The organism is Microcystis wesenbergii NRERC-220 (assembly GCF_032027425.1).
GTDB classification, from domain to species: Bacteria; Cyanobacteriota; Cyanobacteriia; order Cyanobacteriales; family Microcystaceae; genus Microcystis; species Microcystis wesenbergii_A.
This window is the reverse complement of sequence record NZ_JAVSJA010000001.1, coordinates 4,052,057-4,167,399: the sequence shown is the minus strand read 5'-3', so window position 1 is coordinate 4,167,399 and position 115,343 is coordinate 4,052,057. Positions and strand designations below refer to the sequence as shown.

At 43.4% G+C, this 115,343-nt stretch carries 98 protein-coding genes and 7 pseudogenes (1 of these 105 cut by a window edge); 46 read left to right on the top strand and 59 right to left on the bottom strand.

The window, feature by feature from the left end; translation table 11 throughout:
* Positions 1–21 precede the first annotated feature (21 nt).
* The gene (gene hemL, locus RAM70_RS20120) at positions 22–1,323 is read right to left on the bottom strand and encodes a glutamate-1-semialdehyde 2,1-aminomutase (RefSeq protein ID WP_287999614.1); all 1,302 of its coding nucleotides are present in this window, start codon (positions 1,321–1,323) and stop codon (positions 22–24) included.
* Between the two features lie 405 nt (positions 1,324–1,728).
* On the opposite strand from hemL, the gene dnaN reads away from it, so the two are divergent.
* Positions 1,729–2,877 (top strand): DNA polymerase III subunit beta, encoded by a 1,149-nt coding sequence (gene dnaN, locus RAM70_RS20115; protein ID WP_312675309.1) that lies wholly within the window; start codon positions 1,729–1,731, stop codon positions 2,875–2,877.
* 368 nt (positions 2,878–3,245) lie between these two features.
* On the opposite strand, the gene RAM70_RS20110 is transcribed toward dnaN, so the two are convergent.
* The 16 genes from RAM70_RS20110 to RAM70_RS20035 all read right to left on the bottom strand — a co-directional run bounded on the left by RAM70_RS20110 (position 3,246) and on the right by RAM70_RS20035 (position 21,260).
* On the bottom strand, positions 3,246–3,530 hold the full coding sequence (locus tag RAM70_RS20110) for a hypothetical protein (protein WP_045358784.1): 285 nt from the start codon (positions 3,528–3,530) through the stop codon (positions 3,246–3,248).
* A gap of 46 nt (positions 3,531–3,576) precedes the next feature.
* Positions 3,577–3,873, bottom strand: a complete 297-nt coding sequence (locus RAM70_RS20105) for a DUF4164 family protein (protein WP_045358785.1) — start codon at positions 3,871–3,873, stop codon at positions 3,577–3,579.
* Between the two features lie 85 nt (positions 3,874–3,958).
* A complete protein-coding gene (locus tag RAM70_RS20100; RefSeq protein WP_045358786.1) occupies positions 3,959–4,258 on the bottom strand; it encodes a replication protein RepU in 300 nt (99 codons plus the stop codon).
* 67 nt (positions 4,259–4,325) lie between these two features.
* A complete protein-coding gene (locus RAM70_RS20095; RefSeq protein WP_080754268.1) occupies positions 4,326–5,390 on the bottom strand; it encodes a glycosyltransferase family 4 protein in 1,065 nt (354 codons plus the stop codon).
* Positions 5,391–5,468: 78 nt separating this feature from the next.
* The gene (gene glyA, locus RAM70_RS20090) at positions 5,469–6,752 is read right to left on the bottom strand and encodes a serine hydroxymethyltransferase (RefSeq protein ID WP_312675303.1); all 1,284 of its coding nucleotides are present in this window, start codon (positions 6,750–6,752) and stop codon (positions 5,469–5,471) included.
* A gap of 689 nt (positions 6,753–7,441) precedes the next feature.
* Positions 7,442–10,498 (bottom strand): phosphoenolpyruvate carboxylase, encoded by a 3,057-nt coding sequence (gene ppc, locus RAM70_RS20085; protein ID WP_045358790.1) that lies wholly within the window; start codon positions 10,496–10,498, stop codon positions 7,442–7,444.
* Between the two features lie 303 nt (positions 10,499–10,801).
* The gene (locus RAM70_RS20080) at positions 10,802–10,990 is read right to left on the bottom strand and encodes a hypothetical protein (protein ID WP_045358791.1); all 189 of its coding nucleotides are present in this window, start codon (positions 10,988–10,990) and stop codon (positions 10,802–10,804) included.
* Entirely contained in the window at positions 10,987–11,274 is a 288-nt protein-coding gene (minE, locus tag RAM70_RS20075; protein WP_045358792.1) for a cell division topological specificity factor MinE, read from the bottom strand. The genes RAM70_RS20080 and minE overlap by 4 nt, the downstream gene beginning before the upstream one ends.
* A 29-nt stretch (positions 11,275–11,303) precedes the next feature.
* Entirely contained in the window at positions 11,304–12,104 is an 801-nt protein-coding gene (gene minD / locus RAM70_RS20070; RefSeq protein WP_045358793.1) for a septum site-determining protein MinD, read from the bottom strand.
* 180 nt (positions 12,105–12,284) lie between these two features.
* On the bottom strand, positions 12,285–13,112 hold the full coding sequence (gene minC, locus RAM70_RS20065) for a septum site-determining protein MinC (RefSeq protein WP_312675301.1): 828 nt from the start codon (positions 13,110–13,112) through the stop codon (positions 12,285–12,287).
* A gap of 177 nt (positions 13,113–13,289) precedes the next feature.
* On the bottom strand, positions 13,290–14,201 hold the full coding sequence (locus RAM70_RS20060) for a LysM peptidoglycan-binding domain-containing M23 family metallopeptidase (RefSeq protein ID WP_312675298.1): 912 nt from the start codon (positions 14,199–14,201) through the stop codon (positions 13,290–13,292).
* Between the two features lie 19 nt (positions 14,202–14,220).
* Complete coding sequence (locus RAM70_RS20055) at positions 14,221–15,519, bottom strand: homoserine dehydrogenase (protein WP_045358857.1); 1,299 nt, start codon at positions 15,517–15,519, stop codon at positions 14,221–14,223.
* A 591-nt stretch (positions 15,520–16,110) separates the two neighbouring features.
* Positions 16,111–17,127, bottom strand: coding sequence for an IS4 family transposase (locus RAM70_RS20050; RefSeq protein WP_288016859.1), 1,017 nt, complete (start codon positions 17,125–17,127; stop codon positions 16,111–16,113).
* Positions 17,128–17,200: 73 nt separating this feature from the next.
* Positions 17,201–18,268, bottom strand: a complete 1,068-nt coding sequence (locus RAM70_RS20045) for a putative hexosyltransferase (RefSeq protein ID WP_312675296.1) — start codon at positions 18,266–18,268, stop codon at positions 17,201–17,203.
* A gap of 340 nt (positions 18,269–18,608) precedes the next feature.
* A complete protein-coding gene (locus RAM70_RS20040; protein WP_045358796.1) occupies positions 18,609–19,964 on the bottom strand; it encodes a (Fe-S)-binding protein in 1,356 nt (451 codons plus the stop codon).
* 9 nt (positions 19,965–19,973) lie between these two features.
* Positions 19,974–21,260 (bottom strand): FAD-binding oxidoreductase, encoded by a 1,287-nt coding sequence (locus tag RAM70_RS20035; protein WP_190380404.1) that lies wholly within the window; start codon positions 21,258–21,260, stop codon positions 19,974–19,976.
* Positions 21,261–21,637: 377 nt separating this feature from the next.
* Between RAM70_RS20035 and RAM70_RS20030 the strand changes: the two genes are divergently transcribed.
* The 6 genes and pseudogenes from RAM70_RS20030 to RAM70_RS20005 all read left to right on the top strand — a co-directional run.
* Positions 21,638–22,825, top strand: coding sequence for an aspartate aminotransferase (locus RAM70_RS20030; RefSeq protein ID WP_312675294.1), 1,188 nt, complete (start codon positions 21,638–21,640; stop codon positions 22,823–22,825).
* A 97-nt stretch (positions 22,826–22,922) separates the two neighbouring features.
* Complete coding sequence (gene radC / locus RAM70_RS20025; protein WP_002732646.1) at positions 22,923–23,654, top strand: RadC family protein; 732 nt, start codon at positions 22,923–22,925, stop codon at positions 23,652–23,654.
* Between the two features lie 104 nt (positions 23,655–23,758).
* Positions 23,759–24,784 (top strand): phosphoribosylformylglycinamidine cyclo-ligase, encoded by a 1,026-nt coding sequence (purM, locus tag RAM70_RS20020; protein WP_312675955.1) that lies wholly within the window; start codon positions 23,759–23,761, stop codon positions 24,782–24,784.
* A gap of 204 nt (positions 24,785–24,988) precedes the next feature.
* Positions 24,989–25,198: an NAD-dependent epimerase/dehydratase family protein gene (locus tag RAM70_RS20015; protein ID WP_012267053.1), complete on the top strand. Its 210-nt coding sequence runs from the start codon at positions 24,989–24,991 to the stop codon at positions 25,196–25,198.
* A 147-nt stretch (positions 25,199–25,345) separates the two neighbouring features.
* The gene (locus tag RAM70_RS20010) at positions 25,346–25,672 is read left to right on the top strand and encodes a hypothetical protein (RefSeq protein WP_061432052.1); all 327 of its coding nucleotides are present in this window, start codon (positions 25,346–25,348) and stop codon (positions 25,670–25,672) included.
* A 53-nt stretch (positions 25,673–25,725) separates the two neighbouring features.
* Positions 25,726–26,151 (top strand): annotated as a pseudogene (locus RAM70_RS20005) (MGH1-like glycoside hydrolase domain-containing protein); the annotation flags it as partial.
* 66 nt (positions 26,152–26,217) lie between these two features.
* Here the strand turns inward: RAM70_RS20005 and RAM70_RS20000 are convergent.
* A complete protein-coding gene (locus RAM70_RS20000) occupies positions 26,218–27,234 on the bottom strand; it encodes an IS4 family transposase (RefSeq protein WP_288016859.1) in 1,017 nt (338 codons plus the stop codon).
* Between the two features lie 140 nt (positions 27,235–27,374).
* Here RAM70_RS20000 and RAM70_RS19995 point away from each other — a divergent pair, with 140 nt between their 5' ends.
* On the top strand, positions 27,375–29,906 hold the full coding sequence (locus tag RAM70_RS19995) for an MGH1-like glycoside hydrolase domain-containing protein (protein WP_312675292.1): 2,532 nt from the start codon (positions 27,375–27,377) through the stop codon (positions 29,904–29,906).
* Between the two features lie 94 nt (positions 29,907–30,000).
* Here RAM70_RS19995 and cofH read toward each other — a convergent pair whose 3' ends face one another.
* Together cofH and psb29 are read right to left on the bottom strand one after the other, a co-directional pair.
* Positions 30,001–31,137 (bottom strand): 7,8-didemethyl-8-hydroxy-5-deazariboflavin synthase subunit CofH, encoded by a 1,137-nt coding sequence (gene cofH, locus RAM70_RS19990; RefSeq protein ID WP_045358802.1) that lies wholly within the window; start codon positions 31,135–31,137, stop codon positions 30,001–30,003.
* Positions 31,138–31,274: 137 nt separating this feature from the next.
* The gene (gene psb29 / locus RAM70_RS19985) at positions 31,275–31,961 is read right to left on the bottom strand and encodes a photosystem II biogenesis protein Psp29 (protein WP_287999806.1); all 687 of its coding nucleotides are present in this window, start codon (positions 31,959–31,961) and stop codon (positions 31,275–31,277) included.
* A 216-nt stretch (positions 31,962–32,177) separates the two neighbouring features.
* Here psb29 and smpB point away from each other — a divergent pair, with 216 nt between their 5' ends.
* Both smpB and RAM70_RS19975 read left to right on the top strand, forming a co-directional pair.
* Entirely contained in the window at positions 32,178–32,642 is a 465-nt protein-coding gene (gene smpB, locus RAM70_RS19980; protein ID WP_045358804.1) for an SsrA-binding protein SmpB, read from the top strand.
* A 118-nt stretch (positions 32,643–32,760) separates the two neighbouring features.
* Positions 32,761–33,309 (top strand): DUF2808 domain-containing protein, encoded by a 549-nt coding sequence (locus RAM70_RS19975; protein ID WP_045358805.1) that lies wholly within the window; start codon positions 32,761–32,763, stop codon positions 33,307–33,309.
* 111 nt (positions 33,310–33,420) lie between these two features.
* Here RAM70_RS19975 and RAM70_RS19970 read toward each other — a convergent pair whose 3' ends face one another.
* A complete protein-coding gene (locus RAM70_RS19970) occupies positions 33,421–33,738 on the bottom strand; it encodes a KGG domain-containing protein (protein ID WP_045358806.1) in 318 nt (105 codons plus the stop codon).
* 884 nt (positions 33,739–34,622) lie between these two features.
* Between RAM70_RS19970 and RAM70_RS19965 the strand changes: the two genes are divergently transcribed.
* The gene (locus RAM70_RS19965; protein ID WP_045358807.1) at positions 34,623–35,804 is read left to right on the top strand and encodes a cysteine desulfurase family protein; all 1,182 of its coding nucleotides are present in this window, start codon (positions 34,623–34,625) and stop codon (positions 35,802–35,804) included.
* A 212-nt stretch (positions 35,805–36,016) separates the two neighbouring features.
* On the opposite strand, the gene pdhA is transcribed toward RAM70_RS19965, so the two are convergent.
* Entirely contained in the window at positions 36,017–37,051 is a 1,035-nt protein-coding gene (gene pdhA / locus RAM70_RS19960; protein ID WP_045358808.1) for a pyruvate dehydrogenase (acetyl-transferring) E1 component subunit alpha, read from the bottom strand.
* 247 nt (positions 37,052–37,298) lie between these two features.
* Between pdhA and RAM70_RS19955 the strand changes: the two genes are divergently transcribed.
* Positions 37,299–39,542: an IMS domain-containing protein gene (locus RAM70_RS19955; protein WP_190380765.1), complete on the top strand. Its 2,244-nt coding sequence runs from the start codon at positions 37,299–37,301 to the stop codon at positions 39,540–39,542.
* Between the two features lie 366 nt (positions 39,543–39,908).
* Here RAM70_RS19955 and RAM70_RS19950 read toward each other — a convergent pair whose 3' ends face one another.
* Positions 39,909–40,655, bottom strand: a complete 747-nt coding sequence (locus RAM70_RS19950; protein WP_045358810.1) for an SIMPL domain-containing protein — start codon at positions 40,653–40,655, stop codon at positions 39,909–39,911.
* 747 nt (positions 40,656–41,402) lie between these two features.
* On the opposite strand from RAM70_RS19950, the gene ffh reads away from it, so the two are divergent.
* A complete protein-coding gene (gene ffh, locus RAM70_RS19945; RefSeq protein WP_045358811.1) occupies positions 41,403–42,839 on the top strand; it encodes a signal recognition particle protein in 1,437 nt (478 codons plus the stop codon).
* 3 nt (positions 42,840–42,842) lie between these two features.
* Here the strand turns inward: ffh and thiL are convergent, their stop codons facing one another.
* Both thiL and RAM70_RS19935 read right to left on the bottom strand, forming a co-directional pair.
* Complete coding sequence (thiL, locus tag RAM70_RS19940; protein ID WP_312675286.1) at positions 42,843–43,811, bottom strand: thiamine-phosphate kinase; 969 nt, start codon at positions 43,809–43,811, stop codon at positions 42,843–42,845.
* 39 nt (positions 43,812–43,850) lie between these two features.
* On the bottom strand, positions 43,851–44,522 hold the full coding sequence (locus tag RAM70_RS19935; RefSeq protein ID WP_312675284.1) for an MBL fold metallo-hydrolase: 672 nt from the start codon (positions 44,520–44,522) through the stop codon (positions 43,851–43,853).
* A 104-nt stretch (positions 44,523–44,626) separates the two neighbouring features.
* Between RAM70_RS19935 and RAM70_RS19930 the strand changes: the two genes are divergently transcribed.
* From RAM70_RS19930 to cax, 3 genes are all read left to right on the top strand, one after another.
* A complete protein-coding gene (locus tag RAM70_RS19930; RefSeq protein ID WP_080754269.1) occupies positions 44,627–46,111 on the top strand; it encodes a site-2 protease family protein in 1,485 nt (494 codons plus the stop codon).
* Positions 46,112–46,268: 157 nt separating this feature from the next.
* A complete protein-coding gene (locus RAM70_RS19925; protein WP_045358814.1) occupies positions 46,269–46,892 on the top strand; it encodes a YdcF family protein in 624 nt (207 codons plus the stop codon).
* Positions 46,893–46,919: 27 nt separating this feature from the next.
* A complete protein-coding gene (gene cax, locus RAM70_RS19920) occupies positions 46,920–48,008 on the top strand; it encodes a calcium/proton exchanger (RefSeq protein WP_045358817.1) in 1,089 nt (362 codons plus the stop codon).
* Here the strand turns inward: cax and rsmG are convergent.
* The gene (gene rsmG / locus RAM70_RS19915; RefSeq protein WP_312675279.1) at positions 48,005–48,688 is read right to left on the bottom strand and encodes a 16S rRNA (guanine(527)-N(7))-methyltransferase RsmG; all 684 of its coding nucleotides are present in this window, start codon (positions 48,686–48,688) and stop codon (positions 48,005–48,007) included. The genes cax and rsmG overlap by 4 nt on opposite strands.
* 93 nt (positions 48,689–48,781) lie before the next feature.
* Positions 48,782–49,429, bottom strand: a complete 648-nt coding sequence (locus RAM70_RS19910; protein ID WP_002759603.1) for an ABC transporter ATP-binding protein — start codon at positions 49,427–49,429, stop codon at positions 48,782–48,784.
* 85 nt (positions 49,430–49,514) lie between these two features.
* Here RAM70_RS19910 and RAM70_RS19905 point away from each other — a divergent pair, with 85 nt between their 5' ends.
* Positions 49,515–50,429: a Sll0314/Alr1548 family TPR repeat-containing protein gene (locus RAM70_RS19905; protein ID WP_312675278.1), complete on the top strand. Its 915-nt coding sequence runs from the start codon at positions 49,515–49,517 to the stop codon at positions 50,427–50,429.
* Positions 50,430–51,045: 616 nt separating this feature from the next.
* Positions 51,046–52,086, top strand: a complete 1,041-nt coding sequence (locus RAM70_RS19900; RefSeq protein WP_312675277.1) for a fatty acid desaturase — start codon at positions 51,046–51,048, stop codon at positions 52,084–52,086.
* Positions 52,087–52,231: 145 nt separating this feature from the next.
* Here RAM70_RS19900 and RAM70_RS19895 read toward each other — a convergent pair whose 3' ends face one another.
* Both RAM70_RS19895 and RAM70_RS19890 read right to left on the bottom strand, forming a co-directional pair.
* Entirely contained in the window at positions 52,232–53,794 is a 1,563-nt protein-coding gene (locus RAM70_RS19895) for a serine/threonine-protein kinase (protein WP_312675276.1), read from the bottom strand.
* A 917-nt stretch (positions 53,795–54,711) separates the two neighbouring features.
* Positions 54,712–56,202: a UDP-N-acetylmuramoyl-L-alanyl-D-glutamate--2,6-diaminopimelate ligase gene (locus RAM70_RS19890; protein ID WP_312675275.1), complete on the bottom strand. Its 1,491-nt coding sequence runs from the start codon at positions 56,200–56,202 to the stop codon at positions 54,712–54,714.
* Positions 56,203–56,484: 282 nt separating this feature from the next.
* Between RAM70_RS19890 and RAM70_RS19885 the strand changes: the two are divergent.
* Positions 56,485–57,228: pseudogene (locus tag RAM70_RS19885) on the top strand (DUF4079 domain-containing protein); the annotation flags it as partial.
* Between the two features lie 79 nt (positions 57,229–57,307).
* On the opposite strand, the gene RAM70_RS19880 reads toward RAM70_RS19885, so the two are convergent.
* Positions 57,308–58,807 carry a hypothetical protein gene (locus tag RAM70_RS19880; RefSeq protein ID WP_312675274.1) on the bottom strand — a complete coding sequence of 500 codons (1,500 nt, stop codon included), beginning with the start codon at positions 58,805–58,807 and terminating at the stop codon, positions 57,308–57,310.
* Positions 58,808–59,014: 207 nt separating this feature from the next.
* Positions 59,015–61,240 (bottom strand): glycosyltransferase, encoded by a 2,226-nt coding sequence (locus RAM70_RS19875; RefSeq protein ID WP_045358830.1) that lies wholly within the window; start codon positions 61,238–61,240, stop codon positions 59,015–59,017.
* Between the two features lie 186 nt (positions 61,241–61,426).
* Here RAM70_RS19875 and RAM70_RS19870 point away from each other — a divergent pair, with 186 nt between their 5' ends.
* Complete coding sequence (locus tag RAM70_RS19870; RefSeq protein WP_002759616.1) at positions 61,427–61,609, top strand: hypothetical protein; 183 nt, start codon at positions 61,427–61,429, stop codon at positions 61,607–61,609.
* Here the strand turns inward: RAM70_RS19870 and RAM70_RS19865 are convergent.
* Positions 61,602–62,141, bottom strand: coding sequence for an NUDIX hydrolase (locus RAM70_RS19865; RefSeq protein WP_045358832.1), 540 nt, complete (start codon positions 62,139–62,141; stop codon positions 61,602–61,604). The two genes, RAM70_RS19870 and RAM70_RS19865, sit on opposite strands and share 8 nt — an antisense overlap.
* Before the next feature lie 161 nt (positions 62,142–62,302).
* Here RAM70_RS19865 and rpsN point away from each other — a divergent pair, with 161 nt between their 5' ends.
* On the top strand, positions 62,303–62,605 hold the full coding sequence (gene rpsN, locus RAM70_RS19860; protein WP_045358860.1) for a 30S ribosomal protein S14: 303 nt from the start codon (positions 62,303–62,305) through the stop codon (positions 62,603–62,605).
* A gap of 368 nt (positions 62,606–62,973) precedes the next feature.
* Here rpsN and RAM70_RS19855 read toward each other — a convergent pair whose 3' ends face one another.
* From RAM70_RS19855 to nifJ, 3 genes are all read right to left on the bottom strand, one after another.
* Positions 62,974–64,182: an ATP-dependent 6-phosphofructokinase gene (locus RAM70_RS19855; RefSeq protein WP_312675273.1), complete on the bottom strand. Its 1,209-nt coding sequence runs from the start codon at positions 64,180–64,182 to the stop codon at positions 62,974–62,976.
* 287 nt (positions 64,183–64,469) lie between these two features.
* On the bottom strand, positions 64,470–65,495 hold the full coding sequence (locus RAM70_RS19850) for a dihydroorotate dehydrogenase-like protein (protein ID WP_312675271.1): 1,026 nt from the start codon (positions 65,493–65,495) through the stop codon (positions 64,470–64,472).
* A gap of 2 nt (positions 65,496–65,497) precedes the next feature.
* The gene (gene nifJ, locus RAM70_RS19845) at positions 65,498–69,052 is read right to left on the bottom strand and encodes a pyruvate:ferredoxin (flavodoxin) oxidoreductase (protein ID WP_312675269.1); all 3,555 of its coding nucleotides are present in this window, start codon (positions 69,050–69,052) and stop codon (positions 65,498–65,500) included.
* A 777-nt stretch (positions 69,053–69,829) separates the two neighbouring features.
* Between nifJ and lexA the strand changes: the two genes are divergently transcribed.
* Positions 69,830–70,444, top strand: coding sequence for a transcriptional repressor LexA (lexA, locus tag RAM70_RS19840; protein ID WP_045358838.1), 615 nt, complete (start codon positions 69,830–69,832; stop codon positions 70,442–70,444).
* Between the two features lie 129 nt (positions 70,445–70,573).
* Positions 70,574–70,840 (top strand): TIGR02450 family Trp-rich protein, encoded by a 267-nt coding sequence (locus RAM70_RS19835; protein ID WP_002737176.1) that lies wholly within the window; start codon positions 70,574–70,576, stop codon positions 70,838–70,840.
* A gap of 336 nt (positions 70,841–71,176) precedes the next feature.
* Here the strand turns inward: RAM70_RS19835 and RAM70_RS19830 are convergent, their stop codons facing one another.
* Positions 71,177–72,514, bottom strand: coding sequence for a DUF4335 domain-containing protein (locus RAM70_RS19830; RefSeq protein WP_288000932.1), 1,338 nt, complete (start codon positions 72,512–72,514; stop codon positions 71,177–71,179).
* 187 nt (positions 72,515–72,701) lie between these two features.
* On the bottom strand, positions 72,702–73,241 hold the full coding sequence (locus tag RAM70_RS19825) for a DUF3038 domain-containing protein (RefSeq protein ID WP_190381747.1): 540 nt from the start codon (positions 73,239–73,241) through the stop codon (positions 72,702–72,704).
* Between the two features lie 172 nt (positions 73,242–73,413).
* Here RAM70_RS19825 and RAM70_RS19820 point away from each other — a divergent pair, with 172 nt between their 5' ends.
* A complete protein-coding gene (locus RAM70_RS19820) occupies positions 73,414–74,601 on the top strand; it encodes an RNA-guided endonuclease InsQ/TnpB family protein (RefSeq protein ID WP_312675261.1) in 1,188 nt (395 codons plus the stop codon).
* Between the two features lie 98 nt (positions 74,602–74,699).
* Positions 74,700–76,271, top strand: a complete 1,572-nt coding sequence (locus RAM70_RS19815; protein WP_024969892.1) for a Na+/H+ antiporter — start codon at positions 74,700–74,702, stop codon at positions 76,269–76,271.
* A 116-nt stretch (positions 76,272–76,387) separates the two neighbouring features.
* Here the strand turns inward: RAM70_RS19815 and RAM70_RS19810 are convergent, their stop codons facing one another.
* From RAM70_RS19810 to RAM70_RS19800, 3 genes and pseudogenes are all read right to left on the bottom strand, one after another.
* Complete coding sequence (locus RAM70_RS19810) at positions 76,388–77,188, bottom strand: choice-of-anchor K domain-containing protein (RefSeq protein WP_312675260.1); 801 nt, start codon at positions 77,186–77,188, stop codon at positions 76,388–76,390.
* A gap of 258 nt (positions 77,189–77,446) precedes the next feature.
* Positions 77,447–77,932 (bottom strand): annotated as a pseudogene (locus RAM70_RS19805) (IS630 family transposase); the annotation flags it as partial.
* Positions 77,878–78,318 (bottom strand): IS630 transposase-related protein, encoded by a 441-nt coding sequence (locus RAM70_RS19800; protein ID WP_312672026.1) that lies wholly within the window; start codon positions 78,316–78,318, stop codon positions 77,878–77,880. The gene RAM70_RS19800 and the pseudogene RAM70_RS19805, both read right to left, overlap by 55 nt.
* 219 nt (positions 78,319–78,537) lie before the next feature.
* On the opposite strand from RAM70_RS19800, the gene RAM70_RS19795 reads away from it, so the two are divergent.
* The 3 genes from RAM70_RS19795 to RAM70_RS19785 are packed head-to-tail and all read left to right on the top strand — an operon-like array spanning position 78,538 to position 79,127.
* Positions 78,538–78,711 carry a hypothetical protein gene (locus RAM70_RS19795; RefSeq protein WP_172456625.1) on the top strand — a complete coding sequence of 58 codons (174 nt, stop codon included), beginning with the start codon at positions 78,538–78,540 and terminating at the stop codon, positions 78,709–78,711.
* Position 78,712: 1 nt separating this feature from the next.
* A complete protein-coding gene (locus RAM70_RS19790; RefSeq protein WP_312675257.1) occupies positions 78,713–78,928 on the top strand; it encodes a PIN domain-containing protein in 216 nt (71 codons plus the stop codon).
* Entirely contained in the window at positions 78,915–79,127 is a 213-nt protein-coding gene (locus RAM70_RS19785; protein WP_002758270.1) for a hypothetical protein, read from the top strand. The genes RAM70_RS19790 and RAM70_RS19785 overlap by 14 nt, the downstream gene beginning before the upstream one ends.
* Positions 79,128–79,291: 164 nt before the next feature.
* Here the strand turns inward: RAM70_RS19785 and RAM70_RS19780 are convergent, their stop codons facing one another.
* Positions 79,292–79,807: a single-stranded DNA-binding protein gene (locus RAM70_RS19780; RefSeq protein ID WP_312675256.1), complete on the bottom strand. Its 516-nt coding sequence runs from the start codon at positions 79,805–79,807 to the stop codon at positions 79,292–79,294.
* A gap of 85 nt (positions 79,808–79,892) precedes the next feature.
* Here RAM70_RS19780 and RAM70_RS19775 point away from each other — a divergent pair, with 85 nt between their 5' ends.
* The 5 genes from RAM70_RS19775 to RAM70_RS19755 all read left to right on the top strand — a co-directional run bounded on the left by RAM70_RS19775 (position 79,893) and on the right by RAM70_RS19755 (position 84,862).
* Positions 79,893–80,888: an amino acid ABC transporter permease gene (locus tag RAM70_RS19775; RefSeq protein ID WP_045358864.1), complete on the top strand. Its 996-nt coding sequence runs from the start codon at positions 79,893–79,895 to the stop codon at positions 80,886–80,888.
* Between the two features lie 324 nt (positions 80,889–81,212).
* On the top strand, positions 81,213–81,590 hold the full coding sequence (locus RAM70_RS19770) for a hypothetical protein (RefSeq protein ID WP_052277890.1): 378 nt from the start codon (positions 81,213–81,215) through the stop codon (positions 81,588–81,590).
* A 284-nt stretch (positions 81,591–81,874) separates the two neighbouring features.
* Positions 81,875–82,735, top strand: coding sequence for a shikimate dehydrogenase (locus tag RAM70_RS19765; RefSeq protein ID WP_312675252.1), 861 nt, complete (start codon positions 81,875–81,877; stop codon positions 82,733–82,735).
* Between the two features lie 29 nt (positions 82,736–82,764).
* Entirely contained in the window at positions 82,765–83,808 is a 1,044-nt protein-coding gene (locus tag RAM70_RS19760; protein ID WP_312675250.1) for an AI-2E family transporter, read from the top strand.
* A 67-nt stretch (positions 83,809–83,875) separates the two neighbouring features.
* Positions 83,876–84,862 carry a DMT family transporter gene (locus RAM70_RS19755; RefSeq protein WP_045358869.1) on the top strand — a complete coding sequence of 329 codons (987 nt, stop codon included), beginning with the start codon at positions 83,876–83,878 and terminating at the stop codon, positions 84,860–84,862.
* Here RAM70_RS19755 and RAM70_RS19750 read toward each other — a convergent pair.
* The gene (locus RAM70_RS19750) at positions 84,839–86,068 is read right to left on the bottom strand and encodes a class I SAM-dependent methyltransferase (protein ID WP_045358871.1); all 1,230 of its coding nucleotides are present in this window, start codon (positions 86,066–86,068) and stop codon (positions 84,839–84,841) included. The genes RAM70_RS19755 and RAM70_RS19750 overlap by 24 nt on opposite strands.
* Positions 86,069–86,199: 131 nt before the next feature.
* Here RAM70_RS19750 and RAM70_RS23035 point away from each other — a divergent pair, with 131 nt between their 5' ends.
* Together RAM70_RS23035 and RAM70_RS19745 are read left to right on the top strand one after the other, a co-directional pair.
* Positions 86,200–86,334: a hypothetical protein gene (locus RAM70_RS23035; RefSeq protein WP_376750895.1), complete on the top strand. Its 135-nt coding sequence runs from the start codon at positions 86,200–86,202 to the stop codon at positions 86,332–86,334.
* Positions 86,309–86,647: pseudogene (locus RAM70_RS19745) on the top strand (MBL fold metallo-hydrolase); the annotation flags it as partial. The gene RAM70_RS23035 and the pseudogene RAM70_RS19745, both read left to right, overlap by 26 nt.
* A gap of 543 nt (positions 86,648–87,190) precedes the next feature.
* Here the strand turns inward: RAM70_RS19745 and RAM70_RS19740 are convergent.
* A complete protein-coding gene (locus tag RAM70_RS19740; RefSeq protein WP_190381893.1) occupies positions 87,191–87,349 on the bottom strand; it encodes a hypothetical protein in 159 nt (52 codons plus the stop codon).
* Between the two features lie 135 nt (positions 87,350–87,484).
* Positions 87,485–88,273: a precorrin-4 C(11)-methyltransferase gene (cobM, locus tag RAM70_RS19735; RefSeq protein ID WP_045358872.1), complete on the bottom strand. Its 789-nt coding sequence runs from the start codon at positions 88,271–88,273 to the stop codon at positions 87,485–87,487.
* Between the two features lie 411 nt (positions 88,274–88,684).
* On the opposite strand from cobM, the gene dnaB reads away from it, so the two are divergent.
* From dnaB to RAM70_RS19720, 3 genes are all read left to right on the top strand, one after another.
* Positions 88,685–90,442 carry a replicative DNA helicase gene (gene dnaB / locus RAM70_RS19730; RefSeq protein ID WP_045358878.1) on the top strand — a complete coding sequence of 586 codons (1,758 nt, stop codon included), beginning with the start codon at positions 88,685–88,687 and terminating at the stop codon, positions 90,440–90,442.
* Between the two features lies 1 nt (position 90,443).
* Complete coding sequence (locus RAM70_RS19725) at positions 90,444–92,021, top strand: glycosyltransferase family 39 protein (RefSeq protein ID WP_312675246.1); 1,578 nt, start codon at positions 90,444–90,446, stop codon at positions 92,019–92,021.
* A gap of 92 nt (positions 92,022–92,113) precedes the next feature.
* The gene (locus RAM70_RS19720) at positions 92,114–93,430 is read left to right on the top strand and encodes a family 10 glycosylhydrolase (RefSeq protein WP_312675245.1); all 1,317 of its coding nucleotides are present in this window, start codon (positions 92,114–92,116) and stop codon (positions 93,428–93,430) included.
* A 170-nt stretch (positions 93,431–93,600) separates the two neighbouring features.
* On the opposite strand, the gene RAM70_RS19715 is transcribed toward RAM70_RS19720, so the two are convergent.
* The 11 genes and pseudogenes from RAM70_RS19715 to RAM70_RS19665 all read right to left on the bottom strand — a co-directional run bounded on the left by RAM70_RS19715 (position 93,601) and on the right by RAM70_RS19665 (position 104,760).
* Positions 93,601–93,921: a hypothetical protein gene (locus RAM70_RS19715; RefSeq protein WP_312675243.1), complete on the bottom strand. Its 321-nt coding sequence runs from the start codon at positions 93,919–93,921 to the stop codon at positions 93,601–93,603.
* A 426-nt stretch (positions 93,922–94,347) separates the two neighbouring features.
* Positions 94,348–95,823 (bottom strand): AAA family ATPase, encoded by a 1,476-nt coding sequence (locus RAM70_RS19710; protein ID WP_312675241.1) that lies wholly within the window; start codon positions 95,821–95,823, stop codon positions 94,348–94,350.
* A gap of 69 nt (positions 95,824–95,892) precedes the next feature.
* Positions 95,893–98,517, bottom strand: a complete 2,625-nt coding sequence (gene alaS / locus RAM70_RS19705; RefSeq protein WP_312675239.1) for an alanine--tRNA ligase — start codon at positions 98,515–98,517, stop codon at positions 95,893–95,895.
* A gap of 71 nt (positions 98,518–98,588) precedes the next feature.
* Positions 98,589–98,864 (bottom strand): annotated as a pseudogene (locus tag RAM70_RS19700) (hypothetical protein); the annotation flags it as partial.
* 26 nt (positions 98,865–98,890) lie between these two features.
* Positions 98,891–100,106 (bottom strand): annotated as a pseudogene (locus tag RAM70_RS19695) (ISL3 family transposase).
* A 183-nt stretch (positions 100,107–100,289) separates the two neighbouring features.
* Positions 100,290–100,874: pseudogene (locus tag RAM70_RS19690) on the bottom strand (flagellar assembly protein H); the annotation flags it as partial.
* Complete coding sequence (locus tag RAM70_RS19685) at positions 100,871–101,743, bottom strand: RpnC/YadD family protein (RefSeq protein WP_312675235.1); 873 nt, start codon at positions 101,741–101,743, stop codon at positions 100,871–100,873. The pseudogene RAM70_RS19690 and the gene RAM70_RS19685, both read right to left, overlap by 4 nt.
* The gene (locus RAM70_RS19680) at positions 101,740–102,612 is read right to left on the bottom strand and encodes an RpnC/YadD family protein (RefSeq protein ID WP_312675235.1); all 873 of its coding nucleotides are present in this window, start codon (positions 102,610–102,612) and stop codon (positions 101,740–101,742) included. The genes RAM70_RS19685 and RAM70_RS19680 overlap by 4 nt, the downstream gene beginning before the upstream one ends.
* Entirely contained in the window at positions 102,609–103,481 is an 873-nt protein-coding gene (locus tag RAM70_RS19675) for an RpnC/YadD family protein (RefSeq protein WP_312675235.1), read from the bottom strand. Before RAM70_RS19675 ends, RAM70_RS19680 begins: the two co-directional genes overlap by 4 nt.
* 176 nt (positions 103,482–103,657) lie before the next feature.
* Positions 103,658–103,852 (bottom strand): DUF2949 domain-containing protein, encoded by a 195-nt coding sequence (locus tag RAM70_RS19670; RefSeq protein WP_045358889.1) that lies wholly within the window; start codon positions 103,850–103,852, stop codon positions 103,658–103,660.
* 386 nt (positions 103,853–104,238) lie between these two features.
* Positions 104,239–104,760 carry a DUF192 domain-containing protein gene (locus RAM70_RS19665; RefSeq protein ID WP_080754274.1) on the bottom strand — a complete coding sequence of 174 codons (522 nt, stop codon included), beginning with the start codon at positions 104,758–104,760 and terminating at the stop codon, positions 104,239–104,241.
* A gap of 293 nt (positions 104,761–105,053) precedes the next feature.
* On the opposite strand from RAM70_RS19665, the gene petM reads away from it, so the two are divergent.
* The 3 genes from petM (at position 105,054) to thyD (ending at position 106,805) form a co-directional block, all read left to right on the top strand.
* Positions 105,054–105,167, top strand: a complete 114-nt coding sequence (petM, locus tag RAM70_RS19660) for a cytochrome b6-f complex subunit PetM (RefSeq protein WP_002731506.1) — start codon at positions 105,054–105,056, stop codon at positions 105,165–105,167.
* Between the two features lie 103 nt (positions 105,168–105,270).
* A complete protein-coding gene (gene psb28 / locus RAM70_RS19655; RefSeq protein ID WP_190380313.1) occupies positions 105,271–105,630 on the top strand; it encodes a photosystem II reaction center protein Psb28 in 360 nt (119 codons plus the stop codon).
* A gap of 251 nt (positions 105,631–105,881) precedes the next feature.
* Positions 105,882–106,805 (top strand): thylakoid membrane protein ThyD, encoded by a 924-nt coding sequence (thyD, locus tag RAM70_RS19650; RefSeq protein WP_045358892.1) that lies wholly within the window; start codon positions 105,882–105,884, stop codon positions 106,803–106,805.
* A gap of 35 nt (positions 106,806–106,840) precedes the next feature.
* Here thyD and RAM70_RS19645 read toward each other — a convergent pair whose 3' ends face one another.
* A complete protein-coding gene (locus RAM70_RS19645; protein WP_312675231.1) occupies positions 106,841–107,566 on the bottom strand; it encodes a GUN4 N-terminal ARM-like repeat domain-containing protein in 726 nt (241 codons plus the stop codon).
* Positions 107,567–107,794: 228 nt separating this feature from the next.
* Between RAM70_RS19645 and lysA the strand changes: the two genes are divergently transcribed.
* The 5 genes from lysA to msrB all read left to right on the top strand — a co-directional run bounded on the left by lysA (position 107,795) and on the right by msrB (position 113,640).
* Positions 107,795–109,198, top strand: a complete 1,404-nt coding sequence (lysA, locus tag RAM70_RS19640; RefSeq protein ID WP_312675229.1) for a diaminopimelate decarboxylase — start codon at positions 107,795–107,797, stop codon at positions 109,196–109,198.
* 21 nt (positions 109,199–109,219) lie between these two features.
* The gene (gene cdaA / locus RAM70_RS19635; RefSeq protein WP_312675227.1) at positions 109,220–110,140 is read left to right on the top strand and encodes a diadenylate cyclase CdaA; all 921 of its coding nucleotides are present in this window, start codon (positions 109,220–109,222) and stop codon (positions 110,138–110,140) included.
* On the top strand, positions 110,137–110,886 hold the full coding sequence (uppS, locus tag RAM70_RS19630; protein WP_288002460.1) for a polyprenyl diphosphate synthase: 750 nt from the start codon (positions 110,137–110,139) through the stop codon (positions 110,884–110,886). The genes cdaA and uppS overlap by 4 nt, the downstream gene beginning before the upstream one ends.
* Before the next feature lie 259 nt (positions 110,887–111,145).
* Complete coding sequence (locus RAM70_RS19625) at positions 111,146–113,155, top strand: NACHT C-terminal alpha/beta 1 domain-containing protein (RefSeq protein WP_312675224.1); 2,010 nt, start codon at positions 111,146–111,148, stop codon at positions 113,153–113,155.
* A 68-nt stretch (positions 113,156–113,223) separates the two neighbouring features.
* Complete coding sequence (gene msrB / locus RAM70_RS19620) at positions 113,224–113,640, top strand: peptide-methionine (R)-S-oxide reductase MsrB (protein WP_312675223.1); 417 nt, start codon at positions 113,224–113,226, stop codon at positions 113,638–113,640.
* Between the two features lie 54 nt (positions 113,641–113,694).
* Here the strand turns inward: msrB and RAM70_RS19615 are convergent, their stop codons facing one another.
* From RAM70_RS19615 to apcA, 3 genes are all read right to left on the bottom strand, one after another.
* Positions 113,695–113,898 (bottom strand): phycobilisome linker polypeptide, encoded by a 204-nt coding sequence (locus RAM70_RS19615; RefSeq protein WP_002739162.1) that lies wholly within the window; start codon positions 113,896–113,898, stop codon positions 113,695–113,697.
* A gap of 573 nt (positions 113,899–114,471) precedes the next feature.
* Positions 114,472–114,957, bottom strand: a complete 486-nt coding sequence (gene apcB / locus RAM70_RS19610; protein ID WP_002738786.1) for an allophycocyanin subunit beta — start codon at positions 114,955–114,957, stop codon at positions 114,472–114,474.
* A gap of 79 nt (positions 114,958–115,036) precedes the next feature.
* Positions 115,037–115,343, bottom strand: partial view of an allophycocyanin subunit alpha gene (gene apcA / locus RAM70_RS19605; RefSeq protein ID WP_002739012.1) — the 3' portion only. 179 nt of this gene lie beyond the right edge of the window; the window shows 307 of its 486 coding nt (coding positions 180–486); its start codon lies beyond the right edge, outside the window; its stop codon occupies positions 115,037–115,039.

The following is a 115,343-nucleotide window of genomic DNA, read 5'->3' as shown; positions in this document are numbered from 1 at the left end:
CTAAAAACCTGGCAGCATTGACTATAAACTTTCTAACACCTCTTTAGCGGCAGCCAAAGTCCGTTCGATATCGGCCTCTGTGTGAGCTAAGGAAGTAAAACCAGCTTCAAACTGGGAAGGAGCTAGATAAACGCCTCTTTCCAACATTCCTCTGTGAAAACGACCGAATTTAGCCACATCGGCCTTTTTGGCATCTTCATAGTTATGCACGGGGTTGCCAGTGAAAAACATCCCGAACATGGCACTAATATGACCTCCAGAAACGCTATGACCAGCATCTCTGGCCACTTTCAGCAGCCCTTCAGTTAAGGATTTGGTCACTTTATCGAGATATTCGTAGGTGCTGGGGCGCTGGAGTAACTCGAGGGTTTTAATTCCCGCCGTCATAGCCAAAGGGTTGCCGGATAAGGTTCCCGCTTGGTACATCGGGCCGGCTGGAGCCACCATCGCCATAATATCGGCCCGACCGCCGTAGGCCCCCACTGGCAGCCCACCGCCGATAACTTTGCCGAGGGTGGTTAAATCGGGGGTGATGCCGAATTTTTCCTGAGCGCCACCGTAGGCGATGCGGAATCCGGTCATTACCTCATCAAACATTAATAGGGCCCCGTACTCCTTGGTTAATTCCCGCAATCCTTCTAAAAAGCCAGCATCCGGCACGATAAAGCCGGCATTACCCACCACTGGCTCTAAAATCACCCCGGCGATCGAGTCGGGATTTTCGACAAAGAGGGCTTTTACCGCTTCCAGGTCATTGTAGGGGGCGGTTAAAGTGTTGTTAGTGGTGGTTTTGGGAACCCCCGGCGAGTCGGGCAAGCCCAGGGTGGCCACACCAGAGCCGGCTTTAACGAGGAACATATCGGCGTGACCGTGGTAACAGCCCTCGAATTTGATGATTTTATCCCGGCCGGTAAAAGCCCGCATTAAGCGCAGGACGGACATACAGGCTTCGGTGCCGGAATTGACAAAACGCACCATTTCAATGCTGGGAACGGCATCAATCACCATTTCAGCGAGAATATTTTCTTGGACACAGGGAGCGCCGAAACTGGTCCCTTTGTCTAGGGCCTCGTGTAGGGCGGCAATCACTTCGGGATGGGCATGACCACAGATAGCCGGCCCCCAAGTTCCCACATAGTCGATATATTCGTTACCGTCCACGTCGCGAATATAAGCCCCTTTGACGCTTTCAAAAACGATGGGTTGACCACCGACGGATTTAAAGGCGCGCACGGGGGAACTTACACCCCCCGGCATTAATTTTTGAGCGGCTGTAAAGATTTCTTTCGATTTTGTTGTTTGATGCGAAGATGTGCTAACCAATCCTGTCTCCTTGTCTACTTGAGTCTATCGGTTCCGGGAAAGGCCCGGAGCTTTGTTTTGTTAATTTCCTGCTGCTTGTTCCATTTTAAAGATCACCAGCCTACATTTTACGCAATTTTTTCGCCAAGAAAAGTGCTGGTTGGCTAAAGTCTCGCTCTTCTTGACTTATAGCCCCAGGGTTAACAGCTTATAGAATTGGCTGAGAAAGGGCGAAAATTTCACTGTTGACAATTTTTCCACAATCTTTTCAGAATTGCTCAAAACACCCTAGCAATGGGCGAAGTTATTGCTATTGATAGATTTTAGCCCGGAAAGAGCGATCAAAAAAAGCTCTGGTTTTCCACAGATTTTCCACAGGGGAATTCTTGCTATTATTTCTTAGCGTACAAAAAAACTATTCCTGCTATGAAATTTACCAGTAGTCAAAGCGAACTCAACAGCAATTTATCCCTAGTTAGTCGGGCCGTTGCCAGTCGTCCTACCCATCCGGTGTTGGGAAATGTTCTCTTTTGTGCCGATGAGGAAAAGGGCGAAATTAGCCTGACTGCTTTTGATTTGAGTTTAGGGATTCGCACCAGTTTTCGGGCCGAGGTGGTGGAAGGGGGCAAAATTACCCTGCCGGCAAAATTGCTGAACGATATTGTCTCTCGTTTGGGAGAGGGGGAAATCACTATCTCTGTGGAAGAAAACGAGAATGATGAAGAGCATAGTCTCGCTTTCCTGAAAACTGCCTCGGCACAGTTCCAAATTCGCGGTATGAAAGCCGATGAGTTCCCAGAATTGCCCACGGTGGCCGATGGGGAAATTGTTAATTTACCTATAGTTGCCTTGACAGAGGGACTAAAAGGTGCTTTGTTTGCCGCTAGTGGCGATGAAACTAAACAGGTGTTGACGGGGGTACATTTAACTAAAACCGTCGATTGTCTAGAATTTGCCGCTACAGACGGTCATCGTTTAGCGGTGGTACAAACTCCCCTAGAGGAGGTAGAAAGTGCCTCTGGTGGCTTTAATGTCACCATTCCGGCCCGGGCCCTGCGAGAATTGGAAAGAATGATGGCAACAAAACAAAATATCGAGACTATTACTCTGCATGTGGATGATTCTCAAGTCATCTTTGAAATGGGGGAACAGAGGTTAACCAGTCGTAAGTTAGAAGGGGCCTATCCCACTTATAATCAGTTAATTCCTAAATCCTTTGATCGCTCTTTAACTTTAGACCGCAAACAATTAATCCGTTGTTTGGAATTAGTGGCGGTTTTAGCTGACCAAAAGAATAATTTAGTCAAGTTTAGTCTCGATAGCGAAAATGACCGTTTATCCCTAGCGGTGGAATCTCCCGATTTAGGTAGCGCCAAAGAGTCCATGGCGGCGGAAATTCAGGGAGAAAGTGGCGATATTGCCTTTAATGTTAAATATTTGATGGACGGTTTGAAGGCTTTACCCAATAATGATATCCAAATGCGGTTAAATGCTAGTACCCAGCCGGTTATTTTTACTCCCTTGGGAGGTTTAAAGATGACCTATTTGGTAATGCCAGTACAAATTCGTCAGTAATTCTGACTTAATCGAGACCCTGGGATGTGTTTTTAACCTATCCCAAGGCCTTGATTGTGTTGACTCAATCTTATTTTCTAGCCAAAGGATTGGGTTTATTTTCTCTATTTTTGCGATATCCTTGAGAATATTCTTTGGCAAAATCAACTAGAATCGGACAACGAAATTGAGGAAGAAAATTTTAGATTTATCTCACTTCCGTCACAGCCCAGCTATGCAGCAATTGTTAGCATCGGACCACCAGAAGTTGGGCAATTAGCTGAACTTTATTATCCCTGTCAGGACAGCTTCTAGGGAATAAGTTACGGTTTCGTTAGACATTTTGGTAAACTTTCACTTTTGCTTATTTTATCTCTAAAGGACAACTTTTAGGGATTAGGGAAAAAGACGATTTTTCCCAGAATGCCTAGTATTCCTGTCACCAAAATTCCGACAATGCCAAGAAATCCATTAGTGGTAATATTCACCCTTGCATTCAGGTCATCAATACGCTTTTCTATTTCCATAACTTTAGAATCTAGGGCTTTAATATCCCCTCTTATTTCCGATTGTCCTATCTCTAGCTTATTAACATCTCTTTGTAAAGAGTCGATTTTTCCCTCAATCCTTGTCAAGACCGTTTCAAGGGAATAAGTTACGGTTTCGTTAGACATTTGCTAAACTCCTACTTTTGCTTATTTTATCTCTAAAGGACAACTTTTAGGGATTAGGGAAAAAGACGATTTTTCCCAGAATGCCTAGTATTCCTGTCACCAAAATTCCGACAATGCCAAGAAATCCATTAGTGGTAATATTCACCCTTGCATTCAGGTCGTCAATACGCTTTTCTATTTCCATAACTTTAGAATCTAGGGCTTTAATATCCCCTTTTATTTCCGATTGTCCTATCTCTAGCTTAGTGAGACGCTCATTAACATCTCTTTGTAAAGAGTCGATTTTTCCCTCAATCCTTGTCAGGACCGTTTCAAGGGAATAAGTTACAGTTTCGTTAGACATTTGCTAAACTCCTACTTTTGATAACTTTAATTAGGGCTTGCTGAAAAAATAAGATAGGAAAAATTTATGATGCTAAGGGCAACTTCTAGGGGTTGCCAATAAACCCAAAAAGTTTAGCTGCTCCTCCTAAAATAGCAACAACAAGGGCGATCAAAATGCCTCGATTAGTAAACTCTTGATAGGCAACTCTAGCGGTCAATCCGTCAATTTTTGTGCTTAGTCGCTCATCTAAAGCTTTAATTTCTCCTTTAAGTTCTGCCTGTCCGATTTCTAATTGTGTCAGACGTTGATCGATTCTATCAGCTTTGTGGTTGACTTCCTTGATGCTGTCTTTGATTTCCTTAAGAACCGTTTCAAGGGAATAAGTTACAGTTTCGTTAGACATTTGCTAAACTCCCAGAGTTATCCTGCCGCTATCTTAATTATTAATCTTTTTTCTAGTTTAAGATGGCTTACGGTTCACTGCCACGATTGCGCCAGACTTGCCAACCGACGTAACCGAGGAGGAGAGTCGCACCAAAGGCAAAACCCCAACCACTGGGAACATTGGAGAAACCGAGGGCTAAACTGCCCACCCAGAGAGTTAGGGCGTAGATAAATAATACTGTCAAACGGTGAGAGATACCCGCTTTCAGTAAACGATGATGTAAATGACGTTTATCAGCCACAAAAGGGGATTTTCCGCGTTTGAGACGGGAAATAATCACCGTGGACATATCGAGGAGAGGAACCGCGAGGATGAGATAGGGTAATAGGACGGCGGTAACGGCAACGGTAGTCACAGCAGTAGTTTTAGCCAATCCAATCACCGCCACACCCGCGAGGGTAAAACCCATAAAATAGGCCCCACCATCCCCCATAAAAATTTGGGCGGGGTTAAAATTGTAACGCAGAAAACCCAGGGCCCCACCCGCTAAAGCGGCGGCGATAATAGCGGCGGCCGGTTGTCCCATCACCAAAGTTACAATCAAAATAACCACGGCAGATATACCGGAAACTCCCGCCGCTAATCCATCTAAACCGTCAATCCAGTTAATTGCGTTAGCCATCCCCACTAACCAGAGGAGAGTAACTGGCAAACTTAGCCAATGAATTTGTAATAAATCGCCGAAGGGAATAGAGAGGAAATCGATCCTCACCCCAGCTTGCCAAGCTAGAAAAGCGACGCTAAACTGCATTACCAGACGATTGAGGGGCGAAAGATTAAAAAGATCATCCGCTAGACCGATGAGGAAAAAGCCCAAACCGCCTAGGGTTACGCCCCACACTTCCCATTCTCGATCGCTGTTTAAACCAGCAAACCCTCCCAACCACCAAACGATCAGGAGGGCAGTTAAAGCGCCGATAAAGATCGAAACTCCCCCCAGTCGAACCATAGGCTTTTCATGGACCTTCCTTTCGTTGGGTTTATCGACGTAACCGCTTTTCAGTCCGACGGTTCTGACGAGGGGGGTACTCCAAAGTACCACGGTATGGGCGATCAGAAAAGCAATTAGATAGTATAAATCTCCGGACATGGGAATTGGGGGGCGATTTAATTCACAATTGGCAACTGACGGGCAATCGCCAATTATGAGTTTTTATTATCTCTCGTTTTAGGCCAAGGCGGGGACGGAAATATGGAGATGGGGATAGAGGGGGAAGCTTTCACAGAGTTTAGCTACCCGTTGACGGCAAGCAGTTCTCAGGGCTTCATCACCAGGATTAAGGAGAATATCGGCGATGATGTTGCCAATCTCGATAAATTCCGTTTCTCCTAGTCCTCTGGTGGTCATAGCCGGGGAACCCAAGCGCAGACCACTGGTGACAAAAGGAGACTCGGGATCGAAGGGAACAGTGTTTTTATTAGCGGTAATATTGATGGTACTGACCAAGCGATCGGCTTCTTTCCCGGTCATGCCCACGGATCTTAAATCGAGTAACATCAAGTGATTATCCGTACCATCGGTGACAATTTTAATCCCTCTAGCTTTCAACTGACTGGCTAAAGCTTGGGCATTAGCGATTACTTGGCCCGAATAGATTTTAAACTCCGGTTTCAGGGCCTCCCCAAAAGCCACCGCTTTCGCCGCGACCACGTGTTCTAGGGGCCCGCCTTGGGTACCGGGGAAGACGGATTTATCGAATTTTTTGCCTAATTCCTCGTCTTTGGTCATAATTAAACCCCCCCTAGGACCGCGCAGGGTTTTGTGAGTGGTGGTAGTGACCACATCACAGTGGGGTAGGGGGTTAGGATGATGACCGGTGGCCACTAAACCGGCAATATGGGCGATATCTGCCATCAGGTAGGCCCCCACTTCGTCAGCGATGGCCCGGAATTTCTCGAAATCAATCCGGCGCGAGTAGGCAGAATAACCGCAGATAATTAGTTTTGGTTTTTCCTTGCGGGCGATGTCAAGGATGAGATCGTAGTCGAGGAGTTCGCTTTCGGGACTTACTCCGTACTGTACTACTCGGAACCATTTTCCGGAAACGTTAACGGGGGAACCGTGGGTAAGATGACCACCGTGGGAGAGATCCATGCCCATAATCGTATCGCCGGGCTGCAAGAGGGTCAGGAAAACGGCGAAATTAGCTTGGGCGCCAGAGTGGGGTTGTACGTTAGCGTGGTTTGCCCCAAATAGTCGTTTAACCCGATCGATCGCTAATTGTTCCGCTTCATCAACGTATTCGCAACCGCCATAGTAGCGTTTTTTGGGCAGTCCTTCCGCGTATTTGTTGGTTAAAACCGAACCTTGGGCGGCCATGACGGCAGCCGAGGTAAAGTTTTCACTAGCGATTAATTCTAGGTGATCTCTTTGACGTTGCAGTTCTTTTTGCAGAATCCCTGCGATCGCTGGATCCGTCAGGGATAGTATATCTAAGTTCGTATCAGTCACGGTTACTCGATCCTTTCTTTAACAATTTACCTGTAATCATTGGGTCACTTTCTCCATTTTGGCACAATCTCTAATCTTCCGACACACCAGGGAGCTTAATTGCTTCTCTTCGGGATCGATCGTCGATTGTCAACTGTTAGCGGTAAAATCTTCATTTTTAGTCAATAAGTGATATAGCGTTTTTCAGTCTGCTGAGGTACAAAAGTTATGGGTTTTAGGCAAAAGGCAAGAGGCAAAAGTCAAAAGGGAAGAAAAATATGTGTACCTCACTAGCTTAGGAAACGCTATAGTAATATTAGCCAATAGAACCCCCCAAAAGCTGGGATTGAGTGATAAAATCGGAAGTAATGGCCAATTTTATCGGGGAGTTTCCCTTTAAAAATAACAACTCAGTAGAAGTTCTACAAAAAGTTGACAAATCACAAAAATGGGGTGGATTACCTTCAAGACAATCCCCCCGAAAACTACCATTAATTAGGGTTGGCTGAATAAATCTAAAAACCTTGTTGGGTAACATTTTTAGACTTTTTTCCCCTCAAAAAGTGCCAGCCATTGCGGGTATCGGAGGGAAATTTCAAGGACTTTTTCCCTGAAAATTAGGTGGTTGACCCCCTCAAAATCCCTACACCCTACACCCCACACCCTGCCCCCACCAATACACTTTTTCAGCACACCCTAATTATCTGTAATCAACCAGTATTTCTCATCCCTGCGGCAATACCATTAATCGTCATTAAAGCACCCCTTAATAACTCCTCTTTAGAATAGCGGAAATGAATCACACCGGATTGAGCTTGACTATTGTATTGACGTAAACGCTTGAGGAGAGACACCTGTAGAAAACCGAGGGGAACGATCGAACCGTTGCGTAACTGCACCGAGCGCTGTAAATTCGGATCATTATCTAATAAATGTTTCTCGCCGGTGATCTGGAGAACAATCTCGCTAGTGCGATTATATTCCTCTTTGATCCTTTCAAACAGACGTTGAAAACGTTCTCGATCTTCCTGTTTAGAAAGTTCACTGACGTAGTGATAGGCCATCTGTAGGTCCACCTTCGATAGAGTCATGTCTGCCTTAGAAATCACCATCTGGAAGAAAGGCCACTTGTGATAAAAATGGCGTAACAATTCCAAATTTCTGCTAGGAGAATCATCGAGAAACATCTGTAAAGCTGTCCCTAAACCATACCAAGCCGGTAAAAGAAAACGGGTTTGGGTCCAACTAAATACCCAGGGAATTGCCCGCAGGGTAGTTAAATCCTGTTGACCACTTTTCCGGCGCGCCGGTCGGGAACTAATCTGTAAAAGACTAATTTCAGGAATGGGAGTTACAGACAGGAAGAAGTCTAAAAAGTCCGGTTCTTCATAAATCAAACTGCGATAGGTTTGCCGTGAACGGGTGGCCAACTCCTCCATGATGCGATTCCAGGGTTCGAGATCATCAAAACCACTGCCCAGTAAACTTGCCTGTATGACTGCCGTTACGGCCGTTTCGAGGTTATACAAGGCCAATTCTGGTAAAGAGTATTTCGAGGCTAAAACCTCGCCTTGTTCGGTGATTTTAATGCGACCGTTAATAGTTCCCCGGGGTTGGGCGAGGATAGCGGCGTAGGCCGGTCCACCACCCCGACCGACGGAACCGCCCCGGCCATGAAAAAGACGTAGATTCACGCCGTATTGTTTAGCGGTTTTTTGTAAAGCCTTCTGGGCCTTATGAATTTCCCAATTACTGCTCAAAAAGCCAGAATCCTTGTTACTATCGGAGTAACCCACCATAATCTCCTGTAAATTACCCGGTTCGAGGATGGCCGGTTCCGGGGTCACGTCCTCCCCGTTTAAAGCCGCTAAATGGTCGTAACCGCCGGCCAGGGCTGCTCGATAGAGGGGCAATTCAAACAAAGTCTGCATGATGCCGGGGGCGTGTTTGAGGTCATCGACGGTTTCAAAGAGGGGAACGATGCGGAGGGAACTGCGGCTAGTGGCGGGGTCGTATAAACCAGCTTCTTGGGCTAATAACAGCACTTCTAGCACATCGCTGACCTCGTTGGTCATGCTGATAATGTAGGTTTGGCAGATTTCCAGACCGAATTCCCCTTGCAGACTTCTTAAAACTCGCAGGGTTTCAATGGTTTCGCAGGTTCTTTCCGAGAAGGGCATTTCCCGGGGAATTAAGGGCCGACGGGTTTTTAATTCCCCCACTAACCAGGCGATTTTTTCTGATTCGGTTAATTTGCCGTAGGGTTTTGGTAAAACTCCGAGATAGGCGGCGATTTCTTCGATACATTCGGCGTGACGGGTGGATTCTTGCCGAAAATCTAACTGAGTCAGGACAAAGCCAAAAATCTCCACTTGGGCGATCAGTCGATCGAGTTCTTGACAGGAAAGACCGGTTTGCAAGAGACTGCGCTTTAATAGCTGTAATTCGGCTAAAAACTCGGAACCGGAGCGATAGATGTTGGTTTCGTTGAGTTTAGTTAATAATTGTCGTTCTTCCGGGTCATTGAGGCGATTATTGCGATCACGGGTATTTTCCAGACGTTTTTGAATAAAGGCCAATTTGAGGCGATAGGGTTCCTGACGGTAGCGGATTGCTAACTGGCTATAGATTTCAGGCATTTGCTGTTTATCTCTGTCCAGGGAGTCCAGCAACTCCGGCAAGACATGACACCAGTGCAGGGAGGCACTTAAAATACTGGTCAGGTCGCGAATAGCATCGAGATATTTTTTAATAACGAGATTGCGCTGATAACAGCAGGTTTTCCAGGTGACTTCGGGGGTAACGGAGGGATTGCCATCCCGATCCCCCCCAACCCAAGAACCGAAGCGACAGAAGTTATTTTTTGGCGCTTGTAAACGGGGAAAGGAGGATTCTAGACTTTGCTGCAGACGCAGGGTTAACTGGGGGAGGGAATCAAAGAGAACTTCATCGAAGTAGTGCAGGGCATAATCCACTTCATCGACGACGGTGGGTTTAAATTGGTGTAGTTCATCTGTTCGCCACCAAAAACGGATTTCTTCTTTTAACTGTTTGGTTACTGTTTGTGCTTCTCTGGAGTTGGTTAACCCCATACTGCGAAAGATTTCTTCTGCTTGGTCGAGTTTTTCGAGAATGCCTGAGATACGGCGCTGTTTAATGCGAATGGTGTGACGGACAATTTCCGTGGGGTGGGCCGTAAAAACCAGACAAATATCTAACTGATCGAGAAGACGCTGGATTTCTTGGGGGGGGACGTTAACCTGTTTGAGATAGGGAAATAACCAGTGAAATAGTCCCGATTTTGGGCTGGAGTGATCGGACTCGTTCAGGGTTTTTTCTAGCCAATCGGCCCCGACAATGGTGGCTAAAATGCTTTTTTGCGTTGGGTCAGCCTTGGGACTTTCGTTTTCTTCCCCGATCACCGTCCGTCGCAGTAGTTGCTGATCCCTTTGTTCGTAGTGTTGTTCGATGATATTGATTAACTGGAAATAGAGGGCAAAAGCGCGGGTGACTTTGATCGCTTCCCCTAGTTCCAAGTCTTCGATCATTTTGGCGATCATTGCTTCTGGACTATCATCGGTCACTTGTCCTTCCTCAGAACAGAGATGGCGCAGTAATTCCAGTAAATCGACTAATTCTTGACCACATTCGGAGACTAAGACTTCTTTCCATAAATCTTCGATTAATTTCAGTCTTTGCTGCAGAAATAGGTTAGAAGTGGTGAAAATATCCGGTTCGGTTTCGGTTGAGGGGACAAGGACGCTCATAATTTTAATCAGTAATCGGTAATCAGTAATCAGTAATCAGTAATCAGTAATCAGTAATCAGTAAACAGTGATTCAGTGACCAGTAAAAATAGGGATTAACTGCCTTAAAATGAAAAACTCTATCAAACCAATAACTGATCACTGATCACTGATAGATCGGGATTAGTTCTTAGGGTTGGTTAAAAATGAGATTATATCCCCAAGAATCATATTTTTTCGGATTTTTAACAAAAATTTCACTATTCTTGCTTCTTTTCAGAGGGCAAAAGGATTTTTTTTCTTGGTGACTTTTTCCAGAAAAGATTATTGGTCACTGTTGACCGGCAACTGATCGGGAATATTGAGCAGGGGCAAGCGATCGCCGCGAAACAATTCCTCACTTTCTTGGCCCAATTCAATTAACCAATGATTGAGGGAACGCAAGGCCAGATAGGAGAGAAGAAAGGGACTGACCGCTAGACTAAGCCAAAGCTTGATCGGTTGAGTTTTCATGGCAATTTCTCGGTTAAAGGACGGCGTTTGATGCGACGAATCGGAAAATTAGCAATCAGGGCGGTAGTTCGTTGGTCACTTTCTAGGAGTAACTCGGTTTCCTCGGTGTCGATATCAAGATAACGACTGACCACTTCTAAGATTTCTTGACGCATCATATTGAGAAGTTCGGGACTAAGATCGGTGCGATCATGGGCTAAAATAAGTTTTAAGCGTTTTTTAGCTTGGTCGCCACTTTTGCCCGAACTGCGCCATGCAAGAAGTTTATCGATCAGGTCATTCATAGTAGGTTAAGGGGTTGAGATGAGAGAGTTTAAGGCCCAAATAAGCGACGACGCAGACGGGTAAGAAAACCTTCTTGACCGGCCATTAAATCTAGAAACGGCACATCGCGACCCTGTAAACGTTGGGCAATGTTTCTAAAGGCCATGGCAGGGGGAGAGGTCTTCTCCTCTAATACTAATGGTTCCCCTTTATTAGTGGAAATAATAATTCTTTGATCGTCGGGAATAATCCCTAAAAGGGGAATTACCAAGAGGTCGAGAATATCCTCAACGCTGATCATCTGGTTAAGTTGGATCATTTCCGGCCGCAGTCGGTTGACAATCAGACGGATACTTTTAATATCTTCGCTTTCTAGTAATCCCACCACGCGATCGGCATCTCTCACCGCCGACATTTCTGGGGTAGTAACGATGATCGCTTCTTGGGCAGGGGCGATCGCATTGCGAAAACCCATTTCAATTCCTGCCGGGCAATCAATCAATACATAGTCATAACTTTTTGACAATTGGGCGACTAAATCCTTCATTTGATCGCCAGTAATTGCCTCTTTTGTGCGATTTTGTGCTGCCGGTAATAGGACCAGATTTTCCTGTCTTTTATCCTTAACTAAAGCTTTATCAAGGCTACAATCTCCCGCCACCACATCGAGGGCAGTATAAACGATACGCTGTTCTAATCCTAACAATAAATCGAGATTTCTCAGTCCGAAATCGGCATCGACAAGGGCGACTCGACAGCCTAATTGAGATAAAGCTGAACCTAAGTTCGCCGTTACTGTCGTTTTACCGACTCCTCCCTTTCCTGATGTCACCACAATTACACGAGCCATAATTTATATCAGTTATCAGTTATCAGTTATCAGTTATCAGTTATCAGTTACCGGTTATCAGTTATCAGTTATCAGTTATCAGTTATTGGTTTGATAGAGTTTTTCATTTCAAAGCAGTTAGTCCCTATGTTTACTGGTCACTGAATCACTGTTTACTGTTCACTGTTTACCAGTCGCCGCTCACTTTTTTTCGACCCATCCCACTTGATCTTTAAAGGTGTAGGTTCTGGAAAAATTATAAGCCCCAATGATGCGAATTCCTCCTTCGCTGATACAGGCAATTTCTGGTTCCATGCGATCGCTATGCAAAGCCGGGGACCGTGCCACTAATTCGGCGATTCTCAGTTGAGTTAAGTCGATTCGCAGGGCCATAATTACCGCTGCTCGATCGCCGCGAAATCCGGCATGGGCCACACCGCGCAAACTCCCCCAAACTAATATATCGCCATCGGCGACGAGGGAGCCGCCGGGGTTGACATCGCCCATGATTATAACTGTACCGGGGTGACGGATTTCTACACCCGATCGCAGGGTGGTTTTTAAGTACAAAGGTTCAGCGAGGGGGGATTGGGGCGGTTGATTCTCCCCGAAAAACGTGGGATTCGAGCGCATTTGTTCGACATTGTAACCCATAGTTGCCGCTGCCACTGCGGTTTGTCTTCTTTGGGTTTGGATGGTGTGCAGGGGTAATTCGGCGCTGTCTAAAATTGTCGCAATCGCTTGTAGTTGGCGCGTATCCATCAGGCGATCGTTGGCCTCTAGGTGTACTGGTGTTCTAGGGGGGCAGTTTTGGCCGCTATTACGGAGATAATATTTCAATCCTGTCAAGATATCTGTCCAATCCTGACTTGTCTCCCTGGCACTGGTTTTGGGCAAAATTAGCACCAATTTCTCGCCCTCACTTTTTAGGTGGATTTGGGCGTATCTCGACCTTACCGAGGCTGATGGCTCAATTTTTTCGGTTTCTAAGTCAATTTCTTGATTTAATTCGGGTTTAGTTTCATCCATAGAGATAATTTTTTACTTAAAAAAGACAAAGGGCAAAATAGCGATCAGTAAACCGACGGAAGCGGTAATCAGTGAAGTGCCTCATACCATTTTTCAAAAGTAATGGCAGCGATGGTTAATGCCTGCTACAAATCAATAATTCTCTCATTTCTGCCGGACTTATTGCCCTTAGTCGGGTTACTTTTGACTTGATGGCGGCGGGTGGATTTGGGGCAAATGCAAAGCCGGATCCTGCGCTATCCAACCGACGGGAGTATCTAAGCGCACCTCAAAATGAAGATGGGGGGGAATAATATCCGGTTGTCCCGTGGTGCCAACCGCACCGATAACGTCTCCTGCTCGTACCCGTTGGTCAATTCTCACTGTCACCCTGCTTAAATGGGCATAACGGGTCTGCCGGCGACCTAAATGATTAATTACTACCAAATTACCATAGGCCCCCTCCTGACCCACATAAATCACTAGACCATCCTCGGCCGCTAAAACACTTGTACCAATATCTGCGAGAAGATCAATACCACTATGAAAGAGATTTTTCTGTTCCGTGGGACTTTTTTGCCAACCGTAGGTTAAGCCAGCACTACTAGCAAAGGGTAAGGGATAAGAACTTAATCCAGTATAATCCGATCGCTTGCCCGTGGCGGACCAATTGGTGCCGGGTATAAAAACTATTGTCGGCCGGCGACCACAACCGTTAAGCTCAAAGAGTATATCGGCACGAATACCTGATGCCGCTTCTAAATCGCGCCAAGTGGAACCCTTGGGTGCTTCGATGCGAATGCCGTTCATCGGGGGAATAAAGATTTCTTTCCCGACGGGGGCCAAACCATTTTTGAGAATAGTCGGATTGAGTTTAATTATCGTTGCCGGGATGAGAGCGTATTTTTCGGCGATTGAGGCGATCGTTTCTCCCGCTTGGATTTTATGGCGTTGTAACCTTGATAAAATCGGCAGGGGACAAACATTATCAGACCCTTGGGCAAAAATTAATTTTTGATTTAAGGTCAAAAAACCTAGACAAAAAAACAAAATTGTGCTAATGAAACTTAGCCAACTTTTCTCACTTTTGATTCTCCGACCCATGACCATAAAAAAAGCGATTTCTTGACTACAAAACCCGGAGAATACTGGGAATACTGTCAATAGCTTCTAAAGACTCTATTGCTGCCAAAGCACTCCGGAAATTGCCCTCGCGTACATCGTGGGTGACAACGACAATTTCGGCTAAATCACCCCTAATACCAATTTGTACCACGGACTCTAGACTAACCCCATGGTCGCCGAAAGCCATACCTAAATGACCGATTACCCCCGGCACATCGCGACAGAGAAAACGAGCATAAAAACGGGTCGATAAATCCTCCATCGGGGCGATTTGACAATAATGCTGGTGAATACAGCTTAAAAGCGGGTCAAGTTCCCTGGTTTTGCCACTACTTTTTAAAATTCCGACGATATTCATCACATCCGATACTACCGCGCTGGCCGTCGGTCCGCTACCGGCACCCGGTCCATAAAACATCACTTGGCCCAAGGGTTCCCCCTCGACGAGAATAGCGTTATAGACTCCGTTAGCATTAGCGAGGGGATGGGTTTTCGGTACTAGGGTCGGATGAACCCGCAACTCTAGGGTATCGGAATCTTCCTTAACCGTATCTTTTGCGATCGCTAATAATTTAATCACAAATCCCAGTCTATCAGCGTAGGCGATATCGACGGCGCTAACTTGCCGGATACCTTCACAGTAAACATCTTCCCGTTTTACCCGACCTCCAAAACCCAAAGAAGCTAAAATGGCAATTTTATCGGCCGCGTCGAATCCATCCACGTCCGCAGTGGGATCCGCTTCTGCATAGCCTAATTCCTGAGCTTTGGCCAGCACTTCACTAAAATCTGCCCCTTTTTGGCTCATTTCCGTGAGAATATAGTTAGTTGTGCCGTTGACAATTCCCATGATGCTGCTGATGCGATTAGCGCCGAGGGATTGTTTTAAGGGTTTAATGACGGGAATTCCACCACCCACGGCCGCTTCTAGAAGGACATAAACCCCCTTTTCGTTGGCCTTGGCGTAGATTTCATCGCCAAAACGGGCAATAACCGCTTTATTTGCCGTAACAACGTGCTTTCCCGATGCGATTGCCTTGAGAATTAAAGAGCGTGCTGGTTCCAAACCCCCCAATAATTCGACAATAATATCAATTTCGGGGTCAGTAACGATCGATTCTAGGTCAGTGGTCAACAGCTGGGGAGAAAGCTCGATTTCTCTCGGTTTATCTAGGGATCTAACTCCCACTCGTCCAATGGTAATCTCTTTGAGTACGGGATGACGACCAAAAGGATCGAGGAGGATTTTCGCTGTTCCCGTCCCCACAACCCCGAAACCGAGTAAACCAATCTTAAAGGTCACGCTTTTATCTCCTGCTAGTCCGACGCAAAAAATACTAATGGCCAAGCTGTCGCCATTGTCGATTTTATCATTACAAGGTCTTTGTCTGTGGGGTTTTCTTTTGCTTCTGTTCAGGAACTGATGATGATCAATGTGCAGTATTTTTGTATTAAAATCAAGCCAATCTCGATCGCATTTAAACGCTTATCCTGTAATTGTGATTGATTTTATTGAGCGATATAGATATTCGGCAATGTGAGTAACATTTTTTATCATAACTCTAATTTATGATTACAATAATTCTCTATCTAGTTGATATTTTTGAACAAATCAATCGACTCTCTTTGAGCAAAGAGCTATGTTAGCATGATTAGTTAGGGTAATTTGACTCAACTCACGAGCAACTAAGTTATCCAGCCCCAATTACCATACCAAAGAAATAGAATTGATAAAAAATAGGTAAACAAGAATAACAGAAACCCATAAAAATAACGATTTTTTTGGCTCCAATATCCAAGAATAATAAATATTGGAAATATTGTCATCCAGAAACGTTGAATCCTGTAATAAAACTTTACATTGACAAGCATAATACCCCTATAACATCAAATTTTAAATTGAATAGACAATCCTCCGGAACCAGTGTACATAGCTAATATGTTGACACATGAAACTCTGTAAATAGCGCAGTTTGTCTAATAAGCTTTTCCCAAATCCTTCTTCAATATCTATTAGCTGTAGAATCAGATAAGCGATAATGCAACTATAGATCTGTAGGCGGATTCCGTTCTCGTTTTTAGTGATTAGATTATCCAACTTTAGATGCATTTTTAAAAATTTCCACAGCAGTTCTATTTGCCATCTTTGGATGTAAATTTCGGCAACTTCTTCATTACTAACTGCTCCTTCTCCTTCTAGAGGTAAATCTGTCGCCAGCCGAAATTCTGTTTGACTTTCTAGGTCGCAAAAAGCGACTACTCTTACTTCTATTTGTCTTTTATCTTTTCCGAGTTTACACTTGCCATTTTCGAGCATCTCTAGGCTAATATTATTTTTCACTCTCAAGACAAAATGCTTGTCACTACTCTCTAATAATTCGGTGATTCTTTGATTAGACGCAAATCCTCTATCCATTGCTCCAACTCCATTTACAGGAATTGCTTCTATCGTTTTTCCTCCTTCTTTTGAGTCATGACCTTGACCAAAATGGATGAGTATTCCGACCACCTCTGTTGTGATACTATTAAGACCAGAGAATAGTTTTACTTGATGCCATCCCTGGGACCATAGTAATTTACTGGTTAAGCTAATTATTGTTGAGTCAATAGGAAATAAAGCTCGCGCATTCTCTATTCCTTTTTTGGCAACTAAACGCTTATTTAATTCGACAATGACTTTCTCAAATGGACTTGTTTCTCTAATTTTGCTTGCCTTAGAAAATGTGGATAAATTTACATTAATTCCTTGAAGTACCATTCTACTGCATAAGTCCCTCATACTGACGATGCTTTTATCTAAAGCAAAACCAATCCAACAGGACAAAAATGTAAAAGTATCTAAAGCGGGGTAGTCATTTTTAGGCAGTGGTTTGAGAAGCTCTTTTATGAGTTTTGAAAAATTCGTCATCAGGGCAAACTCCCTATTGTGAGGGGAATAAGTTGTCTAGATTCTATCTATAATAGCATTTTTTTTCTGACTTTTCTCAACGTTCAACACTTCTGATTGTCATCATATACCTCATCATTGATTCTGTTATTCCTGTACTTAAAGGTAAAAAAATGCTCAGAAAGGCAAAAATCAATAGGGAAATATTGAGAGGCTTTTTAACGATAGAGAATAGCAAGATACCTAAAAAAAAGGAGCTAAAAAAAGTATTTAAGAATCCAACTGAATTAATAGGATTTTGGGGAAACATAAAATTGATGTTCTTCCAGTAGTTGATTAGAGTAATTAAAGGAAATACTCTCTCATCTCTACTCCACAGATCCTGAATTTTAACAAATGCCAAAGGTTCGTTGAATTTCCAAGCTAAAAATACCATATAAGCGATTAACCCACAGGGTATTAATAGGAGGAAAAGACTTTCTCTCTTGGGCAGTTCTTTTTTCTTTAAATATTTCCAGAGTAATTCGATAGCAAAAGCCAGAAAAATTATTACTCCTGTGACTCTAGTTAAACTGGCAAAAAATCCAAAAAATCCAGACCAAAAGTATTTCTTATTCAGGAAGAAATAAAAACAAGCAGCGGTGGTTAGCAAATATAAACTTTCTGTATAAAAACAGCTATAAAAAAAGGAGGTAGGAAAAACCAACATAAGAATTAAAACCTTTTCACAGCCTCTTTTGTTTAGATAAATATTACTGATTTTATAAACAAAAATTAAGGCAAATATTAGACAGAGATTAGAAACCAAAAGACCAGAAATAGGCACACTTAAGGAAGTTAAAGATGCAATTGCTTTGACTAAAATAGGATAGAGAGGAAAAAAAGCAACGTTCGATTGTTTTTCGATATTGTATGAATATCCCCCCTGAATAATATCGTTATACCAAAAACTATCAAAACGAAAGAAAGAATCCAAATAATGATTATCGGGAAACCAATGCCAAAAACGTTCTTGAGGAGATGAAGATTCATTCATCTGACTAAAACTGAGTCCGATTAGGTGCATCAGTAAAAGTGTTCCTCTCCAAATGATGAAAATTTTTAATATATATAAGAAAAGCTTTCTTGATTGACTAAAGTTGCTAGTTTCGTCCTTTAATTCCATATTATTGATTTCTCCTAAAAAAATTTTATGGTTGAGTTTGAATTAGGAAATAAATAAATATGACCAGTTTTAAGTCCAGGGTTTTCCCGAACCTTGCCATGGGAAAACAAAAGTAAATTGTCTTAGTAAATAGTTGAGTCTGATTGCTCCTAATTGTATTTTTCTGTGAACTGAATTCTAAGATAGAAAAGGGAACAATATTGTTCCCTAGATTTTTCTTGATGCTATTTCCACCGAGTAATAACAGAGGAGAGGTGAAACCCCTCTATCAAAATTCTAGGTGACAGGAAGGAAAAACTATCGAGAAAATTAGCGAAAATTAAGATAAAACGGGGATGAACTAGGAAATTTTCAGCCCGCGAATCGCATAATCTAATAATTCGATAGGATGAATAACGGGTGTATCTTTTCCCTGTAATTGTAGATGTTTTTTAATTTGTAGGGAACAACCCGGATTAGGAGAAGCAATCACCGCAGCCCCAGTATTTAATAAATTGCGTACTTTCTGCTGACCTAATTCATCGGCAGTATCTGGCTGTAGCATATTATAAACTCCGGCACTACCACAACACAGGGCCGCATCGATAGGTTCTTTTAAGTTAATATTGGGGATTTTTTGCAATAATTGTCGTGGCTGCACCGAGATTTTTTGTCCGTGTAAAAGATGACAGGCATCTTGATAAACTAGGGTTAATTCTGTCTCGGTAATCGGGGATAAATCAGCAGTTAATCCCACTGCTGCCAAAAATTCTTGAGCATCGCGTACTTTAGCCACAAACTCCTTAGCCTTATCTTTATATTCAGGATCATCGGCTAAAATATGATGATATTCCTTGAGAGTATGACCACAACCCGCCGCATTGATAATAATATAATCAACCTCGGTTTCTGCGAAACTATCGATCATTTGTCTGGCTAAACTTTGTGCTTGTTTTTCCTGTCCTTGGTGTGCGGGTAAAGCGGCACAACAACCCTGGGTTTTTGGGATAACCACTTCGCAACCATTGGCAGTTAAAACCCGCACTGTTGCTTCATTTACCGGCGAGAAAAAGAGGCGCTGCACACAACCTAAAACTACTCCCACCCGATAGCGTTTTTCCGTTTGGGAGGGAATAACATCGGCATAGTTTTTAAACAGAGAATTTAGAGTAATTTTGGGTAAAATTGATTCCATGGCCGCTAGACGGGGAAAGAGCATTTTTAAGATACCCGATTTCCTGACTAGGGTTTGTAGTCCCAGGATTTGATATAACCAGAGGAAGGGTAAAAATAATTTGAGACGGACGGGATAGGGAAAGAGATTAAAAATGAGAAAACGAATAATTTTATCTTTAAAACTGCGGGGTTGATTGCGTTCCACCTGCGGACGGACTGCGGCGATTAATTGATCGTATTGTACTCCCGATGGACAGGTACTAACACAGGCTAAACAACCTAAACAAGTATCAAAATGTTGGCTAGTGGTTTCGTCTAAAACTGCTTCCCCTTTGTTGATGGCATTCATCAGATAAATTCTGCCCCGGGGGGAGTCCATTTCTTTGCCAATGACTCGATAACTGGGACAGGTAGATAGACAAAAACCACAGTGAACACAACTATCGATTAATTCTTGGGCAGGGGGATTCTTGGGGTCAAATCCTTGATTTTTTTGGTCGATTAATTCTTGAAAGTTAACGGAATTATCGGAGGTTTGCATGATTTTTAATTAGATTTTGTTAAGAAAGCGTTCAGGACTAAAAATACCGTGAGGATCGAATTTAGTTTTTAGGGTTTTCATCATGGTAATCGCGTTACCTGTATAGCCCCAAGGTTCAATTTTTTCTTTTAGCGATGGCGGCGCGGTTAACACCGTTAAATAACCCTGATTGCCATGGCATAAAGAGCGAATTTTGTCAAGATTTTCCTCCGATTTTAAGATAACTTTACCCACGCCGCTACTAATATTAATCGAGGCTAGTCCGTTAATTTGGTCGATAACTAGAGCTAAATTGCTAGGTAATAATCCTATTTTGCCGAAAAAATTGCCCTCTTGGTCATAATTATCGATTGTTTTTCGGTATCTTTGCCATAGAGAAATTTCTTCCTCATCCCGATAATAATTAGTCTGACAGTCTAACTGTTGCCCTAAATAACTCACCTGTTGCGATTGTTCGCTAATACTTTCGGGAATGCTTTGAAAACGCAGCAGTAAAGCGACTTTTTCCCCTAATCCTAGTGCTTGCGTCATCCCTGGGTTTAAACATTCAGCCACGGTGGGAGTTAGGGACGATTGCCGAATAACTTGACTCAATTTGCTAATATTTTCGCTATTTCCAGTGATTATCAGGGTTTCTGAGTTAGGGGTTTCGGGATAGAGTCGCAGGGTAATTTGATCGATAATCCCTAAAGTGCCGTAGGAACCCGTAAATAGCTTCATCATGTCGTATCCCGCCACATTTTTCACCACACGCCCTCCAGCTTTAGCAATCTCGCCATCGTGACGGATAAAGGAGAATCCTAGGATCAGATCCCGGACTCCACCGTATCTTTGCCGCCATGTTCCCGCATCGGCCGTGGCCATAATACCGCCAATCGTGGCATTATGGGCATAACTGGGATCAAGAGGAAGAAATTGACCGCTAGGAGCCAAAAAAGCCTGTAAATCTGCTAGTTTAAGACCAGCTTCCACAGTTATAGTTAAATCTCCCCTAGCATGGTCAATAATCCGGTTGAGATTTTGGCTACTAACTAAAATATCGGGCGACTCGACTAATCCACCCCAATCTAATTTACTGCCTTGACCGTAGGCCAATAAAGACAGACGATTTTCGTTGGCAAAACGCACCAGAGAGGCTAAAGCGGCCGTATTAGCGGGATAGACTATAATTTCAGGACTTTTGCCCCTAATTGCCCTTGATAATCTTTCTTGTTCCTCTTTTGGCACTTGTTGCCAGGCAATAACCGTCGTGTCGGGGGGTAAAATAGAAGTTATCTGAACAGCGATCGCAGTCATATTTGACAAAAGAATTGAGGAGTGAGGAGTGAGGACTTACCGGCCGATAATGGCGAAGAATGGGGGTAATGCCGGGGCTAATCAGTAATTTTCAGCCTCTATTAATCAGATTACCTTAGTTTGGCTCTCCATCTCCGATGTCAGGCAATTCTAGTCATACTGAAGCAGTAAAAAAGCTCTCTTGCATAAATCAAAAAATTTTCGGCAAATGTAGGGAAAAAGCGAAAGGTTAAAGGGAAAATTATCCTTTTGCCTCTTGCCTCTTGCCTCTTGCCTCGTCTCAACAAGCAATTTAAATTACGAACAGCTTAACTGCTAAATTAGCCATACACTCGTGTCATAATGTTAGATTACCTCGATCAGTAAGCCAAGAAGTAATGAGTGTAAATTGGACGAATAGCCGCGCCAAGCGATTAAGTGCCTTACCCCCCTACGTTTTCGCCCGCTTGGATGAATTAAAAGCCTTAGCCCGCAAAGAAGGACTAGATTTAATCGATTTAGGCATGGGCAACCCGGACGGGTTTGCCCCGCGTCCAGTTATCGAAGCGGCCATTCAAGCTTTTGAAACCCCCCAATTTCACGGTTATCCACCCTTTGAAGGAACCGCCAGTTTCCGAGAGGCGATCGCTAAATGGTATTATCGCTCTTATGGTGTGGAACTCAATCCCGATAACGAAGCTTTACCGCTGCTAGGTTCCAAAGAGGGCCTATCTCACCTGGCTTTGGCTTATGTTAACCCTGGCGATGTGGTCTTGGTTCCCAGTCCCGCCTATCCCGCCCATTTTCGCGGTCCGTTGATTGCTGGGGCGACGCTATACCCGATCATTTTAAAAGCGGAACAGGATTGGCTGATAGATATCGATTCTATCCCCGAAGATGTGGCTAAACAGGCGAAAATCCTCTATTTTAACTATCCCAGTAACCCCACCGCCGCCGTTGCCCCTCGGGAATTTTTTGAAAGAATCGTTGCTTGGGCCCGGGACTATGAGATTATGCTCGTCCACGATCTCTGTTATGCTGAATTGAGTTTTGATGGTTATCAGCCCACCAGTTTATTAGAAATTCCGGGGGCAAAAGAGATTAGTGTGGAATTTCATACCCTCTCGAAAACCTATAATATGGCCGGGTGGCGCGTCGGTTTTGTCGTGGGCAATTCCGATATTATTCAAGGGTTACGCACCCTGAAAACCAATCTCGATTATGGTATCTTTTCCGTCATCCAAAAGGCGGCCGAAACCGCCCTACAACTGCCGGATGAATACGTCAAACAAGTACAGGAAAGATACCGGCAGCGACGAGATTTTTTAATCAAAGGTTTGGGGCAATTAGGTTGGGATATTCCCCCCTCTAAGGCGACAATGTATCTCTGGGTTCCCTGTAGCGTCGGTATGACTTCCACGGATTTCGCCCTCAGTGTTTTGCAAAAAACCGGTGTCGTTGTCACTCCGGGCAATGCTTTTGGGGAGGGAGGGGAAGGTTATGTGCGCGTCAGTTTAATCGCCGATATCCCGCGATTAGGGGAAGCTTTACAGCGCCTCGAAGATGCGGGAATTCGCTATCAGTAAGGAGAGTTTTTCCCCTTGATTTACGGGCCAAATCCCTCTAGGCACTGGCTAAAATTGCGATTATGATGGAATTTTATCGCGGTAGCTTGCCACTTCCATGACCTACAGCTTAAGAATTGCCGATATTCCTGTCAGTGAAAGACCAAGGGAACGTTTAATCAGTGTCGGGGCGAAAAACCTCAGTAACGCCGAATTATTAGCGATTTTACTGGCTACAGGTCAAGGTAAAGGCAAACTCTCGGCAGTGGGTTTAGGACAGCATATTCTCAACGAATTGAGTAAATATCGCCGGGATCCCTTGGACGTTTTGAGGGATATTCAGCCCCAAGAATTAACCGCTATTCATGGCATTGGACCGGCTAAGGCCACTACTATTCTAGCGGCGATCGAATTGGGAAAACGAGCTTTTCAACGACGACCGACGGAAAAAATGGTCATCGATAGTCCCGATACCGCTGCCGCTATCCTTGGCCACGAACTAATGTATCAGTCTCAGGAACGTTTCGCAGTTATTTTACTCGATGTCAAAAATCAGTTAATCGCACTCAAAGTGATTACTATCGGCACAGCCACGGAAACACTGGTACATCCGCGAGAAATCTTTCGAGAAGTAGTTAAACAATCAGCTACTAAGTTAATTATCGCCCATAATCACCCCACCGGGTCACTTGTGCCTAGTCAAGACGATATTCTACTCACAGAACAATTATTACAGGGAGCTACCTATCTAGCCATTCCTCTCCTAGATCATTTGATCCTCGGTAATGGCAACTTCCAAAGTCTTCGCCAAATCACAGATCTTTGGGAAAAATATCCCCAAGAAGATTAGACCTCTTGCAACAATCAAAAATTGTTGTTAGGTTTAGCTGGAAAAGGGAGCGAGTGCGCTCGAAATCTGGGTAAAATTTGAGAGATACAATCGGTCAATTGGGCATGGATTATAAAGAAGCGGGCGTGGATGTGGAAGCGGGACGCGCTTTTGTCGAGAAAATTCGCCAAAATGTGGAAAGTACCTTCCGTCCTGAAGTTATCGGCGGTTTAGGCGGTTTTGGCGGCTATTTTCAGTTACCTTCCGGTTATCGGCAACCGGTGTTAGTATCGGGAACTGATGGCGTAGGAACCAAGCTGAAAATTGCCCATAGTCTCAATTGCCATGATACGGTGGGAATTGACCTCGTGGCCATGTGCGTCAACGATGTCTTAACCTCCGGGGCTGAACCTTTATTTTTCTTGGATTATCTGGCCACCGGTAAACTGGAAGCGTCACAGTTAGCAGCGGTGGTATCGGGAATCGCTAGGGCCTGTCGTGATAGTGGTTGTACTCTTTTGGGAGGGGAAACGGCGGAGATGCCAGGGTTTTATTCGGCAGGAGAGTACGATTTAGCGGGTTTTTGCGTCGGTATTGTCGAAAAAAGTCAATTACTCGACGGCAGTAAGGTGCAAATCGGCGATGTGGCTATCGGTTTAGCCAGTAGTGGGGTTCACAGTAACGGTTTTAGTCTTGTTCGTAAGATTATCGACACCCAGGGCTTAAATTGGCAAGATTGCCCCGAAATTTTGGCCGGCTCTAGCTTAGGTGAAGTTTTGTTAACTCCCACTAGACTTTATGTCAAACCTGTGCTAGAACTGCTGCGCTCTGGGTTAGATATTCACGCCATGGCCCACATTACTGGGGGTGGCATCCCGGAAAATTTGCCCCGCTGCTTAGGTAAAGGGCATTCCGTGCAGATTTACCGCAAAAGTTGGCCAATTTTGCCGATTTTTCACTGGTTAGCCCAGATGGGTTCGGTTAATGCCGAAGCCATGTTTAATACTTTTAATATGGGTATCGGTTTTGTGATCATTGTCCCATCAGATCTGGCTCGATCGACTATTAATCAACTACAATCCTCTGGGATTAATGCCTACCAAATCGGCGAAGTGATTGCCGGTAAGGGGGAGATTGTTGGGCTTGATTAAAGTTAGTTGAGGCTAAGAAGATTTTGCCATCAATTCCACCAAAAAATCAGGTTGACTGGCTGGGATAGCAGCAGCGTTTCGGCTTATCCCCAACCCAATTTATATTAAGTTTTTTTACTTAAGTAGTTATACTTAGTTTGCTTCTCGATAGAATTAGGTCAGAACCTGATAAGACACTTTTTCAGAGAAAAGGAGGTTATAGCCATGCAAGGAACGCCTATCCCCCAACTATTAGGAGACCAGTGGTCTGGGAAAAAGGTTCTGGTGACTGGAGCTTCGGGATTTAAAGGCAGTTGGTTATGTAAAGCACTTTTGGAGCTTGGCACTCAGGTTTATGCTACTATTCCCATTCACAACGTCAGACACCCCCACTCAGCTTACCAACTTTTCGATCTGATGTTTAAAAGCGATTGAAGTCAAACTTAATAATCCATCTCAATGGCAAGAAATTTGCCAGCAAGCAGAAAAATCTCGGTTCTTATGGAAAGATACTGTTAGCCAGTACATTACAAAATTGTATGAACATCAGAACGTCGAAAAATACATAAGGAGTTAAAGATCATGTCTAGAGAATATCAAAGTAAAATCAACCAAATATATATGAGGTTATTTAGTGGAACAACTTGGGAATCTACTTTACCAGATATTTATGAACAGGCTGGAAAAGCTTATGCAGAAATCTATGAACTTAATTGTAAAAATGGATACTGGAAAAGAGCAGATGGCTTTGACAACACATTGATTTACTACATGGCAGAATGGATAAAAAATAACATTTTAAATAAGTTTATTTCGCTCCGTACTGCAAGAGAATTAGCGGATGAAATGGCAACACAGATTCTTGATTACTATCATACCAAGTACCTAAGTACAGGACAAAAAATCTAAGGACTGCAAAAAGCTAAGTACAGGACAAAAAATGAAGATAAAGGAGAAAAGTCATGTTGACAATTCAAGATACCCAAAAAGATAATTCCTTCGTGGCAGCTCGGAAACAAACTGAAGAATACAAACGCTTGCAAGAAGTCCGTGAACAAAATATCCCTTGGAAAAAATGGGGTCCCTATTTAAGCGATCGCCAATGGGCTACTGTCCGAGAAGATTATAGTCAGGATGGTAATGCTTGGAACTATTTTACTCATGATCATGCCCGTTCTCGTGCCTACCGTTGGGGAGAAGATGGAATATTGGGAATTTCTGATGAGCGTCAGCGTCTATGTTTTGCCCTAACCCTTTGGAATGGAAAAGATGAGCTTTGGAATGAAAAAGATCAGCATTCCGAAAAGCATCTCAAAGAAAGATTTTTTGGTTTAACAGGTTTATTTGGTGGACATGATGAAGGAAATCATATGGAAGATGTCAAGGAACAGAAACGTTGAATCCTGTAATAAAACTTTACATTGACAAGCATAATACCCCTATAACATCAAATTTTAAATTGAATAGACAATCCTCCGGAACCAGTGTACATAGCTAATATGTTGACACATGAAACTCTGTAAATAGCGCAGTTTGTCTAATAAGCTTTTCCCAAATCCTTCTTCAATATCTATTAGCTGTAGAATCAGATAAGCGATAATGCAACTATAGATCTGTAGGCGGATTCCGTTCTCGTTTTTAGTGATTAGATTATCCAACTTTAGATGCATTTTTAAAAATTTCCACAGCAGTTCTATTTGCCATCTTTGGATGTAAATTTCGGCAACTTCTTCATTACTAACTGCTCCTTCTCCTTCTAGAGGTAAATCTGTCGCCAGCCGAAATTCTGTTTGACTTTCTAGGTCGCAAAAAGCGACTACTCTTACTTCTATTTGTCTTTTATCTTTTCCGAGTTTACACTTGCCATTTTCGAGCATCTCTAGGCTAATATTATTTTTCACTCTCAAGACAAAATGCTTGTCACTACTCTCTAATAATTCGGTGATTCTTTGATTAGACGCAAATCCTCTATCCATTGCTCCAACTCCATTTACAGGAATTGCTTCTATCGTTTTTCCTCCTTCTTTTGAGTCATGACCTTGACCAAAATGGATGAGTATTCCGACCACCTCTGTTGTGATACTATTAAGACCAGAGAATAGTTTTACTTGATGCCATCCCTGGGACCATAGTAATTTACTGGTTAAGCTAATTATTGTTGAGTCAATAGGAAATAAAGCTCGCGCATTCTCTATTCCTTTTTTGGCAACTAAACGCTTATTTAATTCGACAATGACTTTCTCAAATGGACTTGTTTCTCTAATTTTGCTTGCCTTAGAAAATGTGGATAAATTTACATTAATTCCTTGAAGTACCATTCTACTGCATAAGTCCCTCATACTGACGATGCTTTTATCTAAAGCAAAACCAATCCAACAGGACAAAAATGTAAAAGTATCTAAAGCGGGGTAGTCATTTTTAGGCAGTGGTTTGAGAAGCTCTTTTATGAGTTTTGAAAAATTCGTCATCAGGGCAAACTCCCTATTGTGAGGGGAATAAGTTGTCTAGATTCTATCTATAATAGCATTTTTTTTCTGACTTTTCTCAACGTTCAACACTTCTGGTCAAGGAATATTACTTTTATTTAGATAATACTCCCACTCATTCTTATATGAAGGCATTGTATAAGTATCCTTATAAATTTCCTTATGATGATCTCATTGAAGAGAATCAAAAACGAAGAAATGCTAAGTATAGAGGAGAAGAACACCCTGAATATGAGCTAATTGATACTAATTGTTTCGACGAGGGATACTTTGATGTTGTTATTGAATATGCCAAGAAGACTCCTGAAGATATTTTAATTAAAATTACTGTTCGGAATCGAGGCTCTGAAGCTCATCAACTACATATTTTACCTACTCTCTGGTTTCGTAACACTTGGTCTTGGTTAGGAGATGCAGAAAGGGAAAAACAAAAACCAAGTTTGCAGAGAGTTTTGGAAAAAACTGGCAATAATATGGTGATCAAAGCTCATCATGGCGAGTTAGGTGATTATTATCTCTATTGTCAAGGAGATACTCCTCTGTTATTTACTGAAAATGAAACTAACAACGAACGCATTTTCCATACTCCTAATGCGAGTAAATATGTTAAGGACGGAATCAACAATTATGTCGTTAATCAAGAGCTAGATAAAGTCAACCCTGAACAGAAAGGGACAAAAGCGGCCGCTCACTATAATCTGACTATTGAAGCTGATGCTGATAAACCTCAAGTGATATGGTTGCGCTTGACAGATATTGCGCCAGATCAACTACCTGATGCTAATCCTTTTGGAAGTGATTTTGAGAAGGTTTTTGACAAGCGCAAAGAAGAAACTGACGCATTTTATCAAGCTATTACTCCTTCAGATTTTCCAATTTCAGATGAGGAACGACAAGTTCAACGACAGGCATTTGCAGGAATGCTATGGAACAAGCAATTTTATTACTATATAGTTCAAGATTGGCTCAAAGGAGATTGGTCATATCAAGACAGAAAGTGGCATAAAATATACCCCTCAGATAGCCTACCAGATAAAGCACAATCCGACACTAGAAAATTTAACTCCAAATGGACTCATCTACATAATGAAGACATAATTTCTATGCCAGATAAATGGGAATATCCCCAGTATGCTGTCTGGGATTCAGCTTTTCATGCTGTTACTTTTGCTTTAATAGACCCAGATTTTGCTAAAGAACAATTATGCCTATTTTTGGAAGAAGGGTATATCCATCCTAATGGACAGTTACCATCTTTTGAATGGAACTTTAGTGAAGGTAATCCACCTGTTCACGCTTGGGGAGCTTGGCAAGTTTATCAAATTGAGCAAGATATGTATGGTTTTTCGGACAAAGATTTCCTAAGAAAAATATTTCACAAGCTGAATAGTAACTTTAATTGGTGGTTAGAAGTTCAAAAAATACCCGAAAAGAATCTTTTTAGTGGAGGCTTTTTAGGACTAGATAATATCAGTCTCATAAATCGCAGTCACTTTAAAACTGATGATGTAAAAATTGAACAAGCAGATGGAACAAGCTGGATGGCTATGTTCTCCTTAAATATGCTGAGAATTGCCATAGAGTTAGGAAGTCAAGACCCATCTAGCGAAGAGATAGAAGCTGCAACCAAGTTCCTCAAAGAATTCCTGAATATCGCCAATGCTATCAATGATATTACTGAAAAAAATAGAACGCATTTGTGGGATCAGAAGGATGAATTCTATTACGATATTCTCAGTATTGTTCAGGAAAATTTGACCCTAGAGTTTCCCTTGAAGTGTCGTTCATTAGTCGGTTTAATTCCCCTATGTGCGATTGATATTTTTGAATCCAAAAGTCAGGAATGTCAAAACCAGATAATCGATGCTTTTCAATCTAAGTTCTCTAACCCTAATTCATTGTCCCAATTGTTCTTGCCAGGAACCGACTTTGATTACTTGAGAGGAAAATATGAAAGTTTCTACATCGCAGACAAGCACAATCATAATAATAACCTAGAAATGTATTTGTCAATTGTTGACTTTGATAAGTTGCAATTAATCGTCAAAAAGCTACTGGATAAACAGGAGTTTTTGAGCGACTATGGTATTCGCAGTCTTTCAAAAGTTCACGATCCTAATTCTGAGTTTGGTTCGCCTTACTCGATTCCTTGCTTCATGAAAGATATGTATGGCAGTGTTTTACCTTCCAGAATTCTCTACGAACCGGGAGAAGCAGGTAACTCTCCTGTACATACAGGTAATTCTAATTGGCGCGGTCCAATATGGTTTCCTGTGAATTTTCTAATCATTGATTCGCTTTATAAGTTTCATAATTACATTCATGACTGTCTAGGAGATGAGTTTAAAGTGGAGTTTCCCACTGGAGAACGCGGAAGAAATACTCTTGAACAAGTAGCGGTAGAAATATCCAAACGCTTAATCCGTATTTTCCTGCCTGATTGGTCAGGGAAACGACCAGTTTACGGAGATAACCCAAAACTTCGTGAGCTTTTCAAAACCCCTGATGGTCAGGATTTAATACTGTTCTACGAATATTTTCACGGAGATACAGGTCAAGGACTGGGAGCAAGCCATCAAACAGGTTGGACAGGACTCGTAGCTAATTTGATCTATCAGGTCGGAGAATATAACTATCTCAATAGCGCACCTTCTTAATACTCAATTAACTTCAGTCGGACGGGAGAAGGAAAGTTTTAACCCGGGACAGGATCAAGCTTTCAGCTAATCCAGGATTCGGGTTAAATAGACTCTAATAGATTGTATCCCGTTGACGGGCGGGGCGATCGAGGGATTTAATCGCCGTTGCTAATTCCTCGACGGTCAAACAAGTACCGCCCAGCGCCCCGGCCATAGTGGTAATATGTTCTTCCATGAGAGTACCACCGAGATCGTTGCAACCCCAGTTTAAGGCTTCTGTCGCCCCCTGTAAGCCCAATTTTACCCAACTGGGTTGATGATTTTTAATGCTATTGCCCAAATAAATCCGCGCCACTGCTGTTAATTTTAATGTATCGGCTAAAATTGGTTGATCCCGTCCGACTCGATTTCTCAGGGGTTTGGGGGCTGATTGTCCCACAAAAGGCAATAAAATAAATTCGGTGATTTTGGCCGGATAATTATTTTCTAGGGCGATTTCTTGCTGTTTTCTAATTTTTTCGAGGTGCTGCACCTGTTGGCTAGGGGTTTCAATATGACCGCAGAGCATGGTACTGGTGGTATGTAACCCCAAGCGATGGGCAGTACCGACTATTTCTAACCAAGTGGCGGCATCGATTTTTTCTGGACAAATTACCCGTCTTACCTCATCGACTAACACCTCGGCAGCCGTCCCCGGGAGAGAATTGACTCCTGCTTCTTGCAGGGAAGCGATAACTTTTTCGTAACTTAAAGCGTCTTCTCTAGCAATAAATTGGACTTCTTGGGGCGAAAAAGCGTGTAAATGCAGGTCGGGAAAGGCTTGTTTCAGGTTTTTAACAATTTCGAGGTAATAGTCTAAGGAATTGCCCTTAATCTTGGCTTTTGGGTTTAATCCTCCCTGCATACAAATTTCCGTCGCCCCACGACGGACGGCATCCGCCGCTTTAGCGATAATTTCCTCTAAATTAAGCCAGAAGGCCCCTTCTTCATTTTCATCGCGTCTGAATGCACAAAAACTGCAATGCTGCTCACAAATGTTACTAAAATTAATGTTGCGATTGATAACGTAGGTGACGGTATCTCCCGCCTGTTGACGACGTAAAAAGTCGGCCGTTTCCCGAATCTGGGCAATTAAACGGTTATCGGTAGTTTCTAGCAAGATAATCGCTTCTTTCGCCGATAAATTCGCCCCTGACCGCGCTTTTGCCAAAATATCGGTTACGGGTGCGGTGATGGAGGAGTTAGTCACGGGAGATAAATATTAAGGGTTGCCGATCCTAATTGTAGAACGAGGTCAGAAGGAACAGTAAAGAAAGAGAGCCGATTTAATCCTTTTTCTGTTCCCTATTCCCTTGTCTGCACGCGGTAATTTCCGGTTGAGAGCCTTTATTGCGGGGTGGTTTGTTTTTCCTGTTCTTTTTGTTGACGTTTTTTCTTTTCTGCTTCTAGGGCATCTTCGATAACCTTGAGCAGCTGATCCATTTTATCGAGATTACCGCGATAAACATCGAGGTCTTTTTGCAGTTTCTCGCTGGAGAGATGGAGAATTTCTGAGAACTTTTGCAAAATTTGTTCGCGTTTTTCTTTTTCCTTGATCATGTCCGGTTGTGCTTCCGCTAAAATAGTATAAAGACCGATGGCAAACAGGCGACTATACTTAAACTTAGGCGCGTTGATCAGGGAAACTAAACTATCAGACAACTGATTGTTACCACCTAGAGCCTGGTTTTGCAGTTGGGAGAGCAAGGAATCAATATTAGTTTCTTTGGCAATAGCGATCATATTTTCGGCATCGCGACGATAGACTTCGGGATTACCGTTAACCGCTTGGCACAAAGCATTAAAAATATTCGGTTTATCCTCCCCCGGACGATAGCCTTCCATGAACTTCTCGAAAGAAGTAACCACACCAAGGGCATAAATTGGATCATAATGGAAATCTACATTAACGGAGAGCAGGTGCATCTCGACTAATAATTCCTCAACCACGCGCCGATACACCGAATTGATGGGGCGGGTGTGGCGAGTATAAAAATCACGCTTACTATCGGAAACAGTACGAATTTTGTCCACAGAACCAAACTTCATAAAAATTTAACACTGCTCTCATTTTCTCCCTTCTCGTTCCCCCTGACAAGGCCAGTGATCACCAAAGAGCCGCCAACGGTCAGTCCAGAGAGAGCAAAAGAGCGAGTAAGATATAAAGATAAGGACATGGGAAAATCGAGATAATTAGCCGATACTGCCTCTACCAATCGCTTTTTTACTTTTCACTTTTCATTTGACTATATGGCTAATCAAGACGACAAAATCAAAATTATCAGTGATAACCGGCAAGCACGCCATCTCTACGAGATTTTAGAGACTTTTGAAGCGGGGGTGCAGTTGCTGGGGACTGAGGTTAAATCTGTGCGTGCCGGTAAGGTAAACCTGCGGGATGGTTACGTTTTAGTCCGCAATGGTGAAGCGGTGTTAATTAATGTTCATATTTCCGCCTACGAACAGAGTAGCGAATATTTTAATCACGATCCGCGCCGGACGAGAAAATTGTTGATGCACAAAAAGGAAATCAGCAAACTCATCGGTCAAGTAGAACAGAAAGGCTTAACTCTTGTGCCTTTGAAGATGTATTTTAAAGGTAGTTGGGTAAAAATCAGCATTGGCCTCGGTAGGGGCAAGAAATTACACGATAAACGCGAAGATTTGAAACGTCGTCAGGATCAACGGGATATGGCACGAGCGATGAAGCGTTAACCAAGACACTTATCGGACTGGCAAAGGTCTAGGTAAGAAACGAGCGGGTTTTGTTACAGTTGAACTGTATTCGGCCCCTTGCGGCCATCACCATCTCCCTCACCTTGGGTTAAAATTTATGTTAAAAGTCTTGACAAAAGTAATTAAATATGCTAGGACACCCGCTTTGATTGCTCTATCCTTAGCTGTGGGTGCGGGGATTATTTTACCAAAAATAACTTTAGCCAATGGCAACCCCGGCCTAACAATTTTTAGTGGAGTCGATCGCAAGGATATCTTAGATTATTTCTTGCAATTCGGTGGCCGTCCCAAGCAAATGGATCGTTATAAACTCTATATCCCCCCGAAAAAACTCTCCCAAGGGGCTGCGGCTTTTTTTATTTCCTATCCCGATTATTTTAACGGCCAGTTTGATACTAATAAAATCGAGGTACGCATCAACAACAAATCTTTACCTTTAAAGGAAGTGGTTTGGGATAAGGATAGTCGCATTATTCAAATTGTCCCCGAACAAGCGATCGATCCGACCAGTAAAGTTGAAATCGTCATGTCTAATGTCAGAAATCCTGAATTAGGCACTTATTACTTTACCTGTGATGTGATTGCCTCTGGCAATATTCCCGTCCGTCTCTACGTTGGGACTTGGATTGTCAGTATCGAACCTTAAAGTATTTATTGGAAATAGGGAAATGGGGAGATGGGGAAATTCAACTAAAACCCCAACACCCCAACACCTAACCCCCAACACCCTCTTGGTCCGAGAAAAAGTCAACCAAAGTCAACTATTTGCCTCCGAGTTGCCAAAATCTGAGGAATTTTCAACCATAGACTCGTTGGCTGGGGAATTTACCTCGGAGTTTGAGTTTTTACGACTGCCTTTGTGGGAATTTTTGCCACCTTCCCGTCCGATGGCTGCCATGTGGGCGCGATCTTGGCTAACCGCTTCACCGCCTTTTCGTCCCGCTTCCCGGGCTTCTTCGGCGGTAAATTCGTGGGCTGTACCTTTTTGATGAGCAGCTTTACCACCTTTACTAGCGATTTCCCGTTGTTTAGCTTGATCCATAGAGGCAAAACCGCGTTTACTCTTACCTGTCATAATATACCTCCTGTGTGAATGCTGATTTTAAACGTTCTTAAAGATTTATGCGAGATTTTTAAAAGATCAAAATCATGGTCTTGTCGGTGGGCAAAACATTGAGATTGCCCCGCTTTCCTCCTCTAAGAACTATGGATTCCTATCTAGGATCATAACTCATTAGCTTGACTTCTAGGGAACCAATTACAGCAATCAAAGGGCGTATTTTATGTTAAAAAATATTAAGCGAATCGAGCATCTATCAGTCTAAAGATATAGAAGTTATCTTAATGGTAAGGTACAAAGTTGGCCTTTTGGGGGAGTCGGTCTTCAGTGATCAGTGATCAGTGATCAGTTAAACCCCATCCACAGGGAAAACCGTAGTTTGGCTTTTTCGGCTACGATCCTTGCATAGCAAGACTTTAAAGGCTTAGTGGCTTGACCGTGAAATTCCAGTTCTCTGGCTGGTTGCGGTTTATCAGCTTTTTTCTCCCTTCTCCCTGTTCACTGATTACTGATTACTGTTTACTGTTCACTGAAAAATCCCCACTTTCCACTGCCCACTTCCCTTGCTGCATGGGGCTTCTCAGAAAAAATTGACAAGCCGCCACTGGGTACATTTTCCCCTTGAAAATGGCTGTATCGGAGAAGGGAGCGAGTTGTTAAAGTTGGATTGGCAGTTAATCATAATGATGAAAAACGGATTTGGTATCATACATCATAACTACTCTAGAAGAGCCGAAAAAATTTACTTGGCAGATACAAAGTACCATCTTGGTAAATCGCCTTCAGTTTTTCCGTCATAGCTATTAGCGGTAAGTTTACAATAGGTAATACGGCTCGATTGCGTCAATTTAACCAGAATAACTATCACCTATCCTTCCTGATCCCCGCACGCGAAAAATATGTCTCAAAAGCCGATTTATCTAGATTGCCACGCCACGACACCGCTCGATCCGCAAGTTCTGGCGGCGATGTTACCCTATTTTACCGAACACTTTGGTAATGCCAGTAGTATTAATCATGTCTATGGTTGGACAGCCGAGGCTGCGGTTAAACAGGCAAGAGAAACAATCGCCGCTGCTATTAATAGTAGTCCCGAAGAAATTATTTTTACCAGTGGGGCAACGGAGGCCAATAACCTGGCTATCAAAGGGGTTGCCGAAGCTTATTTCGCCAAGGGACGGCACCTAGTTACGGTGGTGACAGAACATCGCGCCGTTTTAGATCCCTGTCATTATCTGGAAAAATTGGGTTTTGAGGTGACAATTTTACCCGTCGGTGCTGATGGCCTAATTGACTTGGAACTACTAGAAAAATCTTTGCGTCCTGACACGATTTTGCTGTCAATTATGGCTGCTAATAACGAGATTGGGGTGATTCAACCTTTAGCGGCAATTGGGGCGATTTGTCGCCAGTATCAGGTACTTTTTCATACGGATGCGGCCCAAGCAATCGGGAAAATTCCCCTAGATGTGGGGGAAATGAATATAGATCTGATGTCCTTAACTGCCCACAAAGTCCACGGACCAAAGGGAGTCGGTGCGCTGTACGTCCGGCGCCGGAACCCCAGAGTCCGTCTCGCCGCTCAAATTCAAGGGGGAGGCCAGGAAAAAGGACTGCGATCGGGTACGATATTTACACCGCAAATTGTCGGTTTTGCCAAGGCGGTAGAATTGGGTATCAAAGCGATCGAAGAAGATAACAGCTACTTAAATCAGTTAAAAGCCAGTTTATGGGAGATTATCAGTCAATTAGACAGAATTTATCTCAATGGTCATCCTAGCCAAAGATTAGCCGGAAATTTAAATATTAGTATTGAAGGAGTGGACGGTGCGGCGTTATTGTTAGGATTACAGCCAATAGTGGCGCTTTCCTCCGGTTCTGCCTGTTCTTCTAGCCATACCGCCCCCTCTCACGTTTTAACTGCCCTGGGTCGCCCCGAATCTCTCGCCTATGCTTCCCTGCGCTTCGGGTTGAGTCGTTTTAATACTTTAGAAGAAATTGAACAGGTGGGGGAACAGGTGGTTTTAACGGTTAATTCCCTCCGCAAAGCCAAAAATTTTAATTTTTGCTCAGACCAGTAATATCAAATCCTGTTCTAATAAAATGAGTAAAGACGAGGAGATAAAATACCCAAGAAAGCCTAATTAGCCGAATATCTAAGTTGAAAGTAACTGAAAAATAGATACAGAACCAGTCAAGATTTGGTGGAAAAAAGAAGATGGCACTTGTTGGGTCAAATATCTTGAGGAGGGACAATAACTGATAACCGATAACTGGTAACTGATCACTAAAATCACTCGTCTTCGGCGAAAATAAAGCGAGTTAGTTCACTAGGATCGGGTTCGGGGCTAGATTCGGCAAATTTAACCGCTTCCTCGATTTCAGCTTGAATTTTCTGCTCGATTTCTTTTAATTCCTCTCTCGTGGCCAAATCTCGCTCGTAGAGATAGGCGGCAAAGCGAGTGATCGGATCCCTTTCGCCCCAGAATTGTTTCTCGTCAGCACTGCGTAACTCGTCCGGATCTGCCAGAGAGTGACCCCGGAAACGATAGGTTAAGGCCTCAATTAAAGTCGGTCCCTCACCGGCGCGGGCCCGAGCCACGGCTTCTCTGGCGGCGGCATGAACGGCGACCACATCCATACCGTCCACTTCCACACCTACCATACTAAAAACACTGGCTTTTTTATAGATTTCCGGTTGAGAAGTGGCTCGATCGTGGGCCATACCGATCGCCCACTTATTATTTTCCACCACATAGATAATCGGCAACTTCCAGAGGGCAGCCATATTCAGACACTCAAAAAACTGGCCATTATTACTCGCCCCATCCCCAAAGAAACAGACCGTTACCTGATCGGCACTGGCATCAGCCATGGCTTCCCGACGGTATTTACTTTGAAAAGCTGCCCCGGTAGCGACGGGAATCCCCTCAGCCACAAAAGCGTAACCCCCTAAAAGCTTATGTTCGGCGGAAAATATATGCATGGAGCCGCCCCGTCCTTTACTACAGCCGGTAGCTTTGCCGAATAACTCCGCCATTACCTCTTTGGCGGGAACTCCGGCACTGAGGGCGTGGACGTGATCGCGATAGGTGCTAGAAACGTAATCTTCTCCCTGACGCAAGGCTTTAATAATACCGCTAGATATCGCTTCTTGACCGTTGTAGAGATGGACAAAACCGAACATTTTGCCCCGATAATACATTTCGGCACATTTATCTTCAAACATCCGCCCCAAAACCATATCTTCGTATAGGCGAAGACCTTCAGCTTTGGTAATAATGATGGAAGCAGGATTAAAGGTTGGTAAAGTACGTTCGGAAATCATAGGGTCTGTAGTATCATTTAGACAACAAAAAGGCAAGGGGAGAGGAAGCGGTAGATTTTTCGAGAATTCTGGCAGTGAATTTTTTAGTCTTAAACCAGGGAGTTCTTGGTATTTTCTCTCTCGAATCTAATCTTAGTCAGTCAGAGATTGGCTAGGATAGAATGGTATCTTGTTATTTTACTCGCTCCGCTCTCACTTACATCATTTAATTCACTAAGGACTCTCCAGAGTTGAGGTACAGCTAACCGTGCGAATTCCTCTTGACTACTACAGGATATTGGGAATCCCCTTTCAGGTGAGTGCCGAGCAAATTGATTTGGCCTACGCCGATCGGGGACGGCAATTGCCCCGTCAAGAATACAGTCAAACAGCGATCATTGCCCGTCAGCACTTGTTAGATGAAGCTTACCAAGTGTTAAGTGCTGCGGATCGCCGTCGTGATTACGATACCCAATTGTTCGACTCCAATCCCCTGCTTCTCAACCCAGAAAGCAGCGCCGAAAACCTAGATTCTCAAGGTGGGGAGGTGGCGGCGGCTTCCTCAGAATATCTCACTTCCCAGATTACTATTGCCCCCGCCGATCTGGTGGGAGCTTTGCTCATCCTGCAAGAGTTGGGAGAATACGAGTTAGTGATTCGTTTGGCCGAAACTTATCTAGATTTAGAGCCAATTACTCGCCCAGACATGATCTTAACCCTGGCTTTGGCCTACGGGGAATTAAGTCGGGAATATTGGCAGGATAAAAATTATGAACAGGCGGCCAGCACTGCGGCCAAAGCCCTGACTTGGTTGGAAAAAGAACAAATGTTCCCGCAAGTGGCCAGCGAGATTCGCCATGATTGCGATCGCCTGCGTCCCTACCGGATTCTGGAATTGTTATCCCAAGAAAAAAAACCTAGTCTTGCCCGTCAGCGCGGCTTAAATCTCTTGGAGGAGATGTTGGCCGCTCGCGGCGGCATCGATGGCCAGGGCGATGATCGCTCTGGGTTAGGGGTGGATAATTTTTTACGCTTTATTCAACAGTTACGGGTTTATTTAACTCAGGCTGAACAGGAGAAAATTTGGGCAAAGGAGGCACAACGCCCCTCGGCGGTGGGTAATTATCTGCTGGTCTATGCCTTGATCGCCCGCGGTTTCGCCCAAAAACAACCCGCCGCTATTGTGGCAGCCAGCGAGCGCCTACAGCAATTACAAAAACATCAGGATGTCTCCCTAGAGCGATCGATCTGCGCCCTACTGCTCGGTCAAACCGAACAAGCAAGCACAATTTTAGAAAAAAGTCAAGAGCAAGAAATATTAAATTATATTAAGGAACAATCGGGGCAATCTCCCGATCTTTTACCTGGGTTATGTCGTTACGGTGAGCGTTGGTTACAAACAGAAGTTTTCTGCCATTTTAGTGATTTAGTCGAGGAGAAAGCCTCACTCAAAGAGTATTTTGCTGAGGAAGAGGTACAAAATTATTTAGAAGAATTGTCAGGTTTTCCTGACAAAAAAGTTCCTGTGCCGGTTCGAGAAAAGCCCAGCGAACCTTTAGAATCGGAAGTAAATGTTCTGAAAACCCACACCCCCCCCACCCATTTAAACCCAGTGCCAGGAGTGACACCGATGAGGGAATCTGCTTATTCTTCTTCCCACTCTCGTCCCCAAAAACCGTCTTTAGCTAGAGCTAACGGTGAGCGGGCAAGCACTGCTGTACCTGCCCTGAGAGTCACCGCTCAGGAGGAAACTCTCACCCCCTATACTCAGGGTACTGTGGTGGTGACAGCAGCCTATCGTCAACCGGCACTTAATCCCCGCCGTCGTCGTCCTAGTCGCCCGCGCCCCCAAGCAGCAGGCAACTCCGGGCCGGCAGCCCTAGAAACGGCAAAAACTGCCGTAGTCGCACCGAAACGGAGACGACCAGCCCGCAGAAAACTGCGACTCGATCGAGTGGCGATATTAGGGGTAGGATTAGTGGGAACAATCGCGGTTTTGGCCCTGGGGGTAAAGGCAATTGTCGATAGTCAATCTCCTTTGGCAGCCTTGCAAGGGGAACAGTTACCGATTTCTTTAAATACTCCCATACTAGAAATTCCCTCGGCTAATGCGGAAGTGATGGAAGGGATTCCCTTGGACAAGGAAACAGCAAAGGAGACGATTCAAGCTTGGTTAGAAGCAAAATCGGCCGCTTTTGGCAGTGAACACCAAAAAGAGCAATTGAAAGAGGTTTTAACGGGTTCAGCCTTAGAAATTTGGCAAAAACGAGCGGCGGCTTTACAGGGAAATAACTATTGGCGCTACGAGCATCAAGTGGATGTGCGCTCGGTTACTAATAATGCGAAAAATCCTAATTTAGCGACGGTGGAAGCGATAGTAAACGAAAAGGCGATGTATTTTCATAATGGCAAAGAAATTGTCAATCGTTCCTATAATAAGTCCTTGAACCTGCGCTATGATTTGGTACGGCAAGGAGATAAATGGTTGATCGAAAACACCCAAAGGAGATAAATGGTTGATCGAAAAAACCCAAGTTTTACGGCCCAACTAAACTTACTCAAACTTACTTAAAAGCCAGCAATGTTGAATCCGTAGATAAAACTTTACATACAAGCTGACTAGAACAGGTGTTCGCTGAGAGAGATTAAATTTCCCTTTTGCGATCAAATTAACGGCTCTCTTGGGTTTGGTGGGTAAAATGTATTGTTATGATACAGTCCTGCCAGCGAGCGACTGGAACGAACCACAAAGACACGAAGGACACAAAGAGACAACTCAAACAGAGGTTCTCTGTTGGCTAAAATTACTCTCATGGTCAAGTCTAGATCTAGCACAGACGCTCCGCTGTTTGGACAGCAGTAAGGAGTGGGTTGTCATTCACTCGATCCCGAACGTCACCGAAACGACCGCGGTAATATCTTTGTCGATCGAGGAAGTGTCGTAAACTCCCCAATCGCTCACGTCGGTGGAATTGCGCGAGGTGATCTGAAAAACTCCCGTTTTTGCATCGCGCACCCTTCCCACCCGACTGCCGGTGCTACTGGCGATCGCTTCGGCTCTCGCTCTGGCGTCCTTGGTCGCCGCGGCCACCATTTCCACCCGCAGTTTATCGAGTTGGGTGTAAAGGTATTGCGGGGGTTCGGAGACGAGGTTAATTCCCTCCTCGATCAATTCTGTTACCTGCCTAGAAAGTTCCTTGTAACGGGCCACATCGCTCCCTCGGATCTCGAAGCGTTGGGTGAGGCGATAGGCGAGAATTTGCCCAGTTTCCTGGCCGTTCGTTACTTCAGGAATCGGCATCGTCTCGATCGCGTTGGTGGTGATTGCGTCGTCGGGAACTTGTTTTTCTTTGAGATAAGCTCGTATCCGCTCGGTTTGCCGAATCAGATCGCGGTAGGCATCGCGGGCGGTGGGTTGTTGACTGGAAACCGATAAACGCCAGAGAAGATAATCCGATGTAATCGCCCTTTTTGCCGAACCGGTCACGACAAAAACATCGCCGGCCTGTTTCACCGCCAAGATCGCTCGCGCCGCTATCCACGAACTGAAGACGAGTGCGATCGATAGCGCCGATAAACCCGCGAATACCTGCGGGAAACGTCGGAATATAGAACTGTCTTTCATCGTCACCCCTCCTGGAAATCCGATGTTTCTATCCTATGCTAGTAAGGAGCGCATTGAAACTATTATTTACAAAAATCAATTTTTCTCGCTTGAGGTCGATGGACTTTGACAGCGAAAATTATTCAGCCCTTACTGGATTTTTAGGGCAATGGTGACTTAATAAATCTGACCAGAAAACCGGCGGAGAAATTATGGTAATACTCAATCCTGTGGAAAAAGTATAGGAGAGTAGGGAGTGGGAAGAAGGAAGAGGATTTTTAAAGTTGGATTGGGAGTTAATCATACTATTAAAAACCGATTTAGTATAACTCATCTTTGGTGGTCTGTTGGGAAAGGAGGTCAAAATAACCTAAATAATATTCGATTATTTGTCGAGCCTGGCGGTTACTTGAATCGCTTAAAAGATTGGCTCTGTGTTTTCTTAACTCCTCGACTAATTCACTACTTTTCTTTTCTATATACTCAACTTAATCGATTGATAAATTCTCGGCTGGAAACCGTTTTTACCTGTCATTTCTGTTTTTCCGTTCCCGAGAGAGACAGAAGAGGGATATAAAGACAAAATTACAGCATTTCTCCGATAGATGAGGTGCGTTTTGGCCCCTGAAAACCTTGCCGAAGCCAGGTTTAATTTATACTTCAGCTTGACGAGAAACGCTGTAGTCAACAGCTGACAGGGTAAGAACGGGGGTCTTCAGCCCGACATTGAGATAAAATCGATCTAGTTAAAAATTTAATTCCGAAACTATGTTCGACGCACTGGCCGATCGCTTAGAAGACGCATGGAAAAAGTTACGAGGTCAAGATAAAATCTCCTCGGCCAATATACAAGAAACCCTCAAAGAAGTCCGGCGGGCTTTACTGGAAGCAGATGTTAACCTACAGGTAGTTAAGGGATTTATTGCTGAGGTCGAGAAACAAGCCCTTGGCGCTGAAGTTATTTCTGGAGTCAATCCCGGCCAGCAATTTATCAAAATTGTCTATGATGAATTAGTCAAAATTATGGGGGAAAGCAACGTTCCCCTAGCCCAGGCCGATAAACCCCCCACCGTAATTTTAATGGCCGGGTTACAAGGGACAGGAAAAACCACCGCCACCGCCAAATTAGCCCTATACCTCCGCAAACAGTCCAAAAGCTGCCTGATGGTGGCTACCGATGTTTACCGTCCAGCGGCCATTGACCAATTAATCACCCTCGGTAAACAGATAAATGTTCCCGTCTTCGAGATGGGTTCTCAGGCTAATCCCGTCGATATCGCCCGTCAAGGTGTGGAAAAAGCCAAAGAATTGGGCGTAGATACCGTTATCATCGACACCGCCGGTCGTTTGCAGATAGATACCCAGATGATGGGCGAACTAGCACAAATCAAGAAAATTGTCAACCCCGACGACACTTTATTAGTGGTGGATGCGATGACCGGTCAGGAAGCGGCCAGTCTTACCAACACTTTTCACCAACAAATCGGCATCACGGGGGCAATTCTCACTAAACTCGATGGCGATACTCGTGGTGGGGCGGCCCTATCAGTGCGGCAAATATCGGGACAACCGATTAAATTTGTTGGGGTTGGGGAAAAAGTCGAGGCTTTAGAGCCATTTTATCCCGATCGCCTTGCCAGTCGCATCCTCAATATGGGTGATGTCCTGACGCTAGTGGAAAAAGCTCAGGAACAGTTAGACCTAGAAGACGCGGCCAAAATGCAGGCCAAGATTTTAGAGGCTAAGTTTGATTTTAATGACTTCCTCAAACAGATGCGGCTGTTAAAAAATATGGGTTCCCTGGGGGGAGTCTTAAAGTTAATACCCGGTCTGGGCAAACTGAGCGGGACAGACATCGAAAAGGGCGAAAAAGAGCTAAAACGCACGGAAGCGATGATTAATTCCATGACCACGGAGGAACGCGCTAACCCCGATTTATTGGCTAAGTCTCCTAATCGTCGTCGTCGCATTGCCAAAGGTTCGGGACATCCGGAAACGGAAGTTAACAAACTAATTACTAATTTCACCAGAATGCGATCGATGATGCAACAGATGGGACGGGGACAAATGCCCGCTATGCCTGGGATGCCCGGGATGGGTGGCGGAATGTTTGGGGGTGGCAATCAACCGGGGTTCCGAGGTCAAGGTGGCAGCCCGAAAAAACCGAAGAAAATCAAGAAAAAGAAAGGTTTTGGCGATTTATAGAGGCTAAAAATGTTGAAATCCAGAGCTTAAACTGAGGTTTCTACCGTCGGCTAATTTTATCTCTTTCCCCCGGACAATTTGACCGATTATCGCCCCCTCTTCCCCCACTTTCTCCAGCAATTCTCTGGCACTGTCCGGAGGCAAACACAAAACTAACTCAAAATCTTCACCGCCGTATAAAGCCCATTCTAGAGCTTTTTCGGCTCCTACATATTCTTTCAGGGTTGGATGCAGGGGAATCCTCTCGATTTCGGCACCAACCCCACTACAGCGACAAATTTGCATGATGGCATCTGCTAACCCGTCACTGCTATCCATGCCGGCGATGGGAAATTGCTTGACAATTTTTTGTAAATGTGGTATGCAATCAAGTCTCGGTCGCGGCCGTTGATGAGCTTGGATTAATCGCTTTTTTTGGGCGGAATTTAAATTCCTGCCGGTTTCAGGGTGAAAGATTAACTCTAATCCAGCCCGCGATAAACCGTGATAACCAGTAATAACGATACTATCGCCAACTTTTGCGTTAAAACGTCTAATTTCTTCATTTTTTGCCACTTGTCCCAGGGCAGTGATGCTGATGTTAATCTCCGTGGCCCGACAGACATCGCCACCAACGATCGCCGTCTGATATACTTGCAGACAAGAGCTAAGACCCCGATAGAGTCCTTCTAGCCAATCGATGGCTAGATCGGGAGTTAAAGCCAATCCTACCGTAATTCCCAGGGGTTCTGCCCCCATAGCCGCTAAATCGGATAAATTAGCCGCCGCCGCTCGCCAGCCCACATCTTCCGGAGAGGTGGTAATATCGCTAAAGTGGACGTTATTAACTAAAACATCAGTGGTGACGACGAGAGAGTAACCCTCTTTCAGGGATAAAATCGCCCCATCATCACCGATAATCTCCGCAGGACAATATTTTTGCAGAATCGGTAGCAATCCCTGTTCACCCAAATCTTTAACGGTTAAATTCATAATTTCTGGGAATTGAACAATGCAGCTTCTAAAAAGTCTTTAGTTAAGAGGATTGGCGCTGATTTTTTCGTAGGCGCGATCGATAATTCCCCGACCACGCAAAAAGCCGGTATTAGCCCCCGGACAAAGATAGGAGAGGGTTTCCGGACTAAAACGGTCTAAAATGGCCTGTTGCGATCGCAATTGCCGCAGCCAGTGGAAAGTTTTCGCAGTCTGTAGGGGTTGCGGTTGACCCTTAGTGTCGGGGAGAAGATGACGACCAGTAAATAAAACCCCCCCGTGACGGTTCCAGTAGAGACAGGAGGAACCGGGAGAATGGCCGGGAGTCCAAAAACCGCTACAAGTGGGAGATAACTGGATTTGCTGCTGAAAAACGGTAATTTGACGGTGAGGAAGCAGATAGGCTTCCTGTTCCTGTAGAATAATCTCACAATCAAGTAAACTTTGCAGAGAATCGCCCTGTTTACCCTGACCCCCGCGATGGGTAAAAAATAGGTAACGGACACCCTTTTCTAGGAGAAAATCTCGCTCGCTCTCCTCACAGCTAGGACAATCCACCAGAATATTGCCGGTATTTTCTACAATAAGATAAGAGGTTCCCCCTAGGGTTTCCCGATTAGGCGAGAAAGCGTATAAACCTTCTAGAATTAATCGGGGGGGTTTTGTGGTTTTGCTAACCTCTAAAGGAGACGATTCGGTTTCCGATCGCATGGTTTGCCTATCCAAATCACAATCAATGCGGTTTATAACTTAGCACGATCGATGACCGGGCCGGCTGAAATTAGCCGCCTTTTACTCAAGAGAAAAGAGCCGATATGGAAATGTGGTTGTTATTAGGGATTCTGGGCGGTTTCACCTATTTTATCGTCAAGCGTAGCGTGGCCAAAATCACGACAACACCAATATGGTTAATTTGGTTAGTCCTGATGACTCCGGCTCTTATTTGGACCGGCTGGACGTTAATCTATGGAGAGGATACCCCCATGCCGGCATTTTTGCTGTTCGGTCCCTTTGTGATCTGCCCTTTCTTGTACTGGTGGTTAGTACAAAAGGGTCGAGTTACTCCCCAAGAAAGCCCCCCATCACCACTGGAAACAGCGAATTTAGTCCTAGAAAATATCGATAATCCTGCGCCTAAAAATAATTTAAAACCGATCACTGCCGCAGAGGAAAAATCCCTAAGAGATTGTTTTCCTTGGGGTGTTTATTATCTGCAAAATATCGATTATCGTCCCCAGGCAATTCTCTGTCGGGGGAAATTGCGGGCGGTTCCCGAAGAAGCTTATCAAGTGATTAAAAACAATGTGGAAAAGGTTTTTGGGGATCGCTTTTTATTGCTTTTCCAAGAAAGTTTTCAGGGACAACCTTTTTTCGCTCTTGTGGCTAATCCCTGGCAGCAAAAAACAGAAACTATAGAAACTGAAAAAGTTACTCGCCCCCTTCTTGCCCTGGGTTTATTGTTATTAACTCTCTTAACTACCACGGTCATCGGTGCGGGATTAAGTGGCATTACCGCCCAACAATTAGAAAATAATTCTAGTTTATTATTGCAAGGTTTACCCTATAGTTTAGGCTTAATTGCTATTTTAGGACTGCACGAATTTAGCCATTATTTGACAGCAGTTAAATATAAAATTAAAACTACCTTGCCCTATTTTATCCCCTTTCCTTTCTTCCTAGGCACCTTCGGGGCTTTTATTCAAATGCGATCGCCTGTACCCACCCGTAAAGCTTTATTTGATGTGGCAGTGGCCGGTCCTTTGGGGGGTATAATTATCGCTATTCCTCTACTGTTTTGGGGATTGTCCCTCTCGGAAATAGTTCCCCTAACCAATCAAAGCAGTTTATTAAATTTTCAGGCCTTAAATCCGCAGTTTTCTTTTCTCTTGTCTATCGTAGCTAAACTAGCCTTCGGCAGTGATTTAATCGCAGGAAAAGCCATCCATTTACATCCTTTAGCGGTGGCAGGTTATGTGGGAATTATCGTTACAGCCCTAAATTTAATGCCTGTGGGTCAATTGGATGGTGGTCATATTGTTCACGCCATGTATGGGCAGAAAACCGCCATAATTATCGGTCAATTAACTCGATTATTCATGTTTATTTTAGCCCTAGTGCAACCAGATTTTTTACTCTGGGCGATTATTCTCTTATTAATGCCGGTCAGCGATCAACCGGCTTTAAATGATGTGACGGAATTGGATAATAAACGAGATTTATTAGGCCTATTTTCCCTGGCTTTGTTATTAAGTATTTTGCTGCCCCTTCCCGAAGCGGTGGCCCGTTGGTGGGGGATGTAAGCGACCCCATCAATCAACCTGAGTTCCAGGAAAATTATCGGTCAGTTGGGGAATAAAATCCCTATCTCCTACGTCAATGTGAGTTCGATGACCCTCATCCTCGATCACTTTAATCCACAAAGCTGAAGGCTGACAACTGATCACCGATCACTGATATATGGTTCTCAAGGCTAATTCTCGCAGAAAAAAGCGAGTTTCTCTGAAAGCGAAGTTAGGCAAATCTAGGTTAAAATGGCTGGCTATTCCGCTAATTTTGGCGATTTTAGGCTGGTTATACCACGATTTACGTTACCGGTGGGTAAAACCGGAAGCGATTTTTGTTTTGGGAGGTCATGCTGATCGAGAACGTTTTGCGGCAAAATTAGCGAAGGAATATCCTGATCTACCGATTTGGGTGTCTTCCGGTAGTCCGCGAGGATATGTGAAAAAGATTTTTAAAAAAGCGGGAATTCCCCTAGAACGTCTCCATCTCGATTACAATGCGCGAGATACTGTCACTAACTTTACTAGCCTAGCCGATCAACTGAAAGCCCAAGGTATTGATAGTGTCTATCTAGTCACTTCCGATAATCACATGAGAAGGGCGCGATTAGTGGGAGAAATTGTTTTTGGTAGTCGTGGAATCGTGATTAAACCGGTGACTGTTCCCTCCCAATCACACCCCGAACCCCTAGAAAAGTCGCTCAGAGACGGTTTTAGGGCAATATTATGGATAATAACCGGTTCTACCGGGGAATTTTGGCTAGAATCCGATTCTAGTTCCCATCTCCGATCAAAATAAAATTATCTTGACAAAATTACCCACTTTATGTTAAGCAAAAATACCATTTTCGCCATCTTATTGATTTTTGTGCCGCTATCGATCGCCGGTTCGCTGTTACACTGGGGCGGAACGGTAGTTTTTATCACCGCTTGTCTAGCTATTATCCCCCTAGCGGCCTATATGGGGGAAGCCACGGAAGCGATTGCGGTGGTGGTTGGGCCAAATATTGGCGGTTTGATGAATGCTACTTTTGGCAATGCCACAGAATTAATTCTTGCCTATGTCGCTTTGCGGGAAGGGTTCATCGATGTGGTAAAAGCGACGATTACTGGCTCAATTATCGGTAATTTACTCTTAGTTATGGGATTATCGATGTTTTTAGGCGGTTTACGCTTCAAAGAACAGGAATTTCAACCGATAACCGCCCGTTTAAATGCTTCAGCCATGAATTTGGCGGTGGTGGCACTCCTTTTACCCACTGCCGTGCAATTTACCTCCACGGGAGTCGGGGAAGCAGTCCTGCAGCGTCTATCCGTGGCCGTGGCAGCGGTGTTAATTTTCGTCTATGGTTTAAGTCTCTTATTTTCCATGAAAACCCACACCTATCTCTATGATGTCGGGGTTGCCGGTATCGAGGAGGAAAGTACCGGAGAAAGCACCGCAAGGCCGAAAATCTGGTTTTGGTCTTTGATTTTATTGATCGTTACCATCGCCGTGGCCGTAGAATCGGAGTTGTTGGTGGCATCCCTAGAGGAGGCTACGGAACAGCTAGGTTTAACGGCGCTGTTTACCGGGGTGATTCTTTTGCCTATTATCGGTAATGCGGCCGAACACGCTACGGCTGTCACCGTCGCCCTTAAGAATAAAATGGATCTATCGGTATCTGTGGCCGTTGGTTCCAGTATGCAGATCGCCCTGTTTGTGGCTCCGGTTTTGGTTATCATGGGTTATATTATCGGTCAGCCCATGGATCTAAATTTTAATCCCTTTGAGTTGGTGGCAGTGGCTGTAGCGGTGTGGTTGGCTAATTCGATTAGTAGTGATGGGCGATCGAATTGGTTAGAGGGAATGTTACTCTTAGCTACATATACTATTCTGGCCTTGGCTTTCTTTTTCCATCCTCTCACCGCTTAAAGTTGTTTCTTAGAGATATATAGACAATGACGGACGCTTTCGCTTAAGGGAGTGGTGAAACTGGCAATTTCGAGGATTTTACCGCCAGCTTTCCCTAGATTCTTCTCTAAACTCGAACTATCCTCCGACGACCACTGACCACGATAGAGGATAGCGATTCCGGTCTTTTTCAGGAAAGGCAAAGCATAGTTAACACAGATATCCACATTAGCTACCGCTCGCAAACAGACGATATCGTAAGCACAGTTATGTTTAGGGTTTTTCCCGACGATTTCCGCCCTACCTAAACGAGTTTTCGTGTTATTTAACTCTAATTTGTCAATAACTTCTTCAAGAAAATTAATCTTTTTTTGGGTGGAATCCAAGAGAGTCACCGACCAATGGGTATAGGCGATCGCAATTGGCACCCCCGGAAATCCGGCCCCAGTCCCCAAATCGATGACTGATAGGGATTTTGTCAATAAATCTGGCTGGGATTTTTGTAACCAAGCTAAACCCGATAAAGAATCCCAAAGATGTTTTTCCCAAAACTCCTCCGGTTGGGTAATTCGGGTGAGATTACAACGTTGATTACCCTCTAAAATCAACTCATAAAGTTGTTGAAATCGCGCTTGTTGGGCCCCATCGGGTTGCCATTCTAGGGTTTCTTGCCAAAGGTCAAATAATTCAGGAAGGATCATTAATTCAGTTATCAGTTATCAGTTATCAGTTATCAGTTATCAGGTATGAGGGGAGTGGGGAAATTTCAACTAATACCCGAAAACCCCAAAACCTCAACTATCTGTTTTTTCACTTTTTATTTCCCTCAAATGTCCTTGTTCAATTTTCCAGTGACGGTCAGCAATGGGGAGTAATTCCCCGGCATCGTGACTAACTACTAATAAAGTCCAGTGTTGTTTGAGACTAGCGAGAAGTTTGGCCAATTGACGACGCATAGACCAATCTAAACCGGCCGTAGGTTCATCGAGAAGTAACAGATTAGGCTGCCGGATTAACTGGACAGCGAGGGATAAACGACGCTGTTGACCCCCACTAAGATTATGGGGAGAAGTATCCAGAGGAATATTTTCTAATCCTACCTCCTTTAAGGCCGCTGTTAGGCGATCGCTTTTAATCTCCGGATGACCGAGACGCAACTCCTCAAGGATGGTTTTACCGCAAAAATGACGTTCGGGAAACTGAAAAACGATTCCTCCTAATTGTTGCAGGTGCAGCACCGTTAATTCTTGGTCGCGCCAGTGAATCGTCCCTCCTGTTTTATCGGCAAAGCCTGCTAAAATTTCCAAAAGAGTCGTTTTTCCAGAACCACTGGGGCCGACAATTAGACCTAATTCTTGGGGGGCTAATTCGAGATTAATCCCCTGTAAAATGGGATTGAGGGCAGCGGGAGGATGATAAACCACATCTTTGAGATAAAGCATTGACAAGAAAATAACTGGAAATTAAGTCTAGAAACTCGTTTCTATTGTGACAGATTTTTTCATTCGCTCAAGGAGACTTTTGACCATGGTGCTGAGGTTAGGTTTAACGAAAAAAATGGCGATCGGTGCTTCGCTGGCTGTTATGGTAGTGGTTAACTGGATTGGTCCCGGTTTAGCCGGAGATCCTTTCCGCAAAACCAATCCCCGACCGATTGGTGATAAGACCGAGGCCGCTTTTAACGCTATTTTTAAACAAGGTAACTATCTAGAGGCAAAAAAATTAATTGTTGAGGCCACAGAAAAGGAACCCCAAGAACCTTTGTCCCATGCTATGCGGGCCTCTCTTGCTTTTACCGACCAGGATTGGAACACCCTAAAAACCTACTCCGAGAAAACTAAGGAAGCGGCCAAACAAATACAGGGCAGCGACCCTTTAAGGGGAAATTTGTATCTAGCGGTGGGCAGTTTTTTAGAGGGAACCTACGTTTTTCAAACCGAAGGGGCAGTATCAGCTATCCCCAGATTACAACAGGTGTTTCAGTATTTGGAAACTGCGGAAAAGGTTAATCCTACGGATCCGGAATTGAACCTGTTAAAGGGTTATATGGATTTGATTTTAGCGGTTAATCTGCCCTTTTCTAGTCCCCAAGAGGCAATTGAAAGGCTAGAAACCTACGGAAGTCCCGATTACTTGGTCGATCGAGGTATCGCTCTAGCTTACCGGGATTTAAAGCAGTACGATCAGGCTTTGCGGTTTATCGATAACGCTCTGAAAGCAACCCCCGATAATCCAGAATTAATGTATCTGAAGGGTCAAATCCTGAGAATTCAAGGCAATACGGATAAAAATACTGGCTCTTTGAAACTGGCATTAGATTACTTTAATAATGCCCTGAAAAAACAGGAACAACTCCCCGAATCGGTCAAAAAACAGTTAAATCGCGAACACCGTAAGGTACAGGAGGAGATTAAATCCCTAGAAAACACGGCTAGTCGTTGAAAAATGCCTAAAAATAGTCAATATTTGTTTTTTTTATCAGTTATCAGTTTTTGAAGGCCATAGGCAGCCGTCAAGGGTGCATCTCAGATTTGCAGGAATACCGACAATCAGCAATTATCAGTGACTCTTAGATGATGACAAATGTATCAGCAGCTGCGTGTAAGCATCCCACCGAAAAACTAATGCGCGGGGGGTTTGGGGGCGGCACTTCGACACATTTCGACACATTTCGACAAGCTCAATGTAAAGGCTCAATGTAAAGGCTCAGTGGCCGCGCCACGACCCCAACGGGGGGTTTGGGGGGTTCTACCCCCCAAAAGCTGGGATTGAGTGATAAAATCGGAAGTAATGCCCGATTTTAGCCGAGAGTTTCCCCGTAAAAATCCCAATTGGTAGATTTACAAAAATGAGATGCACCCGCCGTCAAATTTTGCCAAAACAGAAAATCTCCTCTTATGGTATATAAAGTAAAGGATTATTAAGCTTCGCGGAAGTTTATTAATTAAAGTTAAAAATATATTGACAAAAAAATTGGCTTGTGGTAAGGAGCAGAATTTAGCCAAACCTCCTAGCTGATTTCTTGTCAAGGGTTAACCTAAGTGTAATTGGAGATTTCATGACGGCAACGACGGATAAATTGCATGGGGAGTTGATCACCTCGATCGAGCCAGACTTTAAACTGAAAGATATTATTAAAAGCATTCCCAAAGAATATTTCCAGAAAGACCAGGTTAAAGCTTGGTTGGGAGTGATTGCGAATATTTTGGCGGTCATTGCCGGTTATGCGATGCTAGTTTATTCTCCCTGGTATTTACTGCCTTTAGCTTGGATTTTCACGGGTACAGCCTTAACGGGATTTTTTGTGATCGCCCATGATTGCGGTCATCGGTCTTTTTCTAATCGACGCTGGGTTAATGATCTTGTCGGTCATATTTTCCTCTTACCGCTTATCTATCCCTTCCACTGCTGGCGTTTCCTGCACGATCGCCATCATGCTAAAACTAACATGGTAACTATAGATAATGCTTGGGATCCGTGGGAATTAGAAGCTTTTAACTCGGCCAATCCCTTAGTGCGTCTCTTTTATCGTGGCATCCGCGGACGTTTCTGGTGGCTTGGTTCGATCGCCCACTGGGCTATTCTACACTTCAACATCGAACAATTCAAAGAGAACGAACGGGAAAAAGCCCGCTTTTCGATGATTGTAGTTCTGGTTTTTGCCGCTATTTTTTTCCCAACCCTAATTTTCTACACTGGTGTCTGGGGATTGGTTAAATTTTGGGTGGTACCTTGGTTTGTCTATCATTTTTGGATGAGTACCTTTACCCTTGTCCATCACACGGCTCCTGATATTCAATTTTACTATCCCGAAGAGTGGAATCAAGCTTTAGCGCAACTAGAAGGGACAGTTCACTGTAGCTATCCCCGTTGGGTAGAAATTCTCTGTCACGATATTAATGTCCATATCCCCCATCACATCTCGACGGCGATTCCTTCCTATAACCTCCGCAAAGTTCACGCTAGTCTCAAAGAAAATTGGGGTAGTCACCTAAAAGAAACCAAGTTTTCTTGGGCATTAATGCAGCGAATCGTTGATTATTGCCATATTTTCGACTCCGAAACCGCCTACAAAACCTTTAAGGAAAGCCGCGGTTAAATCAGTCATCAGTTATCAGTTATCAGTGGGTAAGTTGTCAGTGATCAGATTTGAGTTTTAAGTGACAGTATTAAATCGAAGTTTCCTACTGTCTTTTGACTGATTGCTGATTATTGTTTACTGGCCACTGATGACTGATTACTGTTTACTGATCACTGAAAAAAGAATACCAGAAACCGCGTTTGCCACTGGGCATAACTGTTAACCAATTGGTTTTTGCTAGGGCGATTTGTTCTTGAGTTACTTGGGCATCAGAGAGATTAGCCCCGCAAAGATTAGCACCTTTGAGATGAGCGTAGCGAAGATGGGCTCCGGTGAGATTAGCCCCGCGTAAATCGGCACCTTGGAGGTCTGCATAAGCGAGATAGGCATTATCTAAATTGGTATTTTTGAGAATAGCTTGACTGAGATCAGCCCGGCCAAGATCCGCATTAGACAGATCTGCCCTTTGTAAATTAGTTCCTGTTAATTTGCATTGATAGAAATTTACCCCCAAAAGTTTTGCTTTAGCCAGATTGAGATTCGCTAATTCCTCTTGGGCAAAATTGCGCTGGCCGTTATTGTAAGCATCGAGAATCGCTTTTTCATCTAAGGGGGGTTTTTTCTTCAGTAAGGTTATATCTATGGTGCCGCGGGCTTTACTCCTACCTCCCAGCATATTATCTGAAGAGACAACTGGATTTTTGGCGGGCAATTTGGAACCTAGAGGGGCAGCAACGGAGGGATTGGCTATCAGACCTGAATCTTGTGGTCGTTTCGGGGAAGTAACCACTGGAGCTGCGATTAAACTTTGGGCTAGACTATCGGCATAAGCAATCATGTCTAAAGCATTCATTACCTCTTGGGCGGATTTGTAGCGATGACGGACAGAGAATTCCAGCATTGTTTTCAGGACTTTAGCAAACTGGGGACTCACCTTGATGAATTTTTCCCAGAGTAATTCACCTGTATTGACATCAACTTCCATATCTTTAGGAGAGCTGCCCGTGAGTAGATAGAGACAGGTAACTCCCACCGCATAGATATCACTAGCATAGACGGGACGCATGGCCATCTGTTCAGGAGGGGCAAAACCTTCGGTCCCCAAGGCAAAATTAGTGAAAGCGGTTTGAGAGTTGGTGTGAGCAATCATAGTGTTAACTTGATTTGTAACCGCCCCAAAGTCAATTAGAACCAATTTTCGGTCCGTTTGCCGACGAATTAGGTTAGCGGGTTTGATATCCCGATGAATTACCTTTTGTTCGTGGATATATTTCAAAATCGGCAAAAGTTCGCTTAAAAACTGTTTGACTCCCGCTTCGCTAAAGGGACCGCGTTTTTTTACCTCTTCGTAAAGGTTATCACCGTCAACGTATTCTTGAACTAGATAAAACTGTTGATTATCTTCAAAATAGTTTAATAATCGGGTAACCTGTGGATGAATCCCGACTTTAGCCAAGGTTTCCGCTTCTCGCTCGAACAGTTTTTTGGCCATGGTAAAAACCTTAGGATCGTTAGTGGAAGGTCGCAGTTGTTTGACCACACATATTGGGTTACCCGGTAGGGACAGATCCGATGCAGCAAAAGTTGCCCCAAACCCTCCTTTCCCTAAAATGCCCAGGATTCGATAGCGCTCGTGCAGAAGAAGTTTTGAACCGCAATTCTCGCAGATTAACGCTGTAGGAGCGTTTTTCGGTTGAGAACAGGAGGGATTAACGCAGTAGATCATTGAGAGTCACCAATTGACCTTATGGGGGGTTTTCATTCCTATAGCGGCAGGCATTTAGCCCTTCGCTATCGGCAAATTTTTGCTCTATCTCCCTTTTTGGTTTTGGGAGGTGTTTTAACCTCAAAGCATCGTGCCATAACTTTTAGAATCGGAAGACTGGTAATGGGAGAATTGCCAATCTTGATTCCTCAATCTCAACACAGGGAAAAACTGTGATCTCAAACGATGTCAATATGCGATCGCTAGTTCTACCAGTCTTTATCTAGTCTATGATTCCCTAAAATTGCCGAAAATTAACAGGGAGTGGCTTGAAAGGAAAAACTAAACAAAGAGAGACTAAAAGGAGGCATCTCATGGTTGTGACTTTCTCTCACCTATAGGTGAGCAGCAGAAGTTGTTAAAAGAGGGCGAGTGCAATTTGCCCCTACAATAATATTAATGCGCCAATGGTAGGAGCGCACGGACTGCGTCCAAAATGTAATAGACCTCTGGCAAAAATCAAAAATCTTCGGTTAGGTGAGGAGTCAGTAGTCAGTAGTCAGTAGTCAGGAGAATTAAGAATGAGCATTAATCAATTAAATGGTCTATTCACAGATTTTAGGCAATTTTATGTCTATTTTTCTCATTTTTGCCCTCTCAAAAATTAATTATGCAAGAACTCTAATATATATATTTCTCCACAATTGAGATGCACCCGAGACTAAAGTAAAAATTCGCCTATTGCCTGTTCTTTGGTCTCTGATTACTGGTTACTGGTCACTCGACCGAATCTAAGACCTAATTGGTTAAGCTAAAAGCTTTGATGTGCTTAGTTTCTAACCTTCTTTTTAGGTAGGAGAATTGTCAGATTCTGTCTTTTGCACGAGTGCCTGTTGCCTCTTGCCTTCAGAAGCTGATAACTGTCTCCTATCCCCTAATCACTTTCTCACTTTCATCAAAGCGGCCCGGGCCTGTTCGCGGTCATCGAAATGGATTTTTTCCGTCCCCAAAATTTGATAGTCTTCGTGACCTTTACCCGCAATAATTACTCCGTCTCCCGGTTGCGCTGCTTGAATGGCCGTGTCAATGGCCAAAGCGCGATCGCTAATTACCTGTACGGTAATTTCTGGGGGAATGCCAGCGATAATATCCTCAAGGATTCGTTCGGGAGCTTCTGTGCGGGGATTATCGGAGGTAACTATGGCTAAATCTGCTAATTCTGCCGCTATTTTCCCCATTAACGGCCGTTTTGTCCGATCTCGATCGCCGCCACAACCAAAAACACAAATCATCCGACCGGAAATAAAGGGCCGGGAAGCTTTTAAAACATTCTCTAAACTGTCGGGAGTATGGGCATAATCGACAATGACGCTGATATCTTGGTCGGGAGCGGTGCTAACCCGTTCCATCCGCCCCGGTACTCCTGAAAACTGGGGAATTTGGGCGATTACTTTCCCTAAATCTACACCACATTCTAACACTGCCGCCACCGCCGCCAAGAGGTTAGCTAGATTATATTGACCCACTAGAGGAGAAGCAAAGGCTATTTCTCCTCGGGGAGTCACCATCACCCCTTCCACTCCCGTGGGTTGATAGTGTAAATCCTTAGTATAAAAATCGGCACTAGGATCGGACACACTATAGGTTAAAACCTGTTGGGGAGAGAGGGAGGCCGCTAAACGTTGACCATATTCATCATCAAGGTTAATAATCGCCTTACCTTGCAGATAATCGGGACTAAATAATTTAGCTTTAGCGGCAAAATAATCTTCCATATCGAGGTGATAATCGAGATGGTCTCTGGTGAGATTGGTAAACACCGTCACGGGAAAAGTACAACCCTGTACCCGTCCCTGGGCTAGTGCATGGGAACTAACTTCCATGACGGCGATTTCATTGCCGGCGTTCACCGCTTTGGCTAAACTGGCTTGTAACTCGTTAGCGAAAGGGGTGGTATGATTGGCGGTTTCTTGGAATCCTTGCCAACGGGTGTAAAGAGTCCCGAATAAAGCGGTGGGAATCCCTGCTTGGCTGAGAAAATATTCAATTAAATGGGTGGTGGTGGTTTTGCCGTTGGTTCCCGTCACACCGATTAATTTTAGGGTAAGGGCCGGATAATGATAGAATTTAGCAGCGATCGCACTAGCGGCAGTAACTAAATCTTCCACAACCATTACGCAAGCATCCTCCGGGGGGGGAAATTTAGCGGCGGCTGCTGGGGAGATAAGCGCCGCGAGGGCCCCGGTTTCCAAAGCGGAACGCCAAAATTCGCCCCCATCGACGCGAGTGCCGGGTAAACCGATAAATAAATCTCCCCGTTGACAAGCATGGGAATTGGTGGAAATTCCTGTAATCTCGGTTTCTAAAGCGATAGGAGAAGAAATCGGGGAAACCAGAGGGATAGTTGTTAAAAGTTCTTGTAGTTTCATAGTCAGGATTGAATCTAGGGATTGCTGCTTTTAGATTAGCCGATTATCAAAGAGGTTCCTAGGCCGAAGTGGGGGTGTGGGGTGTGGGGTGTGGGGTGTGGGGTGTAGGGTGTAGGGTGTAGGGTGTAGGGTGTAGGGTGTGGGGTGTGGGGAGAATAAAGCTGCCTTTTGCCTTTTGCCTTTTGCCTTTTGCCTCCTGATATCTGCGATAAGCTAAAAAAAACAAGGCTATAGCTTGTCAACTGTTGACGATTTTCTGCTGACGATTTTCGGGATATTTATATGCAATTCGTCGATTTTCTGGCTCTCATTCATCCTGTCCTAGGGATAGTGGTCGTTTTCCCCATTATTGGCCTCGTAGTTAACTTTGCTTGGCAAACCCGTCAACGTCGCCTAGAAACCAACGCGGGAAATAAAAGTAAAATTCCCCCAGTGGTCGGGCCAGAACATCTACGCTTAGGCCGCTGGTTAACCGCTACAGTGGTAGGGGTTAACCTTTTAGCACTAGCTTACTCGGTGGTTTACGGTTTTAATGGTTTTGTCGATAAACAAAAAGAGGGAAAATTAGACTCCTTTCAGGTCATTTTTGTGATTTTGATGTTTTTTGTCACCATTGCCTCTTTGGTCTGTCTCTACCGCGCTAGACAAGGCCTCTGGCGCGGAATTTTTGCCACCTTGACTGGCATCGGTTTAATTATTATCGGTTCTCAGGATGGGGTCTGGCGACTCTCGGCCCAATGGTACTGGTCCCACTACTATATCGGCATGGCCGCATCATTACTGATGATTTTCTCTCTGGCCATTGTCGAAGATATCTATAAAGACCGTTCCCATCGTTGGCGCATCGCCCATACAATTCTCAATTGTATTGCTCTGGCTCTCTTTCTGGGACAAGCGATGACCGGTTCGAGGGATTTGCTAGAAATTCCCCTCAGTTGGCAAAAACCGGCAATTTATCGCTGTGATTTCACCAATAAAACCTGTCCTGAACCGAAATCCCAAACCCCTCTCATCAACCCGATAAGTAAAAAAAAGGATGGACTGAATCCACCCTTTCTCTATTCAAGTTTTTTAGGGACTGGGAGAGGGTGAAGCAGTCGCGAAATCAATTACACTCAGAGGCACCAGGAGCGGTATCGATGGGTTCCTCACACCAATTGGCAATCCCATCAAGTCGGGGCAAATTTTTTGAGGGATTGGGCTGCAGGTTTCTGATTAATTCAGTCCATTCTACCCCTTGGGTCACAGCCACAGTATTGTTAGGTGAGGCACAGCCTGAATTTTTGCCCCAATTTTTACCCCAGGCAGCACCGACGAAAGCACCGGTACCGGTTTTACCGAGGGAATAGTTAGGAGCAAAGATAAACGCTTCTAGTCTTTCGCTGCCTCTCAGACAAATTTCCGGATCGGGGGTACCTCCAATAAGATCGCCAGCTTCTCCATAGGCATAAATTTGTAGATTGCCCGGTTTACAAACCGTGGGTGGGCTAACGCTGCTGCAGTCGTGTTTGATGGCACCGTTAATATTACCAATAACATAGAAAACTACCCGTTCTCCCGCAGTAATGGTAATCTGATCGCTACCACTCAAGTTGATATTATTAACGAAATACTCGTACGCTCCGCTGGGAGATTTGGTGTCTCCCGGTCTGGGAAAAGTTTCAGGACTGGTAAGTTCTAGGTTTCGCTGCTCTTCGGGAAGGTCAGTGGGCTTCGGCGGTAAATCGGGAAAAGGGACATCGACAACTTGCGCTTTGTAGGGGGTATTGGGTGCAGGTGTGGGCTGTTTAATTTTGTCCGTGCTAATAGAACATTCTAGCTCTGGGTTCGTCATGGTGTCGCTCATCACCACATCCCCTTGAAAGTTAGCACCATCTTCCGTGGCTCCCTCACTTATCCACAAAGCCGGGGCCGTGGTGCGATCGAATGCGAGGGGACGAGAAGGAAGAATCGGGATACTTACCACCACACGGTTACGGGAGGCGGCATTATCGTCCTTATCTATATCGGGAAGAGTCTTAGTTAGGTCTGTTGCGGCACTTTTGCGAGAACGTCCTTCCAGGGTGAGAACTCCCAAACCCACAAGATCGGAGTCCTCATTGTTTTCGGTAAAATTGTATCCAACCACGCGATAATAACGATTATCATTCAACTTAAACCATTCACCACTAGCTAAATCTCTTAATCCTGGACTTGCTGATCGTTGATTAGTTGGTGCGAGGATTTTGTTGGCAATTTCGTTCTCACGACTGGGATTACCACAGGCGGTGGTAATGTTTAATCTTGTTAAATCTTCTCGTAAAGGGGTACCGGTAGAAGGTACTTGGACGGTCTGCCAACAATCGCCGGAAGTACAATTACTGGGAACCTTCGCCATAACTCGAACGCTATTGAGTAAATCCCGTACACGCGCCACCCCAATTTCGGAACTTCTTAAACCATCAGCCCTGGCGTTTTGGGCAATTACTTTCGATTGGTCTGCTTGGGCGCGCATCATCATAGTCATTCCTGTTCCCATCAGGATGAGTCCAATTAACACGGCAAGAGGCAAGGCAAACCCTTTTTCCTTATTAGCCATCAGGTGAAGGCCTAAACGATTTTTCATAAGCCTGTTTATCTAAGAATGATTACTCTTACTATAATACTGTCAAGTTTTAGTCAAGTGACAACTGTGATCTAGCCTTTCTCGTCAAGGTGAAGTACAGGATAATCTTTGCTAATTAACTATTTCAGCGGCAAGAACGAACCTCATCTATCTGAGAAACGCTGTAAACAGCCGGTAGTTGTTCGCTAAGTATTTTCGACTTTTGACTTAACTAAAGGTTTTTCGATTCAAAAATGCTCGCCGAATTAAGCCTATTCCCCGACAAAAGCTGATAATTAACAACCAAAGTGATTGTAATTCTCCCGCCGTATTTTTCAGGGGCCAGCGCTGGGGACGACAGAATAGAAAAGTAATTAGTTTTCTCTGCTCTGATAGGGTAAGTGGCTGGAATTTAAGGGTTGCTTGCCAGATTTTTCCTCGTTTTTCTAGATTGACTAGATGAGCCGATAAGCGCAAATCTTCGCCTAAAATATCTAGGAGCAATTTTTCTGAGTAGATGGGTTCCCTCAGGTTAATTTCTGCTCCTATTTCTGAAAGTTTTTTCAGATTGCCCTCTATAATTATATCCGATTCTGTGATCAAGTTAACGGGAGATTCCAGTGCTTGGTATTGAGTTTCTAGGGTGAGGGGAGCTTCCAATAAAGCCACTAAAGCAGTCATGATAATCACCACGTTATATATAGCCAAAATCAAGCCAAAATTTAGGGGACTTGCTTGATAATTGTGATGATTTAAATTAAAGAAAATACTAATTAAGGTAATGGTGAGAAAAAAGAGCAATGGGTAGGATAAACGCCAATTATATTGATAATTTTGGCGAGCAATTCCCTTGGGTGTCACCTGAAATCCTTTGTCAAAGGGTTTCCAAAGAACATGGAGAACTGTTAGGGCTGTAGGTACACAAATAATCATCGATAGTACCTCAGAAAAAATAATAGAGCGCGAGCGAGAATTTAACCAGTGATAAGTGGCTAACTGCAGCATCATGTAGGGTAAAAAGATATAGATTGTCTCATCGATGGTAATGTTCAAAGGTACGATATAACCAAAGGTATAAAGGAGAGGAATAAGCAGAGAAAATAAACGAGCTAAGGGAGAAAACCAAGATAAAAGTCCTTCTAAGTGTGCCAATCTTTGGGGTATGGTTAGTCCCGCAATTTTCAGGGGATTAGCTTTGATAAAAAAGGCCTGTAAAGTTCCCCTTGCCCAGCGCAATCTTTGCCGTAAATAAGCTGATAAACTTTCGGCAGATAAACCAGCGCTGAGTTTTTCATTTAAGTAAATAACTTCATAACCTTTCGCTGAGATAGCAATCCCAGTGAAATAGTCTTCACTAATAGATTCTATATTAAAGTAGTCCACTTCCTCTAATGCTTTTCTTCTGACAATAAAAGAAGTGCCAGCACAGACAGGACTACCTACCCCATCTTTAGCTGGTTGGATATGACGATAAAATAATTCTTCGTCGGGAGTAACGAGATTTTCTAAGCCTAAGTTATGGGCGATAGGATCGGCGTTATAAAAGCTTTGGGGAGTTTGCACTAAGGCAATTTTAGGGTTTTGAAACCAGCCAACAGTTCTTTCTAGAAAGTTCCGACAAGGGATAAAATCTGCGTCAAAAACTACCACCAATTCCCCTTGGGTTTGTCTGAGAGCATGGTTTAAATTACCTGCTTTAGCGTTTTTTCTATCCTGACGAGTCAGATAATGACAATTTAATTTTTCTGCCAATTCATAAATTTCTGACCTCTGGGTATCATCGAGAATATAAATATTTTTATGAGGATAATTAAGGGCTTGACAACCGATAATAGTTCTTTTTAAGATGAAGGCTGGCTCATTATAGGTAGGAATCAGGATATCTACCGTGGGCAAATACTGTTTATTGCTCACCGCTTGGCTATAAAAATCAGCTTCTTTGCGTCTATCTTTCGTGGTTAAGACTAAGACTAACTGAATCATGCTACTACTTAAAACTATCATCTCAAGGCCTAAAAGGAGTAAACTAAAAAAGCCATTGAGAGGGGTGGAAAGATTTAAGGTTTCCAGAATTCTCCAGAGTAGATAGCGCAGGGTGATAGCTAGGGTGATAGAAATAATGACTAATCTTGACCAAACTTGCGGACGCGGAGACAAGAAAATGATTAACTGCGTAAAAATTAGCAGGATAACTGTGGGTAATAATAATTGATAGCTATTAGTAACTGTGGGAACTTTAATCCAAGCAAAGGGGTTAAAAAAATCTTCTACTAAGCCAAGGATTAATCGATAAATATTGTGTTCTGGCCAACATAATGATAAACTGACCATCATTAGCCCGCCGATCACTGCTAACATAATTAAAATAACTGATATTATCGCTAAAATCGACTTGAATAGGGAGGAATATGCTGGTTTTTGAGGGAACGGAAAGATCGATTCTCGGTTAGACATAAATCCCCTTCTGAGTAAATAAATCTAACTACATTTTACAATTCTTAACAAAAACCTGTGCATTTTTCGCAATGACAGGAGCGCTCTCCACCAAAATGCTACATTTTGTATCAAGCCGAAGATGAAACGAGCAAGAAAAAGTCTAGAAATAGTATACTTCGGTTAACCGTGAGGAAAAATTAATCTATGATCGCCGTCAAAATCGCCGTTGTTAGCGCTCTCGTTTTAGTTGTGGTCAAATTCGTCGCTTCTGCTCTAGGCAAAGGCAATATACCCCTGCTTAATCAGGCTGTCACCGTGATTTTAAGCCTTTTTATCGGTTTTGAGTTGATTCAACTGGGACAAGCGGTGATTGAAAAGATTAATTAAGGGCTAAACGGGCCAGATAGAAGCTAGTAATAGTTTTAGCATCGATCGATTCTCCCCGAGCGATCGCTGATTCCATTTCCTCAAAACTCATAAAAACCACTTCTAGATCTTCATCGGCATCTTGAGCGGGGGGCAAGCTTAATTGTTCCAGATCTCGCGCCAGAAAAGCATAGATGTATTCATCGGAATAACCCGGTGCCAGGGCAAATTTACCCAAAGATTGCCAATTGTGGGCCCGATAGCCCGCTTCTTCCTCTAATTCTCGTTTTACCGTCGTAGCGGGGTCTTCTCCTTCATCGATCGTTCCGGCGGGAAATTCCAGAATTCGAGCTTGCAAACTAAACCGATACTGACGTACTAAAACTAATTGACCTTCCTTGGTGATCGGAACTGCTAAAGCACCCCCCGGATGACGGACACATTCCCATTCTCCCTCGACACCGTTAGGTAAACGGAGTTTCGAGACTTGAAATTGAAAGACGCGACCTTGATAAAAAAGACGTTGTTGGAGAAATTGAGGCGGTTCAGACATAGAAAATTTTCAACTAGGACTTTAAGAATTAATATCAACAAATGTCACCTTTGTCACCGGTGTTAGGGAGCGGTCAGAATTATCGTCTGACGGCCAGGGAGAGATTCAGGTTATAATGGAAAATGCTGTCTTTACAGGTTAAATCTTTTTCGAGAAACCCCATGGCAAAAAAATCGATGGTAGAACGCGAGAAAAAACGCGATCGTCTCAGACAAAAATACGAAGCTAAACGGGCGGAACTAAAAGAACAATTCCGTACCGCCGAAGATTTTGAAGAAAAACTGGCAATTCACCAAAAATTACAGGAATTACCCCGCAATAGCGCCCCCAGTCGTCACCGCAACCGTTGTTTAACGACGGGCAGACCGAGAGGATACTATCGCGATTTTGGTTTATCCCGCAACGTTTTACGCGAATGGGCCCACCAAGGTCTCTTACCCGGTGTAGTCAAGTCTAGCTGGTAGTCAGAAACAAAATCCTCGGAAAAATCCTCTGATAGAGGTGTGTTGACATCTCCCCGCTTGCAAAAGACGGGGATTCTCATCGGTGAGTAGAAGCGCAGTTTCAACCCGCTTCTACTTGATGACGATCTATTTTAGGAAGCCTGTCTAATAAGCTAAGAAGGGTTTATTCTTAACCCCTGGCATAACCCGACAGAATTGTAAAAGTTAGGGTCATTAAAAAAAGCTGGGATGATCATTAAAGTAGTCCGAAGCCTGATCCTGATTTTATGGCTGTCAGTATCTCTCGTAATTGTAGGGTTGAGAAATACCCAATCTTAACCAATGAACAGAGCGAGAAAGTATGAGCAACCCTTCTCGCTTTATTATAACTAAACTAACACCTCCACAGCTTGCGGAACCACTGCCGTCCCAGTCGTGGTATTTTCCCCTAGGTAAATTCCCAAAGAACGGGCTGTTTTGACGATGAAACCATGGGGATCAACGGGATAGGCACAGCGATTCTCTTGATGACATTGTTTGATAATTTTGATCACCGGTTTCAGGGGCAGACTACGCACTTGTCCCCCGCGCCAAATCACCACGCGATCGAGTTTACCCTGTTCGATTAATTCTACGGCCTTAATGCCGAAAGCCGTCGCCAACAGTCGATCCATGGCCAAAGGAGGACGACTTCTTTGCAGGTGTCCCAAAGACATGGCCCGCACATCCATGGAATTGAGATAACAGAAGACGGGATCGGTAACGCACAAAGAGCGAGTTTTGTCAAATATTAATTTTTCTAAATAATCGGCAATATACTTCTCTTTTTGGTTATTTTCGTCCTTAACGCCCTCAGAAATTACAATGAGAGCGAATTGACGACCTTGAGCGCGTAATTGTGCCAAATGACGACAACAACCGTCGATAATTGCGGGAGTGAGAGCCGGGGTTAATTCGGGAATAAAAATCGCATCGGCCCCCCCGGCAATTCCGGCATGAAGGGCCAAATGACCAGCATCTCTACCCATCACCTGCACAATCATCACCCTTTCGTGACTAGCGGCGGTAAAGGTGAGATCATACAAAGCTTGAGTGACGATATCCACGGCAGTGGTAAAACCGACGGACCATTCCGTATAGGGAACGTCATTATCGATGGTTTTGGGAACTGCGATAATATTCCAATTGCCTTTCTGGGCGAGATCGTAGATGATATCGACGCTCCCATCGCCCCCGACGACGATCAGGGCATCTAATCCCAGCATTTCGTATCCTTGCAGGATTTTCGTGGCAATTTCTGGGTTTTCGGGATGTCCTTTGCTCAAAGAACCCAGTACACTACCACTAAGAAACTGCAAAACGTCTAATCCTTTCAATATCCCGGGTAGGTCATAGCCATGCTGAGTCAGGATCAAATCTTGGGGGTGATATTTCCCCTCAGCAATCTGCATAAAACCGTCGGTCCCGTAGGGAATGCCGTACACATCCCAACCCTTTAGTTTTGATGATTTCACCACGGCACGAATTACCGCATTTAACCCCGGGCAATCGCCACCACTGGTCAGAATACCGATTTTTTTCCTTTGATTCTCGTTCATGGTTATATCCTCCAGGATTTTTTTGTCAGTTATCAGTTATCAGTTATCAGTTACCAGTGATCAGTTATCAGATGTAAGTTTTCAGTTTTCAGTTAAGTAGCTGGTTATAATTAAATTAAAAATGGATTTTAGGTTCGATCCCCCCTGCCCCCCTTGATAAGGGGGGTGTCTGATAATTTTTAACGCCTACCTACTTAAGTTTTCAGTTCACTGATTACTGATTACTGATTACTGATTACTGTTTACTGATCACTGAAAAAAGCTCCCCACTCCAGCACTCCCCACTTTTATTTACTGGTGGTTTGAAAACGTTTCCAAACAGGTTCGTAACTTTGCAGGGCCCTCATATACTGTACCCGTTCAAAAGCCGTCGGATCGGGGCAATTCATTTGACTCATACTGCCAATTAACTGCTCGATCGATTCGTATTCATTTTCTTCCAACCAATGCAATAAACCCTGTTCGATCTTGGTAATTTCCTCCAAACCGTGGCGTAATAAAACACTAACTAACATAGTCACTTTTGCCCCCACCATCATCATTTTGATCACGTCGATGGCGTTATGAATGCCACTGGTAGCGGCAAAATCCGTCGGTACACGACCGTAAAGCATGGCAATCCAGCGCAGGGGTAAACGCATTGCTTGGGGATTACTGAGGATAATATTGGGGTGAACATCTAAGGTTTCTAAGTCGATATCCGGCTGATAGAAACGGTTAAATAATACCAACCCATCGGCCCCTGCTTCCGCTAATTGTTTAGCCATATTGGCCGTATTGCTAAAGTAGGGACTTAACTTCATCGAGACGGGAATTGATACCTCCGATTTGACAATTTTGAGGATATCAATATAGTTTTGTTCGACGTGATTTCCGGTTAATTCCAGGTCGTTGGGAACATAATAAACATTCAACTCCAAAGCATCAGCGCCCGCTTGTTGAATTTGAGTGGCATACTCTAACCATCCCCCGGCGGTCTCACCGTTGAGACTGGCAATAATGGGAATATCGACCATTTCTTTGGCTTTGCGAATATGGTTGAGATATTCGTCGGAACCAACGTGAAAAACCTCCGGTTCGGGAAAATAAGTCAAAGCCTCCGCAAAACTCTCGGCTCCGTGGGTAAAATGATGGTGTAGAGCCAGTCTTTCCTGTTTAATCTGCTCCTCGAAAAAGGAGTGTAAAACCACGGCAGCGGCTCCAAAGTCCTCCATTTTCTTGATATTGTCGATATCCTCGCTCAAGGGTGCGGCCGCACCGATGACTAACGGCGATCGCAATTGTAAACCCATGTAGGTAGTGTGTAGATTCATAACTATTCCTTGCCTCCTGTACCTTTTGCTGCTAAATACTGATACATTTGCCAGCGCGTATCCACATCTGCCTGTGCTTCTTTGAGCAGACGTTTAGCTTCCTCCGGCTTACTGGTGGCCAACATCTTAAAGCGATTCTCCGAGTAGAGAGTTTGCGCTACGGTAAGTTTAGGCGCACGGCTGTCCAATTGCAGGGGATTTTTGCCTTCTTTAGCTAAATCGGGATGATAACGGTACATTAACCAGCGACCGCTTTCCACCACTTCTTTTTGATGGTTCATGGCGGTGGTCATGTTGATCCCGTGAGCAATACAGTGAGAATAGGCGATAATTAACGATGGCCCGTTGTAAGCTTCCGCTTCTAGGAAAGCTTTGATAGTTTGCTCGTTTTTTGCCCCCATAGCCACGCTGGCCACATAGACGTTACCGTAGGTCATGGCCATTAAACCGAGGTCTTTTTTCGGTCCTGGTTTGCCACCAGAAGCAAATTTAGCTACGGCGGCGCGAGGAGTAGCTTTCGAGGCCTGGCCGCCCGTATTCGAGTAAACTTCCGTATCCATGACCAAAATATTCACATTGCGACCACTGGCTAAAACGTGATCTAAACCACCATAACCGATGTCGTAGGCCCAACCGTCACCCCCGACAATCCAGACGCTTTTCTTGACCAGATAATCGGCCACGGATAACAACATTTTCACCTGCGTGGTCGGGGTTAATTGCCCTAAACGGGATTTTAGGGCCTCTACCCGATGCCGTTGTTCGTAAATTTCCGCTTCATCGACTTGGTGACAATTGAGAATATCTGCCGCTAGACTTTCTCCGATTTCACTAGCGAGGGTTCCTAAGAGTTCTGCGGCAAATTCTGCCTGTTTATCGATGGAAACTCGGAATCCTAAGCCAAATTCGGCATTATCTTCAAAGAGGGAATTCGACCAGGCCGGACCGCGACCTTCGGCGTTAACTGCCCAGGGTGTTGTCGGTAAATTACCTCCGTAGATAGATGAACAACCGGTAGCATTAGCCACTATCATGCGATCGCCAAATAGCTGACTGACTAATTTAACGTAGGGAGTCTCACCACAACCGGCACAAGCGCCGGAAAACTCAAAGAGAGGCTCCTGCATTTGCTGATGGTTAATTTTATTGAGATTTAAGCTTAATCGGTCTGGATTAGGCAAATTAAGGAAGAAATCCCAGTTAACTCGTTCCTGTTCCCGCAGGGGCAATTGGGGAGCCATATTAATCGCTCTTAGACGTGGTTGCGATTTGTTTTTAGCGGGGCAAACATCAACACAGAGACCGCAACCGGTACAATCTTCGGCGGCCACTTGGATGGTGAATTTTAGCCCTTTCCAGTCGTGATCCTTGGCATTAGCGACTTTAAAGGTTTCCGGGGCCGTGGCTAATTCGGCCTCATCATAGACTTTCGAGCGAATAACGGCGTGGGGACAAACAAGAACGCATTTACCGCATTGAACACAGACATCCGCATCCCAAACGGGGATTTCTTGGGCAATATTGCGTTTTTCCCATTGGCTAGTGGCGGTGGGATAGGTCCCATCGTTGGGAAGGGCGCTAACGGGCAATTCATCCCCGTGACGGGCGATAATTTTGCCGAGGACTTCTTGGACGAAAGTGGGTGCGTTGTCGGGAATCGGTGGTCTTAATTCAAAAGCTTCAGGGGTGACAGTGGCGGGAATTGGGACTTGATAGAGGTGTTCTAGGGCAGAATCCACAGCTTTGATGTTCATCTGCACGATTTCTTCGCCTTTCTTGCCGTAGGTCTTGCGGATGGCTTTTTTGATTTGTGCGATCGCGTCTTCCCGAGACAAAACTCCCGCTAGGGCAAAGAAACACACCTGCATAACGGTATTAATCCGGCTGCCCATCCCCGCTTCTTTGGCCACTTGAGTGGCATTAATCGTATAAACTTGCAGATTTTTGTCGATGATAGTTTGCTGGAGATGGCGGGGTAAGTGACTAAACACCTCCTCCGGTGGATAGGGACTATTCAGGAGAAAAATTGAGTTCGATTTAGCGGTTTCTAGCAGGTCAAATTGTTCGATAAATTCCCACTGATGACAGGCGATAAAGTTAGCATCGGTGATTAAATAGGTAGAGCGAATCGGATGGGGGCCAAAGCGTAGGTGAGAAACGGTGACAGACCCAGATTTTTTGGAATCGTAAACGAAATAACCCTGGGCATAATTATCAGTATCTTCACCGATAATTTTAATTGAATTTTTGTTAGCTCCCACCGTACCATCGGAACCTAAACCGTAGAAAACCGCCCGCACTACTTCGTCCGGTTCAGTGGAAAAACTGCGGTCATATTCCAGACTGGAAAAGGTGAGATCATCAACGATCCCAATAGTGAAGTGATTTTTCGGTTTGTCGAGACTTAAGTTATCAAATATACCGGCAACCATGGCCGGAGTAAATTCTTTGGAAGATAAACCGTAGCGTCCTCCCACAATTTTCGGCAGCTTGCCTTCGTACTCTTCCATAAAGGCATTTACCACGTCTAAATATAGCGGATCGCCCCCGGCACCGGGTTCTTTACAGCGATCTAAAACGGCTATTTTTTTCACCGTGGCTGGCAAAGCTGCCAGTAATTTTTCGGCGGCAAAGGGACGATAGAGACGAACTTTTAAAACCCCAACTTTCGCCCCATTTTGATTGAGATAATCCACGGTTTCATGGACGGCTTCCGCTCCCGATCCCATTAAAATAATCACTCTTTCGGCATCGGGCGCACCGTGGTATTCATAAAGATGGTATTGCCGTCCTGTTAATTGGGCAAAACGATCCATAATTTTTTGAGTGATATCGGGACAAGCATAATAGAAAGGATTGACGCTTTCCCTTGCCTGGAAATAAACATCGGGATTTTGTGCCGTGCCTCGTAAAACCGGTCGATCGGGAGTTAAAGCCCTTTGACGATGGGCAATAATTAGATCTTCATCGATCAGTTCTTTGAGAGTTTCATCGCTAATTAATTCGACTTTTTGCACCTCATGACTGGTACGAAAACCATCAAAAAAGTGCAGAAAAGGAATCCGCGTTTCTAGGGTGGTAGCTGTGGCAATAGCCGCCAGATCTTGAGCTTCTTGAACGGAATTAGCCGCTAACATAGCCCAACCCGTACTTCTGGCAGACATGACATCACTATGATCTCCAAAAATTGACAATCCTTGGGCTGCTAAAGCACGGGCTGCCACATGGACTACTGAAGAGGTTAATTCCCCCGCAATTTTGTAGAAGTTGGGGAGCATTAATAATAATCCCTGGGAGGAAGTGAAAGTAGTAGTTAAAGAGCCTGTTTGTAGCGCTCCGTGCAGGGTTCCCGCTGCCCCACCTTCGCTCTGCATTTCGATTACGGAAGGAATGGTTCCCCAGAGATTAGCTCTGCGTTCGGCTGCCCAACTATCGGACCATTCACCCATAGGCGAGGAGGGAGTGATAGGATAAATAGCGATTACTTCACTGAGACGATAGGCAACGCGTGCAACAGCTTCGTTACCATCTATGGTTGCATAGGTTTTTGTGGTCATGTGTTCCCCTTAGTTTTTACGATATTTGTCGGGATTTTAAGTTTTTTTACGGCTCAATTTCGCACTAAATATCCTCTCGTTTCCCTGACAACCGAAGGATTTTCTTTGAGCGTCGCTTTTGACTCCCTATCTACTATTGGACGCTTACGGCAGACAGGCTTAAGTAGAGCAATTTTTCTGTCTCCACCTCGATCATTATCCAGATTCTTGGCTTTCTAGCAATTCGTTATTTTTTCTTAATACGCTGCTGAGTTTGCCAGCAACCGATACTGGGATTAATTAATGTTGAGAATTGATATATAAGTAGTTGGACAAAAGTAAAGTTAACTGTGGGTGGGGTAAGGAGTCAGGAGTCAGGAGTCAGGAGTCAGGAGTCAGGAGTCAGGAAGAATTGCGGCAATTTACATTTCTTAAGATAGACAACAGAATTTATGTCCGACTACTTAAAAATTAATAATACTTTTTTTAAAAAAGTGCTAGGTCAGAAGATAAGCTGTTGACTATCTAAATTACTCGTTAAGACTGTCTATGAGAAGGGAGAAGGAATTATGAATTATTAATTATGAAGTGGGGAGAAGGGAGAATACATAAAAGCTGTCTCGGAGTCTCGGAGTCTCCTGTCTCCTATCTCCTAACCGACCAGGACAATTTTTGATTTTTGCCAGCGGTCTCAATAACCAGTTGATTTAGTCGGCCGATGAAGTTAAGATGTACTAGGTTGAACACAAATGAACTAAAGTACAAATTATCTTACACGCAAGGATAGGAAAATAGATCATGACTAACCTCGAATCCCTTACTCAAGCGCAACAGGAGTTGTACGACTGGCTAATTGAGTACATTCGCACTACACAACACGCCCCTTCTATCCGGCAAATGATGCGAGCGATGAATTTACGCTCTCCCGCACCGATTCAAAGCCGTTTAGAACGTTTACGGGCCAAAGGCTATATTGATTGGACAGAAGGAAAAGCACGCACCCTGCGGATTCTCAAACAACCAGTGCAAGGTTTACCGGTTCTAGGCGTGATCGCTGCTGGTGGTTTAGTGGAACCCTTCACCGATGAGGAAGAAAAACTCGATCTTTCTAACCTGTTGCAACGCAGTCAAGACTGTTATGCCCTGCGCGTTTCCGGAGACAGTATGATCGAGGATCATATTGCCGATGGGGATCTAGTGATTATGCGTTCTCTGACGGGTAATGAAGCGGTGTCCAATGGGGAAATCGTCGCCGCCAGAGTCGAAGGCCACGGCACTACTTTAAAACGTTTCTACCAAGAAGGAGAAATCATCACTCTCCAACCCTCCAATCAAAAATATCAACCAATTACAGCCAATACCGAACAAGTACAAGTACAAGGGGTTTTGGTTGGTGTTTGGCGCGGTTATTAGCCAAAACTGGGGCGCACTTAAGCGCCCCGATAATTTTTCCTCTCCTTGGCTCCAGGTAAAGAATCGGGTTGGCAAACTAGGATAATATAAGGGTTTTAGCCTATCCCGAACTCAGGTGTCTTAACTTTTATGCCCAAAAAACAGAAGTATCCCCATCTCTTGGGATCAAAATGGACGGCAAAACAAAAAACATGGGGCTGGCGACATTTTCAAGTGGTCAATCGTCAAAATCGCGGTCAATGGGTTTTTGCCGAATTAGTCGCTTCCTGCGATCCGACTGTCCGCTTCTGGATTAATGCTAAACAGTTGCAAGATGCGAATCTCTGGCAATCAGGTTGGCAAACCCTAACGGAAATGAACCAACCCGACAGCGCCGACGAGATTATTGTTAATTAGGGTTTGCTGAAAAAGCTTTTCGGTGGTGGCAGGGTGTGGGGTGTGGGGTGTGGGGTGTGGGGTTTTACCAGTTTTGAGGTGGTCAACTACCTAATTTTCAGGGAAAAAGTACCTGAATTTTCCCCCGATCCCCGCAATGGCTGGCACTTTTTGAGGGGAAAAAAGTCCAAAAGTCTTATCCAACAAGGTTTTTAGATTTATTCAGCAGACCCTAATTAAGTAGGTAGGCGTTAAAAATTATCAGATGCCCCCCTTATTAAGGGGGGATTAAGGGGGGATCGAACCTAAAATCAATTTTTAATTTAATTATAACCAGCTACTTAAATGCAGTACAGCCTATTGCTGTTCCATAAAAGTCCGCACCGTACCATCGGAACCAAGCACCAGACGCAATTGGGGATTACCGGGGATATCGAGGGGAGAAACGAAAGGTTGATTGAGCAGGGGCATATTAGTGCGATCGAGATAGATTTTCGCCGCCTGTCCCAGGGGAATAATCTGTTTTAGGGAACCATCCTGATTTAAGACCAAACGGTACTCTAGAGTATGCTTGAGACTTTCCGGCGGTTGCCAACGGGATTGAAAATATTCTCTGGTTTCTGCCACTTGGGGAATTGTATCTAGTAAATTCGTCTCTGGGGCTTTAGCAGTGCTTGTGGGCGGTTTAGGGTTTAAATTGACATTTTCGGGGTTAATAGGGCTTATAGGCGGTAAATCTGGCAATTTTGGCGGTGCTGGAGTCGGATTCATCGTGGTGGGGGGAACATTTGCCAGTGCATTTGTACCCTGATCACCGGTGACGGGGGGGGCAGTAATCGGGATTTTCTGATTATCCGGTTCAATTACGATCGCCGTACCGCCGGGACGCGAACCTGTGACTGGTGGCGGCGGTAAAGTGGACGGCGGAATCACTAGGGGGACGCTAGAGGGGCGCACTGGGACTGGAACGGTTGCCACGGGCGGCGGTGGCGGTAAAGGGGTTTTATTGCCCAAATTTGCCGGTAACTGCGGGTTGGGGGCGGCCGTTCCCGTCGGGGGTAAAGGCAGCGTTGGCAAGGGTTGGGGAATCTTGGCACTATTGGGATCGGTGCTTAAATCATTGTTGACCGCCTCTTGCTGTTGATAAAATGCGATCGCTATTCCCCCGATAGTTATTAGGGCCGAAGCGATTAATCCCGTCCAGATCAGGACATTTTTTCGAGTTTTCTGGCGAATTAATGGGGGTATTAGGGGGATTTCATGGTTATATTCCCCTAAAGCATTGGCTAGATCGAATAATTGCGATGTGGTTAATTCGATCTCCTGTTGATCCTGATCGGTTAGCAGGGAACCTAAAAATAATTGATGCTGGAGAAGTCCCTGACAACGGAGAGAAGGCAAGGAGGGGAGATGACTTTCGGGGGAACCACTAGCCACGAAAGAGAGGGTAGAAACGGGACTAGAGAGTAAATTCTGCACATAATTAGCGACAATTTCCCCTAGGAGTTGTAATTGTGTGCGATCGCCTTTGATCGTCACCTGTTTTTCCTCACTCAATCTAGGATCATCAAAGCGCAATTGAAAGTGGGCATCGTTTAAGACATTTTTACCCAGCCAAACCGCTAGGGGCGAACTATTTCCCCAAATTTCTAGGGTACAGGTGGGGGGTGTATATTTGCGAATTAGATTACTCATTTTTAGTTATCGGTGGGAATTATAAATTATGAATTATGAATTATGAATTATGAACTGGGAAGCTTTTTTTCAGTGATCAGTAAACAGTAAACAGTAATCGGTGAACTGAAAACTTACATCTGAAAACTTACATCTGATAACTTATATCTGATAACTGATAACTGATAACTGATAACTGATAGCCTTTTTACTTTTTACTTGCCAAAAGGGTGTGCCAGAGAAGGAGATGACTGCGGGGGCTGCTGTAGAACAATAAATCGATTAATAATTTCCAGGCTAGGGAAGTCAGGCTAGAATCGCTGAGATTATTTTCCGATATTTCTGGGTATTTTAAGCGAAAATTATCGATATAATTGCCCAAAAGCGTGGTTTTGACCGGTTCTTCTCCTTGAGTCCCCACTTGTTCCAAAAGAATTACAGCGCGACGGATTAACTCTTGCTTTTTTTGGGCTAGATGACAGAGGAGGAGAACTAGAGAACGGATGTCCGCTAGGGAGAGGTTTGACTGGGGTTGCCAGTAGTAGGCAACTAGGCGATCGCTTGTATCCGCATCTAAGGCTAATTCCTGGGCTGCTTGGGTGATAGACTCAGAGTCTAAATTAGCTAGAGAGACTAAAGATGCCAAAATCAGGTTTAAATAGCTATTAATACTCTCTAACTGCTCGTTACTGGGTGAGATAGCTAGGGGTAAATCCTCACCCGTGGAGGACTCGGCAGACTGAGGCATAGTCAAGGACATAGATAATAAGGAATTGCCAGCAGAAAAACTTGGGTTTAGGAGAAAAAATCACTGGTTCTAAAGTGTCATCGCCAATTTTGGCTCTGAAACCCCGTTCTCAAAGGACGGCTTTACTATGAAATACTAGCGCATTTACACGATATATGCTAGAATGTGAGATATGGAGAAAGCCTATTCGTTTCGATTTTACCCCACAGCAGAACAAGAGTCGCTATTGCGGCGCACCTTGGGCTGTGTAAGATTAGTTTACAATAAAGCTCTCCATCTCAGAACACAAGCTTGGTACGAAAGACAAGAAAGAGTAGGATATGCTGAAACTTCTTCGATGTTGACTGAGTGGAAAAAACAAGAAGAATTAGACTTCTTGAATGGGGTTAGCTGTGTTCCTTTACAACAAGGTTTAAGACACCTACAAACAGCTTTTACTAATTTCTTTGCTGGTCGTACTAAGTATCCTAACTTTAAGAAAAAACATCAAGGAGGAAGTGCCGAATTTACTAAGTCTGCTTTTAAATTCAAAGACAGACAAATCTATTTAGCTAAATGCACAGAACCTTTACCTATTCGATGGTCAAGACAAATACCAGACGGATGTGAACCAAGTACAGTAACGGTCAGATTACATCCTTCTGGACGTTGGCATATCTCAATAAGATTTGATGACCCAACGATTAAGCCTCTACCAGTAACAGATAAAGCCATTGGAATTGACTTAGGAATTAGTAGCCTCGTGATTACCAGCGATGGCGATAAAGTATCTAATCCTAAGCATTTTAAGAAACATTATCAGAGGTTGCGAAGAGCATCGAAAAATCTTTCTAGAAAACAGAAAGACTCAAAGAATCGAGAAAAGGCAAAAATCAAAGTAGCCAAAATTCACGCTCAAATCACCGATAGCAGGAAAGACCATTTACACAAGCTAACCACTCAATTAGTTCGTGAAAACCAAACGATTGTGGTTGAGAATTTAGCCGTTAAGAATATGGTCAAAAACCCGAAATTATCTCAGGCAATATCTGATGTAAGCTGGGGAGAAATCACCCGACAATTAGCCTATAAATGCCGTTGGTACGGGAAAAATTACATCGAAATAGATAGATGTTTTCCCAGTTCTAAACGGTGCAGTAATTGTGGGTATATTGTGAAAAAGCTGCCGTTAAATGTTCGAGAGTGGGACTGTCCGAACTGTGGGACTCACCATGACCGAGACATTAACGCCAGTAAAAATATTTTGGCCGCAGGGCTTGCGGTGTCAGTCTGTGGAGCGACCATAAGACCAGAACAGAGTAAAACTGGGGCGGCAGGTGCGAAAAATCCTTCGGGAAAGAAGCAGAAACCTAAATCGTGAGGTTTGGGAATCGCCGTCCGTTTTACGGCGGCGAGGATGTCAAAATAATTGAGATTGTTCTTTTCTTGCACGTCCGCTCACCGATTGCCTCCCACCCAATGAGTTTAGAATCCGCTACCGATGAAGTCATTAAGCAAAATTTAGAACAATTTCTAATTGTTTTGTCCGTTTCCTTGAGTGTGGCCACGGTTTCGAGGATTTTTAGCTGGTTTCGCCAAATTCCTTACACCCTATTGTTAGTGATAGTCGGTTTAGGTTTAGCTTTCATCGATATCCGTCTGGTGAACCTATCCCCCGAACTGATTCTAGAAATTTTTCTGCCCCCTTTGCTATTTGAAGCCGCTTGGAATACCCGCTGGCGAGATCTGAAGGATAATTGGATTCCCGTCAGTCTTTTCGCCATTGTCGGCGTAATTATCTCGATTTTCGGGGTTGGTTTTACCCTCGATGAATTGACCAATTTACCCCTATTTACGGCCTTATTAGTGGGTGCGAGCCTTTCTTCTACGGATCCCGTCGCTGTTGTCGCTCTTTTTCGCGAATTAGGGGCGAGTAAAAAGCTCACCGTGCTTTTGGAAGGGGAAAGCTTATTTAATGATGGGGTCGCTGTCGTCGCTTTCGCTCTTTTGGTGGAAATTCCCCTCGGTGCTAGTGGTCTATCCTTAGAGACAACCATTAGCCGGATTGCCGCTTTTATCGGTATCGGGGTGGCAGTGGGTTGTTTAGTGGGTTTTGGTATTTCCTATCTGACTCAGCGTCTCGATTTACCCCTAGTGGAACAGTCTTTAACTCTTGTGTCCGCCTACGGTGCTTATCTATTAACCGAGGAGTTCGGGGGTTCGGGGGTAATCGGAGTGGTGACTACGGGGATTATTTTGGGTAATTTTGGCTCTAGAATCAGTATGAGTCCCCGTACCAGACTATTAGTCACGGAATTCTGGGAGTTTCTTGCTTTTTTTGTCAATTCGATCGTTTTTCTCCTCATCGGCGATCAGATTCGTCTCTCCAGTTTAGCCGATAATCTCAATTTAATTTTTATCACGATCGCCGCTGTGGTAGCGGCCCGTTTTCTGGCTACCTTTGCTTTGGCAACTGTTAGTAATGCCTTGATGGAAACTAAAATTAATTGGCGAGAAAAAACGGTTTTATGGTGGGGAGGTTTGCGCGGTTCCGTTTCTATTGCCCTAGCTTTAAGTGTGCCGGTTATTTTTCCCAATCGTCAGGATATCATCGATATCGTCTTCGGAGTTGTTCTCTTTACCCTTTTGGTTCAAGGATTAACTATTCAAACTTTCCTATCGAGATTAGACTTGATCGGCGATCAACCAATTCGAGAAAACTATGCGGAACTTTTAGCCCGACGGGTAGCTTTAAAAAGAGTTTTAGACTATCTTTCTAAGTTAGATAAATCTCCCGATGTTGCCCCCGAATTCTTTAGTTATGAGCAGCATCTCGTCAAAGAAAAGTTAAAGACCGTAGAAGCGGAAATACAATCTCTCAACGATAGTTATCCCCAATTACAGCTATTGACAATGGAACAACTTCGGGAAACCCTCCTAGATATCGAAGCTGATACCTACGCTGAATTTATTCGATCCGGCCGTTTAACTAGCAATTTATCCCCCGTCCTCCAAGAAATTCTCGCTGAAAGTAAAATTAGTGAACAGTAGGACTATTTTGGGGTATATACAATCAATCTCAATTCTCCTAACGATCAACGACTGGGTTTTATGACAAAAACCCCTGCAATTAATGAAGGGGTTTTTGTGGGGTTTTATGGGGGATTTTAGGAGACTTTTGTGGTTTCTTTTTCGGTGGATTGGGAGGGTTTTAGTTTGCGCTTGAGGGTTGAGGCTGCACCCACAATACTAATCGCAAGTAAGCCAGCTATATTTCTGGATTCAGGAACGGAAACAGCAGGAGCAGTCGGAATAGGATCAATGGTTGGATCAACAAAACCCCCTGATATAGCATTCCCAAAACCTGCCAACTGAAGTGAACCAAATCTTCCTAAAACTTCCACAGTACCAGTGGAATTTTCATAAATACGAAAGCTTCCTAACTCTGGTCTATTAGGAAAATATAAGATATCAGCTTGCTGTTCAGGAGTCGCATCAAAAATCACTCCATCGACCAGAAGAAAATTGGGGGTTAGCTCTAATCTGATCTGTTCAGTCAAAATCTGATTAAAATCAAATGGAGTGGTGGTGGACGAACTACTAGAAACTGCTAGTTCTGAGGTGTGACCACCAACAAAACCAAGTCCATTTTTATAGCTAAGTGTTCCTAAGACAAAAGTTTGTCCAACTTGAACATTCTCAAAAGATGTTCCATCGAATTTAAAAAAGTTGGGATCGAAACTGGGAAAACTAAAATTAAGTTGATTAGTACCAATTCCATTGACATCTGGATAAGTAATGTCAGGAGCACCAATTAAGTCTAAGCTATTAAAAACACCGTTCGTCACTCCAGAACCTACGGGTTGGCTATTTGCTGGTAAATTGCTCCAAGCAAGAAAAGAAGGGAGCAGAAATAAAAGCTGCTTAAAAATGGTCTGCTTGATAGAATATTGCTTTGCGACACTCATGTAATTTACACACTCCGTTAATGGCGACACTCCGTTAAGGACAACTTGAAGCCAGCATACACACTCCCCCCCCCACAACTGTATCCTAAGCTACAATTTAATAAATCTTTATATTCTTCTCCCTAGCTTAGGGATTCATAGGGGAAAGAGTTTCAGGTATTTTCCCCTGTTTTACTGCTTCTCAGGCGACCGATCGCCTTCCGTGAGGGATTGTGGCGCGGTGTGTCAGATTCGGTAATATGGCATAGAACGAGTTAGTTAGGACAGATGCCTGAAGGCTTTACTCACAGCATCCACAAGGTTTTCACTATCATTGATAATCTGACTAACATAGTTTTTCAATCTAGCCCAGAACTTTTCAATTTTGTTGAGGTCTGGAGAATAGGCGGGTAAAAATAGCACTTCACATCCCGCTTTAGCTAACAATTTTTTGATTCTCTCTTTGGGATGAAAACTGGCGTTATCAATGATGATAATTTGACCGGGTAGTAGTTCGGGTAATAGCAATTGTTCTATCCACTCACACACCAACTCTGTATTACAGTACCCCTCAAACACCATTGGCGCGATCGTGGAACCACGCCACCAACCGCTGATCACACTAACTCGTTCGCTACAGTGACCTAACTTTAAAGCCTCAAATCTTTCTGATTTGTGACAATATCCATAAGGATAATCGATGGTGTTATCTATTCCAGCTTCATCAATATAGACAAATCTTTCCGGGGCATAACCTCTGATTTTTTGGAGAAACTCTTTTCGGGCTTCTTCATCTCTTTCTCTGTAGCCATAAGTTTTTTTTTTCTAGTAAATCCAATTCTTTTGAGCGCTTGACCAATTCTCATCCTACTGACTGGGTTAGCCCATTTTTGCGCCATTTTTTCTTGGGTCAAATGCCCATATTGTTCGGCCAACTTTTGAAAGGCTTCTAAATCGTCAATTTTGGGCTTCGGCCCTCGACGATAGTTAGTTTTAGCGGCCACCGTCCCAGTTTGTTTCTTCCGTTTCAGCCATAGGTCTAATGTATTACGACTAATATTGAGGGTGCGACAGACATGGCTTTTTTTCTCCCCTCGCTCTACGGCACTCACTGCTTTCTGTCTTAAATCATCACTATAGGGTGCTGCCATGAAAGCTTCTCCTCATTTCTTTTTCTCTATTATGTCCTAACTATCCCGCTCTTTGCTATAGGGTTCAAAATTTCGCTAACATTGTTAAGTAGCTGGTTATAATTAAATTAAAAATGGATTTTAGGTTCGATCCCCCCTGCCCCCCTTGATAAGGGGGGTGCCGATAGGCGGGGGGATCTGATGATTTTTAACGCCTACCTACTTAGGTGATTATTTATTATGAGTATGTCGAGAGAGGAACAATTAAAGCTCCTTGGTCAGATGAAAGATTCTGATATAGATTATTCAGATATAGCTGCTACTGATGCCGAATTTTGGCAAGAAGCTACTGTAGAAGCTGCCCGTTGGATGGTATCGAGGGAAACGCCCATCGCCAGTAGGGGCAATTCATGAATTGCCCCTACTCCGTACCTCCCAACTGGGTTTTAAGTTTTATGATGCCTTACATCTGGCTTTTGCTGAAGCGGGGGGCGCTGATATTTTCCTGACCACCGATGACAGGCTGCTGCGAAAAGCTCAACAATATAGAGATTCAATTAAGGTAACGGTAGAGAATCCCTCGCTTTTAGCGATGGGAGTGTCAAAGGAGGATGGCAATGAAATTAGCTGAACTGAGAAAACAAGGATATCAAGCTTTAGTTGACTCTTTAGGGGTGGTGGGAATGCTCCGCTTCCTGCAACAATTGGAAGTCGGCCATGGCGATTACACCGCCGAGCGACACCAGTGGTTAGATGAACTGACCCTCGCCGATTTTCAGAGCTACGTTCAACAAAAGAAAAGTATCAATGGTGGGGAGTTAGGGGGTTAGAAGGCAAGAACTGGCTCTTCTGGTTTCTGTGTGGAAACGAGGTCTATACTGATAGAATATCCGTCAAAATAGTGCTTAAAGTCTTGCCTGATCAGCATTTCACGATTCCATAGGCAAAAATTATCAGACAAAATCGAGAAGAGCCATTAATTCTGTCGGGGTGATTAGAAAGGAATATCGTCTAAATTTTCCTCCACCGATGTGTCGCTGGGTTGCCAAGCGGAAGGATTAGAAAGTTCATAGGATGCGTCGTATTCAAAGTCCCCGGTGGAGACAGGTGCGACGGGTTTTTCCACCTCAGTTTTATTCGATTTGTGGGTATTGATTGGCACGACTTTTTCTGGAGTCGGGGCTGCCATTTCACCGCTACTCATGCTGCCGTCAAGATGATAGAGATGACTAATGACTAATTCGGCCCGTTTTTCCTTAAAACCTTCGGGACGATCGATCATCTGCATGGAGAGACGACCTTCCAAAATTACTTGATCGCCTTCATTATAGTTCTGAGCGACTTCTGAGGCTAAATTTCCCCAAGCTACGGCCCTTAAATTAGTCGGGGTTGCCTCGGCACGATTGGGAGAAAACTCGACTAACATTTGAGCGTAGGGAGTTTGATTATCTTGGGTATAACGTAATTCGGGACGACGGACAATTTTAGCCATTAAAATGCAACTGTTCATGGTCGAAAATCAGTCTGAATTTTTCTAATAGCACCATTGTACTGAATAAGTACAAGGATCACCACTGTAGAGGTTAGGGAATTTTATGGGACTCTGGTTAAGAAAAAATCTCTTTAACACTTGGTACAACGTCATCTTAACCCTTGCGGGTCTATTTCTCAGCCTCTGGGGTGGTTTAAGTTTTCTCGATTGGGCGATAAATGGGGCAAAATGGGCTGTAGTGACGGAAAATCTCGGTTTATTTGTGGTCGGTCGTTATCCAGACCAGTCAATATGGCGGATTTGGCTGATTTTAACGATACTTGCGGCTTTATCGCTGTTTTCTTGGCAATTAACCCGGGGTCGCTTCCCCAATTGCCCCGCTTTTCTCCAACGCTGGTGGGGATTGCTCTGGTTATTGACTTTACCTTTAATCGCTTGGTTACTATTGGGAGGATTATTTTTAAAGGCCATTCCCCTCGATGATCTCAGTGGTTTAATCTTAACTTTATTAGTAGCGATCGCCAGTATGATTTTATCTTTCCCCTTGGGGGTATTATTAGCCCTGGGGAGACAGAGTGAATTACCGGCAATTCGTTGGCTATCTATTGGTTATATCGAATTATTGCGCGGTTTACCTTTGTTGGGAATTTTATTCATGGCCCAGGTGATGTTACCCTTAATTTTACCCGCCGGGACGAGACCAGAACGGGTGATCAGAGCGATCGCCGGATTTACCCTTTTTGCAGCAGCCTATCTGGCCGAAAATGTCCGCGGTGGTTTACAAGCGATTCCCAAGGGTCAAATTGAAGCGGCCAAAGCTTTGGGTTTAAAACCGATTTTCGTTTTATTATTGATCGTTCTACCCCAAGCTTTAAAAGCGGTCATTCCCGCTATTGTTGGTCAATTTATCAGTTTATTTAAGGATACTTCTCTACTGGCGATCGTGGGACTGGTGGACCTCTTGGGTATGGCAGGCTCTGTTTTAGCTAATCCGAAATTTATCGGCGATTATCCAGAGGTTTATCTATTTTTGGCTTTTATTTACTGGATTTTCTGTTATTCTATGTCCCTAGCCAGTCGTAGGTTAGAACAGCGTTGATTGGGGTGTGGGGTGTGGGGTGTGGGGTGTGGGGTGATGGGGTGATGGGGAAGTGGGGTGTGGGGTGTGGGGTGTGGGGTGTGGGGTGTGGGGTGTGGGGTGTGGGGTGTGGGGTGTGGGGTGTAGGGTGTGGGGTGTGGGGTGTCGGAAGAATAAATAGAAATAATCTCCTGTCTCCCGTCTCCTGTCTCCTGATGACCGGCTACTAACCCCACCAACAGACTTATTCAGCACACCCTACCTGGCTTTTTGTCATAAATATTGATATTATTTAACAATGAGCAGCAATTTATGGTAGATATATTTATTTAGGAGAGCGAGAAAATGGCTGGATTCTTTGGCCTGTTTGGCAATAAGACGAAATACGTCGATGAACCGATGGATATGAGCGCACCGGAACCGAAAGAGGCTTTTTACTTGGAACCCGATGACGCTAAAACTCTCGGTAATATCGACTTTATGCGGACACCGATCACGATCCGACGTACTTTCCCGAAAACTGCCTCGAATAAGAAGGGTGGCGAATCGATTAAACAGATTTCTTCTATGGAAGTCAGCAAAGTCACCGATAACGGGATTGTGGCAAAATCGGCGACTTCCGAGGCTAATAGTAAGGCTAACGGCGCTAATGATAACGTTCGTCGCGCTAACGATGACAATATCAATCCTTTCCTGAAAATGGCCCGCGAAATCAAGAAATAGTATAGGGTTTGCTGAATAAATCTAAAAACCTTGTTGGGTAAAACTTTTAGACCTTTTGGCCATCAAAAAGTAATGGATCTGGGAGTGATCGGGGGAAAAATCCCTGGACTTTTTCCCTGAAAATTAGGTAATTGACCCCCTCAAAATCGGTAAAACCCTACACCCCACACCCCACACCCTACACCCTGCCCCCAGGAAAAACTTTTTCAGCAAACCCTAGTATAGTAAGGTGAGCATTGGCCACCCTTGATATCAAACTTTGGTGGGGAAAGCCCACCTTTTTTATGACCATTATTAACGGAAAAACCAAGTTATTAGGCGTAATCGGCGATCCTATCGGCCATACTCTTTCTCCCCCCATGCACAATGCCGCTATCGATGCCTTGGGGCTAAATTATGTCTATCTTCCCCTACCGATCGCCCCGAAAAATTTAGCAACTGCGATCGCTGGCTTGGCCGCCATCGATCTAGAGGGTTTTAGCGTCACAATTCCCCATAAATTAGCAATTATTCCCTTATTATCGCAAATTACCGAGAAAGCCAGGCTAGTGGGCGCAGTTAACACCGTTTGGCGCACGGAAACTGGCTGGCGGGGAACGAATACCGATGTGGATGGCTTTCTCGCACCCTTGAAATCCCTTGACAAAGATTGGAGTCGGGTGAATCCAGTTATTTTAGGCAATGGCGGCGCTGCCCGGGCGGTAGTGGTGGCTTGCGCCCAGTTGGGCTGTGGCAAAATTCATGTGGTAGGACGCAATCAAAGGAAATTAGATCCTTTTAAAGAAAGTTGGGCGAATACAAGCCTCTATGACCTCCTAGAAGTGCATAGCTGGGACGAATTAGAGGGGCTGGTATCCACCACAGAACTCCTGATTAATTCTACCCCGATCGGAATGTCCCCCCAGGGCGAACAATCCCCTGTTGAGTTAGAATTATTAGACCTTTTACCCCCATCGGCGATCGCATACGATCTGATTTATAATCCCCGACCGACCAAATTTCTCCGGTTAGCCCAGACTAGAGGGATCAGAATTATTGATGGGCTAGAAATGTTAGTTAATCAGGGAGCGATTGCGTTAGAAATCTGGTTAGGTCAACCCGTCCCCGTCTCGGTCATGCGGGAAGCTTTGTTAAAACAATTCTAAATGCTAAAATCCTATTTCTAGCTTTATTTATGCCCCCTTCTAGCTCCTTTTGGAAAACTCTGAATAACTCGATTCTAGTGCGCTATCTATTATTATTTGGCTGTGGCTGGAGTCTGATTGTCTTAATTAACTATTTCTACGGGATGATCGCTATTTTTACCGGTTCGGCAGTCCTGGCCGCTCTATTAAATTATCCCGTGGTTTGGTTATCCCGTTATCTACCGAGAGGACTAGCCATTGCTATTACCACCCTAGTAGCTTTTATCCTCCTATTTAGATTAGTCACAGGCATAGGATTAGAAGCGGTTAATCAGGGGAGAGGACTACTATTCAATCTTACCGATGCCCTTAGTCAAAAAGATTTTTTACCCTTTCAAGACTTTCTTGATCGGTTAGATTTGAATAAAATGGTGGGAAGCTTACAAACCGGTTTAGCCACGGGTTTATCGATCGTACAGGGAGTTTTTTCCAGTGTCTTTACGGGCATTTTCGGGGCGGTGATCAGTGTTTATATGCTCATCGATGGTGATAAACTTTGGCGAGGTTTTTTGCAACTTCTCCCCCTAGCATACCGGGAGCGTTTTGCCAAGTCTTTTCGACAAAGTTTTCTGGGATTTATTCGCGGGCAACTGTTGTTAATGCTCTTTTTATCGGTGACGAGTTTCTTAAGTTTTTCCCTATTAGGAATCAAATATGGGCTAATTTTAGCGAGCATTCTCGGTGTTATCGATGCTATCCCTGGTATCGGGGCAACCCTGGGCATTTTGTTGGTAACTATCTTGACTTTTACCTCCCAGGGACTAGCAATTGCCGTTAAAGCTTTTATTGTCTGTGTTGTCTTGGTGCAAATTCAAGATAATATTATTCGCCCTAAAGTTATGGGCAATGCCCTAGAATTAAACCCGGTAATTTTATTTTTATCTCTCTTTATCGGCGAAAGAGTTGCGGGATTATTAGGGGTTTTTCTCTCCATACCTATCGCCGGAATGATTGCGATCTGGATCGGATCGAGCGAAGAAAAACCAATAACAGCTTTAGAGGAAAATCAGTTAGGAGAAAGTCAAGATAATTAAGAGCCGATCCCCGGTCTCTACTATACAATTAGGGAAATTTGTTATCTACAAAACTCGATCGCTACCTATGGAAAACTTAGATTTAAAGAAATCCTCGCCCCTCTTACTTATCTCACCGTTTTTTCTCTGGGGAACAGCGATGGTAGCGATGAAGGGTGTTATCCCCCACACCACCCCCCTATTTATGGCGGGAATTCGCCTTGTCCCCGCCGGAATGTTAGTTTTAATAGTAGCTTGGTTTTTAGGTCGTCCTCAGCCCAAAACCCTGCAAGCATGGTTATGGATTGCCCTTTTTGCTCTGATGGATGCCACTCTTTTTCAAGGTTTTCTGGCATTGGGATTAAATCGCACCGGGGCGGGGTTAGGATCGGTAATTATTGACTCCCAACCTCTAGCGGTGGCTTTAATGTCCAGTTGGCTATTTAAGGAAGTTATCGGTGTCTGGGGATGGTTGGGATTGGGTTTAGGAATTGGGGGAATTAGTTTAATCGGCTTGCCCGATCAATGGTTTTATGACTTTTTTGGACAAAAAGCAGTAAATATTGACTTTAGCTGGCAGGAATTACTAAATAGCGGCGAAATGCTCATGCTTTTGGCTTCCCTGTCCATGGCAGTGGGAACAGTCTTAATCCGGTTTGTCTGTCGTCATGCGGATCCCGTCAGCGCCACGGGATGGCACATGATTTTAGGAGGATTGCCGCTATTTTTAGCTTCAGCCTTCACCGAATCCCATCAATGGCAGAATATAGATTTAAATGGTTGGTTAGCTTTAAGTTATGCCACTATTTTTGGTAGTGCGATCGCATACGGAGTATTCTTTTATTTAGCCGCCAAGGGCAATTTAACCAGTTTAAGTTCTTTAACTTTTTTAACTCCAGTTTTTGCCCTCACTTTCGGGAATTTATTTCTCGGTGAGATGTTAAGTGTATTGCAATGGGTGGGGGTATCTTTAACCCTCGTTAGTATTTATTTAATCAATCAAAGGGAAAGAATCGCCCCACAATTGCGGGCAATTTTTGCTAATCTTTCCTCACTTATACCCAAAAGCAACTAACTCAAATTCTCTCCGAATTACCTCGACTCTGGCAAAATTTGCTTCTTGTAATTTCCGGTTGAGATTTTGAGAGGTAAAACCAGTTTTATGAGCCATATAGGGCATTCCGGGGACTTCTGTTCCCATGCCGTAAAACATCCATAAAGCGCGCACCGGACCTCCGGGAGAAATATATAAAGGTTCATTTTCCATATCACCTCTAGCGACAAATTCGGCGGCAGTTTGCATATCGGGAACCACGATCATCAAAAAGCCTTCAGGTTTAAGAATGCGTTTAAATTCCCCTAGGGCGATGGGAACTTCGTAATGATAAATATGTTCTAAATTATGACTAGAAAAAACCGCATCGACGGAGTTATCGGGAACGGCACTTAAATCGGTAATCGTTCCTAAAATATCGGGGTTAACAGCAGTATTGATATCGAGGCGAATTTCTTGCCAATTGCCATCGCGGAATAGTTGGGGTAAGGCTTCGGGATTATAGGGACCACAACCCACATTTAAAACCAGTTTTTTCGGGGATTTTAGCGCTGTTATCTCCGGGGGAGCATTCCAAGCTAATAAACAAATATTTTTGAAACCAAGCAAACCGTGATTAGCGACTTGATCATCTAAAATTATCTGGGCTTGGGGATGGGTTTTAGTAAAATCTTTTATTGCCTGTTGGAGAGCAGGATGCTGACATTTATTGATGATAATTAAAGCGGAATCAGACCAGAAGTTTTTGGCTAAAAGTAGGGATATGAAGAGCGATCGATAGTCTTCGGCGGCATCGTAGTAATAAACTCCCAGCTTTTCTTCACTGTTTAATTCTTCGAGATCATCGAAAAAGTTTTCCGTTTCTTGATCGCTTAAAAATATCTGTTCTGATAGTTGAAAATCCTCCAAATCCTCAGATAATATAGTTAGCTTTTCTCCCGATGGATCGTATTTAAAAAAAGCTTCTACGCCATAACCGCAGCGATCGCTATTATCGCAGAAAGCGGCGGCTAAACTACCGCGACGAAAACAACCCACTTGACAGTAAACCTCGTCCGGTTGCAGACAGGCAACGGCTAGATTGAGCAGGGGAAAGAGATTGCGATCGGGATAGGAGGCGGTTTTTTGGCTTAAAATGGTTAATTGCTCGGAAATAGGCGACATTAAAGCCGATCCCCAATCCTGATACTGTTGAGGCAATTGTTCTAAGAATTTCTGTAAATCCATGCTCTTGCAAAAGTGACGATCCTCACCTCTAATCATAGATCGTTGTGTTAGGGATGAAGTCACAGACTTAATTGTAGAAGAGTGCTAATCTGATCTATTAGCCCATCAGCACCAGTAGAGGAGCTTTTGATATGCCCTACAATTGCTTCCAGAGCAAATTTTGGGGAGTACGGGGGAGTATTCCCTGTCCAGGTTCAGAAACCGTTCGTTATGGTGGTAATACTTCCTGTGTGGAGATGCAAGTCGGCGGATGTCATGATTATTGATGCTACCTACACCGATGAGGAATACAACGATCCTAAGTATTCTAAGGTGGGTTGGGGTCATTCCACTTGGCAGCAGGCAGTCAAAATCGCCCAGGCAGCGCAAGTTAAGCAGTTAGTTCTATTTCATCACGATCCCGCCCATAATGACGATTTTCTCGATCGCATCGGGGAAGAAGCAAGAAAGATTTTCCCTGAAACTATTCTCGCCCAGGAAGGCCTCTCGATCGAACTGCGACCGGAGGGATCAACTGCCGAAAAGGAAAACTTTGTACCTCCTACAAGTTCACCATCAGAAGTAGCTAGGGCTGGCTGAATAATGGTAAAACCCCTTTTAAAATAAGGCTTTTGACCTGTTAAAATCCGATGTTCATGCTGCGAAAATAGGATTGGGACCTTCAAAAACCTGGCATTATCCTTCTTATAGTACATAAACTGGTACAAAAAAGAGGGCAACAAAGCCTGAAACTCCTGATACTAAATCCAGTTATTAAAAACTGATTATTTATTCTCCCCTTTGCATGAGTGCCTCTTGCATGAGTGCCTATCCTGATATGTAGCCTATACTCAACGGATTTAGTATGACTCCTGACTCCCCAGACTCCTGACTTGAAAGAGGGTGTAGGGTGTAGGCTTTTACCCATTTTCATCTGGTAAATTACCTAATTTTCAGGGAAAAAGTCCCTGAATTTTCCCCCCGATCACTCCCATCGCTGGTACTTTTTGATTTCAAAAAAGCCGAAAGATATTATCCAACAAGGTTTTTAGATTTATTCAGCGAACCCTAGATAGGAAAAGTGGGATGGGTTAAAAATTAACACATCCCACAAGTCTTATTGCCATCTACCAACTTGAAAATCTAGACTGTTTTTTCCGCTCTAACTCGCTCTACCCTGCGAGGAATGGAGCAATCGAGGAAGTTAGGAACCTCCTGACGACAGTGAGGACAATACCAGTAGGCACGACTAGCCACAAGGTGACGAAGGGTAATTCCCGAACAAATAGGGCAGCTGTGCATGGATTGTCAGACTAATTTTAAACGTTTTTAAAATCGTCCTACCTCCTGAAATAATCTTAAACAAAATCGCCGCTCTTTAAATCTAACTTTAGGTAGAAACCGGGTATTTCTTTCGATAGATTTCCCAGAAAATACCTAAGAATGAGGACGGAAAAGATGGGAATGTTGCGGGTGATAAAGTTGCGATCGAGTTCCTGTAATCTGGTTTAAAGCGGGACTAATTAGATAAAGGGTAGTTCTAGTTAAATTTTCCCTATGGGTTAATTGGGCCATCTCTGACAGGGGGACAACCCAGATTTTTTCGTCAGGCCAACCGAGACGGTAACAAACGGCCACCTGTTGCTCTGGCTGGTAGTATCGTAGGAGTTTTTCCTGGGCTTTGTCAATATGACGGGCGGATAAATATAGGCATAAACTGGCTTTATGAGCGGCTAAAGAGGCTAATTCTTCACTTTCTGGTATATGAGAGGCTTTCCCTTCCACCCGGGTTAGAATAATTGTCTGGACTAATTCAGGAATCGTTAATTCTAGGGCCAATTTGGCCGCTAATCCTTGAAAGGCACTAATTCCGGGGATTAGCTGAAAGGGGATATCTGCTGCTGTCAAAAGATGAATTTGTTCTTGGATGGCACTATAAAGACTTAAATCCCCCGATTGCAGTCGCACCACCGCTAAACCCCGACGCACGCGATCGATCATTAAAGGGATAATTTCCTCTAGGGTGATGCTACTGGTGGGAATTAACTCGGCATCTTGACGAGTATCCTCAAGAATCTGTTTGGGGACGAGGGAATCAGCAAAGAGGATAACATCGGCTTTTTGGAGAATTTTATAGGCTTTTACCGTCAATAATTCTGGATCTCCAGGACCTGCACCAATAAAGTAAACGGCCGGGGGGAGAGGAGAGGAGTCAATTAAAGTCATACTAAATCCTGTTTAAAAGGGGTGTGGGAAGTGGGGTGTGGGGTGTGGGGTGTGGGGTGTGGGGATGTGGGGAGAATAAATAAAAACAATCTCCTGAATCCTGAATACTGAATCCTATCATTAACCTGAACATTTGTATTTAATTAGGGCTTGCTGAATAAATCTAAAAACCTTGTTGGATAAGGCTTTTAGACTTTTTTTTCCTCAAAAAGTGCCGACCATTGGAGGGATCGGGGGTAAAATTCAGGTACTTTTTCCCTGAAAATTAGGTAACTGACTACCTCAAAATCGGTAAAACCCTACACCCCACACCCCACACCCCACACCCTGCCCCCACCAACAAACTTTTTCAGCAGACCCTAATTAGGGTGAATGACTATAATTAATGATAAAGCACAGTCAGCATTGATAATGATTAGCGATCAATCCCTCCCCCCCCAAAATATTGAAGCGGAAGAATCTATCTTAGGTGGCATTTTACTAGATCCAAAAGCGTTAGGTAGAATCAGTGATTTTTTAATTCCAGAAGCTTTCTATGTGAAAACCCATCAAGATATTTATCGTGCGGCGCTTGCTTTACAAGGGAAGGGAAAACCGACGGATTTAATGACGGTTAGCAGTTGGTTACAGGATAATCATCTGTTGGAAGAAATCGGGGGAATGCCGCGATTGTTACAATTAATTGAGCGCACTGTTTCGGCTGCCAACATCGATCGCTATGCTGAATTAGTGATGGATAAATATATGCGTCGTCAGTTAATTTCCACCGGGGGAGAAATTATTGAGTTAGCCAGGGATACGACGCTAGAATTAGAAAATGTTTTCGATGAATCGGAACAAAAGATTTTTCGTCTCACCCAAAAACGACCCCAGGAGGGTTTAATTTTTCTGGGGGATACTTTAATTGAAACTTTTAATGAAATTGAGAAAATGCAGGAGACGACCACTCTACCCGGTATCGAAACTCAATTTTATGATCTCGATGCGATGACCAGTGGTTTACAACCCTCGGATTTAGTTATTATCGCGGGTAGGCCTTCCATGGGAAAAACTTCTTTTGCTCTTAATATTGCCTATAATATCGCTCAACAGAATTTACCTGTGGCTGTCTTTAGTTTGGAGATGTCCAAGGAACAATTAGCCCAACGTTTGTTATCGAATGAGGCTAAAATCGAAAGTAATCGGATTCGCTCGGGCCGTTTGGGACAAAATGATTTAGAGAAGGTTCTTGGGGGACTAGAAAAGTTATTAAATTTGCCCATATATATCGATGACAGTGCCAATTTAAGTGTAATTCAAATGCGTTCCCAAGTGCGGCGTTTACAGGCGGAAAAAAAGGGACAAATGGGCTTAGTTTTAATCGATTATCTGCAATTAATGGAAGGGGGAGGTGATAATCGCGTTCAGGAAATTTCTAAAATTACCCGCAGTCTTAAGGGTTTAGCGAGAGAAATTCATGCTCCAGTAATTGCCCTTTCTCAGTTAAGTCGCGCTGTGGAATCTCGCAATAATAAAAGACCGATGATGTCCGATTTACGCGAGTCGGGATGTTTAGCGGGTGATAGTTTAGTTGAGTTAGCAGATCCTCGTGCTAAAGTGCCAATTTGTCAGTTAGTTAATTGCTCTAATTTTACGGTTTTTGCTCTTAATGAGGAAACAATGAAATTAGAAAAAGCACTGGTAACTAAAGTCTTTTCCACAGGATTTAAGCCAGTTTTTCGATTAACAACTCGTTTAGGTTGCACGATTAGAGCTACAGCCAATCATAAGTTTTTGACTGTCCACGGTTGGCAAAGATTAGATGAATTAAATATTGGTAATTATATCGCTTTACCTCGCTCTCTGAGTAATTCAGACCTAACTTTTAATTGGGATGAAGTTATGGCAATTCAAGCGGATGGAGAGACAGAAGTGTATGATTTAACAGTAGATAAACTGCATAACTTTATTGCCAATAATATCATCGTTCATAATAGTATCGAACAGGATGCGGATTTAATTATGATGTTATACCGAGATGAATATTATAACCCCGATAGTCCCGATCGAGGTGTGGCCGAAGTAATTATTACTAAACACCGTAACGGTCCCACCGGCACAATTAAGCTACTTTTTCAACCGGAATTTACCAAGTTTCTCAATCTTAAACAAAGTCGCTCTAATTATTAAAATGAAAGCAACTATTAATTATAAAACTCCCAATTGGCTCTTAATACTTTTGGCAATTATCCTAACTCTCGGTGTGGTTTTTCGTTTTGCGAATATCGATAAAAAAATCTATTGGCATGATGAATCCTACACCACGATTAGAACCACTGGTTATCAAGCAAAGGAAATCGCCGATACTATCTTTCAAAATCGTTTTTTATCTACCACAGAATTAGGAAAATTTCAACAACTGAAACCCGAAAGTAATGTTTTTGATACGATTCAATCTCTCGCTAAAGAAGACCCTCAGCACCCACCTTTATACTTTATTATCTCTCGCTATTGGGAAAAAATATTCGGTTTTTCTCCCGTTTCTTCCCGCAGTTTAGCGATTATTTTTAGTCTTCTCTCCCTGCCATTTATTTACTATCTATCCCTAGAATTATTTACATCAAAGTTAACGGCAATTTTAGCAGTAATTTTATTGGCACTGTCCCCAGTTGATATAATATTTGCTCAAATGTCCCGTCAGTATAGTCTTTTAGTTTTGTTAACGATAATCAGTCAATTGATGCTGTTAAAATGTCTCAAAAAAAGAACTCTTGTTAATTGGTCTTTATACACCCTCGCTAATACTCTCGGACTCTACACCCATCTCTTTTTTATCCTCAACTTATTTGCTCAAGCAACCTTGATAATTTGGTATCTTGTTATGAAACCAGAGCGAAAAAATAACTTGATATTTTTCCTGTTATCTGGGTTAACGATGATGATTTTATATATACCCTGGTTACAGGTTTTTTTAACTAACTCTCAAAGGGCCTTTAACTCCACCAGTTGGGCTGCCGTTAACTATCTCGATTGGGGATTGTTCGGTAAATTATGGCTCTTAACTTTTACTTCTCTATTTAGCGATAGCGATTTTGGTTTTAATAACATCTTTACCTATATATATAGAGTAATTTTTTTAATCTTAACTATCTATGCTTTTGAGCGAGTTTATCGCTACAATAACCCGATAGCTTTTACTTTTCTGATTACCTCAACCCTAGTACCTTTCCTAGCTTTAGTCATTCCCGATCTAATTTTGACCACCACTAGATCAACTGTCACCCGTTATCTAATTGCGACCTTTCCTACTATCTATATAACTGTGGCTTTTTTCTTGTCACAATTGCTTAATCAAGGTAAATTTTTAGGTAAAATTATCTTGACTTTTCTGTTAACTGCTAGTATAATATCGAACTTCAATAATGCTCTTTCCGAAACCAGTTGGGCAAAAGTTCCTAGTTATTGGAATGGCGAAGTTGCGAGAAAAATCAATGCTGTACCTAAGGCCATTATTATCAGCGACGAAGGTAATGACTGGACTAACTTAGGTGATTTGCTTTCCCTGAATTATCGTCTTAATGCTGATGTACAATACTTTCTGACTACCACTAACCCCGATACCGATAAGTTAGAAGAAGTCCTAGAAATTCCCCGCGTCAACTTATTTCTTTTTCGTCCTTCCAATCGGTTATTACTGGCCCTAGATCAATTCGATATTCGTCTTGATTATTTCTATCCTCAAGGTCAATTGTGGCGAGGGAAGAAATAGGCAAATATATATTTTGGGTCAATCTAGCCTGAAAGAGTTGAGCAAAGCTGTTATCATAACCAGTTAAAAGCGTTAATCTTCACCTTAAAGAAATGACTTTTCTAATTCCGACCAGCGTTTGGCGGCAAATTCTTAAAAAGCTCCCCATACTACTATTCTTAGTATCTTTTCTAATAGTCCTACTATTAGGCTATTTTTCCGCTGCTTTCTCTCAAAGTCGGGATGGCGATATCCGCGGTGTTTGGATCACTACCAACGATACTGCGATGCTGATGGACAGGGATAAACGACAACAGGCGATCGAGCAATTAGTTAATCTTAATTTTAATGCTATCTATCCCGTGGTTTGGAATTCCGGTTATGCTCTCTATCCTAGTGCGATCGCTCAACGGGAAGGAATACAGCCTTTTGTGCCTACGGGAGCGCAGGGACAAGATATCTTGGCAGAATTGGTGGAACAAACCCGTGGAATGGGATTATTAGTCATTCCTTGGTTTGAATTCGGATTTATGGCCCCTCCCACCTCAGAATTAGCCTTAAAACATCAGGACTGGTTAACCCAAAAACGCGACGGAGGGACCACTTGGGTGGGGGCAGCCGGTGAGGTGGTGTGGTTGAATCCCTTCCGTCCCGAGGTGCAGAATTTTCTGCGGGAATTAGTCTTGGAAGTGGTGAGACAATACGATATTAACGGCATCCAATTCGACGATCATCTGAGTTTACCCAACGAATTCGGCTATGATCCCTATACTATCGCCCTTTATCAACAGGAAACCGAAAAAACGCCCCCGGCTAACCCCCGGGATCCCGAATGGACAAAATGGCGGGCCGATAAAATCACTGCTTTTCTGGCTAATCTCAAAGAATCAATTGAGGCAATTAAACCGAATATACTGCTTTCGATCGCCCCTAATCCCTACGAATTCGCCTATAATGGTCATTTACAGGATTGGCTCGGTTGGGTGCGGCAAGGATTAGTCGACGAGTTAATTGTACAGGTTTATCGTCCCGATCTGCCCAGTTTTCTCAAACAAATAGAGCGTCCCGAAATTCAGGAAACCCAGCAAACTATCCCCACCGGTGTGGGAGTTTTAACCGGTTTACGCAATCGACCGATTGCCCTACCCTTTATTGAAGAAAAGGTATTGGCTGCTCGTCAACGGGGTTTAGGGGTGATTTTCTTCTTTTATGAAAGTCTCTGGCAGCAAGCTTTGGAACCTCCAGAAACCAGAAAAGCGGCAATTCAAGCGATGTTTTCCCAACCCATTACTCCCCGTCTTCCCGTGCTGGAAAATATTCCCTTAGTTAGTACCCCTGAACCTATTTACCAGCCAGAACCAACCCCCACACCTCCCCCCTTAGCGCCGGACGGGATCGAAATTCCTGTAATTCCCCCTCCGGGTAGTTAATAGCAATTTTTGCCCATCAAAATTATACTAAATACTGTTTAAAAGGTATAGGAGAGTGGCGGTTTTTTTTCAGTGTTGCCAAAGGCACGGCGTAGCCGTCCAGTAAACAGTAAACAGTGAAATGCTGCCAGCTAAAAAGCTTGTCAAGATTGCAGAGAAGCAGCATTTATTCAGAGTAAATCTTTCAGTCCTATGGTGATATAATTTTGATTTTGATTGGGATTTTGGATAAACCTAACGACGATTTTATCTCGTTCTTCTAATAGGGTTTCTAGGGTTAATAAATTTGATGTTGTAGATTGAGAGAGAATTTTATATAAGGTACTCTCGCGCGAATTATAGTCTGGCTCATTTTCTTTGGCAATCTCACTAATTTCGTTACGATTATAAAAAATGATTCCTCTGAAATGCACAAATATTTCTGTATCTTGATAGTTTTTCTGGGGATTAGCATGATTATTGAGAGTCAGAAGCATATAGATTCTATTCATCCCGCTTTGAAATTTACCAGCAAGCTGCTTTAATGTGCTTTCTTTGTCTTTTTTTGCCTGTAGGGATGCTTTGAGTTCAACTAAACAAATTTGCAGATGATAATTGAGAATTTTACCAGCATCATCGACTTTTCTCTGTAAAACTAATATAGCTTTTTCAGGGGTTTTGCCAGAAGCAGAGATACCGGGTAACTCTTTTTCTAAATTGATAACCCAGATTTTATCTACTTCTATAGATATATTTTTGTCATTTTTAGACGATAACTGTAAGTGATTAATAACTACTTTCTTTAAATCGCTCTTATTTGTTTCTTGAATTTCAATATACGCATCCTGACTAAGGCAGATTTCTTCAATAAAACCCGATTTTTTAAAGCTTGGTGAAACTCTTGTCTAAGGGAAAATATTTCTTTTTTTGAGTTAGACTTACTCATTCTCTGCTAAATAGATATGATTGGTTAAAATTTCTCCAGATTTCTGCACGGAGTTGATAACTTCTGTAAAATTACGAAAATAAACACCATATTGACTGGTTCCATAATCAATAATTTTATCACCTGTGAAAAAGTAAACCCCTAAGTCTTCTTTAGCAATTGAAATTTCTGGATTTAAATTTTTTAATTGATTATCCTCAATAATTTTTGTGACATCAACATCATAACTTTTTAAGGTATGAAGATAAACATAATTGTTGAGAATATCGGTTAAAATTGGGCTATGGGTGGTGATCAAAACCCGATTATTATGCTCGGTGACAAATTGAACTAAAATATCCATTAAGCGAATTTGATTTTCGGGATGCAAATTAACTTCTGGTTCATCTATCATCAAAAAATTGTTTTTTTCCTTGGCCCAATATTTGAGATAAAGATACAAGATAGTCAACTGATTGACTGAAGATGAAGCTAGATACATGGGTAAATCTTTGCTTTCATCGAATTTAAAAGAAAATTGAATAGGTGCGATCGATTCTAGACTAGAAATCGTGATTTCTCCTCCCATTAATCCGCTCATCTTTTCAATCAGAGAATTATAAACTGAATTAATTTTTTTCTTGGTATTGAGAGAATAAAGCGACTCAATCACTTTATTCATTGGTTCTGTATAAGACCTTTTGGGTAATTGTTCCCGAAGACGTTTTAATTTATCTTCATGACTGTCACTATCATCATCAATATTTTCTATTAATTCTAAAAATAGACGGTTAGACTCAATTCTCTTATTTCTTTCTATCTCATAAATGTACTGGTAGAAAACAGGAAAAAAGCTACGACTAGCGGGGATAAAAAAAGTATCTTCTGCATGAGACAAAAGCACTCTTATTATTGACGGAATAATTACTGATTCCTTGTATGGTTTAGCTCTCTCAAAAAAGTCTCTGGGTATTTTATCAAATACTTTTTCAGGGATATTATTCTCTTTTATATTTATTGTTAGGCTACCTTTGCCCTTGCTAATCTGTAAATACTCCAGATCATTATTTCCTGCAACACGAACCAAAAAAGTTGTTTTAAATTTCGTCTCTTTAAATTCTTTGATATTTGCTTGAAAAATTAATTTATTGGAACCAATAATCGTTTCTTTAATACTGGCATCAAGATTATAAGTATTAACAACTTCTTTTTCAATAAATCGGCTAAATTTATTGAGAATCTCATCGATTAATTCTTGATTGATCGTAATTTTTTTAATAGGTTTTTCCGAGTCAATTACTAAAGAATCAATTTGGGTATTTTCGGAAAACTTTCTAATATTGTCATCATTAAAAATTGTCCATAAAAGCTGAGAAACTAGGGTTTTGCCACTATTGTTGTAGCCAATAAAAGTATAAAACTTCTTAGTTAAATCTATAGCTTGATTATTATTTCTAATTGATCCCAAATTCTTGATCAGTAGTTCCATATTATTTTTACCAATCACACCGAGAGGATAACTAATTTTTAAAGGTGGACAAAATGCCCACCCTTAACACTATTGTAAACTGCTAGTTAACTGACTTTTGGCCTTAGCTAAAGCTTCGCTTAACTTACTAGCATCCCGTCCCCCAGCTTGAGCTAAATTGGGACGACCACCACCACCACCAGCGCAGATTTTAGCGATCACACCGATAAATTTACCCGCTTGTAAACCCTTATCTTTAATCACCCGGGGACTAAAAGCGGCCACTAAACTCACTTTATCAGCTGCGGGAGTCGAGGCCAAAATCACTGCCCCTTCCCCTAATTTTTGCTGTAGTCTTTCGGCTGCGGCCATCAAAGCATTGGCATCAATATCGCCCAAAGAAGCGACTAATAGCTTAAATTCGCCGATAGATTCAGCTTGAGATAGCAAAGCATCCGATTTATTTAGTGCTAACTCCTGTTTAACCGCTTCTAACTGCTTTTGTGTCCCCTTTAACTCCGATTGTAGGGCCGTAATGCGATCGGGAATTTCCAGAGGTTTGACCTTAAAGCGATCGCACAAGTCCCGCACTACCTGATCCCGTTCATTCAGGTATGCTAACACGGCGGGGCCAGCCACCGCTTCGATGCGACGAATTCCTGCGGCGATTCCCGTCTCGGAGATGATTTTAAATAAACCGATCTCGGCGGTATTTTTAACGTGAGTTCCCCCGCATAATTCCATAGAAACGCTAGGAATATCGATAACTCGCACTTCTGAGCCGTATTTCTCGCCAAACATGGCAATAGCTCCCTTCTGCTTCGCTTCTTCCAATCCCATCACCGCTATCTCGGTGTCATGCGCTTCGGCAATCCAAGTGTTAATCTGTTCTTCCACCTGTTGCAATTCAGCGCCAGTCAGGGGACGAGGACAGTTAAAATCAAAACGGAGGCGCTCAAAACTGACGAGGGAACCTGCTTGGGAAATCCCCCCATCCACAAGCTTTTTCAAGGCCGATTGTAGCAGATGGGTGGCGGTATGATTAGCTTGGGCGCGACGACGACAGGAACGGTCAATCTGTGCATTAATTGTATCGCCGGTGGTGACAATTCCCCGCTCAATCCGACCAAAATGGATAAAAATCCCCGATTCTTTCTGCACATCCTCAACGCGGATAACCAGATTATCGCCGGTTAAATAACCCTTGTCACCGATTTGTCCACCCGATTCGGCATAAAAAGGGGTTTGATCGAGAACTATCTGCACCTCAGTGCCTGCTGCGGCCGATTCCACCGTTTTACCAGTGACCAAAACTGCCGTTACTGTTGCGTTTGCTTGCAAATCCGTATAACCGAGAAATTCCGTCGGGTGAATATGTTCCGCCAGCTTATCTAAACTGCCCTGTACCGTCAAATCTATGGTTTCGTGGGCGGCTTTTGATCTTTGCTGCTGTTTTTTCATTTCCTGCTCGAAACCCGCCGTATCGACGCTTAAACCCTGCTCCTCGGCGATTTCTTGAGTGAGTTCCAGGGGGAAGCCATAGGTATCATAAAGGGTAAAGGCATCGACTCCCGAAATCTGGCTTTTTTCTTTTTCTAGAATCGATTCGAGCAGTTTCTCGCCTCTTTCTAGGGTTTCTAAAAATCTCGCTTCCTCTCGCTCTAATTCTGCCTTGATAACCGTTTCTCGTTCCCGAACATTGCCATAGACGGACTCGGAAAGAGCGATCGCCACTTCCGCCACTTTGGTGATAAATTGACCTTCAATACCGATCAAACGCCCGTGTCGTACTACTCTCCGAATCAGACGACGCAGGACGTAACCTCTGTCAGTATTCGATGCTGAGATACCATCCGCTATCATGTGTACTACCGAACGCACATGATCGCCGATGACTTTTAGGGAAACTTTCGTTTTTTCGTCCGCTTTCTGGTAGTCTATGGCTGCTAACCGGGCCGCTTCAGCGACAATCGGGAAAATTAGGTCAGTTTCGTAGTTATTGGCGACTTTTTGCAGGATTTGCGCCATCCGTTCCAAACCCATCCCCGTATCGATGTTTTTATTCGCTAGGGGTGTTAGATTGCCGTCCGCGTCGCGGTTATACTGCATGAAGACGAGGTTATAAAACTCGATAAAACGGCTATCATCCTCTAAATCGATGGTTTTATCCCCTAATTCCGGGTGAAAATCGTAGTAAATTTCCGAACAGGGACCACAGGGACCCGTGGGACCCGATACCCAAAAGTTATCCGCTTCGCCCATTTTTTGGATACGATGGGCAGGAATACCGATTTTATCGCGCCAGATAGCGAAAGCTTCCTCATCCTCTTTAAAGACACTAACGACTAATCTTTCGGGGGGAAGGTTAAAAACTTCTGTGGACAATTCCCAGGCCCAGGCGATCGCTTGTTCTTTAAAATAATCACCAAAGCTAAAATTGCCCAACATCTCAAAAAAAGTATGATGTCTAGCAGTCCGGCCGACATTTTCGATATCGTTGGTGCGAATACATTTTTGGGAAGTGGTAGCGCGGGGAAATTCTGGGGTCTTTTGCCCTAAGAAAATCGGTTTAAAAGGGAGCATTCCCGCAATAGTCAGCAAAACGGTGGGGTCTTCTGGTACTAGAGAGGCACTAGGGAGAATTTTATGGTTTCTGGCCGCAAAAAAGTCTAAAAATCGCTGGCGAATCTCGCTTCCGCTTAGGTGGTTACTCATAGAAGATGTCAGTTAGTCAGAAAATGCCTATTTTATCCATTGTGGCATTTTTGCGTTTTAACTCTCCACCTTTACTCTCGCGCCGCTTGTCGGACCTGTTCTAAGTCTAAATCCAAAGCTTGAGCGATTTGTTCCACACTTAAACCCAAAGCAAGCAAACGGGGAATAGATTCCAGTTTTCCTTCTAGTTTTCCTTCTAGTTTTCCTTCCAGTTTTCCTTCCAGTCGTCCTTCCCGTTTAGTTGCTTCCTTCCATTCCTGATAGGTTTGAGATAAGGTCATAAACACCTCTCTATCTTCAGTTTCTAGGATGTTATTTATTTCCATACTAACCCGCCAACTAATTAAGGCTCTTCGTTACTCTTTATGCTAAATCAACAGACAAGATGCCAAGACAACATACTTCTAACCCAAAAATTCCGAAAGTTTCTAAAGCCATAGCCTCTTCGTTTTATTAGTTTAAGTTTATTGTTGATTCCCTCGACTAATCCATTCGTTGTCCTTCGCTCGAAATAACTAATGATTTCTCCAAACCAGTTTCGGATTGTTTGACAACTCTTGGTAAAAACACTGGAGGATTTTGCCAACCATTCCGAGATGGATAGCATTCCCTCTGTCGGATTCTTTGAGGTTTCGTAAATCCTTCTGAATTCTTACTTTAATTCGTGCATCTCTTTCAAATTTAGCCAAGTTTTTTTGATAGCTTCTAGTTTGATTTTTTGGGGTTCCGTTAAATCTTCTTCATTTTTTAACAGGCTATATTTACTTCGCTTTAAAACTTCTAGCTTCGCTTCTTTTTCCGCTTTCTGTTTTTTATTTTTCCGCGCTTCTACGGCTCTTTTTTCCGCTCTTCTCTGTTCGTCTAACTCTTGATTAATTTGTTTCATTACATGGAATCTATCAGCGACTACCTCGGCCGACGGCATCAATTCTTTTACCAGATTTTTATAGGACAACCAAAGATCTATGCTTACTTCTTCAATTGGCTCTAACACCTCTTTTCCCCAGCCCGTAAGGGTTTTCTTAAACTCTTCTTGTGTTCGCTTCTCCAGAATAGCTATTAGTTTTCCCGTATCTAAATTTACTAAAACTGCACAGTAATTTTTTTGTCCCTTCACTAGAGCGATTTCATCAATTCCTAGTCTTTTTAATTCCGATAAATCTGGCTCGGTAATTTCTTCAGCGATGTCCTCTAGCATTCTTTGAATCTCTTCTTCCGTTACGTCATTTCTTCGGCTAACATTTAAAAATATCTCCTGATTTTAATTGTTCAAGTATATTCTCGGCTAGTCTTTTCGTATAGGTTCGTTTACTGGCGACAAAATCTAACTCTTCGCTAAAGGGCTTCTGACAATTATCGCACTTAAATTGACGACGATTAACTTGTAGGTACACTGGTTGGCCTGAGAGCGGTAAATCTTTGACTAAATGTCGATGATTTTGGTGTAGTTTATCGCTCTCTAACCCACAACGAGGACAGATTGCTTTTTTCTTTTTCGATTCGATTCGTCAAACTATACCGACATTTTCTAGGTGTCGATAGCCTTGAATAGAGGTTCCTTCTAGGTTCAAAAATTTGTCAAGTATCATAAGTAAAATACTCTGGTTTTTGGCTATTATATTAAATCTTAACTCAATTGTCTATCTTTTGGTATTAACCTGTTTGTGTCTAAAATTTCTCCCTGTATAGATTTCAGCTATTTTTGAGCGTAAGCACTATCATCGAATTTTATTTTAAGTTAATTATTTGCATAACAATTACCGAAGAGCCCTAATTAATAATTCCAGGACATTTTCCCGGAAAGCATTACCTTGAGGTAATTCTAACAATTCTCGCACCGCTTGGTCTTGAGTTTTTCCCCGTCCTAATAATCTTAACCAAAGAGTCTCAGCCGTCACAGGCAATTGATTAATAGCGATAATTGCCGTGCGATAAAGCGAGGGAAGAAAATAGACTCCTTCTGGCCAATCTGGGTCTAATTTTGCCCCAATACTCTCTAAAAGAGTCAGACTAGCGGAAGGGGATAAAATCCACAAACGAGGGGCATTGTCTTCATTGTAACTCTGATTTTCCCGTTTAGCTTGTCTTTGCAGTTCAGCTAAAATCGTCAAAAGTTTTGCTAAACAATTACGAATCTCGCTACGGTTGGGAGGATTGCGATAGGGTTCAATCAAGACAGTATTAAGGACAATTCTGCCTAATAATCCCAGATAATCGGGGTTGGGTTCGGGATTGGGGGAAAAAAATAAATCTATCTGTCGGGTTTCGTCGCTGACTTCTTTGCTGATTTCGACGATTCCCAGGGGAGAAAGTAATTGTTCAAGGTAGTTTTTGGCAAATTGGTCATGGGGTTTCATGGAGTTTCTTGAATAGCTTGTCGGACTTGTTCTAAGTCTAAATCCAAAGCTTGAGCGATTTGTTCCACACTTAAACCCAAAGCAAGCAAACGGGGAATAGATTCCAGTTTAGCCTCTAGTTTACCTCGCTCTAGTCCTCGCTCTAGTCCTTGTTCTAGTCCTTGTTCGATTCCTTCCTGTTTAGTTGCTTCCTTCCATTCCTGATAGGTTTGAGATAAGGTCATAAACACCTCTCTATCTTCAGTTTCTAGGATGTTATTTATTTCCATACTAACCCGCCAACTAATTAATAATTCCAGGACATTTTCCCAGAAAGCATTACCTTGAGGTAATTCTAACAATTCTCGCACCGCTTGGTCTTGAGTTTTTCCCCGTCCTAATAATCTTAACCAGAGAGTCTCAGCCGTCACAGGCAATTGATTAATAGCGATAATTGCCGTGCGATAAAGCGAGGGAAGAAAATAGACTCCTTCTGGCCAATCTGGGTCTAATTTTGCCCCAATACTCTCTAAAAGAGTCAGACTAGCGGAAGGGGATAAAATCCACAAACGAGGGGCATTGTCTTCATTGTAACTCTGATTTTCCCGTTTAGCTTGTCTTTGCAGTTCAGCTAAAATCGTCAAAAGTTTCGCTAAACAATTACGAATCTCGCTACGGTTGGGAGGATTGCGATAGGGTTCAATCAAGACAGTATTAAGGACAATTCTGCCTAATAATCCCAGATAATCGGGGTTGGGTTCGGGATTGGGGGAAAAAAATAAATCTATCTGTCGGGTTTCGTCGCTGACTTCTTTGCTGATTTCGACGATTCCCAGGGGAGAAAGTAATTGTTCAAGGTAGTTTTTGGCAAATTGGTCATGGGGTTTCATGGAGTTTCTTGAATAGCTTGTCGGACTTGTTCTAAGTCTAAATCCAAAGCTTGAGCGATTTGTTCCACACTTAAACCCAAAGCAAGCAAACGGGGAATAGATTCCAGTTTAGCCTCTAGTTTACCTCGCTCTAGTCCTCGCTCTAGTCCTTGTTCTAGTCCTTGTTCGATTCCTTCCTGTTTAGTTGCTTCCTTCCATTCCTGATAGGTTTGAGATAAGGTCATAAACACCTCTCTATCTTCAGTTTCTAGGATGTTATTTATTTCCATACTAACCCGCCAACTAATTAATAATTCCAGGACATTTTCCCAGAAAGCATTACCTTGAGGTAATTCTAACAATTCTCGCACCGCTTGGTCTTGAGTTTTTCCCCGTCCTAATAATCTTAACCAGAGAGTCTCAGCCGTCACAGGCAATTGATTAATAGCGATAATTGCCGTGCGATAAAGCGAGGGAAGAAAATAGACTCCTTCTGGCCAATCTGGGTCTAATTTTGCCCCAATACTCTCTAAAAGAGTCAGACTAGCGGAAGGGGATAAAATCCACAAACGAGGGGCATTGTCTTCATTGTAACTCTGATTTTCCCGTTTAGCTTGTCTTTGCAGTTCAGCTAAAATCGTCAAAAGTTTCGCTAAACAATTACGAATCTCGCTACGGTTGGGAGGATTGCGATAGGGTTCAATCAAGACAGTATTAAGGACAATTCTGCCTAATAATCCCAGATAATCGGGGTTGGGTTCGGGATTGGGGGAAAAAAATAAATCTATCTGTCGGGTTTCGTCGCTGACTTCTTTGCTGATTTCGACGATTCCCAGGGGAGAAAGTAATTGTTCAAGGTAGTTTTTGGCAAATTGGTCATGGGGTTTCATGGAGTTTCTTGAATAGCTTGTCGGACTTGTTCTAAGTCTAAATCCAAAGCTTGAGCGATTTGTTCCACACTTAAACCCAAAGCAAGCAAACGGGGAATAGATTCCAGTTTAGCCTCTAGTTTACCTCGCTCTAGTCCTCGCTCTAGTCCTTGTTCTAGTCCTTGTTCGATTCCTTCCTGTTTAGTTGCTTCCTTCCATTCCTGATAGGTTTGAGATAAGGTCATAAACACCTCTCTATCTTCAGTTTCTAGGATGTTATTTATTTCCATACTAACCCGCCAACTAATTAATAATTCCAGGACATTTTCCCAGAAAGCATTACCTTGAGGTAATTCTAACAATTCTCGCACCGCTTGGTCTTGAGTTTTTCCCCGTCCTAATAATCTTAACCAGAGAGTCTCAGCCGTCACAGGCAATTGATTAATAGCGATAATTGCCGTGCGATAAAGCGAGGGAAGAAAATAGACTCCTTCTGGCCAATCTGGGTCTAATTTTGCCCCAATACTCTCTAAAAGAGTCAGACTAGCGGAAGGGGATAAAATCCACAAACGAGGGGCATTGTCTTCATTGTAACTCTGATTTTCCCGTTTAGCTTGTCTTTGCAGTTCAGCTAAAATCGTCAAAAGTTTCGCTAAACAATTACGAATCTCGCTACGGTTGGGAGGATTGCGATAGGGTTCAATCAAGACAGTATTAAGGACAATTCTGCCTAATAATCCCAGATAATCGGGGTTGGGTTCGGGATTGGGGGAAAAAAATAAATCTATCTGTCGGGTTTCGTCGCTGACTTCTTTGCTGATTTCGACGATTCCCAGGGGAGAAAGTAATTGTTCAAGGTAGTTTTTGGCAAATTGGTCATGGGGTTTCATGGACTGAGCAGTTAATCGATAATTTTCAATTGTATAGTTATTAAAAAAGTGGGTTATTTAAACCCACTTCTCAAGTGATGATTGGTAGTTTTTGGAATCTGAATTTTCAAATTGTGCCAGAAACTATGAGCCGCCATGGCAATTATTCTCCTTGTCAATAGTGAGCAATTGTAAGATTAGACTACCTTTTCGAGAAAATCATAAATTTTGTCTAATTGTTCCAAAGTCACTAAACCGTACTGCCAGAGAATCATCGGTAAATGAATTTTATCAGATTGGATCGAGCGCTCGGCCATAGCGATCGATTCTTGGGGAAGGGACAATTCCTCTTGTAGAAATTGTCGGAATTGGGAATAGGCAATCGTGGACATAGGGGGATTTTTTCCTCAATAGTACATCTCGTGATTTTAACAAAACACCACCTGATCGGTTTCAAGGACAGTTAGTCTTGCGACCGTTTTTTCTGTATCTAAGCTATCTCGATGATTTCGATAGATTTGCTTAAATTGTAATCAGCTTTTCTAAAAATCCCTGGCTCTCTTAAGATAGTACCGTTAGCTCGATCAGAATTTTGTCTCTGTTTAATCTATACCAAGGGTGAAGATTATTCAATCTATGACTTGATAGACTATAAAAATCTTAATCGATATGTTAGATTTTAAACAGTATAAATGCGTAATAGCTTATAAAAGCCATACTTATTATACTTCCAGACAAGGGACACTTTTTATAAGAAAGTTAACCCCATTTTCAAAAATTAAGGTCTTGAGATAGACTCAATCTTAATTTTATCTCCTTCTTTCACTCCTAATTCTTTGGCTCGACCCCCGGCTAGTTCGATCACTTGATTAACCATGGTGTTTGGCCCATAGACAGGACAAGGATCCACAGCACAAGGGGGGACATTTAGCAAAACTGCTTTTACTATACCATCTTTTAGAAAAATCATGTCTAGAGGAATCGAGACATTTTTCATCCAAAACCGGGCGATCAGAGGTTGTGCAAAGGGAAATAGCATACCGCGATTTTTCTGCAAAGACGAGCGATACATTAACCCCTTGGCCTGTTGTTCTGGGGTTTGAGCCACTTCTAACTCAATCATCTCACCATTAATATCTGCTTTGGCCGTGATCGGTAATATTTGCCCTTGATTCTCAGTCGTAATCTGAGCCATCGAACTATTATTACCATTGAGATGAGTCGATTGACAACTCAGCAGCAACAAACCTAAAAATAATATTAACTTGAGCTTGAGCATAAATGATTTTTTACCGATCATCACCAATAGTTATCAATACTTAATTTTCCCAGGATAAGTGGAGAATTAAGCAGATAAGACATTATCATAAAGTGGCGACAGCAAATATAAAAATAGTATGAAAAATATCTAGGGGTGAGTGTACTTCCTTGCTTGAGCAGAGGGATAGAATCACTAGAACATAAATACTAAGAAAGTTCTCAAAGTTATTGGCTGATTTTCCCCGTCAATTTTGCCCCAGTCTGGCAGCAGTCGATCGCCTTCGTAGGTTAAAATACCATTTATCGATTATTGTAGGCTCAGGAGCAATCACCATGACCGCAGAAAGTATGTTATTTAATGGTCCGATCGTGGCGATCGTTCTCGTCCTCGTCGGATTAGCTTGGGGTTTTCTCCTCCTCAAAATCCAAGGTGGGGAAGCGGAATAGCTTGTTTTTCAGTTCATGGTTATTTATTAGTAATCATGAACTACTTTTTCCAGTCAAAAGTAATTAAGAGAAAATCAATAACTAAAATTTTATACCCACACCTATGACCAATCCCACGATCGAGTTTTTTGTCGGTTTATCAGAAGAATTAAGCGGTGTTAGTCTCCGCCAAAATAAAAATACCGGGATTCGCAATGTCCTGATGACTTTTAAAACCCTGAAAGCGATCGAACGTTTCCAAAGTTTCACCACCCGCACCTACGGCGATCTCCGTCTCACCGATGAGGAAGGAGTGATTATAGTTATTCCCAACTCGACTAAGTTTATTTTTGGAGGAGATGAAGGAGATGAAATTCAACGGGTAGAATGTGGTTTTGAAATCACCGATGAACACTGGGAGCGTTTTCTGCGCTTTATGAATCGTTACGCGGCAGCCAACGGGATGGGGTATCAGGATAAGTGAGAAGTGGGAAGTGGGGTGTAGGGTGTGGGGTGTAGGGTGTGGGGAGAACAAATAAAAATAATCTCCTGACTCCTGACTCCTGACTCCGTTCGGACCTCGGCGTGAGACTTCGGACGTTCGGCGAGCTCAGTCGAGCCGCGTGAGCTTTTGTCGAACGCTCGGTCGAACGCTGAGCTCACGGCCGAAGCCTGACTCCTGAATTCTGATAGTTAAAAACCAGCTAAAATAAGGATAAATTTAGTCAAGAAACCATGAAAATAGCGATTACTGGGGCGACGGGATTTGTGGGTAGTCGATTGGTGGTCAAACTCTATGATCGCGGCGATGACATCCTAATTTTGACTCGCAATCCCGATAAAGCCCAGAGAATTTACCCAAAGTCAATCTATCCTAAGATAGAGATTATTCCCTATATCGCCACAGAATCGGGGGATTGGCAAAAAGAGATTTCCGGATGTGACGCGGTGATTAATCTAGCGGGAGAACCGATTTCGGAACGCTGGACCGGTGAAGCAAAACGAGCAATCGTCGCTAGTCGGGAAATCGGCACCGAGAAAATTGTCGAGGCGATCGCACTGGCCGACCAGAAACCGAAAGTTTTAATTAACTCCTCGGCGATCGGTTACTATGGAACCAGTGAAACCGCTAGTTTTGACGAAAATAGCCCTCCCGGTGGCGATTTTCTGGCAGATGTCTGTAAAAAGTGGGAAACAGCCGCCCAAAAAGTTAAAGATTACGGCACTCGTTTAGTCATTCTTCGCACGGGTATTGTTTTAGGCAATGGGGGTGCTTTAGGGAAAATGATCCCACCCTTCAAACTGTTTGCCGGCGGACCGATTGGCAGCGGACGTCAGTGGTTTTCTTGGATTCATCGGGATGATTTAATTAATTTAATTATCTATTGTCTCGATCGCCAGGGAATTAGCGGTACTTTCAACGCTACTGCACCCAATCCCGTCCGGATGAAAGAATTCTGTCAGATTTTAGGGGAAGTAATGAATCGTCCTTCTTGGTTGCCAGTGCCAGATTTTGCCCTCGAAATTCTCTTGGGAGAAGGAGCAAAAATCGTCTTAGAAGGTCAAGAAGTGCTGCCAAAAGCCACTCAAGCGATCGGTTTTGACTATCGTTATCCTAATCTAGAAGCGGCCTTACAAGAAATCGTCCCGAAAATGTAGAAAGCTGATATACTAGCCAGACAAGTGTTCTCAATCTATTTTTCAACCCAGACGGGATGGGAGAATAAAGAGGCAGCCACTCTCACCCCGCGCAGTTGATTTAACAGGGGTAAATGGCCCACGGGAGCGCTTAAATCCCAGATAAATTCTTGGGGGTATTTTGTCCAATTATTGCCATTTTTCCAACCAATTTTCGGCCAAAGTTTCGGGAAATCCTGACCGACACCGAGCCATAATTTGCGCTGCACCGACCAACCGAATTTCCCTTCCGAATGAACCAACCAAAGATTATCAATAGTCTGAATGTCAACCTTGGGAAAAGCTTCTACTTCCGTAAAATAGACCCATTTCCTCTGTATTGCCCCTTCTCCTGCTAATTCACAGAGTTTTTGACGGGTGAGACTATCGGCAGTTTGAAAATCCTGTTTAGCCAATAATTCCTGTAAAAGTCGATAATCGATACCTTTAGCACTATCGAGGGGAACAATACCCGTGGGGAAATAATTAGCTAAAAATTCCTTGCTTTGATCGCTATTATCTTGGTATAGCAATTGATAAGCCTTACCTGTCACCAGATTAACAGGAGTCGGCCGCTGGGCTAATAAAAAATCTCTCAATACAGTTAGTCCCCCTTCTCCGGCCCCGGCTAATCGTGTCAGGATCTGTAATTGATTTTTCGGCGACTCGGTGGCTAATTGACTCGCTAAACCGGTAATATCCTCGCTTTGTTCTTCTACTAACACGCCATTCTGGTCAGTCATATCATCACTTTTAAGACCACTCCTTCAATACTATTACCACTATTTCGGGGTCGCTGCTCGATTTTTTCCTGACAAAAAAGGGATTTTTAGCGGGTGGTTGATCGTACACTGAAAGAGAGAACTATTTTGGCTATCTAGATCACCGACGGTCAAAATTCCCTTGACTGAATCGGTGATGGGCAGAGATTGTAACAAAAATTATCGATTTCTTGACAAAAAACACCGATCATGCTATCAACCGAACCTAAAATCAGCAATTCCGGACAAAAATATTTAGCCTATCAAGATTGTCTATCCCCGAATCAAACCCTGTTCCCCCTGACAGCCAAGGTTAATAACCGCGATTGTCTAGAAATCGGTGGTTGCGATGTGACCACCCTAGTGGAACGTTTCGGTTCACCCTTGTATATTGTCGATGAAGTCACCCTCCGCACTGCCTGTCGTCAATACCTGCAAGGTTTCCAGACTCATTATCCCGGAGAATCTAGGGTAATTTATGCCTCGAAAGCGTGGAATTGCCTGGCCGTATCGGCCGTGGTCGCTAGGGAGGGATTAGGTTTTGATGTGGTGTCGGCCGGAGAAATTCACACAGTGTTAACCGCTTTAGACCAGAGCAATAAAACCGATGTGCCGATATACTTTCATGGTAATAACAAATCGATCGCCGAGTTAGAATATGCGATCGAGCATAACTGCATTATTATCGTTGATAACTGGCTAGAGTTAGAAAATCTGGTTAAATTAGGCGAAAATCGTCCTGATAACCCTATTCCGATCCTATTGCGGTTAACCCCCGGCATCGAGTGCCACACCCACGAATATATTCGCACGGGTCACTTAGACAGTAAATTTGGTTTTGACCCCCATCAAATCGAAGCGGTATTTGACTATGTTTTAGCTCATCCGCAGCTGAATTGTCTGGGTTTACACGCTCACATCGGTTCCCAGATTTTTGAACGTCAACCCCACCAAGACTTAGCCGCTGTGCTGGCAGATTGGTTTAAATTAGGTTTAGAACGGGGTTTACCCCTACAGCAATTAAATGTGGGTGGTGGTTTAGGGATTCGCTACCTGGAAAGTGATGACCCCCCAAGTATCGAGGAATGGGTGCAAGCGGTGTCCTTAGCAGTGGCCAAAGCTTGTCAGGAAAGAGGTATCGCTTATCCCCTGCTCATTGCCGAACCGGGACGCTCTCTGATTGCCACCGCTTGCGTAACGGCCTATACAGTGGGTAATCGCAAAGAAATCCCTGAAATCCGCACCTATATCGCCGTCGATGGCGGAATGTCCGATAATCCCCGACCGATTACCTATCAATCGGTTTATCGGGCCGTTGTCGCCAATAAAATGAGTCAAGAATGTCAGGAAGTGGTGACAATAGCCGGAAAACATTGTGAATCTGGCGATATTCTAATTAAGGACATTACGCTACCGAAAACCAACCCGGGGGATATTTTAGTGGTTTTAGCCACGGGGGCCTATAACTACAGTATGGCTTCTAATTACAACCGCTTACCCCGTCCGGCGGCGGTAATTGTCCAAAACGGAGAAGCTAATCTGATCCTTGAACGGGAAAATCTGGCGGATTTGCTGCGTCAAGACCGCTTACCCACTCGACTCTCCTTGATGTAAACCTCATCGCTATTGTCCCCCATGTCGGGTTTTTTTCTGGACCCTCGCCGGTTATTGTCCTGGATTCTCAGCCATGGTCTGTCAGTCCTAGACTTTGGGTTAGTTCTCCTCCTTACCTATATGCTGCTGCTAATTATCGGCGAGCGGCGTACCTTTTGGATGGTGCGAGGACTAATCTACTTAATGCTGGCCTCGGTGATTAGCGATGCCCTAGGATTGCGCTTGCTGGGGTTAGTCCTAGAAAAATTGATTTTGGGGGCAGCCGTAGCGATTGCTGTGATTTTTCAGTCGGAATTCCGCCGTTTTTTAGAATTATTGGGCAAAGGTCAAGTGTGGGAATTATTTCAAAAAAGTTCCCCCACTCCCAAGACCGATAATGTCATTGATGAGTTAGTGGACGCGGTGAAGGATCTATCTCAAAATCGCACCGGTGCGCTGATGGTATTAGAAACCAGTGGCAATCTCGATACCAAGGTGTTTGTCAATCCGGGAGTGATGCTAAATGGTGAAGTATCTAAGGAATTAATTCAAACTATTTTTCAAACTAAAACTTTACTACACGATGGGGCCGTATTTATTCGGGGCGATCGAGTGGTGGCCGCTGGTGTTATTCTACCCTTATCGGAGCGCAGTACCTCTAGGCAATTAGGCACCCGTCATCGGGCGGCCATGGGCATCACCGAAAGGCTGGATAATTGTATCTGTATTGTGGTTTCTGAGGAAACTGGCTCGATTTCCCTCGCGTCGGGGGGTAATTTGGATCGGCCTTTAACCAGTAGTAAACTAAAAGAGCTGCTCGAAGCGAAGTTTTCTCCGTCGGGAGAGGGGGAAGTGGTCACACCGAGTTGGGGACGTTTAGGGCGTACAATTGGCTTAAAAGGTCGTCTAATCTTAGAAAAATTCTCCCGTTCGCCCAGCGCAACCCCCAAAGATAGAAAATGACTCTTAAACCGAGCTTGTCACCAGAATTACCTACGGATTTAGATAAAAACCGTTTACCTCAGCACGTCGCAGTGATTATGGATGGGAACGGTCGTTGGGCGAAAAGTCGTGGTTTACCGCGGATTATGGGCCATCAACGGGGAGTAGATGCACTAAAGGACTTGCTGCGCTGTTGTCGTGACTGGGGGATTCCCGCTTTAACCGCTTATGCTTTTTCTACGGAAAATTGGGGTCGTCCCCTCGAGGAAGTAGAGTTTTTAATGACTCTATTCGAGCGGGTTTTGCGGCGGGAATTAGAAGAAATGATGCAGGAAAATGTTAAAATTCGCTTTATTGGTAATTTATCAGCCTTGCCAGAGTCTTTAAGACGGGAAATTGCTAAATCCCAAGCAGAAACTAGCGAAAATTCCGGTATTCAATTTACGGTGGCTACTAATTATGGCGGCCGAGAGGAAATTGTACAAGCTTGTCAGGCGATCGCTCGTCAGGTGCAACAGGGTTTAGTCTCCCCAGAAGCGATCGATGAATCTCTCTTTGAACAGTATCTTTATACTGCCGGGATTCCTAACCCAGACCTGTTAATTCGCAGTAGTGGGGAAATGCGAATTAGTAATTTTTTACTCTGGCAAATGGCCTACGCGGAAATCTACGTTACTGACACCCTCTGGCCCGATTTCGATCGAGTGCAATTTCACCGCGCTTTAAAAGATTATCAGGGTCGTCATCGTCGTTTTGGCAAATTATAGGGGCTGCAGCCCAAATTGATCAAAATAGCCACTGTGAGGCAATTATCAGTGTGTTTTGTGGGTGGTATTAGGAGTTCGTACCCCTCTGTGCCATTACTTTTGAAAAATGGTATGACTACAAAAGTTTGAGCGGGTGCATCTCAGGGAAAGCAAAAATACTGAGTCTGGAAAGCTGACAATAGCTAAAATCCTTATCTGTCTGGATTGACAAATGTGAGATGCACCCCAGCAAAAAGAGTTAAATCGTGCCTTAGGAGAATTGGCAAAGGCAGCAATTAATCAACCATCAAATCGTTTTCGCTTAAGTCGTGAGCAAGTAGTTAAATATTTGGGTGAAATCGATCAACCTTTAGGTAAATTAGCTTTAGATATAGGTTGGTTAAACATCGTTGGGGTTGCAGAAGAAAATCCAGAGGAAGAAGTTTATGCTTTCTTTCATCCCAGTTTTCAAGAATATTTTGCCGCTTTGGTTATTGATGATTATCAATTTTTCTTGAATCATATTCCCGAAAATCCAGAACAAGGAGTCTATAGAGTTTTTGAAAATCAATGGACAGAAGTTATTTTATTATGGTTAGGACAGCAAAGTGATCAGATAATAGCTGAAAAAAATAAATTAATGGAGGAGTTGTTTAATTTTAATGATGGTTGTGGGTTTTGTAATTTTTACTGGCGTGTTTCTTTTGAAATTCTGATAAAGTTTTTAGGTGAATTCAAACAATATTGCAATTATGATAAAATTCTCACCAAGGCCATTCAAATAACTTTAGGTGAAATTGATATAAATACGGGGGAAATATATCGTTATCTTTATTGGATGGATTCATGGACGCTCTTAGACTTATTGGATGAGTTTGAAAAAGATAAATTTATTGCCACTTTAACAAACTATTGCTTGATTATCGAGAAGAACTGCAAACTGAATAAAGCAGAAAATCTGGCTCCTTTAGTTGGTTTTCTATTGAATTATGACAGTAGCAATCAATTAGGGATATCAATTGGTCTTCATCTATTGATAGATGAAGAACTAGATTATCTTTATCGTTCATGTGTGCTATGGAGTTTATCGGAGCAGCCGCAAACAGGAAAAACTATTTCAGAAACTCCAGAGCTAATATCGATATTGTTAAAAAAACTCAATCAAAAACTGTGGGATATTATTCATAAAGCAAACTATCAAAAAAAAGATTATCTTTTTTTTCTAGAACATAAGGAAACCGTGGACTTTATAGAAAGATTAGCTATTACTGATCCATTAATTTTTGATAACTTTTTTCCCTTTCTTATGACTGAACCAGAATTTTCTAAAAACAAAGAAATAATAATCTATGAGATTTTAGAAAATTGGGATTTGTTGTATAACATGGATCGCTTGACTATTTGGTATCAAGAAAATATTTTCAATAAATTAGAACATAGTAAGATATTTGATAGTCAAGACAAAAAATCTTTATTAAATAAGCTAAAAAATTCAGACTGGGAATATCTTTTTGAATTAGACATGGAAGGTGAAGACACGGAGCTTGAAGTACAATATGTGAAAATTTCAGAATTAATCGAAACATATACAAGTAATATTAGCATAGACTATTATTCCCAGGCTTTAGCATCTATAATTAAAGGTAGTTATCCAGATTATTTTGATCGAATTCCAAATCCAATTGAAATTGACTATGAAAGTATGTCTAAAAACGATGTACTATGTCTAATAATCAAGTCACTAAAAAAATATTTGACCGAAGCTTATAGCAGTTATGATAGAACAACTTTTGAAGAATCCTATAGAGTTTGCTGCCAATGTGTTCAACAGATGACCTACCCCGAATTTTATAAAGCGTGGCACGGTCAAACTGAAAACAGCATTCCCGAAGAACTACAATCGCAAAACTTAAACTATATCCTCGAAAAAATTAAAACAAATAACCCCAATGTTCGCACTATTGATATTAAAACAATAAACCAAGAGACTAACCTCGATCGCCTGGCCAAAGGTCTTGGTAATCGTATCTTGACAAAATTAATTTCTCCGATTAATGATATCTATGATTTAGAATGGTGTCTCAAGACTGAAAACCCAAATCTTGCCCTGATTTTTTATGGTGATGATCCGAGGGACTCTTTTATTGAAATTTGCCAACTTATCGGTGACTTTGCTTCTATTGCCATAATCACAGATAAACCTATCGAACAGCCAATACAAGGATTTTTACCCAATCAAATTAACCTCGAAAATGCCTTACAAACTTGGCTAGAAAAAATGGTAAAATAAATTATTGATCTGAAAAATTTACCTAAGCATCATTCTCAGGTTAGACTAAAAAGAGAAATTTAATCATAATGGCGGTTGTCCTGACTATGGTAGAAAAAGTTCGTAAAACCGAGGCGGAATGGCAGGCCCAGCTAACTCCCGAACAGTTCCAAGTTACCCGCAAAAAGGGAACAGAACGGGCTTTTACTGGTAAATATCACGATAATAAAGAAAAAGGTATTTACAAATGTGTCTGCTGTGGTACGGAGTTATTTACTTCTGACAGCAAGTATGATTCGGGTACTGGTTGGCCGAGTTTCTGGACCGCTACTAACGAGACTAATATTAAGTACGAACGAGATATTAGTTTTTTCATGGTGCGGACAGAGATTGTTTGTGCCACCTGTGATGCTCATCTCGGTCACGTTTTTAATGATGGTCCACCCCCAACGGGAAAACGCTATTGTCTCAACTCTGCCGCTTTGCAGTTTGAAAAAAATCCCTAAAGCAAAAAGAGGTCTGGAAAGACCTCTTTTTTTTTAAGTTCCAGTGGCAGCCGATTACAGTAAACCTGTATTAGTCCCAGGTTTGCCAGTAGCTAACTGCACTTTGACAATTTTGCCGCCCATTTTCATGATGCGTTGTTGCTCACGAAACCAATTATCGTAGGGAACGAGTTTGGTAAAATAGGTATTTTGTAATTCCCGTTGTGTCCGAATGCGGCTTTGGCTAGGAACACAAGCGGTGATTTTGAACATCCGCATGGATTGATTTCTCCTAATCGCTGAAAAACTTGTCGCTCAAACTAACGAAGGCTTTTTCCTAAATTGACATCCTCACCGCCGTAAACGGACGGTGATTCCTCACCACGCCACCTTTTTAGGGTGGTCGCTGAATGGGGTTGACGCTTCACCGAAAAACGCTTAATTGCTTAAGTCTGACACTTTCTCCACGTCCATTTAAAGTCTCCGAATGCCCTTCGGCGACTGATTTAATTTTGGTTTATACATACCGACACAGGGTATGTTTTGCCTCTAGCATGGAGTTCCCAGCGGCCGTCAGCTTCCCCTTACTCATCGTTGACCCGTTGCAGGAATTTCAACCTAGTATATTTATTCGGTCGTATCTATGATAGGGCGGGTTTTTTAGACCAGTAAGATTTTAACACAAAGCCGCCCTAAAAGGGGCGGGGTTTTCAACCCAAATTTTCGATAACAAAGGTCGGGAGTCAAGGATCAATACTAGCTCGTCAAAACCTATCTTGGCCAGATTCAGCCTTTAAAGACCTAGCACTCATCCTCGGCTTCCCGAACCTATTTTGTCCGAGTTCGTTATTTCTAGCTTAAGCCAGAGCTAATGTAGTCGAAGTAAATCCCCATTTCTTTACCCGCATCAGCACCAACTAAACTAGCGGTGACTTCTTTCATCGCTTGGATAGCTTGAACGGTGGAGGAGATGGGTACACCTAAAGAGTTGTAGGTTTCTTTCAGTCCGTTGAGAACGCGCTCGTCGAGGATAGAAGGATCTCCAGCTAACATAGCGTAGGTAGCATAACGGAGATAGTAGTCGAGGTCACGGATACAAGCGGCGTAACGACGGGTGGTGTACATATTGCCACCGGGACGGGTTACGTCAGAGTATAACAGGGACTTAGCCACAGCTTCTTTAACGATACCGGCAGCGTTGGCGCTAATGACACTAGCGGCGCGCACGCGCAGTTCACCGGTGGCGAAGTAGCCTTTCAGTTTGCCGAGAGCAGAAGCGTCAAGGTATTTGCCTTGAACGTCAGCAGAGTTGATAACAGAAGTAATTGCGTCTTGCATGGTGGTTCTTCCTTGGGTTTTGCTTAATCTTAAGAGGTTTACGAGGGGTGTGTCTAGAACGATTCACAAAGGAATTATTCTACGACATAGAGCCGATCACGTAATCGAAGTAGGAAGAAGCTTCAGAAGCATCGTCAGAAGACATAAGACCGGTAGCAACTTCTTTCATTTCGCGAACGCTTTGAGCTACGGCACCGATGTCGGTTCCTAAAGATTTGTACATTTCACGCACACCGACTAAACCGATTTCTTCAATCGGGGTGACATCACCAGCAACTACTCCGTAGGTGATTAAACGTAGGTAGTAGTCCATGTCACGCAGACAGGTAGCGGTCATTTCTTCGCCGTAAGCGTTGCCACCGGGGGAAACGATGTCAGGACGTTTT

Bases quoted from the DNA above. Each gene is read 5' to 3' on its own strand.
- dnaN (WP_312675309.1), top strand. From the start codon at position 1,729: ATGAAATTTACCAGTAGTCAAAGCGAACTCAACAGCAATTTATCCCTA.
- RAM70_RS20110 (WP_045358784.1), bottom strand. From the start codon at position 3,530: ATGTCTAACGAAACCGTAACTTATTCCCTTGAAACGGTCTTGACAAGG.
- RAM70_RS20105 (WP_045358785.1), bottom strand. From the start codon at position 3,873: ATGTCTAACGAAACTGTAACTTATTCCCTTGAAACGGTCCTGACAAGG.
- RAM70_RS20100 (WP_045358786.1), bottom strand. From the start codon at position 4,258: ATGTCTAACGAAACTGTAACTTATTCCCTTGAAACGGTTCTTAAGGAA.
- RAM70_RS20095 (WP_080754268.1), bottom strand. From the start codon at position 5,390: ATGTCCGGAGATTTATACTATCTAATTGCTTTTCTGATCGCCCATACC.
- ppc (WP_045358790.1), bottom strand. From the start codon at position 10,498: ATGAGCGTCCTTGTCCCCTCAACCGAAACCGAACCGGATATTTTCACC.
- RAM70_RS20080 (WP_045358791.1), bottom strand. From the start codon at position 10,990: ATGAAAACTCAACCGATCAAGCTTTGGCTTAGTCTAGCGGTCAGTCCC.
- minE (WP_045358792.1), bottom strand. From the start codon at position 11,274: ATGAATGACCTGATCGATAAACTTCTTGCATGGCGCAGTTCGGGCAAA.
- minD (WP_045358793.1), bottom strand. From the start codon at position 12,104: ATGGCTCGTGTAATTGTGGTGACATCAGGAAAGGGAGGAGTCGGTAAA.
- minC (WP_312675301.1), bottom strand. From the start codon at position 13,112: ATGGATGAAACTAAACCCGAATTAAATCAAGAAATTGACTTAGAAACC.
- RAM70_RS20060 (WP_312675298.1), bottom strand. From the start codon at position 14,201: ATGGTCATGGGTCGGAGAATCAAAAGTGAGAAAAGTTGGCTAAGTTTC.
- RAM70_RS20045 (WP_312675296.1), bottom strand. From the start codon at position 18,268: ATGGAATTAAAGGACGAAACTAGCAACTTTAGTCAATCAAGAAAGCTT.
- RAM70_RS20040 (WP_045358796.1), bottom strand. From the start codon at position 19,964: ATGCAAACCTCCGATAATTCCGTTAACTTTCAAGAATTAATCGACCAA.
- RAM70_RS20035 (WP_190380404.1), bottom strand. From the start codon at position 21,260: ATGACTGCGATCGCTGTTCAGATAACTTCTATTTTACCCCCCGACACG.
- RAM70_RS20030 (WP_312675294.1), top strand. From the start codon at position 21,638: ATGAGTGTAAATTGGACGAATAGCCGCGCCAAGCGATTAAGTGCCTTA.
- radC (WP_002732646.1), top strand. From the start codon at position 22,923: ATGACCTACAGCTTAAGAATTGCCGATATTCCTGTCAGTGAAAGACCA.
- purM (WP_312675955.1), top strand. From the start codon at position 23,759: ATGGATTATAAAGAAGCGGGCGTGGATGTGGAAGCGGGACGCGCTTTT.
- RAM70_RS20015 (WP_012267053.1), top strand. From the start codon at position 24,989: ATGCAAGGAACGCCTATCCCCCAACTATTAGGAGACCAGTGGTCTGGG.
- RAM70_RS20010 (WP_061432052.1), top strand. From the start codon at position 25,346: ATGTCTAGAGAATATCAAAGTAAAATCAACCAAATATATATGAGGTTA.
- RAM70_RS19995 (WP_312675292.1), top strand. From the start codon at position 27,375: ATGAAGGCATTGTATAAGTATCCTTATAAATTTCCTTATGATGATCTC.
- smpB (WP_045358804.1), top strand. From the start codon at position 32,178: ATGGCTAATCAAGACGACAAAATCAAAATTATCAGTGATAACCGGCAA.
- RAM70_RS19975 (WP_045358805.1), top strand. From the start codon at position 32,761: ATGTTAAAAGTCTTGACAAAAGTAATTAAATATGCTAGGACACCCGCT.
- RAM70_RS19970 (WP_045358806.1), bottom strand. From the start codon at position 33,738: ATGACAGGTAAGAGTAAACGCGGTTTTGCCTCTATGGATCAAGCTAAA.
- RAM70_RS19965 (WP_045358807.1), top strand. From the start codon at position 34,623: ATGTCTCAAAAGCCGATTTATCTAGATTGCCACGCCACGACACCGCTC.
- pdhA (WP_045358808.1), bottom strand. From the start codon at position 37,051: ATGATTTCCGAACGTACTTTACCAACCTTTAATCCTGCTTCCATCATT.
- RAM70_RS19950 (WP_045358810.1), bottom strand. From the start codon at position 40,655: ATGAAAGACAGTTCTATATTCCGACGTTTCCCGCAGGTATTCGCGGGT.
- ffh (WP_045358811.1), top strand. From the start codon at position 41,403: ATGTTCGACGCACTGGCCGATCGCTTAGAAGACGCATGGAAAAAGTTA.
- thiL (WP_312675286.1), bottom strand. From the start codon at position 43,811: ATGAATTTAACCGTTAAAGATTTGGGTGAACAGGGATTGCTACCGATT.
- RAM70_RS19935 (WP_312675284.1), bottom strand. From the start codon at position 44,522: ATGCGATCGGAAACCGAATCGTCTCCTTTAGAGGTTAGCAAAACCACA.
- RAM70_RS19930 (WP_080754269.1), top strand. From the start codon at position 44,627: ATGGAAATGTGGTTGTTATTAGGGATTCTGGGCGGTTTCACCTATTTT.
- RAM70_RS19925 (WP_045358814.1), top strand. From the start codon at position 46,269: ATGGTTCTCAAGGCTAATTCTCGCAGAAAAAAGCGAGTTTCTCTGAAA.
- cax (WP_045358817.1), top strand. From the start codon at position 46,920: ATGTTAAGCAAAAATACCATTTTCGCCATCTTATTGATTTTTGTGCCG.
- rsmG (WP_312675279.1), bottom strand. From the start codon at position 48,688: ATGATCCTTCCTGAATTATTTGACCTTTGGCAAGAAACCCTAGAATGG.
- RAM70_RS19910 (WP_002759603.1), bottom strand. From the start codon at position 49,429: ATGCTTTATCTCAAAGATGTGGTTTATCATCCTCCCGCTGCCCTCAAT.
- RAM70_RS19905 (WP_312675278.1), top strand. From the start codon at position 49,515: ATGGTGCTGAGGTTAGGTTTAACGAAAAAAATGGCGATCGGTGCTTCG.
- RAM70_RS19900 (WP_312675277.1), top strand. From the start codon at position 51,046: ATGACGGCAACGACGGATAAATTGCATGGGGAGTTGATCACCTCGATC.
- RAM70_RS19895 (WP_312675276.1), bottom strand. From the start codon at position 53,794: ATGATCTACTGCGTTAATCCCTCCTGTTCTCAACCGAAAAACGCTCCT.
- RAM70_RS19890 (WP_312675275.1), bottom strand. From the start codon at position 56,202: ATGAAACTACAAGAACTTTTAACAACTATCCCTCTGGTTTCCCCGATT.
- RAM70_RS19880 (WP_312675274.1), bottom strand. From the start codon at position 58,807: ATGAAAAATCGTTTAGGCCTTCACCTGATGGCTAATAAGGAAAAAGGG.
- RAM70_RS19875 (WP_045358830.1), bottom strand. From the start codon at position 61,240: ATGTCTAACCGAGAATCGATCTTTCCGTTCCCTCAAAAACCAGCATAT.
- RAM70_RS19870 (WP_002759616.1), top strand. From the start codon at position 61,427: ATGATCGCCGTCAAAATCGCCGTTGTTAGCGCTCTCGTTTTAGTTGTG.
- RAM70_RS19865 (WP_045358832.1), bottom strand. From the start codon at position 62,141: ATGTCTGAACCGCCTCAATTTCTCCAACAACGTCTTTTTTATCAAGGT.
- rpsN (WP_045358860.1), top strand. From the start codon at position 62,303: ATGGCAAAAAAATCGATGGTAGAACGCGAGAAAAAACGCGATCGTCTC.
- RAM70_RS19855 (WP_312675273.1), bottom strand. From the start codon at position 64,182: ATGAACGAGAATCAAAGGAAAAAAATCGGTATTCTGACCAGTGGTGGC.
- RAM70_RS19850 (WP_312675271.1), bottom strand. From the start codon at position 65,495: ATGAATCTACACACTACCTACATGGGTTTACAATTGCGATCGCCGTTA.
- nifJ (WP_312675269.1), bottom strand. From the start codon at position 69,052: ATGACCACAAAAACCTATGCAACCATAGATGGTAACGAAGCTGTTGCA.
- lexA (WP_045358838.1), top strand. From the start codon at position 69,830: ATGACTAACCTCGAATCCCTTACTCAAGCGCAACAGGAGTTGTACGAC.
- RAM70_RS19835 (WP_002737176.1), top strand. From the start codon at position 70,574: ATGCCCAAAAAACAGAAGTATCCCCATCTCTTGGGATCAAAATGGACG.
- RAM70_RS19830 (WP_288000932.1), bottom strand. From the start codon at position 72,514: ATGAGTAATCTAATTCGCAAATATACACCCCCCACCTGTACCCTAGAA.
- RAM70_RS19825 (WP_190381747.1), bottom strand. From the start codon at position 73,241: ATGCCTCAGTCTGCCGAGTCCTCCACGGGTGAGGATTTACCCCTAGCT.
- RAM70_RS19820 (WP_312675261.1), top strand. From the start codon at position 73,414: ATGGAGAAAGCCTATTCGTTTCGATTTTACCCCACAGCAGAACAAGAG.
- RAM70_RS19815 (WP_024969892.1), top strand. From the start codon at position 74,700: ATGAGTTTAGAATCCGCTACCGATGAAGTCATTAAGCAAAATTTAGAA.
- RAM70_RS19810 (WP_312675260.1), bottom strand. From the start codon at position 77,188: ATGAGTGTCGCAAAGCAATATTCTATCAAGCAGACCATTTTTAAGCAG.
- RAM70_RS19800 (WP_312672026.1), bottom strand. From the start codon at position 78,318: ATGGCAGCACCCTATAGTGATGATTTAAGACAGAAAGCAGTGAGTGCC.
- RAM70_RS19795 (WP_172456625.1), top strand. From the start codon at position 78,538: ATGAGTATGTCGAGAGAGGAACAATTAAAGCTCCTTGGTCAGATGAAA.
- RAM70_RS19785 (WP_002758270.1), top strand. From the start codon at position 78,915: ATGAAATTAGCTGAACTGAGAAAACAAGGATATCAAGCTTTAGTTGAC.
- RAM70_RS19780 (WP_312675256.1), bottom strand. From the start codon at position 79,807: ATGAACAGTTGCATTTTAATGGCTAAAATTGTCCGTCGTCCCGAATTA.
- RAM70_RS19775 (WP_045358864.1), top strand. From the start codon at position 79,893: ATGGGACTCTGGTTAAGAAAAAATCTCTTTAACACTTGGTACAACGTC.
- RAM70_RS19770 (WP_052277890.1), top strand. From the start codon at position 81,213: ATGGCTGGATTCTTTGGCCTGTTTGGCAATAAGACGAAATACGTCGAT.
- RAM70_RS19765 (WP_312675252.1), top strand. From the start codon at position 81,875: ATGACCATTATTAACGGAAAAACCAAGTTATTAGGCGTAATCGGCGAT.
- RAM70_RS19760 (WP_312675250.1), top strand. From the start codon at position 82,765: ATGCCCCCTTCTAGCTCCTTTTGGAAAACTCTGAATAACTCGATTCTA.
- RAM70_RS19755 (WP_045358869.1), top strand. From the start codon at position 83,876: ATGGAAAACTTAGATTTAAAGAAATCCTCGCCCCTCTTACTTATCTCA.
- RAM70_RS19750 (WP_045358871.1), bottom strand. From the start codon at position 86,068: ATGGATTTACAGAAATTCTTAGAACAATTGCCTCAACAGTATCAGGAT.
- RAM70_RS23035 (WP_376750895.1), top strand. From the start codon at position 86,200: ATGCCCTACAATTGCTTCCAGAGCAAATTTTGGGGAGTACGGGGGAGT.
- RAM70_RS19740 (WP_190381893.1), bottom strand. From the start codon at position 87,349: ATGCACAGCTGCCCTATTTGTTCGGGAATTACCCTTCGTCACCTTGTG.
- cobM (WP_045358872.1), bottom strand. From the start codon at position 88,273: ATGACTTTAATTGACTCCTCTCCTCTCCCCCCGGCCGTTTACTTTATT.
- dnaB (WP_045358878.1), top strand. From the start codon at position 88,685: ATGATTAGCGATCAATCCCTCCCCCCCCAAAATATTGAAGCGGAAGAA.
- RAM70_RS19725 (WP_312675246.1), top strand. From the start codon at position 90,444: ATGAAAGCAACTATTAATTATAAAACTCCCAATTGGCTCTTAATACTT.
- RAM70_RS19720 (WP_312675245.1), top strand. From the start codon at position 92,114: ATGACTTTTCTAATTCCGACCAGCGTTTGGCGGCAAATTCTTAAAAAG.
- RAM70_RS19715 (WP_312675243.1), bottom strand. From the start codon at position 93,921: ATGAATAGAATCTATATGCTTCTGACTCTCAATAATCATGCTAATCCC.
- RAM70_RS19710 (WP_312675241.1), bottom strand. From the start codon at position 95,823: ATGGAACTACTGATCAAGAATTTGGGATCAATTAGAAATAATAATCAA.
- alaS (WP_312675239.1), bottom strand. From the start codon at position 98,517: ATGAGTAACCACCTAAGCGGAAGCGAGATTCGCCAGCGATTTTTAGAC.
- RAM70_RS19685 (WP_312675235.1), bottom strand. From the start codon at position 101,743: ATGAAACCCCATGACCAATTTGCCAAAAACTACCTTGAACAATTACTT.
- RAM70_RS19680 (WP_312675235.1), bottom strand. From the start codon at position 102,612: ATGAAACCCCATGACCAATTTGCCAAAAACTACCTTGAACAATTACTT.
- RAM70_RS19675 (WP_312675235.1), bottom strand. From the start codon at position 103,481: ATGAAACCCCATGACCAATTTGCCAAAAACTACCTTGAACAATTACTT.
- RAM70_RS19670 (WP_045358889.1), bottom strand. From the start codon at position 103,852: ATGTCCACGATTGCCTATTCCCAATTCCGACAATTTCTACAAGAGGAA.
- RAM70_RS19665 (WP_080754274.1), bottom strand. From the start codon at position 104,760: ATGATCGGTAAAAAATCATTTATGCTCAAGCTCAAGTTAATATTATTT.
- petM (WP_002731506.1), top strand. From the start codon at position 105,054: ATGACCGCAGAAAGTATGTTATTTAATGGTCCGATCGTGGCGATCGTT.
- psb28 (WP_190380313.1), top strand. From the start codon at position 105,271: ATGACCAATCCCACGATCGAGTTTTTTGTCGGTTTATCAGAAGAATTA.
- thyD (WP_045358892.1), top strand. From the start codon at position 105,882: ATGAAAATAGCGATTACTGGGGCGACGGGATTTGTGGGTAGTCGATTG.
- RAM70_RS19645 (WP_312675231.1), bottom strand. From the start codon at position 107,566: ATGACTGACCAGAATGGCGTGTTAGTAGAAGAACAAAGCGAGGATATT.
- lysA (WP_312675229.1), top strand. From the start codon at position 107,795: ATGCTATCAACCGAACCTAAAATCAGCAATTCCGGACAAAAATATTTA.
- cdaA (WP_312675227.1), top strand. From the start codon at position 109,220: ATGTCGGGTTTTTTTCTGGACCCTCGCCGGTTATTGTCCTGGATTCTC.
- uppS (WP_288002460.1), top strand. From the start codon at position 110,137: ATGACTCTTAAACCGAGCTTGTCACCAGAATTACCTACGGATTTAGAT.
- msrB (WP_312675223.1), top strand. From the start codon at position 113,224: ATGGCGGTTGTCCTGACTATGGTAGAAAAAGTTCGTAAAACCGAGGCG.
- RAM70_RS19615 (WP_002739162.1), bottom strand. From the start codon at position 113,898: ATGCGGATGTTCAAAATCACCGCTTGTGTTCCTAGCCAAAGCCGCATT.
- apcB (WP_002738786.1), bottom strand. From the start codon at position 114,957: ATGCAAGACGCAATTACTTCTGTTATCAACTCTGCTGACGTTCAAGGC.